This is a genomic window from Gordonia sp. LMA484, from assembly GCF_058129505.1.
Map to the genome: position 1 here is coordinate 1552541 of NZ_CM176700.1, position 115343 is coordinate 1667883.

102 protein-coding genes and 1 tRNA gene (2 of these 103 running past the window's edge) are annotated in these 115343 nt (G+C 67.2%); 68 read left to right on the forward strand and 35 right to left on the reverse strand.

From position 1 onward, the window contains the following. Both AC4AMJ_RS06590 and acnA read right to left on the reverse strand, forming a co-directional pair. Nucleotides 1-21 carry the 5' portion of a TetR/AcrR family transcriptional regulator gene (locus AC4AMJ_RS06590; protein ID WP_489895132.1) on the reverse strand. The gene continues 549 nt to the left of window position 1, outside the view, so the window shows 21 of its 570 coding nt (coding positions 1-21); the start codon lies at nucleotides 19-21; its stop codon lies off the left edge, out of view. A gap of 38 nt (nucleotides 22-59) precedes the next feature. Beyond that, nucleotides 60-2876 (reverse strand): aconitate hydratase AcnA, encoded by a 2817-nt coding sequence (acnA, locus tag AC4AMJ_RS06595; RefSeq protein WP_489917569.1) that lies wholly within the window; start codon nucleotides 2874-2876, stop codon nucleotides 60-62. A gap of 395 nt (nucleotides 2877-3271) precedes the next feature. On the opposite strand from acnA, the gene AC4AMJ_RS06600 reads away from it, so the two are divergent. The 8 genes from AC4AMJ_RS06600 to AC4AMJ_RS06635 all read left to right on the forward strand — a co-directional run bounded on the left by AC4AMJ_RS06600 (nucleotide 3272) and on the right by AC4AMJ_RS06635 (nucleotide 11832). Then, nucleotides 3272-3868: an Rv1476 family membrane protein gene (locus AC4AMJ_RS06600; RefSeq protein WP_489917570.1), complete on the forward strand. Its 597-nt coding sequence runs from the start codon at nucleotides 3272-3274 to the stop codon at nucleotides 3866-3868. A 488-nt stretch (nucleotides 3869-4356) separates the two neighbouring features. After that, the gene (locus AC4AMJ_RS06605; RefSeq protein WP_489918385.1) at nucleotides 4357-5853 is read left to right on the forward strand and encodes an NlpC/P60 family protein; all 1497 of its coding nucleotides are present in this window, start codon (nucleotides 4357-4359) and stop codon (nucleotides 5851-5853) included. Between the two features lie 147 nt (nucleotides 5854-6000). Further along, the gene (locus tag AC4AMJ_RS06610) at nucleotides 6001-7209 is read left to right on the forward strand and encodes an AAA family ATPase (protein WP_489895137.1); all 1209 of its coding nucleotides are present in this window, start codon (nucleotides 6001-6003) and stop codon (nucleotides 7207-7209) included. Further along, nucleotides 7196-8134 (forward strand): DUF58 domain-containing protein, encoded by a 939-nt coding sequence (locus AC4AMJ_RS06615; protein WP_489895139.1) that lies wholly within the window; start codon nucleotides 7196-7198, stop codon nucleotides 8132-8134. The genes AC4AMJ_RS06610 and AC4AMJ_RS06615 overlap by 14 nt, the downstream gene beginning before the upstream one ends. Before the next feature lie 13 nt (nucleotides 8135-8147). Continuing rightward, nucleotides 8148-9116: a VWA domain-containing protein gene (locus tag AC4AMJ_RS06620; RefSeq protein ID WP_489900874.1), complete on the forward strand. Its 969-nt coding sequence runs from the start codon at nucleotides 8148-8150 to the stop codon at nucleotides 9114-9116. A gap of 39 nt (nucleotides 9117-9155) precedes the next feature. After that, on the forward strand, nucleotides 9156-9887 hold the full coding sequence (fabG1, locus tag AC4AMJ_RS06625) for a 3-oxoacyl-ACP reductase FabG1 (RefSeq protein ID WP_489895141.1): 732 nt from the start codon (nucleotides 9156-9158) through the stop codon (nucleotides 9885-9887). 47 nt (nucleotides 9888-9934) lie between these two features. Further along, nucleotides 9935-10768, forward strand: a complete 834-nt coding sequence (gene inhA, locus AC4AMJ_RS06630) for an NADH-dependent enoyl-ACP reductase InhA (RefSeq protein WP_489895143.1) — start codon at nucleotides 9935-9937, stop codon at nucleotides 10766-10768. Beyond that, entirely contained in the window at nucleotides 10768-11832 is a 1065-nt protein-coding gene (locus AC4AMJ_RS06635) for a ferrochelatase (protein WP_489917571.1), read from the forward strand. The genes inhA and AC4AMJ_RS06635 overlap by 1 nt, the downstream gene beginning before the upstream one ends. Before the next feature lie 21 nt (nucleotides 11833-11853). On the opposite strand, the gene AC4AMJ_RS06640 is transcribed toward AC4AMJ_RS06635, so the two are convergent. Continuing rightward, nucleotides 11854-12660, reverse strand: a complete 807-nt coding sequence (locus AC4AMJ_RS06640; protein ID WP_489917572.1) for an Rv1486c family protein — start codon at nucleotides 12658-12660, stop codon at nucleotides 11854-11856. A 90-nt stretch (nucleotides 12661-12750) separates the two neighbouring features. On the opposite strand from AC4AMJ_RS06640, the gene AC4AMJ_RS06645 reads away from it, so the two are divergent. The 3 genes from AC4AMJ_RS06645 to AC4AMJ_RS06655 are packed head-to-tail and all read left to right on the forward strand — an operon-like array spanning nucleotide 12751 to nucleotide 15243. Continuing rightward, on the forward strand, nucleotides 12751-13581 hold the full coding sequence (locus AC4AMJ_RS06645; protein WP_489917573.1) for a DUF3097 domain-containing protein: 831 nt from the start codon (nucleotides 12751-12753) through the stop codon (nucleotides 13579-13581). 48 nt (nucleotides 13582-13629) lie between these two features. Continuing rightward, a complete protein-coding gene (locus tag AC4AMJ_RS06650) occupies nucleotides 13630-14058 on the forward strand; it encodes an NfeD family protein (protein ID WP_489895151.1) in 429 nt (142 codons plus the stop codon). Nucleotides 14059-14067: 9 nt separating this feature from the next. Beyond that, on the forward strand, nucleotides 14068-15243 hold the full coding sequence (locus AC4AMJ_RS06655; protein ID WP_489895153.1) for an SPFH domain-containing protein: 1176 nt from the start codon (nucleotides 14068-14070) through the stop codon (nucleotides 15241-15243). A 75-nt stretch (nucleotides 15244-15318) separates the two neighbouring features. On the opposite strand, the gene AC4AMJ_RS06660 is transcribed toward AC4AMJ_RS06655, so the two are convergent. The 3 genes from AC4AMJ_RS06660 to AC4AMJ_RS06670 all read right to left on the reverse strand — a co-directional run bounded on the left by AC4AMJ_RS06660 (nucleotide 15319) and on the right by AC4AMJ_RS06670 (nucleotide 17339). Next, nucleotides 15319-15867 (reverse strand): hypothetical protein, encoded by a 549-nt coding sequence (locus AC4AMJ_RS06660; protein ID WP_489917574.1) that lies wholly within the window; start codon nucleotides 15865-15867, stop codon nucleotides 15319-15321. Next, nucleotides 15864-16472 carry a hypothetical protein gene (locus AC4AMJ_RS06665; RefSeq protein ID WP_489895157.1) on the reverse strand — a complete coding sequence of 203 codons (609 nt, stop codon included), beginning with the start codon at nucleotides 16470-16472 and terminating at the stop codon, nucleotides 15864-15866. The genes AC4AMJ_RS06660 and AC4AMJ_RS06665 overlap by 4 nt, the downstream gene beginning before the upstream one ends. Before the next feature lie 90 nt (nucleotides 16473-16562). Then, nucleotides 16563-17339 (reverse strand): TVP38/TMEM64 family protein, encoded by a 777-nt coding sequence (locus AC4AMJ_RS06670; protein ID WP_489895159.1) that lies wholly within the window; start codon nucleotides 17337-17339, stop codon nucleotides 16563-16565. A gap of 128 nt (nucleotides 17340-17467) precedes the next feature. On the opposite strand from AC4AMJ_RS06670, the gene AC4AMJ_RS06675 reads away from it, so the two are divergent. From AC4AMJ_RS06675 to meaB, 3 genes are read left to right on the forward strand one after another with little or no spacing between them, the layout of a single operon-like run. Next, nucleotides 17468-19387 carry a methylmalonyl-CoA mutase family protein gene (locus tag AC4AMJ_RS06675; RefSeq protein WP_489917575.1) on the forward strand — a complete coding sequence of 640 codons (1920 nt, stop codon included), beginning with the start codon at nucleotides 17468-17470 and terminating at the stop codon, nucleotides 19385-19387. Continuing rightward, complete coding sequence (scpA, locus tag AC4AMJ_RS06680) at nucleotides 19384-21663, forward strand: methylmalonyl-CoA mutase (protein ID WP_489895162.1); 2280 nt, start codon at nucleotides 19384-19386, stop codon at nucleotides 21661-21663. The genes AC4AMJ_RS06675 and scpA overlap by 4 nt, the downstream gene beginning before the upstream one ends. Continuing rightward, the gene (gene meaB / locus AC4AMJ_RS06685) at nucleotides 21663-22691 is read left to right on the forward strand and encodes a methylmalonyl Co-A mutase-associated GTPase MeaB (protein WP_489895164.1); all 1029 of its coding nucleotides are present in this window, start codon (nucleotides 21663-21665) and stop codon (nucleotides 22689-22691) included. The genes scpA and meaB overlap by 1 nt, the downstream gene beginning before the upstream one ends. Nucleotides 22692-22734: 43 nt before the next feature. On the opposite strand, the gene AC4AMJ_RS06690 is transcribed toward meaB, so the two are convergent. The 5 genes from AC4AMJ_RS06690 to AC4AMJ_RS06710 all read right to left on the reverse strand — a co-directional run bounded on the left by AC4AMJ_RS06690 (nucleotide 22735) and on the right by AC4AMJ_RS06710 (nucleotide 27575). Next, nucleotides 22735-23577, reverse strand: coding sequence for a DUF5995 family protein (locus tag AC4AMJ_RS06690; protein ID WP_489917576.1), 843 nt, complete (start codon nucleotides 23575-23577; stop codon nucleotides 22735-22737). 92 nt (nucleotides 23578-23669) lie between these two features. Then, nucleotides 23670-24620: an LLM class F420-dependent oxidoreductase gene (locus AC4AMJ_RS06695; RefSeq protein ID WP_489917577.1), complete on the reverse strand. Its 951-nt coding sequence runs from the start codon at nucleotides 24618-24620 to the stop codon at nucleotides 23670-23672. Between the two features lie 26 nt (nucleotides 24621-24646). Next, nucleotides 24647-25774 (reverse strand): nucleoside hydrolase, encoded by a 1128-nt coding sequence (locus AC4AMJ_RS06700; RefSeq protein ID WP_489917578.1) that lies wholly within the window; start codon nucleotides 25772-25774, stop codon nucleotides 24647-24649. Between the two features lie 226 nt (nucleotides 25775-26000). Further along, complete coding sequence (locus AC4AMJ_RS06705) at nucleotides 26001-27146, reverse strand: thiolase family protein (RefSeq protein WP_489917579.1); 1146 nt, start codon at nucleotides 27144-27146, stop codon at nucleotides 26001-26003. 15 nt (nucleotides 27147-27161) lie between these two features. Then, entirely contained in the window at nucleotides 27162-27575 is a 414-nt protein-coding gene (locus AC4AMJ_RS06710; protein ID WP_489895174.1) for a Zn-ribbon domain-containing OB-fold protein, read from the reverse strand. A gap of 183 nt (nucleotides 27576-27758) precedes the next feature. Here AC4AMJ_RS06710 and AC4AMJ_RS06715 point away from each other — a divergent pair, with 183 nt between their 5' ends. From AC4AMJ_RS06715 to AC4AMJ_RS06725, 3 genes are all read left to right on the forward strand, one after another. Further along, a complete protein-coding gene (locus AC4AMJ_RS06715; RefSeq protein ID WP_489917580.1) occupies nucleotides 27759-28709 on the forward strand; it encodes a mechanosensitive ion channel family protein in 951 nt (316 codons plus the stop codon). Nucleotides 28710-28795: 86 nt separating this feature from the next. Beyond that, nucleotides 28796-31414, forward strand: coding sequence for a LuxR C-terminal-related transcriptional regulator (locus AC4AMJ_RS06720; RefSeq protein WP_489917581.1), 2619 nt, complete (start codon nucleotides 28796-28798; stop codon nucleotides 31412-31414). 125 nt (nucleotides 31415-31539) lie between these two features. After that, nucleotides 31540-31791 carry a hypothetical protein gene (locus tag AC4AMJ_RS06725; protein WP_489895179.1) on the forward strand — a complete coding sequence of 84 codons (252 nt, stop codon included), beginning with the start codon at nucleotides 31540-31542 and terminating at the stop codon, nucleotides 31789-31791. An 85-nt stretch (nucleotides 31792-31876) separates the two neighbouring features. Here the strand turns inward: AC4AMJ_RS06725 and AC4AMJ_RS06730 are convergent. Next, nucleotides 31877-31965, reverse strand: a tRNA-Leu gene (locus AC4AMJ_RS06730). Nucleotides 31966-32050: 85 nt separating this feature from the next. Between AC4AMJ_RS06730 and AC4AMJ_RS06735 the strand changes: the two genes are divergently transcribed. Both AC4AMJ_RS06735 and AC4AMJ_RS06740 read left to right on the forward strand, forming a co-directional pair. Continuing rightward, complete coding sequence (locus tag AC4AMJ_RS06735) at nucleotides 32051-33397, forward strand: M20/M25/M40 family metallo-hydrolase (protein ID WP_489917582.1); 1347 nt, start codon at nucleotides 32051-32053, stop codon at nucleotides 33395-33397. Nucleotides 33398-33461: 64 nt separating this feature from the next. Further along, the gene (locus AC4AMJ_RS06740) at nucleotides 33462-34010 is read left to right on the forward strand and encodes a YbhB/YbcL family Raf kinase inhibitor-like protein (protein ID WP_489895183.1); all 549 of its coding nucleotides are present in this window, start codon (nucleotides 33462-33464) and stop codon (nucleotides 34008-34010) included. A 45-nt stretch (nucleotides 34011-34055) separates the two neighbouring features. Here AC4AMJ_RS06740 and AC4AMJ_RS06745 read toward each other — a convergent pair whose 3' ends face one another. From AC4AMJ_RS06745 to AC4AMJ_RS06755, 3 genes are read right to left on the reverse strand one after another with little or no spacing between them, the layout of a single operon-like run. Continuing rightward, entirely contained in the window at nucleotides 34056-35162 is a 1107-nt protein-coding gene (locus AC4AMJ_RS06745; protein WP_489917583.1) for a quinone-dependent dihydroorotate dehydrogenase, read from the reverse strand. Next, nucleotides 35156-35479, reverse strand: coding sequence for a DUF5703 family protein (locus AC4AMJ_RS06750; RefSeq protein WP_489895187.1), 324 nt, complete (start codon nucleotides 35477-35479; stop codon nucleotides 35156-35158). Before AC4AMJ_RS06750 ends, AC4AMJ_RS06745 begins: the two co-directional genes overlap by 7 nt. A 2-nt stretch (nucleotides 35480-35481) precedes the next feature. Then, complete coding sequence (locus AC4AMJ_RS06755) at nucleotides 35482-36588, reverse strand: YncE family protein (RefSeq protein ID WP_489917584.1); 1107 nt, start codon at nucleotides 36586-36588, stop codon at nucleotides 35482-35484. A gap of 140 nt (nucleotides 36589-36728) precedes the next feature. On the opposite strand from AC4AMJ_RS06755, the gene AC4AMJ_RS06760 reads away from it, so the two are divergent. The 4 genes from AC4AMJ_RS06760 to AC4AMJ_RS06775 are packed head-to-tail and all read left to right on the forward strand — an operon-like array spanning nucleotide 36729 to nucleotide 39972. Next, entirely contained in the window at nucleotides 36729-37571 is an 843-nt protein-coding gene (locus tag AC4AMJ_RS06760; RefSeq protein WP_489895191.1) for an undecaprenyl-diphosphate phosphatase, read from the forward strand. A gap of 17 nt (nucleotides 37572-37588) precedes the next feature. Further along, nucleotides 37589-38371 carry an MSMEG_4193 family putative phosphomutase gene (locus AC4AMJ_RS06765; RefSeq protein ID WP_489895193.1) on the forward strand — a complete coding sequence of 261 codons (783 nt, stop codon included), beginning with the start codon at nucleotides 37589-37591 and terminating at the stop codon, nucleotides 38369-38371. Between the two features lie 25 nt (nucleotides 38372-38396). Then, nucleotides 38397-39080, forward strand: coding sequence for a DUF3090 domain-containing protein (locus tag AC4AMJ_RS06770; RefSeq protein ID WP_489895195.1), 684 nt, complete (start codon nucleotides 38397-38399; stop codon nucleotides 39078-39080). Between the two features lies 1 nt (nucleotide 39081). After that, the gene (locus tag AC4AMJ_RS06775; protein ID WP_489917585.1) at nucleotides 39082-39972 is read left to right on the forward strand and encodes an SCO1664 family protein; all 891 of its coding nucleotides are present in this window, start codon (nucleotides 39082-39084) and stop codon (nucleotides 39970-39972) included. A 13-nt stretch (nucleotides 39973-39985) separates the two neighbouring features. Here AC4AMJ_RS06775 and AC4AMJ_RS06780 read toward each other — a convergent pair whose 3' ends face one another. Beyond that, nucleotides 39986-40837 carry an SMP-30/gluconolactonase/LRE family protein gene (locus AC4AMJ_RS06780; RefSeq protein WP_489917586.1) on the reverse strand — a complete coding sequence of 284 codons (852 nt, stop codon included), beginning with the start codon at nucleotides 40835-40837 and terminating at the stop codon, nucleotides 39986-39988. A 137-nt stretch (nucleotides 40838-40974) separates the two neighbouring features. Here AC4AMJ_RS06780 and mshC point away from each other — a divergent pair, with 137 nt between their 5' ends. Both mshC and AC4AMJ_RS06790 read left to right on the forward strand, forming a co-directional pair. Further along, on the forward strand, nucleotides 40975-42216 hold the full coding sequence (gene mshC / locus AC4AMJ_RS06785) for a cysteine--1-D-myo-inosityl 2-amino-2-deoxy-alpha-D-glucopyranoside ligase (protein WP_489895199.1): 1242 nt from the start codon (nucleotides 40975-40977) through the stop codon (nucleotides 42214-42216). Between the two features lie 12 nt (nucleotides 42217-42228). Next, nucleotides 42229-42537, forward strand: coding sequence for a hypothetical protein (locus AC4AMJ_RS06790; protein ID WP_489895201.1), 309 nt, complete (start codon nucleotides 42229-42231; stop codon nucleotides 42535-42537). A gap of 603 nt (nucleotides 42538-43140) precedes the next feature. Here AC4AMJ_RS06790 and AC4AMJ_RS06795 read toward each other — a convergent pair. Next, complete coding sequence (locus AC4AMJ_RS06795) at nucleotides 43141-44031, reverse strand: PAC2 family protein (RefSeq protein ID WP_489895203.1); 891 nt, start codon at nucleotides 44029-44031, stop codon at nucleotides 43141-43143. 51 nt (nucleotides 44032-44082) lie between these two features. Between AC4AMJ_RS06795 and metH the strand changes: the two genes are divergently transcribed. The 4 genes from metH (at nucleotide 44083) to AC4AMJ_RS06815 (ending at nucleotide 51479) form a co-directional block, all read left to right on the forward strand. Beyond that, nucleotides 44083-47694: a methionine synthase gene (gene metH, locus AC4AMJ_RS06800; RefSeq protein ID WP_489917587.1), complete on the forward strand. Its 3612-nt coding sequence runs from the start codon at nucleotides 44083-44085 to the stop codon at nucleotides 47692-47694. A 259-nt stretch (nucleotides 47695-47953) separates the two neighbouring features. Beyond that, nucleotides 47954-48415: a MarR family winged helix-turn-helix transcriptional regulator gene (locus tag AC4AMJ_RS06805; protein WP_489917588.1), complete on the forward strand. Its 462-nt coding sequence runs from the start codon at nucleotides 47954-47956 to the stop codon at nucleotides 48413-48415. Then, nucleotides 48412-49872 carry an MFS transporter gene (locus AC4AMJ_RS06810; RefSeq protein ID WP_489895209.1) on the forward strand — a complete coding sequence of 487 codons (1461 nt, stop codon included), beginning with the start codon at nucleotides 48412-48414 and terminating at the stop codon, nucleotides 49870-49872. The genes AC4AMJ_RS06805 and AC4AMJ_RS06810 overlap by 4 nt, the downstream gene beginning before the upstream one ends. 65 nt (nucleotides 49873-49937) lie before the next feature. Continuing rightward, complete coding sequence (locus tag AC4AMJ_RS06815) at nucleotides 49938-51479, forward strand: hypothetical protein (RefSeq protein WP_489917589.1); 1542 nt, start codon at nucleotides 49938-49940, stop codon at nucleotides 51477-51479. Here AC4AMJ_RS06815 and AC4AMJ_RS06820 read toward each other — a convergent pair. After that, nucleotides 51380-52228, reverse strand: a complete 849-nt coding sequence (locus AC4AMJ_RS06820) for a serine aminopeptidase domain-containing protein (RefSeq protein ID WP_489917590.1) — start codon at nucleotides 52226-52228, stop codon at nucleotides 51380-51382. The two genes, AC4AMJ_RS06815 and AC4AMJ_RS06820, sit on opposite strands and share 100 nt — an antisense overlap. 88 nt (nucleotides 52229-52316) lie before the next feature. On the opposite strand from AC4AMJ_RS06820, the gene AC4AMJ_RS06825 reads away from it, so the two are divergent. From AC4AMJ_RS06825 to hisG, 4 genes are all read left to right on the forward strand, one after another. Continuing rightward, nucleotides 52317-53111, forward strand: coding sequence for an MmyB family transcriptional regulator (locus AC4AMJ_RS06825; RefSeq protein WP_489917591.1), 795 nt, complete (start codon nucleotides 52317-52319; stop codon nucleotides 53109-53111). Then, nucleotides 53108-53827, forward strand: a complete 720-nt coding sequence (locus AC4AMJ_RS06830; RefSeq protein ID WP_489917592.1) for an HAD family hydrolase — start codon at nucleotides 53108-53110, stop codon at nucleotides 53825-53827. Before AC4AMJ_RS06825 ends, AC4AMJ_RS06830 begins: the two co-directional genes overlap by 4 nt. A gap of 6 nt (nucleotides 53828-53833) precedes the next feature. Continuing rightward, nucleotides 53834-54097: a phosphoribosyl-ATP diphosphatase gene (locus tag AC4AMJ_RS06835; RefSeq protein WP_489895214.1), complete on the forward strand. Its 264-nt coding sequence runs from the start codon at nucleotides 53834-53836 to the stop codon at nucleotides 54095-54097. Nucleotides 54098-54160: 63 nt separating this feature from the next. Next, entirely contained in the window at nucleotides 54161-55006 is an 846-nt protein-coding gene (hisG, locus tag AC4AMJ_RS06840) for an ATP phosphoribosyltransferase (protein ID WP_489895215.1), read from the forward strand. Nucleotides 55007-55047: 41 nt separating this feature from the next. On the opposite strand, the gene AC4AMJ_RS06845 is transcribed toward hisG, so the two are convergent. Together AC4AMJ_RS06845 and AC4AMJ_RS06850 are read right to left on the reverse strand one after the other, a co-directional pair. Next, nucleotides 55048-55887 carry a thioesterase family protein gene (locus AC4AMJ_RS06845; RefSeq protein ID WP_489895216.1) on the reverse strand — a complete coding sequence of 280 codons (840 nt, stop codon included), beginning with the start codon at nucleotides 55885-55887 and terminating at the stop codon, nucleotides 55048-55050. Between the two features lie 59 nt (nucleotides 55888-55946). Then, entirely contained in the window at nucleotides 55947-56786 is an 840-nt protein-coding gene (locus AC4AMJ_RS06850) for a RecB family exonuclease (protein WP_489918386.1), read from the reverse strand. 127 nt (nucleotides 56787-56913) lie between these two features. On the opposite strand from AC4AMJ_RS06850, the gene AC4AMJ_RS06855 reads away from it, so the two are divergent. After that, nucleotides 56914-57759, forward strand: coding sequence for a tRNA (adenine-N1)-methyltransferase (locus AC4AMJ_RS06855; protein WP_489895219.1), 846 nt, complete (start codon nucleotides 56914-56916; stop codon nucleotides 57757-57759). A 196-nt stretch (nucleotides 57760-57955) separates the two neighbouring features. Then, on the forward strand, nucleotides 57956-59782 hold the full coding sequence (gene arc / locus AC4AMJ_RS06860) for a proteasome ATPase (protein WP_489895221.1): 1827 nt from the start codon (nucleotides 57956-57958) through the stop codon (nucleotides 59780-59782). A 761-nt stretch (nucleotides 59783-60543) separates the two neighbouring features. Here the strand turns inward: arc and glgP are convergent. Further along, nucleotides 60544-63201, reverse strand: coding sequence for an alpha-glucan family phosphorylase (gene glgP / locus AC4AMJ_RS06865; protein WP_489917593.1), 2658 nt, complete (start codon nucleotides 63199-63201; stop codon nucleotides 60544-60546). A 67-nt stretch (nucleotides 63202-63268) separates the two neighbouring features. Between glgP and dop the strand changes: the two genes are divergently transcribed. The 11 genes from dop to AC4AMJ_RS06920 all read left to right on the forward strand — a co-directional run bounded on the left by dop (nucleotide 63269) and on the right by AC4AMJ_RS06920 (nucleotide 75716). Further along, a complete protein-coding gene (gene dop / locus AC4AMJ_RS06870; RefSeq protein ID WP_489895225.1) occupies nucleotides 63269-64771 on the forward strand; it encodes a depupylase/deamidase Dop in 1503 nt (500 codons plus the stop codon). A 172-nt stretch (nucleotides 64772-64943) separates the two neighbouring features. Further along, on the forward strand, nucleotides 64944-65135 hold the full coding sequence (locus AC4AMJ_RS06875) for a ubiquitin-like protein Pup (RefSeq protein WP_124707286.1): 192 nt from the start codon (nucleotides 64944-64946) through the stop codon (nucleotides 65133-65135). Beyond that, nucleotides 65132-66004: a proteasome subunit beta gene (gene prcB, locus AC4AMJ_RS06880; protein WP_489895227.1), complete on the forward strand. Its 873-nt coding sequence runs from the start codon at nucleotides 65132-65134 to the stop codon at nucleotides 66002-66004. The genes AC4AMJ_RS06875 and prcB overlap by 4 nt, the downstream gene beginning before the upstream one ends. Then, nucleotides 66001-66819, forward strand: a complete 819-nt coding sequence (gene prcA, locus AC4AMJ_RS06885; RefSeq protein WP_489917594.1) for a proteasome subunit alpha — start codon at nucleotides 66001-66003, stop codon at nucleotides 66817-66819. Before prcB ends, prcA begins: the two co-directional genes overlap by 4 nt. A gap of 74 nt (nucleotides 66820-66893) precedes the next feature. After that, complete coding sequence (gene pafA, locus AC4AMJ_RS06890) at nucleotides 66894-68252, forward strand: Pup--protein ligase (RefSeq protein ID WP_489895231.1); 1359 nt, start codon at nucleotides 66894-66896, stop codon at nucleotides 68250-68252. A 15-nt stretch (nucleotides 68253-68267) separates the two neighbouring features. After that, complete coding sequence (locus tag AC4AMJ_RS06895) at nucleotides 68268-69260, forward strand: helix-turn-helix transcriptional regulator (protein WP_489917595.1); 993 nt, start codon at nucleotides 68268-68270, stop codon at nucleotides 69258-69260. Continuing rightward, nucleotides 69257-70222 carry a helix-turn-helix transcriptional regulator gene (locus AC4AMJ_RS06900; protein WP_489918387.1) on the forward strand — a complete coding sequence of 322 codons (966 nt, stop codon included), beginning with the start codon at nucleotides 69257-69259 and terminating at the stop codon, nucleotides 70220-70222. The genes AC4AMJ_RS06895 and AC4AMJ_RS06900 overlap by 4 nt, the downstream gene beginning before the upstream one ends. A gap of 78 nt (nucleotides 70223-70300) precedes the next feature. Then, on the forward strand, nucleotides 70301-70564 hold the full coding sequence (gene tatA, locus AC4AMJ_RS06905; RefSeq protein ID WP_489895235.1) for a Sec-independent protein translocase subunit TatA: 264 nt from the start codon (nucleotides 70301-70303) through the stop codon (nucleotides 70562-70564). Between the two features lie 35 nt (nucleotides 70565-70599). Beyond that, nucleotides 70600-71583 (forward strand): twin-arginine translocase subunit TatC, encoded by a 984-nt coding sequence (gene tatC / locus AC4AMJ_RS06910; protein WP_489917596.1) that lies wholly within the window; start codon nucleotides 70600-70602, stop codon nucleotides 71581-71583. After that, on the forward strand, nucleotides 71580-74396 hold the full coding sequence (locus tag AC4AMJ_RS06915; protein WP_489917597.1) for a DEAD/DEAH box helicase: 2817 nt from the start codon (nucleotides 71580-71582) through the stop codon (nucleotides 74394-74396). Before tatC ends, AC4AMJ_RS06915 begins: the two co-directional genes overlap by 4 nt. Before the next feature lie 219 nt (nucleotides 74397-74615). Then, the gene (locus tag AC4AMJ_RS06920) at nucleotides 74616-75716 is read left to right on the forward strand and encodes a DUF4333 domain-containing protein (RefSeq protein ID WP_489917598.1); all 1101 of its coding nucleotides are present in this window, start codon (nucleotides 74616-74618) and stop codon (nucleotides 75714-75716) included. A gap of 74 nt (nucleotides 75717-75790) precedes the next feature. Here AC4AMJ_RS06920 and AC4AMJ_RS06925 read toward each other — a convergent pair whose 3' ends face one another. Further along, nucleotides 75791-76768, reverse strand: a complete 978-nt coding sequence (locus tag AC4AMJ_RS06925; RefSeq protein ID WP_489918388.1) for a 5'-3' exonuclease — start codon at nucleotides 76766-76768, stop codon at nucleotides 75791-75793. 67 nt (nucleotides 76769-76835) lie between these two features. Here AC4AMJ_RS06925 and AC4AMJ_RS06930 point away from each other — a divergent pair, with 67 nt between their 5' ends. Next, nucleotides 76836-77948 carry a M24 family metallopeptidase gene (locus AC4AMJ_RS06930; protein WP_489895243.1) on the forward strand — a complete coding sequence of 371 codons (1113 nt, stop codon included), beginning with the start codon at nucleotides 76836-76838 and terminating at the stop codon, nucleotides 77946-77948. 186 nt (nucleotides 77949-78134) lie between these two features. On the opposite strand, the gene AC4AMJ_RS06935 is transcribed toward AC4AMJ_RS06930, so the two are convergent. Next, nucleotides 78135-78536 (reverse strand): pyridoxamine 5'-phosphate oxidase family protein, encoded by a 402-nt coding sequence (locus AC4AMJ_RS06935; protein WP_489895245.1) that lies wholly within the window; start codon nucleotides 78534-78536, stop codon nucleotides 78135-78137. Between the two features lie 37 nt (nucleotides 78537-78573). Here AC4AMJ_RS06935 and dprE2 point away from each other — a divergent pair, with 37 nt between their 5' ends. The 4 genes from dprE2 to AC4AMJ_RS06955 are packed head-to-tail and all read left to right on the forward strand — an operon-like array spanning nucleotide 78574 to nucleotide 82052. Next, the gene (gene dprE2, locus AC4AMJ_RS06940) at nucleotides 78574-79341 is read left to right on the forward strand and encodes a decaprenylphospho-beta-D-erythro-pentofuranosid-2-ulose 2-reductase (RefSeq protein WP_489917599.1); all 768 of its coding nucleotides are present in this window, start codon (nucleotides 78574-78576) and stop codon (nucleotides 79339-79341) included. After that, nucleotides 79338-80537 carry a precorrin-6y C5,15-methyltransferase (decarboxylating) subunit CbiE gene (gene cbiE / locus AC4AMJ_RS06945; RefSeq protein WP_489917600.1) on the forward strand — a complete coding sequence of 400 codons (1200 nt, stop codon included), beginning with the start codon at nucleotides 79338-79340 and terminating at the stop codon, nucleotides 80535-80537. Before dprE2 ends, cbiE begins: the two co-directional genes overlap by 4 nt. After that, nucleotides 80534-81301 carry a precorrin-4 C(11)-methyltransferase gene (gene cobM, locus AC4AMJ_RS06950; protein WP_489917601.1) on the forward strand — a complete coding sequence of 256 codons (768 nt, stop codon included), beginning with the start codon at nucleotides 80534-80536 and terminating at the stop codon, nucleotides 81299-81301. The genes cbiE and cobM overlap by 4 nt, the downstream gene beginning before the upstream one ends. Continuing rightward, nucleotides 81294-82052 (forward strand): cobalt-precorrin-6A reductase, encoded by a 759-nt coding sequence (locus AC4AMJ_RS06955; RefSeq protein WP_489917602.1) that lies wholly within the window; start codon nucleotides 81294-81296, stop codon nucleotides 82050-82052. Before cobM ends, AC4AMJ_RS06955 begins: the two co-directional genes overlap by 8 nt. 24 nt (nucleotides 82053-82076) lie before the next feature. Here AC4AMJ_RS06955 and AC4AMJ_RS06960 read toward each other — a convergent pair whose 3' ends face one another. From AC4AMJ_RS06960 to AC4AMJ_RS06975, 4 genes are read right to left on the reverse strand one after another with little or no spacing between them, the layout of a single operon-like run. Continuing rightward, entirely contained in the window at nucleotides 82077-83588 is a 1512-nt protein-coding gene (locus AC4AMJ_RS06960) for a precorrin-2 C(20)-methyltransferase (RefSeq protein WP_489917603.1), read from the reverse strand. An 8-nt stretch (nucleotides 83589-83596) separates the two neighbouring features. Beyond that, entirely contained in the window at nucleotides 83597-84220 is a 624-nt protein-coding gene (locus tag AC4AMJ_RS06965) for a precorrin-8X methylmutase (RefSeq protein ID WP_489918389.1), read from the reverse strand. A 13-nt stretch (nucleotides 84221-84233) separates the two neighbouring features. After that, a complete protein-coding gene (locus AC4AMJ_RS06970) occupies nucleotides 84234-85397 on the reverse strand; it encodes a precorrin-3B synthase (protein WP_489917604.1) in 1164 nt (387 codons plus the stop codon). Nucleotides 85398-85454: 57 nt separating this feature from the next. Further along, complete coding sequence (locus AC4AMJ_RS06975) at nucleotides 85455-86255, reverse strand: methyltransferase domain-containing protein (RefSeq protein ID WP_489917605.1); 801 nt, start codon at nucleotides 86253-86255, stop codon at nucleotides 85455-85457. 287 nt (nucleotides 86256-86542) lie between these two features. Between AC4AMJ_RS06975 and cobN the strand changes: the two genes are divergently transcribed. The 5 genes from cobN to AC4AMJ_RS07000 all read left to right on the forward strand — a co-directional run bounded on the left by cobN (nucleotide 86543) and on the right by AC4AMJ_RS07000 (nucleotide 95032). Further along, nucleotides 86543-90184, forward strand: a complete 3642-nt coding sequence (gene cobN, locus AC4AMJ_RS06980; RefSeq protein ID WP_489917606.1) for a cobaltochelatase subunit CobN — start codon at nucleotides 86543-86545, stop codon at nucleotides 90182-90184. 135 nt (nucleotides 90185-90319) lie between these two features. Continuing rightward, on the forward strand, nucleotides 90320-90832 hold the full coding sequence (locus AC4AMJ_RS06985) for an FxsA family protein (RefSeq protein WP_489917607.1): 513 nt from the start codon (nucleotides 90320-90322) through the stop codon (nucleotides 90830-90832). A gap of 36 nt (nucleotides 90833-90868) precedes the next feature. After that, nucleotides 90869-92506, forward strand: a complete 1638-nt coding sequence (locus tag AC4AMJ_RS06990; RefSeq protein WP_489917608.1) for an amidohydrolase — start codon at nucleotides 90869-90871, stop codon at nucleotides 92504-92506. 68 nt (nucleotides 92507-92574) lie between these two features. Next, the gene (gene lnt / locus AC4AMJ_RS06995) at nucleotides 92575-94206 is read left to right on the forward strand and encodes an apolipoprotein N-acyltransferase (protein ID WP_489918390.1); all 1632 of its coding nucleotides are present in this window, start codon (nucleotides 92575-92577) and stop codon (nucleotides 94204-94206) included. Between the two features lie 97 nt (nucleotides 94207-94303). Beyond that, on the forward strand, nucleotides 94304-95032 hold the full coding sequence (locus AC4AMJ_RS07000) for a polyprenol monophosphomannose synthase (RefSeq protein WP_489900881.1): 729 nt from the start codon (nucleotides 94304-94306) through the stop codon (nucleotides 95030-95032). Between the two features lie 438 nt (nucleotides 95033-95470). Here AC4AMJ_RS07000 and AC4AMJ_RS07005 read toward each other — a convergent pair whose 3' ends face one another. Next, the gene (locus AC4AMJ_RS07005) at nucleotides 95471-95815 is read right to left on the reverse strand and encodes an RNA polymerase-binding protein RbpA (protein ID WP_489895267.1); all 345 of its coding nucleotides are present in this window, start codon (nucleotides 95813-95815) and stop codon (nucleotides 95471-95473) included. A 163-nt stretch (nucleotides 95816-95978) separates the two neighbouring features. Between AC4AMJ_RS07005 and AC4AMJ_RS07010 the strand changes: the two genes are divergently transcribed. The 9 genes from AC4AMJ_RS07010 (at nucleotide 95979) to AC4AMJ_RS07050 (ending at nucleotide 103788) form a co-directional block, all read left to right on the forward strand. Then, a complete protein-coding gene (locus AC4AMJ_RS07010) occupies nucleotides 95979-96260 on the forward strand; it encodes a hypothetical protein (RefSeq protein ID WP_489895269.1) in 282 nt (93 codons plus the stop codon). Next, nucleotides 96257-97405 (forward strand): DUF475 domain-containing protein, encoded by a 1149-nt coding sequence (locus AC4AMJ_RS07015; RefSeq protein WP_489917609.1) that lies wholly within the window; start codon nucleotides 96257-96259, stop codon nucleotides 97403-97405. Before AC4AMJ_RS07010 ends, AC4AMJ_RS07015 begins: the two co-directional genes overlap by 4 nt. A gap of 9 nt (nucleotides 97406-97414) precedes the next feature. Beyond that, nucleotides 97415-98257 (forward strand): adenylate/guanylate cyclase domain-containing protein, encoded by an 843-nt coding sequence (locus AC4AMJ_RS07020; protein ID WP_489917610.1) that lies wholly within the window; start codon nucleotides 97415-97417, stop codon nucleotides 98255-98257. 266 nt (nucleotides 98258-98523) lie between these two features. Next, nucleotides 98524-98745, forward strand: a complete 222-nt coding sequence (locus AC4AMJ_RS07025; RefSeq protein WP_489900882.1) for a DUF3263 domain-containing protein — start codon at nucleotides 98524-98526, stop codon at nucleotides 98743-98745. 149 nt (nucleotides 98746-98894) lie between these two features. Next, nucleotides 98895-99872 carry an oxygenase MpaB family protein gene (locus AC4AMJ_RS07030; protein ID WP_489917611.1) on the forward strand — a complete coding sequence of 326 codons (978 nt, stop codon included), beginning with the start codon at nucleotides 98895-98897 and terminating at the stop codon, nucleotides 99870-99872. A 40-nt stretch (nucleotides 99873-99912) separates the two neighbouring features. Next, the gene (locus tag AC4AMJ_RS07035) at nucleotides 99913-100329 is read left to right on the forward strand and encodes a hypothetical protein (protein WP_489917612.1); all 417 of its coding nucleotides are present in this window, start codon (nucleotides 99913-99915) and stop codon (nucleotides 100327-100329) included. Beyond that, nucleotides 100326-101015, forward strand: coding sequence for a VOC family protein (locus AC4AMJ_RS07040; RefSeq protein WP_489917613.1), 690 nt, complete (start codon nucleotides 100326-100328; stop codon nucleotides 101013-101015). Before AC4AMJ_RS07035 ends, AC4AMJ_RS07040 begins: the two co-directional genes overlap by 4 nt. Next, the gene (locus AC4AMJ_RS07045) at nucleotides 101012-102745 is read left to right on the forward strand and encodes an NAD(P)/FAD-dependent oxidoreductase (RefSeq protein WP_489917614.1); all 1734 of its coding nucleotides are present in this window, start codon (nucleotides 101012-101014) and stop codon (nucleotides 102743-102745) included. Before AC4AMJ_RS07040 ends, AC4AMJ_RS07045 begins: the two co-directional genes overlap by 4 nt. An 11-nt stretch (nucleotides 102746-102756) precedes the next feature. Continuing rightward, a complete protein-coding gene (locus tag AC4AMJ_RS07050; RefSeq protein WP_489917615.1) occupies nucleotides 102757-103788 on the forward strand; it encodes a TIGR03617 family F420-dependent LLM class oxidoreductase in 1032 nt (343 codons plus the stop codon). Here the strand turns inward: AC4AMJ_RS07050 and AC4AMJ_RS07055 are convergent. Genes AC4AMJ_RS07055 through AC4AMJ_RS07070 form a run of 4 tightly spaced genes read right to left on the reverse strand, consistent with a single transcriptional unit; the run spans nucleotide 103761 to nucleotide 107989 of the window. Continuing rightward, nucleotides 103761-104888, reverse strand: coding sequence for an NAD(P)/FAD-dependent oxidoreductase (locus AC4AMJ_RS07055; RefSeq protein WP_489917616.1), 1128 nt, complete (start codon nucleotides 104886-104888; stop codon nucleotides 103761-103763). The genes AC4AMJ_RS07050 and AC4AMJ_RS07055 overlap by 28 nt on opposite strands. Beyond that, complete coding sequence (locus tag AC4AMJ_RS07060) at nucleotides 104881-105786, reverse strand: DUF1295 domain-containing protein (RefSeq protein ID WP_489917617.1); 906 nt, start codon at nucleotides 105784-105786, stop codon at nucleotides 104881-104883. Before AC4AMJ_RS07060 ends, AC4AMJ_RS07055 begins: the two co-directional genes overlap by 8 nt. Nucleotides 105787-105793: 7 nt before the next feature. Next, nucleotides 105794-106825 (reverse strand): LLM class F420-dependent oxidoreductase, encoded by a 1032-nt coding sequence (locus AC4AMJ_RS07065; RefSeq protein ID WP_489917618.1) that lies wholly within the window; start codon nucleotides 106823-106825, stop codon nucleotides 105794-105796. Between the two features lie 45 nt (nucleotides 106826-106870). Further along, entirely contained in the window at nucleotides 106871-107989 is a 1119-nt protein-coding gene (locus AC4AMJ_RS07070; protein ID WP_489917619.1) for an NAD(P)/FAD-dependent oxidoreductase, read from the reverse strand. A 92-nt stretch (nucleotides 107990-108081) separates the two neighbouring features. Between AC4AMJ_RS07070 and AC4AMJ_RS07075 the strand changes: the two genes are divergently transcribed. From AC4AMJ_RS07075 to AC4AMJ_RS07085, 3 genes are read left to right on the forward strand one after another with little or no spacing between them, the layout of a single operon-like run. Beyond that, nucleotides 108082-108429, forward strand: coding sequence for a nitroreductase/quinone reductase family protein (locus AC4AMJ_RS07075; protein ID WP_489917620.1), 348 nt, complete (start codon nucleotides 108082-108084; stop codon nucleotides 108427-108429). 43 nt (nucleotides 108430-108472) lie between these two features. Then, entirely contained in the window at nucleotides 108473-109243 is a 771-nt protein-coding gene (locus AC4AMJ_RS07080; RefSeq protein ID WP_489917621.1) for a cyclase family protein, read from the forward strand. A gap of 14 nt (nucleotides 109244-109257) precedes the next feature. Continuing rightward, nucleotides 109258-110889, forward strand: coding sequence for a thiamine pyrophosphate-binding protein (locus tag AC4AMJ_RS07085; protein WP_489917622.1), 1632 nt, complete (start codon nucleotides 109258-109260; stop codon nucleotides 110887-110889). A 19-nt stretch (nucleotides 110890-110908) separates the two neighbouring features. Here the strand turns inward: AC4AMJ_RS07085 and AC4AMJ_RS07090 are convergent, their stop codons facing one another. The 3 genes from AC4AMJ_RS07090 to AC4AMJ_RS07100 form a co-directional block, all read right to left on the reverse strand. Further along, nucleotides 110909-113518 (reverse strand): LuxR C-terminal-related transcriptional regulator, encoded by a 2610-nt coding sequence (locus tag AC4AMJ_RS07090; protein ID WP_489918391.1) that lies wholly within the window; start codon nucleotides 113516-113518, stop codon nucleotides 110909-110911. Nucleotides 113519-113631: 113 nt separating this feature from the next. Beyond that, nucleotides 113632-114771 (reverse strand): catalase family protein, encoded by a 1140-nt coding sequence (locus AC4AMJ_RS07095; protein ID WP_489917623.1) that lies wholly within the window; start codon nucleotides 114769-114771, stop codon nucleotides 113632-113634. After that, nucleotides 114768-115343, reverse strand: the end of a protein-coding gene (locus AC4AMJ_RS07100; RefSeq protein ID WP_489917624.1) for a peroxidase family protein. 1305 nt of this gene lie beyond the right edge of the window; the window shows 576 of its 1881 coding nt (coding positions 1306-1881); the start codon falls outside the window, past its right edge; it ends in the stop codon at nucleotides 114768-114770. The genes AC4AMJ_RS07095 and AC4AMJ_RS07100 overlap by 4 nt, the downstream gene beginning before the upstream one ends.

The window sequence follows — 115343 nt, forward strand, 5'->3', positions numbered from 1 at the left end:
GTCATCACTGACCTTGGGCACTTCTCGTGCTCCCTGTCTTGTTCAAGGACTGACGTTGATCAGCTCTTGATCATGTTGCGCAGCACGAACTGCAGGATTCCTCCATTGCGGTAGTAGTCGGCCTCGCCGGGCGTGTCGATCCGCACCTTGGCGTCGAACTCGATCGTCGAGCCGTCCTCCTTGGTCGCGGTGACGTGCACCGTCTGCGGGGTCGTACCGGCGTTGAGCTCCTCGATGCCGCTGATGTCGTACGTCTCGGTGCCGTCGAGGCCCAGCGACTTGTGCGACTCGCCCTCGGGGAACTGCAGCGGGATGACGCCCATACCGATCAGGTTCGAGCGGTGGATGCGCTCGAAGCTCTCGGTGATGACCGCCTTGACGCCCAGCAGGCTGGTGCCCTTGGCCGCCCAGTCGCGCGAGGACCCGGTGCCGTACTCCTTGCCGCCCAGAACGACCAGCGGGGTGCCCTGCGCCGCGTAGTTCTGCGCCGCGTCGTAGATGAACGACTGCGGGGCGCCGTCCTGGGTGAAGTCCCGGGTGTAGCCGCCGGTCACACCGTCGAGCAGCTGGTTCTGCAGACGGATGTTGCCGAAGGTCGACCGGATCATCACCTCGTGGTTGCCGCGGCGGGCGCCCAGCGAGTTGTAGTCCTTGCGCGCCACCCCATTCGCATCGAGATACTGCGCGGCCGGGGTGCCCGGCTTGATGGTCGAGGCGGGGGAGATGTGGTCGGTGGTGACCGAATCGCCCAGCTTCGCCAGCACGCGTGCGCCCTTGATGTCGGACACCGGGGCCGGGTCCGCCTGCATGCCCTCGAAGTACGGAGGCTTGCGGACATAGGTGGACTCGTCATCCCACTCGAACGTCTTGCCCGAGGGGGTCGGCAGGTTCCGCCAGCGCTCGTCGCCCTTGAACACATCCGCGTAGTCGGACGCATACTGTTCGGCCGAGATCGACTCCGAGATCGTGGTCTGGATCTCCTCGTTGGTCGGCCAGATGTCCTTGAGGAACACATCGTTGCCGTCGGAGTCCTTGCCGAGCGGATCGGATTCGAAGTCGAAGTCCATCGTGCCGGCGAGCGCGTAGGCGATGACCAGCGGCGGCGACGCGAGGTAGTTCATCTTCACGTCGGGGTTGATACGACCCTCGAAGTTACGGTTACCCGAGAGCACCGCGGTGGCGGTCAGATCGTTGTCGTTGATCGCCTTGCTGATCTCCTCGGGCAGCGGGCCCGAGTTGCCGATGCAGGTGGTGCAGCCGTAGCCGACCAGGAAGAACCCGAGCTTCTCCAGATACGGCCAGAGGCCCGCCTTGTCGTAGTAGCCGGTGACGACCTGCGAACCCGGAGCCATCGAGGTCTTGACCCACGGCTTGGCGGTCAGGCCCTTCTCGACGGCCTTCTTGGCGAGTAGGCCGGCGCCGAGCATGACCGACGGGTTTGAGGTGTTGGTGCAGCTGGTGATCGACGCGATGGTGACGATGCCGTGGTCGAGGATCATGTCGCCGCGCTCGGCCGAGGAGACCTTGACCGGCTTGGACGGCCGACCCTCGGCGCCCGAGGCGGCGTTGTGGGCGGGCTCGTCATCGGCGAAGGACAACGTGGCCGCAGTGGCCGAGACCGAGGGCGCGTCGGAGGCCGGGAAGCTCTCCTCGTTCGCCTCGTCGACACCGTTGTGTTCCGGGGTGTTGCCCTCTTCGACGTAGTTGTGGATGTCCTTGCGGAAGGCGTTCTTCGCATCCCAGAGTTCGATGCGGTCCTGCGGCCGCTTCGGTCCGGCGATCGACGGTACGACCGTGGACAGGTCGAGCTCCATGTACTCGGAGTACTTCGCCTCAGTGGCGTCCTTCTCCAGCCACATGCCCTGTTCCTTGGCGTAGGCCTCGACGAGGTCCAGGGTTTCCTGGGAGCGACCGGTCAGCTTCAGGTAATTGACCGTCTCCTCGTCGATGGGGAACATCGCGCAGGTGGAGCCGAACTCGGGACTCATGTTGCCGATGGTGGCGCGGTTGGCGAGCGGGACCTCGGCGACACCGTTGCCGTAGAACTCGACGAACTTGCCGACCACACCGTGCTTGCGCAGCATCTCGGTGATGGTCAGGACCACGTCGGTGGCGGTGACGCCCGGCTTCGTGGCGCCGGTCAGCTTGAAGCCGACTACACGCGGGATGAGCATCGAGACCGGTTGACCCAGCATCGCGGCCTCGGCCTCGATACCGCCGACGCCCCAGCCCAGCACACCCAGGCCGTTCTCCATCGTGGTGTGCGAGTCGGTGCCGATGCAGGTGTCCGGGTAGGCCACACCGTCGCGGACCATGACCGACCGGGCCAGGTGCTCGATGTTGACCTGGTGCACGATGCCGGTGCCCGGCGGGACGACCCGGAAATCGTCGAAGGCGCCCTGGCCCCAGCGGAGGAACTTGTAGCGCTCCTCGTTGCGCTGATACTCGATCTCCACGTTGCGCTCGAAGGCCTGGGCGTTGCCGAAGGCCTCGATGATCACCGAGTGGTCGATGACCATCTCGGCCGGCGCCAGCGGGTTGACTTTGTCGGGATCGCCGCCGAGCTCCTTGACCGCGTCGCGCATGGTGGTGAGGTCCACGATGCAGGGCACGCCGGTGAAGTCCTGCATGATCACACGGGCCGGCGTGAACTGGATCTCGATGCTCGGGTCGGCACTCGGATCCCAGTTGGCGATGGCCTCGATGTGCTCTTTTGTGATGTTCGCGCCGTCTTCGGTGCGGAGCAGGTTCTCGGCCAGAACCTTCAGCGCGTACGGGAGTTTGTCGGTGCCCTCGACGGCGTTCAGGCGATAGATCTCGTACGAGTTGTCGCCCACTTCGAGGCTTCCGCGGGCGCCAAAGGAATCGATACTCACGTCTTGTCCACTCTCCTCAAGTGCCGGCGGGCTGCGCCGGCCTGCTTCTCCGACGGGCTGCGTCGGCTTCGTGCAGCGTGCTCTCGCTGCGGTCATGTCACCGTCCGGGTGTCGATCAGCGCGGGAGCTGTACGCGGACCGGGAACGACACCGGCAATGTTAACAGTACGGCCGTACTGTTAACAAGCGACGCTTACACTCGGCGTGTCGAACTCCGTGCGCCATCCGGACCGGGATTCTCCGGACGTGTCCATTCTGTCGTACGGTGCTGCAGGAGGTTTGGCGAGCCGTTGCCGTCCGTGCGAATTTAATGCTCGCGAAACCTCGCCGGTGACGTCCCGACACGATCGGGTCCCGTACCGGAAGGATATGCGGATGGATGCGAGGATGACCACATGAGTCCCGGTGCGACGCCACAGCAGGTGCTGGCTCTGCCCGCCATGGGGGCGACGGCGCCGTCCGTCATCCCCGCGGACGTGGACATGCCGGCGATCCTGCACGACCTCCAGCAAGATGGCGTGTCGGCGCCGGCCGACCAGGTCGCCGGTCTGCAAGCCGTCGTGGCCGACGCCAAGGCCGACGGCTACGACGTGAGCTTTGTGGTGATGCCACGGGCCCTCAAGTTCGAGTACTACCGCGATATCGCGACCGAACTGCAATCGGATGTAGGCGGCACGGTGATCGTTCTCGGTCCGAACTCGGTGGGTTCCTCGTCGCCGTATTTCAGTCGGGTGCAGCAGGAGGAGGCCACCGACCACCTCACGCTCACGAACCCGCCCCTCGCGGCGCGGCAGATGTGGGACCAGATGAGCGGACCGTCGTTGAACTGGACGGCCATCACTCTGGTCCTCATCGTGGTGGTCGTCGTCGGCGCCGCGATCGCGCGCGTGCGCTCCCGGCGTCGCACGCGCACGGACCTCGCCGAAGGTGGCGGTGACCTGGCAACACCGCACGCCGCCGGGACGACGGACCTCTCCCGCGATCTGCCGTAGTCGGGGCCGTCGCCCCAGGTGCCGCGCGGTCGCCGCGGTAGCCCTCACGCATCCCCGCGCGGTGAATTCTCGCCATTCGCCGATCGTGCGCGATCGGCCTCTCTCAGGGGCCTGACGGGCGCTGATACACCTCGTCGCCGCATGAGCAGCCCGTGCCACGCTCGCCGCCAGCGTTTCGTTGCTAATTCGAGATCTTGGTGGTCGGTGCGACTTTTGGCCAGTTCACAGTGTTTTCCCTGGTAATCACGCCAATGTAATTCGTGACGATTGTTTTCCGATGTGTCCGATGTGACGTACGGTTCTGTTGTCACGTGTGGTGTCCGAGTGATGGTGGGCACCGCATGTGGTGCATGGTGCGTGACACGGAAGGTCGGGATCGGGGCAGGCATCGATGTCGCAGCGATGCGGGTGTGCCGGGGCATACCGCGAACGACAAGGGAGATCTTGTGAACCGAGGTAACGCCGGTGTGGCGGGTGGGGGACCACCGGTGCCCAGCGCGGGACGAAAGTCACCGCTGGTGCGCCTGTGTGTGCTCATCGTCATCGTCCTGCTCGGAGCGATCGGCGCGGGCCAGGCGCAGGCGGCGCCGGGGAGCGGGTCGAAGTCCACGGCCTCCACGTTGATCAACCAGATCGCCAAGGCGAATCAGAATCTCGCTGACCTCGACAACGCTGTCGCGGTGCGGCAGGAGAACGTCAACCGCGCGCTCGTGGACTACCAGAATTCGGTGGCTGCGCAGCAACTGGCCACGGTCGCGGCGACGTCGGCGAAGCGTTCGCTGGCCGACGCCGGCCGCAAGGTGGCCGAGGCGCAGAAATCGTTCGACCGATTCGCGCGCGACGTGTACCGCCAGGGCAGCGCACAAGGGTCGATGTCGGAGTACGTGTCATCGGACAACCCCGGCGCCGTGCTCGACCGGATCACGGTCCTGGACCGGCTCGGCAAGCAGCAGCGCGACACGATCGAGCGTCTGCAGGTGGCGCGCAACCAGCAGGCGAACCGCGTCGCCGCGGTCGAGGCCACTGCCCGTCAGGCGCGGTTCGCGACCCGCAGCGCCGCCACCCGTAAAGACGACGCACTCGCCGCTGTCGCCGCCGCGCGCTCGGCCGCAGCGTCCGAACAGCAGCGTCGCGCCTCGTTGATCAGCAAGAGGGACAAGGTCCAGGCCTCGCTCGACAAGATTCGCGGCGTGGTCCCGAAGCGAGAGGCCGACGGCCCCACGGCCGGCGACCTCCTGCAGAACCTGTTCCCGGACTCTCCCGCCAGCCCGACGCCGCCCGGCGCCCCGGCGACACCGGTGGCCGATGGTGACAACCAGGCGCTGGCCGTTGCCGCCGAGGCCGCGGCCAAGCTCGCCCTCGATGTCGGGCAGAAAGTGCTCGCAGGTCTCGTGGGGCGTCAGCAGGTGCCGCATTCTCAGCTGCTCGACGAACTCGGTGTCGGCGGATCGGACATGACCGGTAGCGGACCGGACTCGTTGAGTTCGACGCTGAGCACCGGCAGCCTCGGCTCCCTGTTCGGCAGTTCGTCCGGAGGTGGCATGGTCCGGCCGGGTCTGCGTGGACCGCAGGCCGTCGAGATCGTGGTGAACCGCGCCCTGTCGCAGCTCAACGTGCCCTACGCGTGGGGTGGTGGTGACGCCAACGGGCCGACCCGCGGAATCCGCGACGGCGGCGTGGCCGACAGCTACGGCGACTACAACAAGATCGGCTTCGACTGCTCCGGGCTGATGATCTATGCCTTCGCCGGGGTCGGCATCGACCTGCCGCACTACACCGGCTATCAGTACACGTCCGGCCCGCAGTATCCGTTGTCGCAGATGAAACGGGGCGACATGATCTTCTTCGGTCCGAACGCCAGCCAGCACGTGGCGCTGTATCTGGGCGACAACAAGATGGTCGAGGCGCCGGAATCGGGCAGCGTCGTCAAGGTGTCGCCCCTGCGAACCGCGGGCGCGATGCCCAACGTGGTGCGCCTGCTCTGAGTCGCCGTCGACCGATCCTGGGTCGACAGGTGCCAGAGCCGCCCACGCGACCCTTCTTGGCCGCTTTTCAGACAACGCGACTACGCTGGCAGCGACAGGCCGCCCCCACAGCGCTGCGCTGCACGTAGGTAGAACAGGAGCAACCGGTTGACCTCTTCGCATCCCCCGGCCGAATCCGCGGGCGGAGCCGGCCCCGACGGAACGGTCGCGTTGTCCGACAGCGACGTCAAGCTGCTCGAGCGGGCGATCTACGAGGTGAAACGGGTCATCGTCGGGCAGGACCAACTCGTCGAGCGCATCCTCGTCGGCTTGCTGGCGCGCGGCCACATCCTCCTCGAAGGCGTGCCGGGCGTCGCCAAGACCCTCGCCGTGGAGACCTTCGCCACTGTCGTCGGCGGATCCTTCTCGCGTGTCCAGTTCACCCCTGACCTGGTCCCGACCGACCTGATCGGTACGCGTATCTATCGGCAGGGCCGGGAGGAGTTCGACACCGAACTCGGTCCGGTGGTGGCCAACTTCCTGCTCGCCGACGAGATCAACCGCGCTCCGGCGAAGGTGCAGTCGGCGCTTCTGGAGGTGATGGCCGAGCGGCACGTGTCGATCGGCGGCACCACCTATCCGATGCCGGATCCGTTCCTGGTCATGGCAACCCAGAACCCGATCGAGAACGAGGGTGTCTACCCGCTGCCGGAGGCCCAGCGCGACCGCTTCCTGTTCAAGGTCCTCGTCGACTACCCGACGGTGGAGGAAGAGCGCGAGATCGTCTATCGCATGGGCAACGTGCCGCCGACGGCCTCGCAGGTCCTCGATCCGGAGACGATGATCCGGCTACAACAGACCGCAGCCAACGTCTTCGTCCACCACGCGCTCGTCGACTACGTCGTCCGCGTCATCAACGCCACCCGTCGGCCCGCCGAACTCGGGTTGACCGACGTCTCCGCGTGGCTGTCCTACGGTGCGTCCCCACGCGCCACCCTCGGCATCGTGGCGGCGGCCCGGGCGTTGGCGCTCGTGCGCGGACGTGACTACGTGGTGCCGCAGGACGTGGTGGAGATCGTGCCCGACGTGCTGCGCCACCGACTGGTGCTCAGCTACGACGCCCTCGCCGACGAGGTCGACGCCGACCAGGTGATCACCCGAGTGCTGCAGACGGTAGGGCTGCCACAGGTCGGTGCGCAGCCGGTGTCGCCCAATGGTTTTCCGGGGACGCCTGGCCAACCCGGCTCGAATCAGCAGGGGCCGCAACAGTATCCGGGCCAGACCAACGGCGCGGGGGTGAACCGGCCTGCGGTGAATCAGTCTGCAGTGAACCAGTCTGGGGCGACCCAGTCGACGCCACGGTATGCCGGCCAATAGCGACCTGCCGTCGCTGGGCGCCGGGCTCCTGTCCGAACCTCAGCTCTCGGCGGCCCTCAAGACTCTGGAACTGACCGTGCGGCGCAAGCTGGACGGCGTGCTGCAGGGCGAGCATCTCGGGCTCATCCCGGGCCCGGGTTCCGAGCCCGGTGAGGCCCGCGCCTACCAGCCCGGCGACGACATCCGGCGGATGGAATGGTCGGTGACCGCGCGGACCACTCAACCGCATGTCCGGCAGATGATCGCCGACCGCGAACTCGAGACCTGGTTGGTCGTCGACGCCTCGGCCAGCCTCGATTTCGGTACGGTGAACTGCACCAAGCGTGAACTGGCAGTCGCCGCCGCCGCTGCCCTGGTGCACCTCACCTCCGGCGGAGGCAACCGGCACGGTGCGATCGTCGTGACCGGTGATCAGTTGGTCCGAATCCCGGCCCGCAGCGGCCGTGCCCATGCCCAGAATCTGCTCAAGGCGATCGCCACCACAACCCGCGCCTCGACCGGGGTGCGCGGGGACCTGCATGCCGGTATCGAGGCGTTGCGCCGACCGCAGCGCCGTCGCGGACTCGCCGTGGTCATCAGCGACTTCCTGGGACCGATCGACTGGGAGCGGTCCCTTCGCGCGATCGGCGCCCACCACGAACTGCTCGCGGTCGAGGTCCTGGACCCGCGCGACCTGGTACTCCCGGACGTCGGCGAGGTCACGCTGGCCGACGCGGAATCCGGCGAGATCCGCGATATCACCATCACTCCGACGATCCGGCGGGACTTCGCGTCCGCTGCGCGTGCGCATCAGCAGAAGGTGCATCGCACCGTCCGCAGTTGTGGGGGACCGGTGCTGAGTCTGTCCACCGACCGCGACTGGATCACCGACACCGTCAAGTTCGTCGCGCAACGTCGACGCGGCCTGGCAGCCGGGGTCGGGTGACGCGCAGGTGTCGATCCTGGCGAGCCCCTGGTGGCTCCTGCTGCTCCTGGTCGTGGCCGGATTGGCGGCCGCGTACATCTACGTGCAACGGTTGCGGCGCAAACGTGCGCTGAGATTCGCCAACCTGGACCTGCTGAACCGTGTGGCGCCGCAGCAACACAACAGATGGCGCCACGTACCCATCGCCCTGCTGCTGGTTGCCCTGACGCTGCTCGTGGTCGCGATGGCCGCGCCGCAGGCGGATCGCCGGGTGCCGCGGAACAAGGCGACCGTGATCCTCGTCATGGACGTGTCGCGGTCCATGAACGCGACCGACGTCTCGCCGTCGCGGATCCGGGCAGCGCAGGACGCCGCCCGGAAGTTCGCCGACGAACTGACCGACGGCATCAACCTGGGGTTGATCTCCTATGCGGGGACCGCGTCGACCCTCGTCTCGCCGACGCCGGACCACAACGCGACCAAGGAAGCGGTCGACAAACTACGGCTCGACGACAAGACCGCGACCGGTGAGGGCATCTTCGCGGCGATTCAGCAGATCAAGACCCTCAACGCGGTCCTCGGGGGAGATGAGGCGGCGCCACCTGCGCGGATCGTGCTGCTGTCCGACGGCAAGGAGACCGTGCCCGACGACCCGGACGATCCACGCGGGGCGTTCACCGCGGCCCGCAAGGCCAAGGAGGAGAAGATCCCGATCTCCACGATCTCCTTCGGGACCATGAACGGCACCGTCGATCTCGAGGGCGATCAGGTCCCCGTACCGGTCGACGACGATTCGCTGCGCAAGATCGCCAATCTCAGTGGTGGACAGTTCTTCACGGCGGCCAGCCTCGACGAGCTCAACAAGGTCTACGAGACGCTGCAACAGCAGATCGGGTACGAAAAACGCCGGGGTGACAATTCCCGCCCATGGCTCATCGCCGGTACCGTGTTAGCGCTGCTCTCGGCATTCGCCGCATTGGCGATCAATCGTCGACTGCCCTGAGCGCAAACACACCGAAACGAACGGATAAGTTTGACCACCATGGCAGACAGCAACGAAGCTCAGCAGGTCTCGCGCTCGGTATTGGTGACCGGCGGCAATCGCGGGATCGGACTCGCGGTCGCCCGCCGCCTGGCATCGGACGGCCACAAGGTCGCGGTCACCCACCGTGGTTCGGGTGCGCCCGACGGCTTGTTCGGTGTGCAGTGCGATGTCACCGACAACGAGTCGGTGGAGAGGGCGTTCGACGAGGTGGCCGAGCACCAGGGCCCCGTCGAGGTGCTCGTCGCCAACGCCGGTATCACCGACAACATGCTGCTGATGCGTCTGTCCGAAGAGTCCTTCGAGAAGGTGATCGACGCGAACCTGACCGGAGCTTTCCGCTGTGCAAAGCGGGCGACCAAGGGCATGCAGCGCGCCAAGTGGGGACGGATGATCTTCCTCGGGTCGGTCGTCGCGATGTCGGGCATTCCGGGACAGGTCAACTACGCGGCGTCCAAGGCCGGTCTGATCGGCATGGCGCGCTCGATCGCCCGCGAGGTCGGATCCCGCAACATCACCGCCAACGTGGTGGCGCCGGGATTCATCGAAACGGACATGACCGCCGCCATGGAGGATCGCTACGTCGACATGGCGAAGCAGGCGATCCCGCTCGGACGGGTCGGGCAACCCGAGGACGTCGCCGCCGCCATCAGCTTCCTCGCCTCTGACCAGGGCAACTACATCACCGGCGCGGTGATCCCCGTCGACGGTGGCATGGGCATGGGCAACTGATCCGCTGATCCGTTCAATCGACGACATCCGAGCTTGAGGAGCTGACCGTGACCGGAATTCTCGACGGCAAGACCATTCTCATCACCGGCATCATCACCGATGCATCCATCGCGTTCCACGCGGCCGCGATGGCACAGCAGCAGGGTGCCAAGGTGATCATCACCGGTATCCCCGAGCGGCTTCGGCTGATCGACCGGATCGCCAAGCGTTTGCCGCAGGAGGTGCCGCCGGCCATCGGCCTCGACATCACCAGCGAGGACGACCTGAACGCGTTGGCCGGCAAGATCAAAGAACTGGCACCCGAGGGTGTGGACGGCGTGATGCACTCGATCGCATTTGCTCCGCGCACCCTGATGGGGCCGGATGCCGTGCCATTCCTGGAAGGGCCGGGTCCCGACGCCGCCAAGGCTTTCGAGATCTCCGCATGGAGTTATGCGTCGCTGGCCCGTGCGGTGCTCCCCGCGATGAACGAGGGGGGCTCGATCGTCGGCATGGACTTCGATCCGCGGACCGCGATGCCGTACTACAACTGGATGGGGGTCGCCAAGGCCGCACTGGAATCGGTCAACCGCTACGTGGCACGCGAGGTCGGCAACGCCAAGAACATCCGATCGAATCTCGTTGCGGCCGGACCGATCAAGACGCTGGCCGCCAAGGCGATCGCCGGCACCGCGACCGACGACGCCAAGCAGCTGAACATGCTCAACGAGTACTGGGACGGTGCCTCGCCGATCGGCTGGGACGTCGACGACCCGACGGTGGTCGCGAAGTCGGTGTGCGCGTTGCTCTCCGACTGGCTGCCCGGCACCACCGGCTCGATCGTCTACGTCGACGGCGGGGCGAGCCACAACACGTGGTTCCCGGAGAACTTCGCCGGGTAGTGGACGCCGTTGCCGAGCGCTTCGACGCCGTACTGTTCCTGAGCTTCGGCGGGCCGGACGGCCCCGACGACGTGATGCCGTTCCTGGAGAACGTCACCCGGGGTCGTGGCGTCCCGCGGGAGCGTCTGGAGGCCGTCGCCGAGCACTATCTGCATTTCGGTGGGGTGTCGCCGATCAATCGGCTCAATCTCGAGATGATCGGCGCCATCCGGTCGGCACTCTCGGCGCGCGGTCAACAGTTGCCGGTCTACTTCGGAAACCGGAACTGGCATCCGATGGTCGAGGACACCGTCGCCGAGATGTTCCGCGACGGGCATCGGCGGGTGTTGGTCTTCCCGACCTCGGCGTGGGGCGGCTATTCCGGATGCCGCCAGTATCACGAGGACATCGCGCGCGCCCTGACCGCACTCGCGCGCACCGAGCCCGACAGCGCGTCGGATCCGATGCTGCTGCGCAAACTTCCGCAGTACTGGGATCACCCGGCGATGGTCGCGGCCGGCGCCGATGCGGTGCGGCGTGCTGTGGCGCAGCTGCCCCCGAACGGCGGTGAGCCACGCCTGGTGTTCACCGCGCACTCGATCCCGACATCGGCAGACCGGGCGTCCGGCCCGGCTGCCGACGGTGGGGGTCTGTACTCACGCCAGGTCGCCGCGGCCTCGGCGGCGGTGGCCGCAGCGGCCGGATTCCGCGACTTCGATCAGGTCTGGCAGTCCCGATCGGGCCCCCCGCAGGTGCCGTGGTTGGAACCAGACATCTGTGATCACCTCGAAACGATTGCTGCCCAAGGTGTTCAGCAGGTCATCGCGTGTCCTGTCGGGTTCGTCTCCGATCACCTCGAAGTGGTCTGGGATCTGGACAACGAGGCGGCAGAGGTCGCCGAGCGGCTCGGTATCGGCTACGTGCGCGCCGCCACCGTCGGCGACGACCCCCGATTCATCGAGATGATCGCGGATCTCGTCGAGGCCTATGTCGACGGCGACGGGAAGACCGCCGCGATGGGGTGCGGGGACAATGGGCGGATCTGCCGCACGGACTGCTGCGTACCCGCCCGACGACCCACCTGATCCGGCGTCTCGGCGGCCCGATCAGCGGTCGACCGGGAGGTACTCGCGGATCACCTGATTGACCGCGGCCGCCCGCGCGCCCCGCGCGAGCGCCGTGAGGCGTCGAAGGCGGGAATCTCCTGTCTCCACGTGGACCGCGGTCACGCCGAATGTGGGGGTCTGTGCGACGGCGAGGTCGACGATCGCCTCGACACGTGCGGCGGAATCGAGCACGCGGGTCGCCCGGTCGTCGTCGTGCGGTGGGAGCGTCACATGGTGTCGAGCGGTCAGGGTGTTCAGTGTGACGCGCAACTCCTTCGGACTGCCGCGTACCGCGCCGCTGCCGAGGCCTCCGATGATATCGGCGGTTTCCCGAACCGCTTCGCGCAGATCGTATTCCACCTGACCAAGTGGTTGCGGGGGTCCGGTTTGGACCGGTTGCCGATAGCGTCGGGCGGTCCACCGGCAGGTCTGGTCGGCGAACTCCGGGATGAGACCGATGGTGGTGTCATCCGATCGATCATGGACCAAGACGATCTCGGCGGCAGCGAGTGCTGCCGTCGTCGCCGGGTCCGGCGGCAGGCCCTGCGGGTCCCCGGGGGTCGGCAGGCGAACCTCGATCCGCCCACCACGACGGAGAAGTGCCAGCAGGGCCAGTCGGGCGTTGTCACCGGAACCGTCGAGCAGGTCGTCGGCGTCGATGACGGTGTGACGGCCGGCGAACTCGTCGAGGGTGTCGGTGACATCGTCCGGCGCGCAGCGTCCGCCGAGCCACGCGGCAGCCCAGGCGCCCAGCGCGCAGCCCGGCCACGCGGGTGGGCCGGAGACGATGTGATCGGTGCTGGTCATAGGTTTTCCACGATAGGCGACCCGGTGGGATCCGGGTAACCCGGCGTGGCTCTGCGCCGTTCGGGCGCCGAGGTCTTACGGTAGGTCTCCGTGAGCGATGACCGTTACGGACGAGACGTGCTGGCCAACCCGCGCCGTGCGAAGCCGAGAGCGCCCGAGGTGGCTGCCGAGCGCGATCTCGTCGTCGAGGACGCCGCCAGCGGATTCTGCGGTGCTGTCGTGGGACTCGAGAAGAGCTATTCGGGTGATCTGGTCCGGCTCGAGGACCGTCGCGGTACGACTCGGGTGTTCTTGATGCATCCGGCCGCCTTCCTGATCGATGGTAGGCCCGTCACCCTGGTGCGACCACGCACCCGCGGTCCTGCGGTGGCCGCGACGACGGCCTCCGGGTCCCGCGTCGCACCGTCCTCACGAGCGCGGACGGCACGGGCCAGTCGGATCTTCGTCGAGGGGGTGCACGACGCGACCTTCCTCGAACGGGTGTGGGGTGCTGACCTGCGGGCCGAGGGTGTTGTGGTGGAGAGTTTGGACGGCCTGGACAATCTCGCCGCGACGCTCGAGGAGTTCGGCCCCGCCGCACATCGGCGCGCCGGAGTGCTGGTCGATCATCTGGTGGCGGGCTCGAAGGAGATGCGGCTGACCGCGGAGGTGGGCGAGCACGTCCTGGTATGCGGCCATCCCTACATCGACGTCTGGGAGGCGGTGAAACCGTCGTCGGTGGGGATCCGGGCCTGGCCGACGATTCCGCGCGGAACCGATTGGAAGACCGGCGTGTGCCGTGAATTGCGTTGGGGGACGCCGCGAGACGGTTGGCGTCGGGTGCTGTCCGGGGTGCGGGACTATCGTGACCTCGAAGTGGATCTGCTGCGGTCGGTGGAGGAACTCATCGACTTCGTGACCGCCGCGGCCGGCGATCGCTGAGAACGTCGGGCCCACGGTCCGATGGGTGATTTCTGGCACACTGGAGTCATGACCGCATTGGTGTGGTTGGTGGCCGCCATTCTGTTGGTGATCGCCGAGATGTTCGTCGGCGATCTGACCCTCCTCATGCTCGGCGGAGGAGCGTTGGCGGCTGCGGGTGTCGACTTCGCGCTGGAACCGCCCCTCTGGGTGGACGCCGTGGTGTTCGCGGTCGTCTCGGTGTTGCTGGTGGGGGTGGTGCGTCCGGTTGCGCGACGGCACATGCTCAATCGACCCACGGTGCTGACCAACACCGAGGCGCTCGAGGGTCGTCATGCCACAGTCACCGAACGTGTCGACGAGCACGACGGACGCGTGAAGATCGGCGGTGACGTGTGGTCGGCCCGCACGCTCAATCCCGGCGAGGTCATCGAACCGGGTATCGAGGTGACCGTGGTGGAGATCGATGGCGCCACCGCGGTCGTATGGAAGGGATGACGCAAGATCATGGAGTACATCGGATTGATCGTGGTGGTCCTGCTCGTCCTGCTCGTGGTGACGGTGCTGGTGAAATCCGTGGCGCTGATCCCGCAGGCCGAGGCAGCTGTCATCGAGAGACTGGGGCGCTACACCCGTACGGTGTCGGGTCAGCTGACACTGCTGCTGCCGTTCATCGACCGGATCCGCGCTCGTGTCGACATCCGTGAACGTGTCGTCTCGTTTCCGCCCCAACCGGTGATCACCAAGGACAACCTGACCCTGTCCATCGACACCGTTGTGTATTTCCAGGTGACCAACCCGCGCTCGGCGGTCTATGAGATCGATGACTACATCACCGGTGTGGAACAGCTCACCATCACCACGTTGCGCAACGTCGTCGGCGGGATGACCCTCGAGGAGACGCTCACCTCCCGCGACTCCATCAACGGGCAGCTGCGTGGTGTCCTCGACGAGGCGACCGGCCGATGGGGACTCCGGGTTGCCCGGGTCGAGCTGAAGAGCATCATGCCGCCACCCTCGATCCAGGAATCGATGGAGAAGCAGATGAAGGCCGACCGCGAGAAGCGGGCGACGATCCTGGCCGCCGAAGGCCAGCGGGAGTCGGCCATCAAGACGGCCGAAGGCAACAAGCAGAGTCAGATCCTGGCGGCCGAGGGCGCCAAGCAGGCAGCGATTCTGGGTGCCGAGGGTGAGCGGCAATCACGCATCATGCGGGCCCAGGGTGATCGGGCCGCGGCGTATCTGAATGCGCAGGGTGAGGCGAAGGCGATCGAGAAGACCTTTGCGGCGATCAAGGCGAGCAAGCCGACACCGGAGGTGCTGGCGTACCAGTATCTGCAGCAACTCCCGGAGATGGCCAAGGGGGCCGGCGACAAGGTCTGGGTGGTGCCATCCGACTTCGGTTCCGCGCTGCAGGGTTTCGCGAAGTCGTTCGGTGTCCAGGGCGACGACGGTGTGTTCCGCTATGAACCGTCGCGCGACGACGAGCCGACCGCGGTCGACGAATCCGATGTGGCGGACTGGTTCTCGCTGGCGTCGGATCCCAAGGTGGCCCAAGCAGTTGCCGAGGCCGAGGCGGTGGCACGCAAGCCGGTGGCACCCGAGGTGACCACGCACGCGGCGCGGGAGTTGGGCTATCAGACCTCCAACGATCTCGCACCGCAGCCTCGGTCATCGGAGTGATGGTGCGTCGTCACGGAGGGCGGCCTTCGTGACGACCTCTCCGTCGGGCTGCGTGGTTGCTGGGACCAGGAGCGGTCAGTGCCCGATGAGGTAGGCGACGCCGGCCATGCCCGCCGCCCACAGTACCGAGGCGAATGTCCCCATGATGAATTGCTCGCTGGCCTGGGGAGCACGGAGCTCGGGATACCGGGCGAAGCTCTTCACCGCGAGGATGACCACCAGACCATCGGGCCAACCGGCGAGGAGAGTCGCGGCCACCGCACCGCGTTCGAGGTAACCGATGACCCGGCCGCCGCGCAGCGGTCCGCGGTCGGGGCCGTCGTCGTGCGGATTGACCCCTCCGGCTCGTAGCACGAGGCGGACCACGAACCCGCCGCCGGCCGTCGCCGCGATCATCGACGCGCACACGGTCACTACCTCTCCGACATCGCGGGCCGGACCGGCGGATGCGGCGATCACGGCGGCTGCGGCCGCCAGGACGATCATCGTGGCGGCGGTCGTCCCGTCGAGCGCGGTGGCAGCACGGGGATGTCGAGCGTCGTCGAGCAGTCGGAGTCGCACGATGGCGGGGATCACCGCTACCACAACCGTCGCGACGAGCAGGATGATCGCCGTTGCCGTCATCGCTTCTCCCCGTTCGGTGCGTTCCCGGTGTCGGCCCGTTCGAGGAGTTCGGTCACGAGTGCCAGCGCATCGCGCTCAATGTCCCATCGGGCACTCTGCAGCCGTTGCGACATCGCCTGTGGAGTGATCCCCAGGACGTCCGCGCCTTCGGCCTGGGTCACGCCGGTCCGCATCACCCTGACCGCTTCGTCGCCGTGGTCGCTGCGGCCGGCGATCACATCGGCCAACAGTCGTGCGGCGGTCTCGGCATGATGCGACCACAACGTGTCCACACCGCGGATCGCCAGCGGGATGCGATGCTTCTTCGCCGCCTCGACGGCGTCACGGGCGTATTCGAATGCGGGGCCGCGGCCGGACCGCGTCGAGGCAGGCAGGGGGAGGGCGACCGGGCCGATGCCCACGCCGACGCTCCAGTGACCGTCGGCGGCCAGGGCGACCGCGAGACGCGCGACCACGTCCGGTGCGTCAGCGGTCGCCTGCACCTCATCGCCCGCGGTTCGTTCGAATCGGCGCAGGAGCGCCACCTCGGCCATGTCCTCGAGGAGGCCATCGACGCGATCGACATCACCACGGCTGCCGCGTTGGTCCACGGTCAGGACGTACACACGCCACCACCTCCGACACTCAAGGTTAGAGACTTGATATGCAGATATCAAGTCTCAGTGCTTGATTGGACGAACCTTGATCGCGGGATATCAAGGGATGCAGCTTGATTCCTCTGGGGATTGGTCCGACCGTCGATTGGCCGGATCGGTGACGGGGAGTCTGGCGTCCAGGATCAGGCCGATGATGCCGACGGCGAAGAAACAGGCACTGAGCAGCAGCAGGAGTGGATTGCGCTGACCTGCCAGAGTGTCGCCGAGGAAGACGACAGCCGCCGTTCCCGGAGCCATGCCCAGGACCGTCGCGACGAAATAGGGGAGGGCGCGCACCGACGACAGTGCCGAGCAATAGTTCGCCACGGAGAACGGGCACGCGGCGATGAGGCGGAGTGAGCCGACGGCGAGCCAGCCTCGTCTGCTCAGACGATATTCGACCGAGCGGACCACGGGTTTCGTCAGATAGGGGCGGATCCGTTCCCGGCCGAGCATCCGAACCAGCCAGAACGAGACCATCGCGGCCACGGTCGAGGCGATCATCGCACCGGTGAACCCGACGATCGGACCGAAGAAGATGCCGGACATCACGGTGAACGGAGACCGGGGGACCGGCGCCAGCGTGACCACCGCATAGATGACGAAGAACGCCCAGACGAACGCGGGTCCCAGCCCTTCGCCCCAGGTACGCACACTCGCCACCGTCGGTAGCGGGATCAGGTAGGAGCCGATGAGAACCACGGCGACCATCGCGGTCAGCGTCAGTGCCGGGCGGAGTACGCGACGATCGATCCGGGCCCGCGGACGACCGGTACCGTCTGCCGTGCCGTCGGCTGTCGACGAATCGTCGACAGTGGCGGCGGGCTCGGTTTGCACCGGCCCACTGTACCCGCGCGATCGACGTGTGATGGATCACGCAGCGACCTGGACTGTGGGCCGAGCGAGCGTTCGGCTAAAGTCGGTTACGCGCTCGAACCGGGAGCATCACGGAGGTGTCACGCCCCATGTCGCAGACCACTGCGTCGCAATCAGATCGGCCCGACAGGCCGCTCGACGAGGCCTATAACGCCTGGTCGCAAGCCGCTGCCGCGGTGGTGGCCAAGTCCCGCAGGACCACCGTCGACGAGCTGGGTGCTTCAGCCGAGGAGTTGCTGTCGACCAACACATTCGACGGTCTGTCCATCCGACCGCTGTACACGCGAAAGGACGAAACCGCTGAATCCGGCGTGCCCGGCAGCTTTCCGTTCGTCCGCGGCGCCGACCCGGACCGCGACGTCACCGCCGGATGGCGCGTGACCGAACGCTTTGGCGACGACGCCACCCCGGTGGCCGATGTGAACCGGGCAGTCCTGGACGCGCTGTCCGGCGGGGCGAGCGGGCTCTGGTTGTCGATCGGCAACACGATCACACCGGACGACATCGCCGCCGTTCTCGAGGGCGTTTACGTCGACCTCATCCCGATCACCCTCGACGCAGGGGCGGCCGGAATCTCCGCCGCGCGCGCGTTGCTGGCTGCCCGGGAGAGTGCGGTCGCCGCGCCCGAGGCCGCCGCACCGACCGCCGCGACCGTGACGTCACTGGGTCTCTCCCCGCTGACCGCGGCGTTCTCGGGTCGGCCGACCGTGCAGGCCGCCGAGGCGACCGCCCTGGCAACCGAGGCCCCGACCGGCGTCCGGACCTTTCGGGTGGACGGCACCGACTTCGCCACTGCTGGAGCCGACAACGGACTCGAACTCGCTCTGCTCGTGGCCGCAGGTGTCACACACCTGCGCGACCTGACCGCCGCAGGCCTGTCCGCGGCGGACGCTCTGGGCCAGATCACCTTCGCCGTCTCCGCCGGAGACGATCAGTTCGCGACCATCGCCAAGTTCCGGGCATTGCGCAAGCTCTGGGCCCGGGTCGCCGAGGTGGTCGGGGCCCCCGAGGCGGGTGCTGCGCTCACTCACGGCGTCACCGACCTGTCGATGCAGACCCAGCGCGATCCCTGGGTGAACATGCTCCGGACCACGATCGCCGCATTCGGTGCGGGAGTCGGCGGGGCGGATCAGGTGACGGCCCTCGGATTCGATGCCGCCATACCGTCGCAACGCCGGACCAGCAGTCCCGCATTCTCTCGGCGCATCGCACGCAACACCCAGTTGCTGCTGCTCGAGGAGTCGAACATCGGCCGCGTGCTCGATCCGGCCGGCGGTTCATGGTTCGTCGAATCGCTCACCGACGAGCTCGCCGCCAACGCCTGGACGGTCTTCGGCGAGATCGAGACCGCCGGCGGCTATCGCGCAGCACTCGGGTCGGGATGGATCGCCGACGAAGTGGCGGCCTCCCTGGGCCGCCGTGACGACGCGGTGGCACATCGCCGCGCCGCGGTGACCGGCGTCAACGAGTTCCCCAATCTCGACGAGAAGCCGTTCGCGTCCGCGATCGCGGACGCCGTGGACGTGCCGTTGGGCTCCCCGCGTCTCGCTCGCGTGGGCCGTGCCTTCGAGGAACTGCGCGATGCCGCGGATGCCGTGCTGGCCGAGGCGGGCCGTCGACCGACGGTGCTGCTGCTGCCTCTCGGTACCGTCGCCGAACACAACGCCCGAACGACGTTCATCGCCAACCTGCTCGCCGCAGGTGGTATCTCGACGATCAACCCCGGGCCGCTCGCTGTCGACGGCATCGCGGCGGCAGTCGCCGAGGCAGGCACGCCGATCGCGGTGATCTGTGCGAACAAGCAGCGGTACACCGACGACGGTGCTGCGGCGCTGGCGGCCGCTCGCGCCACCGACCTGAGCGCCGTGTTGATGGCCGGACCGGACAAGGAGTGGCCTGACGGCGGCGACCGCCCCGACGGGTCGTTGCGGATCGGCATCGACGCGGTCGCGACCCTGCGGGGACTTCTCGACCAGCTGACCCACGAATCGGCGGGAGCGACATCATGACCCAGACGGAACCGACCCGTGCCACCGAGGATTTCGGCGCGATCCCCAGCTTCGCCGGGGTGGACCTGGCGTCCGCCGCGGCCCCGGGTGCCGCCGACGCCGATGCGGCGATCCAGCGGATGGCCCGGGACCAGGGGCGCACCACCGACGAGATCACTTGGACCACACCGGAACAGATCGATGTCCGCCCGATCTACAGCCGAGCGGACCGCGACGCGGTGACCACGCTCGAGGAACACCCCTACCCGCTGGACTCGATTCCGGGCGAGGCCCCGTTCATCCGCGGCCCGTACCCGACGATGTATGTCAACCAGCCGTGGACGATCCGGCAGTACGCCGGATTCTCCACCGCCGCAGAGTCCAACGCCTTTTATCGCCGCAATCTCGCGGCCGGCCAGAAGGGCCTGTCGGTCGCCTTCGACCTCGCCACCCACCGTGGCTACGACTCGGACCATCCGCGCGTCGCCGGAGACGTCGGCATGGCCGGGGTCGCGATCGACTCGATCCTCGACATGCGGCAGCTGTTCGACGGGATCGACCTCGGCTCGGTGTCGGTGTCGATGACCATGAACGGCGCCGTGCTGCCGATCCTGGCGCTCTATGTGGTGGCCGCCGAGGAACAGGGAGTGCCGCCGGAGAAGCTGGCGGGGACCATCCAGAACGACATCCTCAAAGAGTTCATGGTCCGCAACACCTACATCTATCCGCCGAAACCGTCGATGCGGATCATCTCCAACATCTTCGAGTACACCAGCCAGAAGATGCCCAAGTTCAACTCGATCTCGATCTCCGGCTACCACATCCAGGAGGCCGGGGCGACTGCGGATCTGGAGCTCGCCTACACGTTGGCCGACGGGGTCGAGTACATCCGCGCCGGTCTCGAGGCGGGCCTCGACATCGACAAGTTCGCGCCGCGGCTCTCGTTCTTCTGGGGCATCGGGATGAACTTCTTCATGGAGGTCGCCAAGCTCCGCGCGGCTCGCCTCCTGTGGAGCGAACTGGTCGCCCAGTTCGAACCCGCCAATGCGAAATCGCTGTCTCTGCGCACTCATTCGCAGACCTCCGGGTGGTCGCTGACCGCGCAGGACGTGTTCAACAACGTTGCCCGCACCTGCGTGGAGGCGATGGCGGCGACCCAGGGTCACACGCAGTCGCTGCACACCAACGCCCTCGACGAGGCGATCGCGCTGCCGACGGACTTCTCCGCCCGCATCGCGCGTAACACCCAGTTGCTGCTGCAGCAGGAGTCGGGAACCACGCGCTCGATCGACCCGTGGGCGGGTTCGAACTACGTCGAGTGGCTGACCCACCAGCTCGCGCAGAAGGCGCGCGCACACATCGCCGAGGTCGAAGAGGCCGGCGGCATGACGCAGGCGATCAACGAGGGCCTTCCGAAACTACGCATCGAAGAGGCCGCCGCCCGTACCCAGGCACGCATCGACTCGGGTCAGCAGCCCCTGGTCGGGGTCAACAAGTACCTGGTCGACGAGGACGAGGAGATCGAGGTCCTCAAGGTCGAGAACTCGAAGGTCCGCGCCGAGCAACTGGAGAAACTCGCCCGGCTGCGCGCCGACCGCGACGAGGCGGCGGTCCAGGCGGCCCTGGAAGATCTCACGCGGGCCGCGGCATCCGACGAGGGTGGACTGGAGAACAACCTGATGGCGCTGGCGATCGAGGCGGCCCGCCACCAGGCGACCGTCGGTGAGATCTCCGACGCGATGGAAAAGGTCTATGGTCGCCATCAGGCGGAGATCAAGACCATCAGCGGGGTGTATCGACATGAGGCCGGACAGGTGAGCAACGTCGACGCGGCGACCGAGATCGTCCGGCAATTCGGTGAGGCCGAAGGCCGTCGGCCGCGTGTGCTGGTCGCGAAGATGGGCCAGGACGGTCACGATCGCGGCCAGAAGGTGATCGCGACCGCGTTTGCCGACCTCGGCTTCGACGTGGATGTGGGCCCGCTGTTCGCCACGCCCGAGGAGGTCGCCGCGCAGGCTGCGGACAACGACGTCCATGTCGTCGGCGTCTCCTCCCTCGCCGCCGGTCACCTGACGCTGGTGCCGGCACTGCGTCAGGCCCTCGCCGACGTCGGGCGTCCCGACATCATGATCGTGGTGGGCGGTGTCATCCCGCCGGGCGATTTCGACGAACTCTACGAGGCGGGTGCGGCGGCGATCTTCCCGCCGGGCACGGTGATCGCCGACTCCGCGGTCGAACTCGTCACCAAGCTCGCGACCAACCTGGGACACGAGCTGGCGGGCGTCGCCGGCGAGTGATGGCGGAGCAGAACGCCCCAGCTGCGGTGGCCGCGTCCCGGCGACAGATCGACATCGATGCCCTCGAGCAGTCGGTGCTGGCCGATCGCCGCGCCGACCTGGCGCGTGCGATCACTCTCGTCGAATCGACGCGACCCGACCACCGGGCGGCGGCGCAGGAACTGCTGTTGCGGCTGACACCGCACTCGGGCAAGTCGTTTCGGGTCGGTATCACCGGTGTGCCGGGTGTGGGGAAGTCGACCACCATCGAGGCGCTCGGAACCTATCTCATCGAGCAGGGGCACAAGGTCGCGGTCTTGGCCGTCGACCCGTCGTCGACACGTACGGGCGGATCGATCCTGGGCGACAAGACCCGCATGGGTCGGCTGTCGATGTCGAAGGACGCCTACATCCGACCGTCACCGACCTCCGGCACGCTCGGTGGTGTCGCGCGAGCGACCCGCGAGACCATCGTGCTCGTGGAGGCGGCCGGCTTCGACGTGGTCCTGGTGGAGACGGTCGGGGTGGGTCAGTCGGAGGTGACCGTGGCCAACATGGTCGACACCTTCACCTTCCTCACCCTGGCCCGCACCGGGGACTCGTTGCAGGGCATCAAAAAAGGGGTCCTCGAGCTCGCCGACGTCGTCGTGGTGAACAAGGCCGACGGCAAGCACCTCAACGAGGCCAAGGGGGCGGCACGCGAGCTGAAGAACGCCCTGCGACTGATCTATCCGCATGACACCCTGTGGGTGCCGCCGGTGCTGACGATGAGCGCGATCGAGAACACCGGCGTCGCCGAGTACTGGGACGCGGTGCTGCGGCACAAGAAAACCCTCTCCGACGCCGGGCAGTTCGAGGCGCGGCGCAACCAGCAGCAGATCGACTGGACCTGGGCGATGGTCGACGACATCGTACTGTCCCGTCTCGCGAACAGCGGACCGGTCAAACAGATCCGCAAGGACGTCGAGCAACAGGTACGGGCCGGAGACCTGACCCCTGCTCTGGCGGCCCAGCAGATCGTCGACGCATTCGACACCCGACCCGACTAGGGCGTGTCTCCCTGGCTGAACCGGCGCCGCGAACGGCTGCGGGCTAGCCCAGGTGCGTGGTGATCGGCGCGGGGGTGGATGCCACGTCGGCGAGCACCCAAATGTTGTGGGCGACATCGCGGCTCTCGCGTTTGGCCACCGCGGCGATCGCGAGGTCGAGAACGCCGGCCACACCTGGCGGGTCGAAGATCAGCGTGGATCGGTGGGCGACCTGGATGTCGCGTGCGCGGATCGTCGCTCGTCGGAGGAGGTCGGGCTCGAGCGCCAACACGGTGGCGAATTGCCAAGCGCCGTCACGGAACACCTTGATCGCCTCGTTCAGCAGGAAAATCTGGTTGTCGCGGAGAACGGCGTAGATGTCGGCCAGTGCAGGGGAGAGTTCGTTCAAGTCCTCGACCACCCCGTTGACCTGGCTGGCCAGCACCGCGTTGATGGTGTCGAAATCCTTGTGCAGAGAGCTCAGCTTCGTGCGCCCCGTGAACTGGACCGCGGCGATGCCGAGGTCCAGGGAGATATGGCTGTTCACGCCTGACAGCATGTGCTGCAACAGGATCGGTTCGGGCAGTTGTGCGCGATCGAAGGTGACACGCCACGAGCGGGTCGGTCTGCCGAACTGGTCCGGGTGAAAATAGCGGTTCAGGGCGTCGAAGTAGCGGGAGGCGAACGCGGCGTCGAACGCCTTCATCCGCGGGCCGTCCTCGAACAGACCATCATCGATCGCGACACCCACCGCGAGCGTGATCCGCTTGTACAGCGCGGCGAAATACCCCAGTCGACTCGACTCCCGAACCGCCCAGGCGATGATGGCGTCGATCGCGGCCACCACCTCGTCGATGGTGGCGACCGGACCGATCGGTGCCGGGGGCGGCGGGTGGGGCGGCGGCATGAGACGATTCTGGTCCCCGGCCCGCCGGGTCAGGTGCCGGAGCCGGGAATTCATCTCTATGGATGACGCACCGACCCCGACGACGCGAGCGGTCAGCCGATGAGCGGGGCCAACGTCTGTCCCAGCAGCGAAACACGGCCCGGCACATGACCGTTTGCGGGTGCATTGACGGTGACACCGTCCACGCCGGTGGCCAGCAACTTGCTGTAGCGTGCCGCAACCTCGTCGGGGTCACCGACGATGGTGGAGGCGCGACGCACCTCGGCGGCCGGATTCCGCTGCAGATATCCCTCGAACTCGGCGACGGCCTCGTCGTGGGTGGGCGCGATGCAGGCCGACGTCTGCAGCGTCACGGTGATGTCGGCGCGGTTGCGGCCCAGCCGGTCACAATGGCCTGCGAGTGCATCGAGCTTGCGGCCGATGTCCTCGACGGCACAGATGAGATTCGATTCATCGGCGTACTGTGCGACCATCCGCAGGGTCTTGCGTTCGCCGGCGCCGCCGATCATCACCGGGATCTTCGACAGCGGCGCAGGCACATTCATCGCCTCACTCACCTGATACCACTTGCCGTCGAGCGACGGCTTCTTGCCTTCGAGCATGCCGAGGATGATCTGCATCGACTCCTCGAGCTTCTCGAAACGGTCGGTGAAGGTGCCGAACTCGTAGCCGAGTGAATCGTGTTCGAGCTCGAACCAGCCTGCGCCTATCCCGAGTTGTCCGCGACCGCCGGAGACGATGTCGAGGGCTGTGACCGTCTTCGCGAGCAGGGTCGGGTTGCGATAGGAGTTGCCCGTCACCAGTGACGACAACCGGACCTTCGATGTGTGCTGCGCCAGCGCCGACAACAGGGTGTAGCACTCGAACATGGGATCGTCGGGGGCGCCGAGGATCGGAAGCTGATAGAAGTGATCCATCACCAGGACGGTGTCGAAACCGGAGTTCTCGGCTTCAACGGCTTGGGCGACAACTGTCGGGAACAGCTGGTCGGAGGGGACGTCGGGGTAGGTGAAGTTGGGAATCTGGTAGCCGAGTCTGGTCACTCCTCGACGCTACGCCCGCGCCGGCCTCAATGCAGCCAGTCGTCCGCCGCGCCTGTCGTTATGACCGAATTGTCCGAAGGTGCAAACGATCTGGCGAATCTGCCGAGCGTCTCGATGAGTTCGTCGAACACCGCTTCGACATCGGTGGAAGCCGCGATTCGGGCATTCGGTTCACCGGTCATCGACCGCTCGTCGGCGACGGTCATCCCCCGGGTGAGCCGTCCGGTCAGTTCGATGTCCACGCGCGCAGGAACCGTGGTCACGATGTCCGGGGTGAGTGCCACCATGGCCGCAAACGGATCGTGCAGGTGCGCGATGTAGCCCTCATCGTGCGCCTGGTGGAACTCGAAGTAGAAACGCAGTGCGTCGGCGAGGTGACGGATGACCGGGTTGTCGGCAACCGACCGCACGCCGATCTCGTCGGCTGGATCCGGGCACTCGACGGGGGTGCTGCCGGCCGCGGCGGCCAGACGGACGAGATGGTCGGGTGTCATCGCCACGGACTCGGTCAGATCGAGGGGGCAGACGATCGGCGGTCCGATGCCCTCGGTCCCGAACGCCGCGAAGACCTCGGCCGCTGCCTCCGGGTCGACGGCGATGTTCCACTCCGAGGTCGGGGTGGTGTTGCCGTGAACGTGAAACGCGCCGCCCATGATGACCAGCCGCGCCAGCCGGGTCGGCAGCGCAGGGTCGCGTCGCACCGCCGTGGCCAGCGACGTCAGCGGTCCCGTGACCAGTCCGATCAGCTCGCCGGGATATGCGTTTGCGGCCTCGATCCAGGCATCCGCGGAGTCGGTCGAACTCGCCGTGATGGTGGCCGACGGAAGTTCGGCATAGCCCACACCCAGTGGTCCGTGGGTGTCCTCGGTGGTCATCAGCTCCGCGACGAGCGGGCTGTCGGCGCCCGCGTGCACCGGGATGTCGGCACGTCCGCACAGCTCGAGCCATGCCAGGTTGTTGGCGGTCACGACATCGACGGGCACGTTACCGGCGGTGGAGGCGATCCCGACGATGTCGACGTCGGGCCGACCGAGCAGATACAGCAGTGCCAGAGAGTCGTCGATGCCGGTGTCGCAGTCGAGGAAGAGGCGGGTCACGAGTCCATTGTCGCCTGTCCGCAGCCGACGAGTCGGCGACGGGGTACGACGCGCCATCCGATCAACCCGACGAAGCCTCCGAACGTCACTCCCCGGTCACTGGGGAGCCTCCGAACGCCACCACCCGGTCCCTGAGGAGCCTCCGAGCTTGCGAGGATGCGTCACGAAGGGCCCTTCGTGACGCTCGCAGGCTCGCTCCTCAGGGCGGCGCCTCAGGGCGGCGCCTCAGGGACCGGATGGTGGCACACGCTCGCTCCCTTCGTGACGTGCGCATGATCGCTCCTCAGAGCGAGAAGATCGTCGCCGAGGCCGTACCCGGTGCGCCGTAGACCTGGGCGAGGCCGACCCGGGGGTTGCCCGGCACCTGCCGCGCGCCGGCTAGACCCCGGAGTTGGCGCACCAGTTCGTGCATCTGACGCAATCCCGAGGCGCCGATCGGTTCGCCGTTGGCGATGAGTCCGCCGTCGGTGTTCACCGGAATGGACCCGGTGATCTCGGTTGCGCCCTCGGCGAGTAACTGCTCCTGCTCGCCGTCCTTGCACAGTCCGGTCTCGGCCATGTGGATCACCTCGGCACCGGCATCGGTGTCCTGGAGCTGCGCGATGTCGACATCCTCTGGTCCGATGCCGGCCCGTTCATACGCCGCCCGGGACGCGTAGACGGTGGGTGACATGTCCTCCTCGATCGGCGCCGACGTCGCATGAACCTCGTATGCACCGGCTCGGCGGGTACGGATCTCGCTGGCGCGTAGGAACACCGGCTTGTCGGTGAACTTGTGGGCGATGTCGGCTCGGCACATGATCACCGCGGCCGCGCCCTCGTCCGGCGAGCAGAACATGTACTGCGTCAGCGGGTAGTTCACCATCTGCGAGTTCAGGATCTGGTCCTCGGAGATCGGCGTGCGCCGGAACGCATTCGGATTCCGCTCCCCGTTGCGGAAGTTCTTTGCCGCGACCTTTGCGAGGGTGGCCTGCGAGATGTTGTGATCATGGATGTAGCGATTCGCCTTGATCCCGAAGAACTTCGTGGTCAGGAACTGGCCGTTCTGCGCGTACCACTGTGGCAGCGCGAGTTTCGCGGGATTGTCGGTGAAGGCTCCCCGGGGATGCTTGTCCATACCGACGGCGATACCGATGTCGTAGGTCCCGAGGCGGATGGTGTCGGCCGTCTGCTGGATGGCACTGGCCGACGTCGCGCACGCGTTGAACACGTTGGTGAAGGTGATGCCTGTCAGCCCGACGAGACGGGTGACCGCATCCGGGTTCGAGATCTCATAGCTGCCGCCGAACCCGAATTGGATGTCCTTCCACTCCACCCCGGCGTCGGTCAACGCCAGTTGGATCGCCTCGGCGCCCATCTGCATCGCAGTCTTGTCGAAGCGCCCGAAGGGATGGAGTCCGACACCGATGATTGCTACGTCGTTGGTCATGGAATTCCTCTCGGATCAGGCCGGCGCGAAGGCGAAGGTGTAGATGTCGTCGCCATCGGCATCGGTGGCGAACGGGATCATGGTCAGCTCGACGTCCTGACCGAAGCGCAACTTGGCCGGATCGTTTTCGGTGAGACGACCCTCGACGCGGACCACGTCGCCGAGTTCCACCAACCCCACACCGAAAGGGACGAAGTCCTTGCCGGTCGGTCCGATGTATGGGTCGCCGGGCGGGAAACCTTGGACCGTCCAGGCGATGAGCTTGCCGTTGCGGGGGAGTAGTACCTCGGCCGTGGCGCCGGAACTGCACTTGGGGCAGCGGTCCTGGACCGGGAACGTCGTGAACTCGCAGTCCGAACACCGGGTTCCGATGAGCTGCGTGTTCTCGTCCGGCCATGTGGAGATCTCGGGCGCGAGCGCCTTTGGCATGTCGTTTCCTCGCCTCGCTAGACAATCGATTCTGCATCAGCATAATCCAGGTTTCCGAAAATGGAAATGGCATTCTCGTACCCTCTCGGAGGCGACGATCGGCGAGTGAGGGCGATCCGAGGCTCGTCGAGGAGCGTCGGACATCACGTTTACATCGTGTGCCGAGCACGTACGGTCGGGGACATGGGGACCAATCTGATGGCATTCGAGTGGACGGACACGAATCGTGAATGGCTGATCGAGAACCCGATCCGGATCGTCGTCTATCTGGTGGTGGCGTTGATCGTGCGGTACGTACTGCACCGGATCATCGACCGGGCGACACGTCGGCCTCCGGCGCCAGAACCGGGATCTGTGGAGACCAAGAAGCCCGCGTTGGTACGACACCTCCGTGAGCGCACCCCGAAGGCACTGCGGGATCCGGACATGGCCGAACGGCGGGCGCAGCGCGCACAGACCATCGGTTCGGTACTGAAGTCGACAGTGTCGATCATCCTGCTGGTGTGGGTGGTGTTGTCGGTGCTGAGCGTCCTCGGTGTCAACATCGCCCCGTTCGTCGCATCGGCGGGAGTGGTCGGCCTGGCCATCGGATTCGGTGCGCAGAACCTTGTGCGAGACTTCGTGTCGGGCGTGTTCATGCTGCTCGAGGACCAGTACGGGGTCGGCGACATCGTCGACCTCGGCGAGGCCATCGGCGAGGTCGAGACGGTCGGGCTACGGATCACGACACTGCGCGACATCGATGGAACGCTCTGGTACGTCCGCAACGGTGAGATCGTCCGGGTCGGCAACATGAGCCAGGAATATGCCGTTGCGCGTGTCGAGGTGCCGGTCGCTCTCAGTGCCGACATCGACCGCGCGCAAGAGGTCGCACTCGAGGCGGCCCGTGCGGCAGTCGAGGACGAGAGCATCCGCGCCGACGTGCTCGGGCCGCCCGAGATGCTGGGCGTCCAAGAGGTCGCGCCCGACATGATCACCCTGCGCATGACGCTGAAGACCAAGGCAAACCGTCAATGGGCGCTGTCCCGGCGGATTCGTCGCGACATCTTGCGCGCTTATGAGGAGCACGGCATCGACCTCCCCTACCCCAAGGGTCGGATGGCCGGGCTGCTGGGGACCAACGGGAACTCATGACCCTGTCGGTCGGGATGGCGTTCGACCGGTCGCGTCGCCGACGCGGAAACAGCCTTCGCAAGCGTGATCGCACGTAGGCTTTGACGATGAGCCTGTCGTGGCCGCTCATCGGTCGGCAGGCCGAGATGAGCGCCATCGATACCGCCATCTCGGCCCGCGATACCTCTGGGATCGTCGTGTACGGCGCCGCAGGTGTGGGGAAGAGTCGGATCGTCCGTGAGGCGTTGTCGGCCGCGGAAATGCGTGGATCCAACTGCAGTTCGGTGGTCGGCACCTCCTCGGCACGGGCGATTCCGCTCGGCGCTTTCGCCGCCTGGGCGCCGGCAGATGTCACCAGTACCGTCCAATTGTTGCGGGACGTGATCGAGTCGCTCACCTCGTCGGCCTCGGATGCTCCCGTCGTCGCGATCGATGACGTGCACCTGCTCGACGACTTGTCGATATTCGTTGTGCACCAGATCGTCCTGCGCCGCGCCGCGAAGGTGATTCTCACCATTCGTGAGGGTGATCCGATTCCCGACGGAGTGCACGAGATAGCGAAGGTCGGCCGGTTCGACCGGGTCGATCTGCGCCCGCTGAGCCTCCAGGAAACCGCGACGTTGCTGACGGCGGTGCTGGGCGGACCGACCGAGCCGGGCGCGGCTCGTCGGCTGTGGCAGTTGACAGAGGGCAATCCCCTGTACCTCCGCACGATCGTCGAGCGGGAGGTGGCGGTCGGGCGACTGAGACGGGAACGTACATCGTGGCGATGGGCCGGTGATCCGACGATGCCGCCGGGTCTGACCGAGCTGATCGAAACTCGTATCCTGGCGGCCCCGGAGTCGGTTGTCGATGTGGTCGACACCCTCGCGGTCGGCGAGCCGATCAGTCTGGAGACCTTGTCGCGCATCGTCGGCCCGTCGGCGGTCGAGGAGGCCGAGAACTGCGGTCTGATCGCACTCGAATCCGCGGCGGGTCGGGTAGAAGTACGAGTGATCCATCCGCTGTATGGCGAAGTGCGACGCATGTGTGCACCCACCACCAAGTTGCGGAGACTACGTGGAAGGGTCGCACTCGAACTCGCCGCGTCCGGTGACCGCAACGACATCCCGGTGCTCGTGCGTCGGGCCGCGTTGAGTCTGGACTCCGACCTGACGCCAGACGCGGATCTGCTCGTCAGGGCAGCCCATGGTGCGGTCTGGCTCGCCGATCTGACTCTCGCCGAACGCATCGCTGGTGCCGCGATCCGTTCGGGTGCCGGTGTGGAGGCGAGTTTCATTCGCGCACATGCCCTTTCATGGCTGGGGCGAGGTCGCGAGGCGGAAGAGGTGTTCGCGCGGGTACCGCCCGGGCCGCTGACGGATGGCGAGCGCGGGCGATTTTCGTTCTTACGTGCGAGCAACCTGCTCTGGGCGCTCGGTGATCCCGTGCACGCCCAGGAGGTCATCGATGAGGCGTCGTGCGGGGTCGGCGAACACGGTGGCAGCTTCGTCGACGCCTTCCGGACCGTGTACGAGTTCGCGCTCGACCGACCCGAAGAAGCGATGCGGACCGCTGCGGATCTCGCATTGAGCGATCTGCCGGCTGTCGTCGGAGCCGAGACCTGCTGGGCGTTGACCACCATCGCAGCTGATGCCGGGCGCGTGGACGAAGCCGAGGCCGTTGCCGACGCGGGATACGCCGCGGTGGCACGGTCCTTCGACGCTCCGCAGATGCGGTTCAACATCGCTGATTCGCACGTGGGTGCGCTGCTCCTGGCCGGCAGGGTCGGTGACGCCCGTGAGATGGCCGAGCGAGTGCGCTCGCAGGGCGCCGATCTCCCGGGGGCGGCTCAGCTGCTGGGGCTTGCCGTGGCCGGTCGTGCCGCGCTCTGGGCAGGGGATCTCGCCACCGCATGGTCGTTTCTCGAGCAGGCGGTCGAAGGCTTGTCCGTCTCCTTCGCGATGGGGTGGGGGTACCGATACCGTGTTCCGCGCACGATCGTGCTCGCGATGCGAGGCTCAACCGATGAGGCAGTCGCCGAGCTCTCCGTCCTGAACGAGACCCGACGCCCTTTTCGGTCGTTGGACTACGAACTGAGTCTGGCCCGGGCCTGGGTGTCCGCGGGGCAGGGCGCGGTGAGCGAGGCGATCGCGGTGGTGTCGGCGGCGGCTGACCGAGCGCATGAGAAGGGCCACTTCGCAGCCGAGGTCCTCTGCGTTCAGACCGCCGTTCAGTTCGGCTGTCGAAGCAGCGGACCGAGGCTGCGCGGGCTCGTAAAGGTCGTCGAGGGTCCTCGCGTGGGCATGGCCGCTCGTTTCGCCGAGGCACTACGGAACGGAGACCCCAGGGAATTGTCCCTGGTGTCAGAGCACTTCGAGCAGATGGGTGACCGCGTGGCCGCCGCCGACGCGGCTGCCCACGCCGCACTGGCAAATCGCCGACTCGAACTGCGGGGATCGGCGTTGGGATGTGCAGCTCGCGCCGCCGATCTGGCTGAACAATGCGGAGGCGTATGCACACCCGTCCTGCGCCGGGTCGATGATCCGTTGCCGCTGACCGACCGCGAACGTGAGATCGTCACGCTGGTCGGCAACGGGCTGTCCAGTCGCGAGGTCGCCGAGCGGCTGTGCCTCTCGGTACGCACCGTCGAAAGCCACGTCTACCGGGCCATGGCCAAGACCGGAACGCGCACCCGAGACGAACTCGCCTCGCTGCTTGTCCGCGGCCGCAGGACAGCGAAATAGGCGGGCCGTCGAACACCAGCGCGGCAGCGTCCGGCGCCGCCGGCCTCAAGGCGATCATCACCGCACTGCGGAGCTGGTCTAGCGACTTCTCGATCGGGATCGAAGACGTCGTCGCGCACTGGGGTGTGCCGGACGAACAGGCGGCGATGGCGCGCTCGGTGACGTCGCTGGCCGCGCCCTCCGCAACCCTGATCATGCTTGCTTTCGGCAAGCCGCTCGGGCCGCTGTTCATGCCGCAGGGCGCCACGGTGGAGAGCATCGAGGCCGCCTACCGGGAGTGGGTGGTGGTCGATGTGATGCAGGCCGGCGAGGAGGCCGAGTTGCCGCGGATCGCGCGGAAGTCGCAGCCGAGATTCTTCCGATTGGAGCGACGCTGAACCCGACTGAGACGACAGTGCCCCGGCGGACCGCCGGGGCACTGTCGTGGTGGATCTCGCAGCCATGTTCCAGGCCTGATCACTCTGGTGTCCGAGGGGGGACTTGAACCCCCACGCCCGTTAATAGGGCACTAGCACCTCAAGCTAGCGCGTCTGCCATTCCGCCACTCGGACTCAGTTGTCGGCGCGTTTGTCGCGCACCGGCCGGACTACCCTAACCGAGGTTGCCGCTGTATCCCAAATCCCGTAGGAGTGAGGTGTGACTTCCCAGCGCGCGGCCGTTCGTGCAGTCGATGAAGTGGTCGACATCGTCAGCAGTTTGATCCGTTTCGACACCTCCAACACCGGGGAACCCGACACCACCAAGGGCGAGGAGGAGTGCGCCAAGTGGGTCGCACAACTCCTCGAGGAGGTCGGCTACACCACCCAGTACGTGGAGTCCGGCAGACCGGGGCGCGGGAATGTGTTCGCGCGGCTGGCCGGACCCCCTGATTCGGACCGGGGTGCTCTGCTGGTGCACGGCCACCTCGACGTCGTGCCTGCCAAACCCGAGGACTGGAGTGTCCATCCGTTCTCCGGTTCCGTCTCCGATGGCTACATCTGGGGGCGCGGTGCCGTCGACATGAAGGACATGGTCGGGATGGCGCTCGCGCTGGCGCGGCAGTTCAAGCGCCAGGGCACGGTGCCGCCGCGCGAACTCGTCTTCTTGTTCACCGCGGACGAGGAGGCCGGCGGAACCTGGGGTGCGCACTGGCTGGTCGAGAACCGCCCCGACCTCTTCGACGGGATCACCGAGGCCGTCGGCGAGGTGGGGGGTTTCTCGCTGACCGTCGATCGGCCCGATGGTGAGCAACGTCGTCTCTACCTCGTGGAGACCGCGGAGAAGGGGCTGTCGTGGATGCGCCTGACCGCCGAGGCGAAGGCGGGTCACGGTTCCTTCCTGCACGACGACAACGCGGTGACCGAGGTCGCCGAGGCCGTGGCGCGCATCGGCCGTCACACCTTCCCGATGGTGATGACCGAGTCGGTCAGCGAGTTCCTCGCCGCGGTGACCGACGAGACCGGGCTGGACTTGCGGCCCGACGCACCCGAACTCGACACCACTCTCTTCAAGTTGGGCAATCTCGCCCGGATCATCGGTGCCACCTTGCGCGACACCGCGAACCCGACGATGCTCAAGGCCGGCTACAAGGCGAACGTGATCCCGCAGAAGGCCGAGGCGGTCGTCGACTGCCGGGTCCTGCCGGGTCGGCAAGCAGCCTTCGAAAAAGAGATCGACGAACTGATCGGCCCGAACGTGACCCGCGAATGGATCACTCACCTGGACTCGTACGAGACGGAATTCTCGGGTCACCTGGTCGATGCCATGAATGATGCGATCCTGGCTCACGACCCACTGGGCAAGACGGTGCCCTACATGCTGTCGGGTGGTACCGACGCAAAGGCGTTTGCCAAACTGGGTATCCGGTGCTTCGGTTTCGCGCCACTGCAATTGCCGCCGGAACTTGATTTCGCCGCCCTGTTCCACGGTGTCGACGAACGGGTCCCGGTGGACGCGGTCTTGTTCGGAACCAACGTGTTCGAGCACTTTCTGTTGCACAGTTGAGGTGCGCAGCCCACGATCGTCGACCGATCGTGGGCGCCTGCGCACAAACGAGAAAGGTGATCTGATGTCGTCGTCGTTCAACCCGTACGATCCGCTGCCGAACCTGCCCGGCTTCACCCTGACCTCGGAGAGCGTGACCGACGGTCAATCGCTGCGCAACGAGCAGGTGAGCGGACTGATGGGGGCAGGGGGCGACGACCTGTCGCCGCAGCTGAGCTGGTCCGGGTTTCCTTCTGGCACCAAGAGTTTCGCCGTGACCGTCTATGACCCCGACGCTCCGACGGCCTCGGGATTCTGGCACTGGGCGGTCGCCGACATCCCGGCCTCGGTGACGTCGCTGCCCGAGGGGGCGGGGGACGAGACCGGTGGTGGATTGCCGGCAGAGGCGGTCACTCTCGGCAACGATGCGGGCATGAAACGGTTCGTGGGTGCTGCACCGCCGCCGGGGCACGGCCCGCACCGCTATTACGTCGTGGTGCACGCCGTCGACGTCGAATCGCTCGGATTGCCCGACGGCGCCACCCCGGCGTATCTCGGGTTCAACCTGTTCTCCCACGCGATCGCCCGTGCGACCATCGTCGGCACCTACGAGCAGGCGTCCGAGAACGTCTGACCAGGACCGGATTCGTGGCACCAGCCGGCTCCCGGTGACTTGCTGCTACGAACTCTTGGCGTCGCTGCCGACGGCGTCGGCCAGGCTCGCGAAGCCGGCCGCGCGCACGTGGGCGGCGACGCCATCGTGGATCTCCTTGGCCCACAGCGGTCCGCCGTAGATGAACCCGGTGTAGCCCTGCAGCAGGTTTGCACCCGCACAGATGCGTTCCCAGGCCTGATCCGCGGTCTCGATACCGCCCGCGCTCACCAGCGCCAGTCGGCCGCCGACGCGCGCATACAGGCGACGCAGCACCTCCAGCGATCGGTCGGCGAGTGGTGCTCCCGACAGGCCACCTGCCCCCATCGCCGTGACCTCGGCCGGCGGCGTGCGCAGGCCGGAGCGTTCGATGGTGGTGTTGGTCGCGACGATGCCGGCCAGGCCGAGCTCGACCGCGAGGTCGGCAACAGCGTCGATGTCCGCGTCGGCCAGATCGGGTGCGATCTTGACCAGCACCGGCACCGTGACCTCGTCGAGCACAGCGGCGAGGATCGGACGCAACGAGTCGACGGCTTGCAGGTCACGCAGGCCCGGCGTGTTCGGGGAGCTGACGTTGACCACGACGAAGTCGGCGAGCGGCCCCAGCATCCGGGCACTGAACCGGTAGTCGGCGTCGGCGTCGGCGACGGGAACCACCTTGGTCTTGCCGATGTTCGCCGCGATCGGCACGCTGACCGGCCCCGGTCGTAGCGCGGCGAGGTGCTCGGCGGCGACCGTCGCGCCGGGGTTGTTGAAACCCATCCGGTTGATCAGCGCGCGGTCGGCGGGCAGGCGGAACAGTCGGGGCGCGGGGTTGCCGGGCTGCGGCTGCCCGGTGATGGTGCCGATCTCGGCGTAGCCGAAACCCAATTGACCCCAGGCATTGACCGCCGACGCGGTCTTGTCGAAGCCGGCCGCGAGGCCGAGTGGGGCCGGGAAGTCCAGGCCGAAGACCCGCTGCCGCAGCACCGGATCATGGCTCGCGAACACCTTGGCCGCGAGGTAGCGCAGGAGCGGATTGCGCCCGGTGAAGCCGATGGCGCCCGCGGCGAGGCCGTGGATGCGTTCCGGCGAGAGCAGGAACATCACGCGCAACAGGAGCGGGTAGAGCGCGTGGTTGATGCGGCTCAGCATGCCGCGGCGTCCGAGTCGGGGTAGTCGGGCTCATCGAAGCCGGCATCGAGTCCGACGCCGTCGGGCACCCGCGACGGGACGGTACCGCGGCCCCGTGGTGGCTTCTTCCGCCGCAACAGCACCTTTCGGGTGCCGTCCGAGTACAGGCGGACGCGCCGCAGTTCCCACCCACCGAACTCCGCCTCGATCGACAGTCGCATCGATGCGGTGACCCGGGTGACGTCGGGCGGCAGGGTGAGCAGCACGCACTCGTGGTCGTCGGTGCTCACCTCCCAGCCACGCGGATGGCGTGCGGCGATCCGTGCACTAGGCGACATGGTCACCCCGCCGGAGTGACGGCAACGACACCGCGCAGTGTGTAGTCGGGCGCGGCGACCTGCAGGCCACCTCGCGCCGAGAGCACGTAGACCGTGCCGGACGAGTCGTCGACGGCGATGTTGTCCGGTTGCGCGACCGCCGGGAACCGATGCTTCTCCACGGGTTCGCCCCCGGACAGGTCATAGGCCACCACCTCGTTGTTCGCGGTTGTCGACACCCAGATCAGGTTGTGGGTGTCGTCGTAGTCTACGGCGTACGGGCCGCCGGACACCGGATAGCGGAACCGCATCACCTGAGGTGACCCGAAGAATCCGAGCAACTCGTCATCGCGGGTGTCGGCGACCAGGACACGTCCATACCGATCGACCGTCGAATTGGTTGCTCCGTTGCCGGCCCGCAGGGCGGGCCCGAGTTTCCCGTCGGACAGATCGACCGGGGTGACCGAGGACTGTGCACGGTCGAGCACCACGACCTGTTCGTCGGCCAGATCGGCTCCCGGCGGCGACACGGTGATGTCGTCGACCCGGACGAAACCGTCGATCACCCGTCCCGGGTGGAGGTCGCGATCGAAGGCGAGGACCCGACCATCGCCGGTACCGATGAGCACCTGCCCGGACGCGGTGCGCGCCAGCGCGGTCGGATCGTCGACCGAGACGGCGGTGGTCGTCACCGCACCGTCGGGTGCGATCCGCGCGACCACGTCGGGTCCGACGCCGAGGAACGCGCCGTCGCCGCTGCCGATGATGCGGGTGAGCGGTGGGGTGGTCGACTGCTGCGCGGCAGTGCCCGGCGCGCTCTGCGGATATCGGAGGACCGTGGTGCCCCCGGGACCGAGAACTGCCACGACGCCGTCGTCGATGGCGAGGTCACGGCTGTTCGCCGGTGCCGGTAGCACCGTGCCGACGGGACGTGCCGCGGGCCCGGCGGGCGCCGGCGCGGCGGTGGCCGGTGTGACGGTGGGCACATCAGGCTGCGACGACGTGTCCGACGATCCGCAGCCGGCGATCAGTACCCCCGCGACCAGCACACCGACGCCCGCCGCCACTGCTCGAGGCCTGGCCACCGCAGGGAACGGACCTCTCGAACGCTTCGATCTCGGCACGTGCATGTGACCATCTTGCGTCACGACGCGCGGTGCGCATGAGCGGGGTCGGCCGCGCGTGAACGCCGGATCTGTCCAGGTTGTCGGGAAATGCCGGGGCAACCGGATGCGGTGCGACCCACGGAATCCACGTAGCATCTGCGGCCGTGACCGACACCATGACGTGGGCTCAGGCCATCGTGCTCGGCGCCCTTCAGGGCGTGACCGAATTCCTCCCGATATCGTCCTCCGGGCATCTGCGTATCGCGTCGGAGATCATGTTCGGCGACGACGCCGGGGCCTCGTTCACCGCGGTCACCCAACTCGGAACCGAAGCGGCCGTCCTCGTCTACTTCGCCCGCGACATCGTGCGCATCGTCGCGGCCTGGTTCCGCGGCCTGTTCGACCGGGAGGACCGCGGGCTGGACTACCGGATCGGTTGGTACGTGATCTTCGCCACCATCCCGATCGGTGTGCTCGGATTCCTGTTCAAGGATCAGATCCGCACCGGGGGCCGAAACCTCTGGCTGGTCGCGAGCGTGCTGATCCTGTTCGCCGGTGTGATCTGGCTGGCCGAACGGTACGGACGCAAGGAGCGGTCGATGGAGCAGCTCACGCTGCGGGACGGGCTGGTGATGGGGCTGGCCCAATGCCTCGCGCTGGTGCCGGGCGTGTCGCGCTCGGGTGCCACCGCCAGCGCCGGTCTGTTTCTCGGCCTCGAGCGCGAAGCGGCATTCCGCTTCTCGTTCCTGCTCGCCATCCCGGCCGTGACCGCGTCCGGTCTGTTCAGCCTGCCCGACGCCTTCAACCCCAGCGGAGAGGGGATGGAGGCCACCGGGCCGCAACTGCTGGTCGCCACCCTGATCGCCTTCGTCATCGGGTTCGCCTCGATCGCTTGGCTGCTGCGCTTCGTGAGCGCTCACTCGATGAACTGGTTCGGGGCCTACCGCGTGATCCTCGGCCTGACCGTCATGGGTCTGCTGTCCGCAGGCGTGATCAGCGCGACCTGAGCCGTAAGGTTGAGGCCATGACCGTGATACTGGTGCGCCACGGACGTTCCACGGCCAACACCTCGGGGGTCCTCGCGGGACGGACGCCGGGCGTCTCCCTCGACGACAAGGGGCGCGAGCAGGCCACGGCGCTCATCGACCGGCTGGGCGTCTGCGTCGGCGAGATCAGCGCAGTGGCCCGCTCGCCGCTGGAGCGTTGCGCACAGACCGTGGCGCCACTGATGGCCCGATTCGTCGCCGAACCGGGCCGTGATGTCCCCGAGATCGTCGTCGACGCACTGGCCGAGGTCGACTACGGCGCATGGACCAACCGGCCGCTCAAAGACCTCGTGTCCGAGCCGCTGTGGAAGACGGTGCAGCACCAACCCTCGGCGGCGGTGTTCCCGGAGGGCGAGGGCCTGGCGAATGTGCAGGCTCGGGCCGTTGCCGCGGTTCGCGAACTCGACCGGACATACGGCGGCGAGGACGGCAGTGGTGTGTGGGTCGCGTGTTCGCATGGGGATGTGATCAAGTCGATCATCGCCGATGCGATGGGTATGCATCTCGATTCGTTCCAGCGCATCGTCGTCGAACCCGCATCGATCAGCGTGATCCGGTACGGTCCGACCCGCCCGTATGTGCTCACCGTCAACAACACGGCGGTGTTGCCGGTACCGCCTCCGCATCGCGAGAAGCCCGCGAAGGACGGCGAGGACGGAGGCGACGATCCGGGCGAGGACGCCGTCGTGGGCGGCGCCACGGGCGTCGACGGCCACGATCGGGGCGTGAAGGCTGCGGCCGGCCCGCTGGCACGCGGATAATGGACGACACAGTCAAGGAGGTGTGATGTCTCGCGCGATACACGTGTTCCGGACCCCGGATCGGTTCGTCGCCGGCACGGTCGGTCAGCCGGGGGACCGTACGTTCTACCTCCAGGCCGTGCACGAGGCCCGGATCGTGAGTGTTCTGCTGGAGAAGCAGCAGGTCGCGATCCTGGCCGATCGGATCGGGGCCCTGCTCGAGGAGATTCATCGCCGATTCGGAACCGCCATCCCTCCCGAGCGCGATCAGGTCGGAGACCTGAGTCCGCTGGTGATGCCGGTGGACGCCGAGTTCCGGGTCGGCACCATGGGCCTGGGCTGGGATGCCGAGTCCGAGGCCGTCGTGGTGGAACTGCTCGCGATCACCGAGGGGGAGTTCGACGAGAGCGTCGTTCTCGACGACACCGACGAGGGCCCTGATGCGGTGCGGGTCTTCCTCACCACCGAGGCGGCTCGCGAGTTCGCGGCGCGCTCGTCACGGGTGATCTCGGCCGGGCGACCCCCGTGCCCGCTGTGCCACGAGCCGCTCGACCCGGACGGCCACCTGTGCGTGCGGACCAACGGGTACAAGCGCGGCGCGGAGCTCAGCAAATCCCTCGACTTCGTCGATCCAGAGGTCTTCCGCAACCTGACGATGCAGGATGAGACCGACTATCTGGACCCCGATCCCGACGACGACACCGACCCCGGTTCGTCTGGCCAGGACTGATGTGACCGTCGGCGAACCCAACGAACCTCCGGTTCCCGAGCACGAGCCCGACGATTCTGCGGGCCCCGATCCGCTGCGGGATGGCGAGTTGGTCATCGTCGGGCGGATCCCCACCGCCAGCAACGCCACCCTGGTGTGTGACGCCGTCCTCGGCGAACGCGAGGTCAGGTGCGTGTACAAGCCGGTCCGCGGCGAGGTCCCGCTGTGGGATTTCCCTGACGGCACGCTCGCCGGACGAGAGGTCGCCTCCTATCTCGTGTCCGAGGCGCTGGGGTGGTCGGTGATACCCACCACGATCCATCGTGACGGGCCGCTGGGGCCGGGCATGGTGCAACGCTGGGTCGTGACGGTCGACAACGACGACCCGTCGGCGCGGCACGGCGCCCCGACAGAACTGCCGACGCCCGCCATCGATCTGGTGGACCTGTGTCCGCCCGACACCGTCCCGGTCGGCTACCGCGCGATCCTGCGCGCCATCGACCCGTACGGCGAGCCAGTGGTCCTGGTTCACGCCGACGACCCGCGGCTGCAGCGGATGGCCGTGCTCGACATCGTGTTGAACAACGCCGATCGCAAGGGCGGTCACGTCCTGGAGGCACTCGACGGTGGCGTCTACGGTGTCGATCACGGGATCTGTCTACACACCGACGACAAACTGCGAACCGTGCTCTGGGGCTGGGCAGGCGAACAGATCCCGGGCCATCTCGTGGCTGACCTCGCCGACCTCGCCGATCACCTCGCGTCCGCGGGGCACCCGCTGACCACCGAACTGGCCGCACACATCACCGAGCGCGAGATCATCGCCCTGGCCGAGCGAGCTGCCGACCTCGTCACGAGTGAGACGATGCCGCATCCGCCGGGCCACCGTCCGATCCCGTGGCCGCCTTTCTGAGCGCGCCACCGGATCATCCACCCGGCCATCCCGCTCGCGGATGATCCACGTGCGTCGACCACACGGTTCCGGCCCAGTCGGTGTCGCCTGCCGGTAGGCCGTTTTCCGGCCATCGCGCACCCACCACGAACAGGGTGCGCCCGTCGGCACCTCCCAACATGCAGGCGAACGCGCCACGATCGAGGTCGATCCTTTCGAGGATCGAGCCACCCCGTGCCACCCGGACGCACCTGCCGTGCGGCACGTCGGCGTACCAGACGGCGCCGGTGTCGTCGATCGTGATGCCGTCCGGCGGATCCTGCCCGAGGTCGGCAAAGAGGGTCCGATGCGCGAGCGACCCGTCGTCGAGGATGTCGAATGCGGTCAGCCGGCAGCGGTAGGACTCGGCGACGACGAGGGTGCGGTTGTCCGGGGTGATCGCCATCCCGTTGGGAAAATCGAGATCATCCGCGACGACCCGGGTCGTGCCGTCCGGTGTCACCAGCGCGATGCGGCCGGGCGCCCGCTCGCCGGGCGGCGTGGTGGTGCCGAACGGCGCATTCGGGCTGTTCACGTACGCGTTTGCCCGTCCGTCGACGACGATGTCGTTGGCCCCGACCTCCGAGAGCGGGGTGAGATCAGCGTGTCGGACCAGGCCACCGTCCTCGAGTCGAAGCAACGACCGTGTCTCCGACGACACCACGAGCAGCCTGCCGTCGGGCGTGAAATCGAAGCACAACGGGAACGAGCGGTGTGCGATCTGCACCTCGGAACCGCTGTCGGTCAGGGCGCGGATCTCGCCGGCCGCCCAGTCGGCGAACCACAACCGTTCGGCATGCCATCGGGGCGATTCGACCAGCCCGAACCCTTCCGCGAGCGTCTGCATGGAGGACTCCCTTCCGCGACGGACCGCCGGCTCGACAGTCGCACGTGTTCAGACCGATGCCACGCCAGGAAATCATCGTGCGCCGTCGTGGGGCGGGCTGTCGACGACGCGATATCGGCGGCCCATACAGTGGATGCATGCAGTCTTGGCCTGATCCCGCCCTCCCGGCCGTTCCGGGTACCGGGCCCGCCCTTCGTCTCCACGACACCTCCGACGCCCAGGTCCGGCCGGTCAGCCCGGGCCCGACGGCGACGATGTACGTGTGCGGTATCACCCCGTACGACGCAACCCATCTGGGGCACGCCGCGACCTACGTGACCTTCGATCTCGTGAACCGCGTGCTCCGTGATCTGGGCCATGACGTGCATTACGTCCAGAACGTCACCGATGTCGACGACCCGCTGTTCGAGCGCGCCGAGCGCGACGGGGTCGATTGGCGCGACCTCGGGGCGCGGGAGACCCAGCTGTTCCGGGACGACATGACCGCGCTGCGGGTGCTGCCACCGCGGGACTACATCGGTGCGATCGAATCCGTCGGCGAGGTCATCGAGGTGGTCGGGAAGCTGCTCGCATCCGGAGCGGCCTATGTCGTCGACGACGCCGAGTTCCCCGACATCTACTACCGGATCGATGCCACCGAGCAGTTCGGTTACGAGTCCGGGTATGACCGCGCGACGATGGATCGGTTCTTCGCCGAGCGCGGTGGTGATCCCGATCGTGCAGGCAAACGCGATCCGCTCGACGCCCTGCTCTGGCGGGCCGCTCGCCCGGGCGAGCCCTCGTGGGAGTCGCCGCACGGCCCGGGCCGCCCGGGGTGGCACATCGAGTGCTCGGCCATCGCCCTCAACCGTCTGGGTATCGAGTTCGACATCCAGGGCGGAGGCAATGACCTGATCTTCCCGCATCACGAGTTCTCCGCCGCCCACGGCGAAGCACTGACCGGTTCTCGCCGGTTCGCACGCCACTACGTCCACACCGGCATGGTGGGACTCGACGGCGAGAAGATGTCGAAGAGCCGGGGCAATCTCGTGTTCGTCTCGCATCTTCGGCGCGACGGCGTGGATCCGGCGGCGGTCCGGCTCGCGTTGTTGTCGGCGCACTACCGGGCGGACCGGATGTGGACCGATGCCGTGCTCGACGAGGCGCGTGAACGCCTGTCACGGTGGCGCACCGCCACCGCGGCAGCGGCCGGTCCGGATGCGGCCGCCACTGTCGATCGCCTTCGCCAGCACCTCGCAGACGACCTCGACACACCCAAAGCACTTGCCGCAGTCGATGCTTGGTGTCGCGACGTCGAGTTGGGGATCGGCCACTCGAGTGCCGCACCCGGTGAGATCGCGCGCGCCGTCGACGCCCTGCTCGGCGTCGCGCTCACCTAGTAAGGTTCTCCCGTGGCACGCACGCAGGAGATCGCACCCGAGACGACCGGCGGGGTATGGACGGTGGTGACCCGCACCTCGACCTATCTGCTCGATTTCGACGAGATGACCTTGCTCCGCGCACCCGGGGTCGGAGGAACCGACAACGAGGACTGGGCGGTCAGCCGATTGCGGCGGGATTCCGAGGACATCCCGCTGCTGGGTGTGAAGTCATGCCGCGTGGGCGAGTCAGCACAATTCTGGGTGCGCGCCGCCGACGACCCCGACGTCCGCACATGGCGGATCACCACGCCGGTCGTGTCGATCGAACGGATCGGCTGAGCGGGCTCCTGGGCTGACCGCGCGCACTCGAATGGTTGGTGATGGCCGGTCGGCATCACCTCACCCTTCGGTCCCTGAGGTGAGGAGCCAGGAACGCGCGATGCGTCGCCTCACCCGTCGGTCCCTGAGGAGCCTCGCGAGGACCGAGCGATGCCTCGCCTCGCCCTCCGGTCCCTGAGGAGCCTCGCGAGGAACGAGCGATGCCTCACGAAGGGCGGCCCTTCGTGACGCATCCTCGCAGGCTCGGAGGCTCCTCAGGGAGCGGTGGGTGCGTCGTATCTCGCTGGCTGGGAGGCTCCTCAGGGAGCGGTGGGTGCGTCGTATCTCGCTGGCTCGGAGGCTCCTCAGGGAGCGGTGGTGGCGTCGTATCTCGCTGGCTGGGAGGCTCCTCGGGGAGCGGTGGTGGCGTCGTATCTCGCTGGCTGGGAGGCTCCTCAGGGAGCGGTGGGTGCGTCGTATCTCGCTGGCTGGGAGGCTCCTCAGGGAGCGGTGGGTGCGTCGTATCTCGCTGGCTCGGAGGCTCCTCAAGGACCGGTGGGCGTCCGGGACCGGCGGGTGCGTCGCAGGGGCGTCAGGGGCGGTGGTGCGTTGCATCCTCGCAGTTCATCCTCCGAATGACCCCGGCCCCGCGCCCGGCCCGCGGCGCTTCAGATAACGCTCGAACTCGGCGGCCAACGCATCGCCGTCGATCTTGGCCATCACTTCGTCGGGGTCGACCTCGGCGTCACCGCGTTCCTCGAGGCCGCGGACGTAGTCGGCGATCTCCTCGTCGTCCTCGGTCATCTCGGTGACCGCGCGCTCCCATTCCTCAGCCTGTTCGGGGAGGGTGCCCAGCGGCACCTCGATGTCGAGCACCTCCTCGACGCGGTTGAGCAAGGCGACCGTCGCCTTCGGGTTCGGGGGCGTCGAAACGTAGTGGGGAACGGCCGCCCAGAACGACACCGCGGGCAGGCCGGCCTGTACGAACAGGTCCTGCAACACCCCGGTGATGCCGGTAGGGCCTTCGTAGCGGCTCTCCGCGAGGTTGTACCGGGAGGCGGACTCGCTGCTGTACGCGGCACCTGTCACCGGGACCGGACGTGTGTGTGGCGTGTCGGCGAGCAATGCCCCCAACATCACCGTCGTCTCGACCCCGAGCTCTTTGGCCAGGTCGACGATCTCCTTGCAGAACCCCCGCCAGCGCATGTTCGGTTCGATCCCGCGAACGAGTACGATGTCACGGTCCGCACCGTGGGGGGTGCAGTACGAGATGGACGTGGTGGGCCAGTCGATTCGTCGGGTGACCCCGTCGACCTGCTTCACGATGGGCCGATTCACCTGGAAGTCGTAGTAGTCGTCGGAATCGATGTCGGCGAGGGCAACGGCATCCCAGTTCAGTGCCAGATGCTCGACGGCGCTGCTGGCCGCGTCCCCTGCGTCGTTCCACCCCTCGAAAGCGGCCAAGAGAATGGGCCTGCGCAGCTGGGGAAGGTTCGACCTCTGCTCAGCGTTCACTGAACCAGCCTACGACCGAACCCCGAGAGAGAGCGAACTACGCTGTCAACCATGTCGACCCCTACCACCGACCCGGACAACTGGGCCCGCACGCGGCGCCCGGCCGACTACGACACGACATTCCTGACCGCGATGTCGCGTCGTGTCCTCATCGGCGATGGGGCGATGGGCACCATGTTGCAGGCTGCCGACCTGACGCTCGACGACTTCGCCGGACTCGAGGGCTGTAACGAGATCCTGAACGACACACGTCCGGATGTCCTGGCCGACATCCATCGCGCCTACTTCGAGGCCGGCGCCGACGCGGTCGAGACCAACACCTTCGGTTGCAACCTCTCCAACCTCGGGGACTACGACATCGCCGACCGCATCCGCGAGCTGGCGTACAAGGGCACCGGCATCGCGCGCGGCGTGGCCGACGAGATGGGCCCGAGCGCCGACGGGACGGCGCGGTTCGTCCTGGGTTCGATCGGACCGGGTACCAAATTGCCCAGCCTCGGACACACCACGTTCGCGGTCATCCGGGATGCCTACTTCGACTGCGTCGCCGGCATGCTCGAAGGCGGCGCGGACGCCATTCTGGTCGAGACATCGCAGGATCTGTTGCAGGTGAAGGCCGCGGTGCTCGCGGCGCGTCGGGCGATGAGCCACGTCGGTCGGCACATCCCGATCATCAGCCACGTCACCGTGGAGACAACCGGCACCATGCTGCTCGGTTCCGAGATCGGAGCGGCACTGGCCGCGGTCGAGCCGCTCGGTGTCGACATGATCGGCCTGAACTGTGCAACCGGCCCCGCCGAGATGAGCGAACACCTGCGCTACCTGTCCCGGCACGCCCGCATTCCAGTGTCGGTGATGCCGAACGCCGGACTGCCGGTCCTGGGTGCCAACGGAGCCGAGTATCCATTGCAGCCGGACGAATTGGCAACGGCGCTCGATGATTTCGTCACCGATTTCGGACTGGCGTTCGTCGGAGGATGCTGCGGCACCACGCCCGAGCACATCCGGCAGGTCGCCGAGCGTGTCGGTGAAACCGCCCCCAGGCCGCGGCAGCCCGAACACGTGGCCGAAACGTCGTCGCTCTACTCGGCGGTGCCGTTCGACCAGGACTCCAGCTTCCTCGTCATCGGTGAGCGCACCAACACCAACGGTTCGAAGGCATTCCGCGAGGCGATGATCGCCGAGGATTACCAGAAATGCCTGGATACCGCGAAGGACCAGACCCGCGACGGTGCGCACATGCTCGACCTCAACGTCGACTACGTGGGCCGCGACGGCGCCGCCGACATGACCGCGTTGGCGAGTCGGTTCGCGACCTCGTCGACACTGCCGATCATGCTCGACTCGACCGAGCCCGCGGTCATCCAGGCCGGTCTGGAGGCCCTCGGCGGTCGTTGCGCGGTCAACTCGGTGAATTACGAGGACGGCGACGGGCCGGAGTCGCGTTTCACCAAGATCATGGAACTCGTGGTCGAGCACGGTGCGGCCGTGGTGGCGCTGACCATCGACGAAGAAGGGCAGGCACGCACCGCCGACTGGAAGGTCAGGGTTGCCGAACGACTGATCGATGACATCACCGGGAACTGGGGTCTGGCCGAGGAAGACATCATCATCGATGCGCTCACCTTCCCGATCTCGACCGGCCAGGAAGAGGTGCGCCGCGACGGCATCGAGACGATCGAGGCGATCCGCCGACTGCACGAGTCCCACCCGGACGTGCACTTCACACTCGGTATCTCCAACATCTCCTTCGGCCTCAACCCGGCCGCACGTCAGGTCCTGAATTCGGTTTTCCTCCACGAATGTGTGCAGGCCGGTCTGGACACGGCGATCGTGCACGCATCGAAGATCCTGCCGATGGCGCGCATCCCCGAGGAGCATCGGGAGGTGGCCCTGGACCTGGTCTACGACCGTCGGCGCGAGGGCTACGACCCGCTGCAGAAGCTGATGCAGCTGTTCGAAGGGGTGTCGGCGGCGTCGGCGCGGGAGTCGCGGGCGGCAGAGCTGAACAAACTGCCGTTGTTCGAGCGTCTCGAGCGACGCATCGTCGACGGCGAGCGCAACGGTCTCGAGGCCGACCTTGACGAGGCGATGACCACAACGCCGCCGCTGACGATCATCAACGAGACCCTGTTGTCCGGGATGAAGACCGTCGGGGAGCTGTTCGGTTCCGGGCAGATGCAGTTGCCGTTCGTGCTGCAGTCTGCCGAGGTGATGAAAACCGCTGTGGCCCATCTCGAACCGCACATGGAGTCGACAGGGGAGGACGGCAAGGGCCGGATCGTGCTCGCCACGGTCAAGGGTGACGTTCACGACATCGGCAAGAACCTCGTCGACATCATTCTGTCCAACAACGGGTACGAGGTGGTCAACCTCGGCATCAAGCAGCCGATCAACACCATCCTGGAGGCGGCCGCGGACAAGCGGGCCGATGTGATCGGCATGTCCGGACTGCTGGTGAAGTCGACCGTGGTGATGAAGGAGAACCTGCAGGAGATCAACGGGCGCGGGGTGGCCGACAGCTACCCGGTCCTTCTCGGCGGCGCTGCGCTGACCCGCACGTACGTTGAGAACGATCTCGCCGAGATCTATGAGGGTGACGTCCACTACGCGCGGGACGCGTTCGAGGGTCTGCGGTTGATGGACGAGATCATGGCCACCAAGCGCGGTGAAGGTCCCGATCCAGACAGCCCGGAAGCGTTGGCCGCCAAGGAGAAGGCCGCCGAACGCAAGGCTCGGCACGAGCGCTCCAAGAGGATCGCGGAGAAGCGGAAGGCCGAGGCGACCCCGGTTGACGTGCCGGCACGCTCGGATGTGGCCGCCGACAACGAGATTCCGTCACCGCCGTTCTGGGGCACCCGCATCGTGAAGGGTGTGCCGATCGCCGACTACCTGCAACTACTCGACGAGCGCGCACTGTTTCTCGGACAGTGGGGACTGCGCGGTGCGCGTGGGGGAGAGGGTCCGAGCTACGAGGAACTCGTCGAGACCGACGGCCGGCCACGGTTGCGGTACTGGATCGATCGCTTGTCCACCGAGAACATCCTGCAGCACGCGGCCGTCGTGTACGGCTACTTCCCGGCGGTCAGTGTCGGCGACGAGGTGCACGTCCTCGCCGAGCCTCGACCGGATGCGCAAGTGCGCCACCGCTTCGCATTCCCGCGACAGCAACGTCCACGCTTCCTGTGTGTCGCCGACTTCATCCGGTCACGCGAGGATTGTGAACGGACCGGTCAGATCGATGTGCTGCCTTTCCAGTTGGTCACGATGGGCCAGCCTATCGCCGACTTCGCGAACAAACTATTCGCCGAGGATGCATACCGGGACTATCTCGAGGTGCACGGCATCGGAGTTCAGCTGACCGAGGCGCTCGCCGAGTATTGGCATCAACGTGTCCGCAGCGAATTGACCGTTGCCGGTCGATCTTTCGCCGGCGACGATCCGAAGGATGCCCAGGGATTCTTCGACCTCGAGTACCGTGGCGCCCGCTTCTCGTTCGGTTACGGTGCGTGTCCGGACCTTGATGATCGGGCCAAGATGATCGATCTACTCGAACCCGAGCGGATCGGCGTCGTGCTGTCGGAAGAACTGCAGCTACATCCGGAACAGTCCACAGACGCGTTCGTGCTGCACCACCCGGAGGCCAAGTACTTCAACACCTGACGGATTGCCGCACGCCTCTCTGCTGCTCGGGGAGTAGGCGCGATGCGGTGGTCGGGCCGTCCGTCCGCTGGTCGGGTAGTAGGCGTGTCCGTTGGTCGGGTCGTCTGTCCGTTGGTCGAGTCTGTGTATCGAGACCCCCCATGCACCACGACATGAACGCCGACCGCACCATCGCCGGGCGAACGCGATGACCGTACAGGCCATGTCACCCGCCCTGACGCCGCTTGTCACGGGATAGTTGTGAGAATACAATCGTTGTATGCCTACAACTGACTCGCCACGTCGGGCAGTCACGTCGACGACGCCGACCGCGACGGAGCTGTGGTTCGCGATGAACAGCCTGGTTCGTGACCACGCCGCCGAGCCCCGCGCCCGTATCGACGCGAGGGTCGACATGCCGTTCAGTCGCTTCCGAGCGCTGCGTCGCATCGCTGTGCGCGACATGACGCAAACCGATCTGGCCAAGCGGCTGGGTATCGACGCACCTGCGGCCAGCGTCATCGTGAACGACCTGGTGGATCGGGGACTGGTCACCCAGGAGCCTCACCCCACTGATCGGCGATTCAAGGTGGTCACTGCCACCGAAGAGGGTCGCCGGATCGTCGACTCGGTGGTCGCCGACCCCGCTATCGCGCCGGACATGTTCACCGCGCTCGATGATGACCAGCGGCAGCAACTCGGCCGACTGCTCGACCTGCTCCGGGAGGCCGCCGACTCATGAACACTTCTGTTGCGACCGCGTCGATGTCGGAGGCATCGAGCCTGAGTCCACGGCGTCGCATGGTGATCCTGACCACCTGCTGCCTCAGCCTGTTCATCGTCGGGATCGATGTGTCGGGCGTGAATGTCGCACTGCCGTCCATCAGTTCGGACCTCGGTGCGTCTGCCTCACAGCTGCAGTGGGTGATCGACGCGTACACACTGGTCATCGCCAGCCTGTTGATGCTCGGGGGTTCTCTCGGAGATCGCTTCGGTCGCCGACGTGTCTTCCAGACCGGACTGGTCGTCTTCGGCCTGGGCTCGATTCTGTGTTCGCTCGCGGTGTCACCCGAGATGCTCATCGGGGCGCGGATGCTCCAGGCCATCGGTGGGGCGATGTTGAATCCCGTGGCCATGTCGATCATCACCAACACCTTCACCGAGCCGAAGGAGCGTGCACGGGCGATCGGAATGTGGGGCGCCGCGATCGGTGTCAGCATGGCCCTCGGACCGCTGGTGGGTGGGGCCCTGGTTGACGGAATCGGCTGGCAGGCGATCTTCTGGCTCAATGTGCCGGTGTGTATCGCGGCTTTCGTCCTGACCGCGATCTTCGTGCCCGAATCGAAGGCCGAGCACGCGCGGCGACCGGATCCGGCCGGACAACTGCTGATCCTGGCGTTTCTCGCCACAGTCACCTACGCGATCATCGAGGGCCGCACCCGCGGCTGGGAATCGGGTGTGGTGATCGGCTGCTTCGCCATCGCCGCATTCGCCTTCGTGGGCCTGCTGGTGGTCGAATCCCGGCGGCGCGAACCACTTCTGGACCTGCGGTTCTTCCGCAGTATCCCGTTCAGCAGTTCGGTGATCAGCGCGATGCTCGCGTTCAGCGCCATGGGCGGCTTCCTCTTCCTGAACACCCTCTATCTGCAGCAGGTCCGCGGGCTGACGCCGTTCGAAGCCGGTCTGATGACGTTGCCGATGGCTGCGGCGAACGCGGTCCTGTCGCCGGTCTCAGGCAGGCTTGTCGGCAGTCGGGGAGCCCGGACGCCGATGGTCATCGCGGGCATTGCGGTGGCGATCAGCGGGTTGATGCTCACACAGGCGGGCAACGACACCAGCATGTGGTACCTGGGCGTTGCCTATCTGGTGCTCGGCACGGGTATGGGCCTGGTCAATGCGCCGATCACCAACGCCGCGGTGTCCGGGATGCCGAGATCCCAGGCAGGCGTCGCGTCGGCAATCGCATCGACGAGCCGCCAGGTCGGCACATCCCTCGGGGTGGCGGTGTTCGGAACGCTCGCGTTCGCCGACACAACCGCCGGGACGGGCCGGCTCGCCGGTGCTGCCGGCCCCGTCTGGTTCATCATGGCGTTGTGTGGCGTCGGCATCTTCGTCGTCGGGATCGTGTCCACGAGTCGATGGGCAAAGGCAACAGCTGAGCGCACCCGAGAGCGGATCCTGGCCTCCACGACCGCTTGAGCAGCGCTGTGAACCTCCCAGCGCTCTGACACCGCGCCCACAGCTTCGACTCGCACAGTGGGTGCATGACCGTGGCCGATCCTGTCCAGACCCGTACTCGTCCCGCTCCAAACCCCGGTCCCGTCACAACGACGGGCCCGGCGGCGTCATCCCCGCCCCGATGGCTGCGATGGCTCGTTCTCGCAGCGATCATCGCTGTCGCCATCGGAATCCGCTGTTGCTTCCTAGACATCGAGACCCTCGACTACCGCGCCTTCCTCAGCCGCTGGTACGACACCCTCGACAGCCAGGGCTTCGGTGCGTTCCGGGAGAAGTTCGCGGACTACAACTACCCGTATCTGTACCTGATCTGGCTGCTCACCGTGCTCAACGTCCCGGCACTCGTGGGCATCAAGGCGATCTCGATCATCTTCGACTTCGTCCTCGGATTCTTCGCCTACCGCATCGTCGGGCTGCGTACCGACCGGTTCTGGTTGCGTGCACTGGCCTTCACGGTGATGGTTCTTCTCCCGTCGGTCATCGCGAACAGCTCTTATTGGGGCCAGGCCGACGCGATCTACTCGGCCTGTGCGCTCGGCGGTGTCTACTTCCTGATGCGCGCGCAACGCGACTCGGTGCGCCCGAACTCGGTGCGCCCGAACTCGGTGCGCCCGAACTCGGCGCGCTGGAGCTCCTTGTGGGCGTGCGTCCTGTTCGGGCTCGCCCTCTCCTTCAAGCTCCAGGCGATCTTCGTGCTGCCGGTCCTGGCATGGCTGCTGATCCGTCGTCGCCTGCCCTGGTACACAGTGCTCGCGATCCCGGCCGTCTACCTGCTGCTGGATGTACCGGCGATCATCGCGGGTGCGCCGTGGCAGACGGCGTTGTCGGTCTATCTCGACCAGACCGACAGCTACAAGCAGCTGACACTCGGCGCGGCCAACCTCTACCAACTCATCCCGATCGCCGGTGACGCCACCTGGCTCGCCCATCTCGGGATCGCCGCAGCGGCAGCGGTGATCGTGGGCTTTCTCGCCTGGTCGATCTGGAAGAAGCCGGTGGTGACCCCGACCTCGATATTGGTGGTCGCCACCGCGTCGGCGGTCATCGTGCCGTTCCTCCTACCGGCGATGCATGACCGCTACTTCTTCACCGCCGAGGTACTGAGTGTGGTGATGGCGTTCTACCTCCCGCTGCGCTTCGTCCTGATCCCCGTCCTCATCCAGGCGGCGGCGATCGGTGTCTACCACTCGTCACTGACCGGCGACCAGGGGCAGATGATGGGCGGTGGTGCCCACGGCGGTGCCATGGGCAGCGGTGGTCACGGCGGCCCACCGGGCGCAGGCGCTACCGGTCGGAGCGCTCCGGCCGGCCCAGGCTCGGGCGGCCCGGTGACAGGTGACGCGGGCGGCCCAGCGCACGGTCGCGCAGCCGGCGGCCCGGTCGCCGGCGGTGGATCGAGCGCCGGCGGTGGATCGAGCGCCGGCGGAGACGGGTACAGCTCTGGCCGCGGCGACACCGCCTTGTCGATCTACGCCTCGATGATGGGGCTCGCCGTACTCGGCGTCGGATACGCCGTCGTCGACACGCTGCGTCGTTCGCGGAAGCTCGCACTGCGCGCGCGGCCCTGATCCGACCACCACCTGATGGTCCGGTCGACGATCGGTCCCGGCGTCCGTACCCACTGCACGTGTCCGACCGACCCGCCGGGAGGACAATCATCGGCGGTGTAGGTCCAGGTGGTGCGGACCTCGGGATCGAATCGGCGCTCGAACAACTCGGCCGCGGGCGAGGTCACCAGCCGGTCCTCCGCGAGCCGCACGGCGAGGATCGGGATACCGATGAGGTCATCGCCGTCGAACGGCGCCCGCCCGGTGCGGACCATGCGCGCCCATTCACGCATCAAGGTCCGCGGTGCGGGGGCGCCGAAACCCGGGGTCGGCCAATGACCGATAGCCGCGGTGACGATCGGGACGGCGGTCGCGGTGCCGAACTCGACGATCCCGCCGCGCGGATAGTGGCGGAACCACGGCACCGACGCCGCGACCGTGACCACAGCGTCCGGGCACATGTCGTCGCCACGGGTGCCGAGCACCGCACACAACTGAGCCCCCAGACTGTGGCCGAGAACGAGAACAGGACGTGACGGATCATCGGCACGCGCCCGCGCGACGGCCGCGCCGAGGTCGTCGGCCTCGTCGGCGTATGACCAGTCGTTCGCACGCGAAGGACTCTTCGCGTGGTCGCCGATGCCGCGCCGGTCGACCGTGGTGGCCGCCCAACCTTCGTGGGCGAATGCCTCGACGAGCGGGCGGTAGTAGCGTCCCGGTACCGCCATCGCCGGAGAGATGAGCACGAGGGGCACATCGTTAGGATTCATGGACACCAGAGTCACGCTGATCGGGAGGCGGATCCACTACCTGACAGGTAATCGAATCAGGGCGGCCCGCTGCCATACGATGACCGACATGGCGGTCGGAGTGGGCACGATGTTGCGGCAGTGGCGGTCGCATCGGTCGATCAGCCAACTCGACCTCGCCTACGACGTGGGAGTCTCGCCACGGCATCTGAGTTTCGTCGAGACGGGCAAATCGACACCGAGCCCGGCACTCCTCGAGGCACTCTCCACCCGCCTCGACATCCCGCTGCGCGAACGAAATGCGCTGCTGCTCGCCGCCGGCCACGCGCCCCGCTACACCGAGCAGTCGCTCGACGCGGCCGCGATGAGCCGTATCCGCGGGTCAGTTCAGCGAATCCTGGACGCGCACAATCCATATCCCGGTCTGGCGCTGGACCGAAGCTGGAATGTCGTGTTGGCCAACGACTCCGCAGCCCAGCTCGCCGGGCTCCTGCCCGACCACCTGCAGGGCCCACCGTTCAATCTGTTCCGCGCGTCGTTGCATCCCGAGGGATTCGCTCGTGTGACGGTCAATCTCGATGCGTGGGCGGGGTATCTCGTCGACACACTGCGGCGTCTCGTCCGGTTGACCGGAGATCCACGACTGACCGCGCTGGAACGTGAGGTGCGCGACTATGACACGGTGGCCGATCTCGACCGGCGCACGACGTCGGCCAACCATCCGGCTGAACCGACCCTGCTCGTTCCGTTCGAGTTGCGGTTCGGTGATCAGGTGCTGTCATTCTTCACCACGCTGACGACCTTCGGCACCCCGCGCGACATCACCCTCGAAGAGATGACAATCGAACTGTTCTACCCGGCGGATGAGACCACCGAACGCGCGGTTGCGATGATGCAGGGGTGAGTAGACCCGCACCGCAGGCCCCGGCCGCAGTCCTCTGGGATATGGACGGCACGCTGCTCGACTCCGAACCCCTGTGGGACATCGCGATGGTCGACCTCGCCGTGCGCCACGGCATCGTGATGTCGCCACGCCTACGTGAGTCCACCCTCGGCAACTCGCTGCCGGACGCGATCGCGAAGGTTCATGACGCCGCACAACTCACCCCTGCCGAGCGCGATCCCGACGGCGACGCCCGGTGGATGCTCGATCACGTGGCGGTGCTGTTCTCGAAGGGCCTGCCATGGCGCCCCGGGGCGCTCGCGGCGCTCGAGCTGGTCGCCGACGCGGAACTGCCCATGGTGCTGGTCACGAACACGGTGCGTGAGCTCACCGAGGTCGCGCTCGACACGTTGGGCCGAAGCCGGTTCACCGCGACGGTCTGTGGCGACGAGGTGCCCACGGGAAAGCCGGCGCCCGATCTCTACCTGCGTGCTGCCGCACTGCTGGGCCGCGCGCCGTCGGAGTGTCTCGCCGTGGAGGACTCACCGACCGGCACCGTCGCCGCCACCGCGGCGGGATGTCCGACGCTGGTCGTGCCGTCGGCCGCCGTCGTACCGCCGGGTGCGCTGCGCAGCTTCCGGAAATCGTTGGTCGACCTCACCGTCGACGATCTGGTCGATGCCTGGACCGGCCAGCACCCCGGCCACCGTTCCGACGATCGTGACGTGCCAAGATAGGGGATCGTGAAGACATTCGAGGATCTGTTCGCCGAACTGAGCGAGAAGGCACAGAGCCGTCCCGCCGGGAGTGGCACGGTCGCCGCCCTCGACTCCGGGGTTCACACCCTCGGCAAGAAGGTCATCGAGGAGGCGGGCGAGGTCTGGCTCGCGGCCGAACACGAGTCGGACGAATCCCTCGGTGAGGAGATCTCGCAGCTGCTCTACTGGGTCCAGGTGATGATGATCAAACGTGGTCTCTCCCTCGAGGACGTCTACCGACATCTGTGACCGGCCGGCCCGGACATCTGTACTTCTCATCCAGACTCACCACGTACTCCCGAAGGAACAGCCATGCTGCGAGTTGCCGTGCCCAACAAGGGTGCGCTCTCCGAGTCCGCGGCCACCATTCTCGCCGAGGCGGGCTATCGGAAACGATCGGACTCCAAAGACCTCACCGTGCTCGACAACGCCAACGACGTCGAGTTCTTCTTTCTCCGGCCCAAGGACATCGCCATCTATGTCGGCGCCGGAACCCTGGACCTCGGTATCACCGGCCGGGACCTCGCACGGGACTCGGGCGCCTCTGTCGACGAGCAGCTCTCGATGGGCTTCGGATCGTCGACGTTCCGCTACGCGGCGCCCTCGGACAGCACCTGGACGGTCGACGACCTCGCCGGCAAGCGGATCGCCACGTCGTATCCCAACCTCGTACGCGCCGATCTCGGCCGCCGGGGACTCGAGGCCGAGATCATCCGTCTCGACGGCGCCGTCGAGATCTCCATCCAGCTCGGCGTCGCCGACGCAATTGCCGACGTCGTGGGCTCCGGTCGCACGCTGCGTCAACACGGACTCGCCGCGTTCGGTGAGTCGCTGTGTGACTCCGAGGGCGTGCTGATCTCCCAGGCCGGAGTGGACCAGGGCAAGGCGGCGCGACAGTTCGTCGCGCGCGTGCAGGGCGTCGTGTTCGGCCAGCAGTACGTGATGATCGACTACGACTGCCCGCTGACGCTGCTCGAGGAGGCGTCCAAACTGACGCCGGGCCTGGAGTCGCCGACGGTGGCGCCGATGGCGGACCCCAACTGGGTCGCCGTGCGTGCGATGGTTCCGCGCAAGGTGCACCAGAGCCTCATGGACGAGCTGTCCGAACTGGGTGCAAAGGCCATCCTGGCCACCGACATCCGCTCCTGTCGGTTCTGAAGCCGATTCGCTGGAGGAGAGGGCGGTACCTGCGGGTGTCGCTACGGAGTCGGGTTCAGCAGCACCGTCTGGGCGGATCGGCCGATGAAGCCGTCGGCGTCGTAGAGGTCGGCGAACGTCGCACCGAAGCCGTGGGGCCCTTGCACCATGTCGGCGTCGATACCCACCCACGGTCCGCTCGGCACCCGGGTCAGATGCACGGTGGTGTCGGTGTTCATCCAGGTCCACTCGTCGACCCGTAAGCGTGTGCCGACTCCGTTCGCGATGTCGATGACGGTGAAGATCGACTCCAGATCGGAGATCTCTTCACCGCCGACCAGCGGGATCGCGGGACGAATCCAGATGGCGGGAGTATCGCCGGTACGACCGTCGATCGTGGCCGACTCGACAGAGCCGATGAACCCGACCGTGCCCCAGTCGACACCGAGGTCGGCACTCTCGGTGACCCCCCGCACGGGGGTGAGGTCGGCGGGCACGGGGGACAACGGTGCCGGGGTCTCGACGATCGCCGCCGTGTCGGCGGTGCGCAACCGCCAGCCGACCGAGCGGGCGGCCAGTCGGAACGAACCGTCGGGTTGCTGGACCTCCAGGTCGGTCCCGACCAGACTGATCTGCCGGCCCGGCCTGATGACCTCGGCCCGGATACGGTTCACACCCAACCCGATCGGTCCGAGGATCTCGGTCGTCACCCGGGTGAACCGTTGGTCGGGGTTCGGGTCGCACCGCAGCAACGATCGCATCATCAGTCCGGACGGTGGCCCACCGTGCTGCATGGTCGACGCCCACACGCTCTGCGTCGCGTCGCTGGGCTGAAAGTACTCGTAACCCGCATCGGGCTCCGATCGCGGCCCGTCGATCGGAACGTAGTAGCAGCTCTCCACGGGAGCCACCGTATGCCCATCGTCATAGTCGGCCGGAGCAGGGGGCCCGAACGGTGGGTTCAGGCGACAAACCCTGGCGGCGGGCCCGGATACGGCGGGATCTCGCCACCGAACTCCGGGCACCGCGCCTGGTGCTCGCACATACCGCACAGCCGTGATCGGCGGGGGCGGAAATCGCCGGATGCCACTGCCGAGCGGATCGCCGCCCAGATCGCCTTGAGGGTCCGGGCGAAGCGCTCGAGCTCCTCGCGGTCCGGGGTGTAGGTCAGTTGCTGGCCGTCAGATAGGTACATCAACTGCAGGCGTGCCGGCACCACGCCGCGGATGCGGAGGATCGCGAGGGCATAGAACTTCATCTGGAACAGGGCCTTTGCCTCGTAGGCCTCGCCGGGGGAGCGGCCGGTCTTGTAGTCGACGACCCGGATCTCACCGGTCGGCGCGACGTCGATGCGATCGATGAACCCGCGCATCAGGACGTCGTCCACATCGATCTCGACGTGCTCCTCGCACGCGTCGGCCTCGAACGCGGTCGGGTTCTCCATCGTGTAGTAGGTCGCGATGAGTTTCTGGGCCTCGGCGAGGAACCGCTCGGTCTGTCCTTCCCCGACGACGTCGGCGAGCTGCGGATCTCCCTCACACATCGCCGCCCAGGCGCCCTCGACGAGAAGGTCTGCACTTTCCTGTGTCCGAAGCTCGGCCGGCATATCGAAGAGATTCTCGAGGGCCGCGTGCACCACGGTTCCCCGCGTCTGCGCCTGCGTCGGAGTCTCCGGGAACCGGTCGATGGCGCGGTACCGGTAGAGCAGTGGACACTGTTTGAAATCGGCGGCCCGAGACGGTGACAGCGCCAGCGGCCGCCCGACCAGACCGCGGGCCGGGGGCTCGACATCGGCCGGCACGCCGGACCCGACATTCTCGGGGACAGCCCCAGCGTCAATCGTGGTAGTCACATTTGGCAGGGTAGGTCGCGACACTGACAGGTTCGGGGATGACACCCTGAACGGCCGGAAGGATCTCCAGAGACCGATGCCCACCACCGGCCCATTCGACGTGGGTGACCGCGTACAACTGACCGACGCCAAGGGACGGAAGTTCACTGTCCATCTCGAGGCGGGCAAGCAGTTCCACACCCATCGCGGCGCGATCGAACACGACGACCTCATCGGTGCTCCCGAGGGCAGCATCGTCGCCGCGACGAGCGGCACGCAGTACCTCGCCCTTCGTCCGTTGCTCGTCGACTATGTGCTGTCGATGCCGCGCGGCGCCCAAGTCATCTATCCGAAGGACGCAGCGCAGATCGTCACCGAGGGGGACATCTTCCCGGGTGCGCGTGTGCTCGAGGCGGGAGCCGGGTCCGGGGCATTGACCTGTTCGCTGTTGCGTGCCGTCGGTACCGAGGGCAGCGTCACGTCCTACGAGGTGCGCGACGACCATGCCGAGCACGCGGTCCGCAACGTCGAGACGTTCTTCGGCGGCCGGCCGCACAACTGGGAGCTGGTGGTCGATGATCTCGCCCACCTGGACGTTGCCGGACTGGCCACCGAGACCCTCTTCGATCGCGTCATCCTGGACATGCTCGCGCCCTGGGAGCCACTCGATGTGGTCCGAGGTGCGATAAAACCGGGCGGAGTCCTGATCATTTATGTGGCAACGGTCACGCAATTGTCGCGGATCATGGAAGCACTTCGTGACCAGGAATGCTGGACCGAACCCCGTGCGTGGGAATCGCTGGTACGGGAATGGAGCGCGGTCGGCCTGGCGGTGCGTCCGGAACACAAGATGCAGGGTCATACTGCCTTTTTGATCACGACACGCCGTCTGGCAGACGGCGTCGCGACCCTCCGTCCGCAACGTCGACCGACCCGGGGATGACGACGATCGGGTCTGCTCGGCACTAATTCCCTTTACCGAATGAAACGTCGCGAATACGTTGCGAAGACATAGATTTAACAAGTCGTCAACACCCATTGCTGCGCGGTACAGGGCGATTTCCCGTCCGCACCGGTAGCGTGGGGTTACGGCGCAAACACTCCACGTGAGCAGTGTTTGCCGGGGAGAGGAGTCAGCAATGACCGAATCTGACCGCCAAGGTGCCAGCGGCGCCGACCGCCTCGGGTCCTCGGGTGTGCCCGAGCCCGACGACACCGGCCAGATGCCCGAAGAGAGCTTCGTCCCGGCCTACGCGTCCCCCCTCGCTCGGCCCGAGTCATCTCGCGGCGACACGTTGCGCGGAAACTTCGCGCGGCCCGGCGATGCCACTGAGCTCCAGGAGCGGGTCGACAATCTGACCGCGCGGAACGCAAAGCTGCTCGATACCCTCAAGGAGGCCCGGCAGCAACTGGTCGCCCTGCGTGAGGAGGTCGACCGGCTCGGGCAGCCACCCAGCGGATACGGCGTGCTCCTCGACATCCACCCGGACACCACAGTGGATGTGTTCACGTCCGGGCGCAAGATGCGGCTGACCTGCTCGCCGAACATCGACATCGATGCGCTCCGCCGGGGCCAGACGCTGCGCCTCAACGAGGCGCTCACGATCGTCGAGGCCTGCGAGTACGACGCCGTCGGGGAGATCAGCACGCTGCGCGAGATCCTCGGCGACGGCCGTCGGGCCCTCGTCGTCGGTCACGCCGACGAAGAGCGTGTCGTCTGGCTGGCCGAGCCCCTGATGGGGGAGATCGACAGCGACGACGGCAAACGGCGCAAGCTACGTCCCGGCGACTCACTGCTCATCGACACCAAGGCCGGCTTCGCGTTCGAGCGCGTGCCGAAGGCCGAGGTCGAGGACCTGGTCCTGGAAGAGGTGCCCGACGTCGGGTACGAGGACATCGGTGGCCTGGGCCGTCAGATCGAGCAGATCCGCGACGCCGTCGAGTTGCCGTTCCTGCACAAGGACCTGTTCCGTGACTACGCGCTGCGCCCACCCAAGGGTGTGCTGCTCTACGGTCCTCCCGGCTGCGGCAAGACGCTGATCGCCAAGGCGGTGGCGAACTCGCTCGCGAAGAAGATCGCTCAGGTGCGTGGCGACGATGCCAAGGAAGCGAAGTCGTACTTCCTGAACATCAAGGGTCCCGAGCTGCTCAACAAGTTCGTGGGTGAGACCGAGCGCCACATCCGCCTGATCTTCCAGCGTGCGAGGGAGAAGGCCTCCGAGGGCACACCGGTGATCGTGTTCTTCGACGAGATGGACTCGATCTTCCGTACCCGTGGATCGGGTGTGTCGTCGGACGTCGAGACCACCGTCGTGCCGCAGCTGCTCAGCGAGATCGACGGTGTCGAGGGCCTGGAGAACGTGATCGTCATCGGTGCCTCCAACCGCGAGGACATGATCGATCCGGCGATCCTGCGCCCGGGCCGTCTGGACGTGAAGATCAAGATCGAACGCCCGGACGCCGAATCGGCCATGGACATCTTCTCCAAGTACCTGGTGGAGGGCCTGCCGGTGCACGCCGACGATCTCAACGAGTTCGGCGGCGACCGCACGGCGTGCGTGAACGCGATGATCGAGCGGGTCGTGGAGCGGATGTACGCCGAAAGCGACGACAACCGGTTCTTGGAGGTCACCTACGCCAACGGCGACAAGGAGATCATGTACTTCAAGGACTTCAATTCGGGCGCGATGATCCAGAATGTCGTCGACCGCTCGAAGAAGTACGCGATCAAGTCGCAACTCGAGACGGGGCAGCCGGGGCTGCGGGTGCAGCACCTGTTCGACTCCATCCTCGACGAGTTCGCCGAGAACGAGGACCTGCCGAACACCACCAACCCCGACGACTGGGCGCGGATCTCCGGCAAGAAGGGCGAGCGGATCGTCTACATCCGGACGTTGGTCACCGGCAAGAGCGCAGGTGCGAGCCGCGCGATCGACACCGAGACGAACACCGGTCAGTACCTGTAGCGCAGTCTCAATCCCTCACGTCTGCACCCCCGGTCCCGATAGAGGGTCCGGGGGTGCAGACGTTGATCCCGAGGCCTGGACGTGATCACGGCGGGGGTGTGGAGGTGACCCCGGTTTGTGCAGAAGGGCTGGGGGCTGGTGTGGAGGTGACCCCGGTTTGTGCAGAAGGTCTGGGGGCTGGTGTGGAGGTGACCTCCGGTTTGTGCAGAAGGGCTGGGGGCTGGTGTGGAGGTGACCTCCGGTTTGTGCAGAAGGGCTGGGGGCTGGTGTGGAGGTGACCCCGGGTTTGTGCAGAAGGGCTGGGGGCTGGTGTGGAGGTGACCCCGGGTTTGTGCAGAAGGGCTGGGGGCTGGTGTGGAGGTGACCCCGGGTTTGTGCAGAAGGGCTGGGGGCTGGTGTGGAGGTGACCCCGGGTTTGTGCAGAAGGGCTGGGGGCTGGTGTGGACGTGACCCCGGGTTTGTGGAGAAGGTCTGGAGCGCTGGTGTGGACGTGACCCCCGGTCCCTGAGGAGGTCCGGAGCGCTAGCGGAGGACCGTCACGAAGGGCGGCCCTTCGTGACGCATCCTCACAGGCTCGGAGGCTCCTCAGGGATCGGGTGGTGGCGCTCGCAGGCTCGGAGGCTCCTCAGGGACCGGGTTGGTGTTCGGAGCACGGAGAGCTATTGCCCGCGGTTCGTGAAGAAGGTCTTGCCGCGTGGGTGAGTTGTGACCCCGGGTCGTGGTGTTCGTCGGCTCCGGAAAGGCTCGGGGCGAGCCTCGTCTCAGATGCCTCCACCGGCGACGAGTTCGACCCGACTCGGGCCGGCGTCTTCTGCCGTGCCGACCGGATAGCGGACCAACCCGAGTTCGGCGTCGTCGGACAACTGTGCGTGGCGAGGGAGTACTCGCGCCGTGTAGCCGTGGCGTCCGGACCGTGCCGGCACTACGGTCGCGACGAAAAGGGTGCGGCCCGACGGATCGGCGTTGCCGGTCGGGGTCATCTGGGCGACAACCGGATCGACGATCTCACCATCGTCGGTGACCCGCCCCACCAGCGCCTGCACACACACCTGATCCGGCCCGAGTTCGCCGAGCGCGACGTGCGCGGTCAGTGTGAGGCTCACCCGTTGCGGGCTGTCGGCCTCCAGGGTGTCGCCCGAACCCGCCTCATCGATCCCGGCGATCTGCACCGCGGGCCAGGTCTGCTCGAGCACCCGCCGGTACTGCGCGAGATCGCGCGCAGGCGCGCATCCGTCGGCGCAGATCGACGCGAACTGGTCTGCGGCCGGACCGTAGAGGGCGATGGTGTAGTCGCGCACCATTCGCGTCGCCTGTACGCGCGGCCCGAGTTCGCTCACGGTGTGGCGCACCATCTCCACCCAGCGTTCCGGCACCCCCTCGGGCGATCGGTTGTAGAACAACGGGATCACCGTTTCCTCGAGCAACACATATAGGGCTTCGGCCTCCAGATCGTCGCGGCGATGCTCGTCGGTGACACCCTCGGCCGACGGGATGGCCCAACCGTTCTCACCGTCGGCCATCTCATCCCACCACCCGTCCAGGATCGACAGATTCAGGCCGCCGTTGAGTGCGGACTTCATGCCGGAGGTGCCACATGCCTCCATCGGGCGCACCGGATTGTTCAGCCAGACATCGCAGCCCGCGTAGATGTCGCGGGCCATGGAGATGTCGTAGTCGGGCAGGAACACGATCCGGTCGCGCAACTCGGGATCCTCGGTGAACCGCACCACCTGCTGGATCAACGACTTGCCGCCGTCGTCCGCGGGATGCGCCTTACCGGCGATCACCAACTGCACGGGCCGATCCGGGTCGGTGAGAATGCGGCGCATCCGATCGGGGTCGCGCAGCATCAGTGTCAGTCGCTTGTAGGTCGCGGCACGGCGTGCGAAACCGATCGTGAGCGCTGCCGGGTCGAAGATGTCAGTGGTCCATCCCAGTTCGGCGTCGGTGAATCCGCGGTCACGTGCGCTGTCGAAGGCGCGCCGACGGACCTCGTCGACGAGCCCGGCGCGCAGTTCGGACCGGATCTGCCAGATCTCATCGGACGGCATCCCCGACACGACGCGCGCTTCGGCTTCCTCGTCCCCGGCAGCGAGATCCAACCATCGACGCGCGGTCCACGTTGGCCCGTGCACGCCGTTGGTGACCGCGCCGATCGGCACCTCGTCGGCGTCGAATCCCGGCCACAGGTCGGCGAACATCTCCCGACTGACCGCGCCATGCAGCTGGGACACCCCGTTGCTGCGCTGCCCAAGCCGAAAACCCATGTGTGCCATGTTGAACACGCCGGGATCCGCCTCGTCGCCGAGGTCGAGAACGGTGTCCACCGGAAGCCCGGGGAGGAGCCGGGAGATCCCGTCGTCGTCGGCATCGAGGTAGTACCGCACCATGTCACGCGGGAACCGGTCGATGCCGGCGGGAACCGGGGTGTGGGTGGTGAAGATGTTCGACGCCCGCACCACCGCCTCGGCTGTGTCGAAGTCGAGAACGGGGGGCGGCTCGTCGCCGGCGAGCCGTGTCGGGTTGGTGAGCTCGCGGACACGCTCGACGCCGAGGAACCCGGCATGTCCCTCATTCATGTGGAACACGGTCGGTTCCGGCCGCCCGCTGAGCCCGATGTAGGCGCGGACCGCGCGTACCCCGCCGACCCCGAGGAGGATCTCCTGCTTGATCCGATGGTCTTGGTCGCCGCCGTAGAGGCGGTCGGTGACGCTACGCAGCTCCTCGTCGTTCATCGGGACGTCCGAGTCGAGGAGCAGCAGCGGAATCCGCCCGACCATGGCGATCCACACCTGGGCGTCGAGCGTGCGGCCCCCGGGCATCGAGACGGTGATGATCACCGGCTCGTCGCCATCGGTGAGCGGGACAAGCGGTGACGACGTCGGATCATTGACCGGGTAGCGCTCGACCTGCCATCCGTCGTGCGACAGGCTCTGGTGGAAATAACCGGACCGATAGAACAGTCCCACCCCGATCAGCGGCAGACCCAGGTCCGACGCCGCCTTGAGGTGGTCGCCTGCCAGGATGCCGAGTCCGCCCGAGTAGATGGGCAGGACCTCGGAGATGCCGAACTCCATCGAGAAGTACGCGATCCCTTGCGCCGCGAGGTTTTCCGAGCCGGTCGAACTCTCCCCGAACCAGCGGGGCCCGCACAGGTAATCGTCGAGGTCGGCCGCGGTCGATGCCAGACGCGCGAGGAAATCGGGGTCGGCGGCGAGATCGGTGAAGCGCTGCGGCTCGACCTCGGCCAGCAGTCGCAGCGGATCGCCCGTGTCGTGCCACAGGTCGGGGTCGATGGTGGCGAACAGATCCTGGGTGGGGGCGTGCCACACCCAACGAAGGTTGTGGGCGAGGCGGGACAGGTCGGCGAGCTCGACGGGCAGCGGCACCCGAACCGTGAACCGGCGGAAGGCTTTCACCGAGTAGACGCTACCCAGCCGGGACCGAGGGTGCGACCGCTACCGGATGAACATCTAGGCTCGTACCATGCAGCGAATCATCGGTACCGAGGTCGAGTACGGGATCTCCGCGCCCGGCGACCCGACCGCGAACCCGATCATGACCTCCACGCAGGCAGTTCTCGCGTACGCCGCGGCCGCCGGGGTGCCCCGTGCCAAGCGGACACGGTGGGACTACGAGGTGGAATCACCACTCCGCGACGCCCGCGGATTCGATCTCGGCCGGGGTTCGGGTCCCGCCCCGATCATCGATGCCGACGAGATCGGCGCCGCGAACATGATCCTGACCAACGGCGCCCGGCTCTACGTCGACCATGCGCATCCGGAGTACTCGGCACCCGAGGTCACCGACCCGATGGACGCGGTCATCTGGGACAAGGCCGGGGAGCGGGTCATGGAGGCAGCCGCCCGGCACGTCGCGAGCGTGCCCGGAGCCCCGCGTCTGCAGCTCTACAAGAACAACATCGACGGCAAGGGCGCCTCCTACGGCACCCACGAGAACTACCTGATGAATCGTGAGACCCCGTTCACCGCGGTGATCGCAGGTCTCACCACGTTCTTCGCGTCGCGGCAGATCTTCACCGGTGCGGGCCGGGTCGGCATCGGTCAGTCCGGCGACGAGGCCGGCTACCAGTTGTCGCAGCGATCGGACTACATCGAGGTCGAGGTGGGACTGGAGACCACCCTCAAACGCGGCATCATCAACACCCGCGACGAGCCGCACGCCGACCCCGAGCGCTATCGGCGCCTGCACGTCATCATCGGCGACGCGAATCTCGCCGAGACCGCCACGTACCTGAAGGTGGGCACCACCGCGCTGGTCCTCGACCTGATCGAGGCCGGCGTCGACTTCTCCGACATCGAGCTGGCCCGTCCGGTACAGGCCGTGCACACCATCAGCCACGATCCCGGCCTGACGACGACCGTCGCGCTCACCGACGGCCGCGAACTGACCGCACTGGCCCTGCAGCGTGAGTACCTCGAACGGTGCATGAAGTTCCACGACGCCGAGCACAGCGACGACACCCGGGCCGCCCACGTGTTGGAGACCTGGGCCGACGTGCTGGACCGACTCGAGCGCGACCCGATGGAGTGCGCCGACATCCTGGACTGGCCGGCAAAACTGCGCATCCTCGAGGGTTTCCGACAGCGCGAGGGGTTGGGGTGGTCGGCACCGCGGCTGCAGCTGATCGATCTGCAGTACTCCGACGTCCGCCTCGACAAGGGTCTGTACAACCGGCTCGTCGCCCGCGGTTCGATGAAGCGACTCGTCGACGAGAACGACGTGATGCGGGCGATCAGTGAGCCCCCGCAGAACACCCGGGCGTACTTCCGTGGGGAATGCCTGCGGCGGTTCGGCGCCGATGTCGCGGCCGCGAGCTGGGACTCGGTCATCTTCGATCTGGGCGGCGATTCCCTGGTGCGCATCCCCACCCTGGAACCGTTGCGCGGCAGCCGGGCCCATGTCGGCAAGCTGTTGGACTCGGTGCACTCCGCCGCCGAACTCGTCGATCAGCTCACGACCACCTGACGCGCCGCGGCCACATGCGTGTTCGCTTCCGCCCGCGGCGCGGCGCGCACCGGTAGGGTGTGGAATACGCGGTTTTTCAGATGCGACCGTGTCGGCGTCGCGTCGACGCCCGACAGGGCGGATCGGGCCGGGCACGCAGCGAGCGGGTTCGGTGAGTCGAAGGAGGCAGCAGATGGCGCAGGAACAGACCAAGCGCGGTGGTGGCGACGACGATGGTGACATCGGCTCGGACGGCAGTGCCGGTCAGGAACGCCGCGAGAAGCTGGCCGAGGACACCGACGACCTGCTCGACGAGATCGACGACGTGCTCGAGGAGAACGCTGAGGACTTCGTGCGCGCGTACGTGCAGAAAGGCGGCCAGTGAGCGACCGGTTCTCCTCACCAGGTTCCTCAAACACGTTCCACTCCACGCACCCGCTGCGCGCGGACATCTCGTCGTTCACCGAGTACCTGCGGGAGCATGCGCCTGAACAGCTTCCGCACAATCGCGTCGATCCGATGAGCATCCGCACGGACGTGGCGGCCGAGATCCCGCACGGAACGACGATCGTGGCGGTGTCGTATCCGGGTGGGGTCGTGCTGGCAGGTGACCGGCGGGCCACGATGGGCAACCTCATCGCGACGCGTGATGTGCAGAAGGTGTTCGTCACGGACGAGTATTCGGCTGCCGGCATCGCCGGAACAGCGGGTATCGCGATCGAGATGGTCCGGCTGTTCGCGGTGGAGCTCGAACACTACGAGAAGATCGAAGGGGTCCCGCTGACCCTCGACGGCAAGGTGAGTCGACTTGCATCGATGGTGCGCGGCAACCTCGGCGCGGCAATGCAGGGGCTGGCGGCGGTTCCGTTGCTGGTCGGGTTCGACATCGATCATGACGACCCCAACGAGCGTGGTCGCATCTTCTCGTTCGACATCGCCGGCGACCGGCACGAGGATTTCGGCGGCTATCAGGCGATCGGATCCGGTTCGGTATTCGCGAAATCATCGTTGAAGAAGCTGTTCAGATATGACCTCGATGCCGATTCCGCGCTGGCGGTGGCCATCGAGGCGCTCTATGACGCCGCCGACGACGACTCCGCGACCGGCGGACCCGACATCGTGCGCAAGATCTTCCCGACCGCGGTGACCGTGGGGGCGCAGGGCGCGACCGAGGTGGCACCCGAAGCGATCGAGGCCGCGGCCCGGGCAGTGGTCGAACGACGCGCCGCCGAGCATGAGGGGGAGGCGCGATGACATTCCCGTATTACGCCAGTGCCGAGCAGATCATGCGCGATCGCTCGGAGCTGGCGCGCAAGGGCATCGCCCGCGGCCGCAGCGTGATCGCGCTGACCTACGCCGACGGCGTGCTGTTCGTGGCGGAGAATCCGTCGAACACCTTGCGCAAGACGAGTGAGATCTACGACCGGATCGGTTTCGCCGCGGTCGGCAAGTACAACGAGTTCGAGAGTCTGCGCAAGGCCGGCATCCAGCTGGCCGACATGCGTGGTTACAGCTATGACCGCGCGGATGTGACCGCGTTGTCGCTGGCGAACACATATGCGAACGCGCTCGGTTCGGTATTCACCGAACAGGCCAAACCGTATGAGGTCGAACTCTGCGTCGCCGAGGTCGCCAAGTACGGGAAGCCACGGCCCTCGCAGCTGTACCGCATCTCCTACGACGGGTCGATCGCCGATGAGACGCGGTTTCTGGTGATGGGCGGCGCCAACGAGGCCATCACCACTGCGTTGCGGGAAAGCTACGAACCCGATCTCGACCTGTCCGCCGCAATCGCCGTCGCGGTGGCCGCGCTGGCCACGCCCGTCGACACCGGCAGCAGTTCGTCGGGCAGCTCGTCTCAGTCCTCGACCGAACCGCGCAAACTCGCCGCCTCCGACCTCGAGGTGGCGATCCTGGATCGCAATCGTCCGCGGCGCGCCTATCGACGGATCAACAATTCGGCCCTGGCAGATCTGATGCCGCCCGATGGCGAATCCGCCACGCCGGACGAGATCGCGAACGGTGGATCGGCGGACGCCGAAACCCCTCCGAGTGACCCGGAATCCTGACGTCGCGGACCGGCGACGCGACCACCCGTCGCGTCGCCCGGTCTGCGGGGTTGTCCGCGGGTAGTGTTGATCATGTGCAGCGTCGAATCATGGGTATCGAGACCGAATTCGGTGTCACATGTACCTTCCACGGTCATCGCAGACTGAGCCCCGACGAGGTCGCTCGGTACCTGTTCCGCCGAGTCGTGTCCTGGGGGCGTTCGTCCAACGTCTTCCTGCAGAACGGCGCGCGGCTCTATCTCGACGTCGGCTCCCACCCGGAGTACGCGACCGCCGAGTGCGACAGCCTCATTCAGCTGATCAACCATGATCGTGCAGGCGAGTTGGTGCTCGAGGACCTGCTCGTCGACGCCGAACAGCGGCTCGCCGACGAGGGGATCGGCGGCGACATCTACCTGTTCAAGAACAACACCGACTCGGCAGGCAACTCGTACGGCTGCCACGAGAACTACCTGGTGGTGCGGGCCGGCGAGTTCTCCCGCATCTCCGACGTCCTGCTGCCGTTCCTGGTCACGCGCCAGCTGATCTGCGGCGCCGGCAAGGTCCTGCAGACCCCGAAGGCGGCGACCTTCTGCTTGTCCCAGCGTGCCGAGCACATCTGGGAAGGCGTGTCGTCGGCGACGACCCGGTCCCGGCCCATCATCAACACCCGCGACGAACCGCACGCCGATGCCGAGAAATACCGCCGACTGCACGTGATCGTCGGGGACTCCAACATGGCCGAGATGACGACATTGCTCAAGGTCGGCTCGGCAGCACTGGTCCTGGAGATGATCGAGGCCGGCGTGGTGTTCCGCGACTTCGCTCTCGACAATCCGATCCGAGCGATCCGCGAGGTGAGCCACGACCCCACCGGACGGCGTCCCGTACGCCTCGCCGGGGGGCGGCAGGCGACCGCGCTCGACATCCAGCGCGAATACCATGCCCGCGCCGTCGAGCACATGACGAACCGTCGCCCCGACCCGGAGATGGACATGGTCGTCGATCTGTGGGGCCGGATGCTCGACGCGGTCGAGAGCGGTGACTTCTCGACGGTCGACACCGAGGTCGACTGGGTGATCAAACGCAAGTTGTTCCAGCGTTATCAGGACCGCTACTCGATGGAGCTGTCGGACCCGAAGATCGCACAGCTCGACCTCGCCTTCCACGACATCAAACGCGGCCGCGGCGTTTTCGACGTCATGTTGCGCAAGGGGCTGGTCGCCCGGGCGACCACCGACGAGGCGATCGCGACCGCGGTCAACGAGCCTCCACAGACGACGCGGGCGAAGCTGCGTGGCGACTTCATCTCGGCTGCGCAGAAGGCCGGCCGTGACTTCACCGTCGACTGGGTTCACCTCAAGTTGAACGACCAGGCCCAGCGGACCGTGTTGTGCAAGGATCCGTTCCGCAGCGTCGATGAGCGAGTCGATCGACTGATCGCATCGATGTGATCGTAAGCTGGCCCAGTGGCCACGCAGAAAGTTGAGCGCCTTCTCAATCTCGTGATCTGTCTGTTGTCGACCCGTCAGTTCGTGACCGCGGAGTACATCCGCCGCAACGTCGCCGGCTACAACGACGAGGGGCAGTCGGACGAGGCATTCAACCGGATGTTCGAGCGAGACAAGAACGAACTTCGTGACCTCGGTATCCCGCTGATCACCGGTCGAGATCGGATGTCGGGCAGCGCGGAGGGTTATCGGATCAACCGGGACAGCTACGAGCTGCCCGAGATCGAGCTCGACCGATCCGAGGCCGCGGTGATCGCGATGGCAGCGGCGCTGTGGGATACCCCCGAGATCTCCGCGATCTCGCAGAATGCCGTCCTCAAACTGCAGGCCGCAGGTATCGATGTCCGGGCCGACGACGAGCTGGTGGTGCCGGCCGCGTTGTCGGCGCGGTCGGTGGGTTCCGAACCCGCCCTGGCGGCGCTGGTCTCGGCGACGGGGTCGGCGCGGGCCGTCACCTTCACCTATCGGCCGGGTGCGGCGTCGTCGGCGTTGACCCGCACCCTCGAACCGTGGGGCATCGTCACCTATCGCGGTCGGTGGTACGTCGTGGGGCACGACCGCGACCGCTCGGCCACCCGCACCTTCCGGCTGTCGCGGATCTCCGACGTCACCGTGATCGGCGCCCCGGGCGATGTCGTGGTTCCCGAAGGCACCGACGTTCAGCAGATCGTGTCGGCGGCCGTCGAGTCCGCGACCGGCACCGACGGCCGCACCGCACGCATCTGGTTGGCGCGCGATCGGGCGGCCGGGCTGCGTCGACTCTCCAGGACGGTCATCCCCTCCGATCTCGACGGCGAGCCCGGCGACGTGGCCGAGATCGAGATCCGCTCGTTGTCCACCCTCGCCCGTATGGTGCTCGGGGCCGGCCGTGACGCCGTGGTGCTCGCGCCACCGGAGCTACGCGAGGCCGTCATCGCCTCGCTCGACAGACTGGCCGGGGTGTCCGCCTGATGTCCGCGCGTCCAGATCGGTTGAGCAGGTTGCTGGCGCTCGTGCCCTACCTCGACCGGCGTGACGGCATCGCGATCGACGAGGCGGCCCGCGACCTCGGCATCACGCCCAGGCAACTCACCAAGGATCTCGAGCTGCTCTTCGTCTGCGGGCTCCCCGGATACTTTCCGGACGATCTGATCGACCTGCAGTTCGAGCAGGGCCGGGTCAAGGTCGGGTTCACCGCGGGGATGGACCGTCCGCTGCGCCTGACCACGACGGAGGCGAGCACCCTGCTCGTCGCGTTGCGTGCGCTGCTCGACATGCCCGGCGCCGTCGACCGGGTCAGTACACGACGCGCCATCGCCAAGATCGAACAGGCCGTCGGATCGTCGGCGGCCCGGGTGCCCACCGGCGTCGAGCGCGACGTCGAGGTCGAGAACCCCACCCACGCGACCATCCGCGACGCGTTGCGTCTGCGGCGCGCCCTCGACATCCGCTACTACTCGGCGACACGGGACAGCTTCACCGAGCGCACTGTCGACCCGATCCGGCTGCAGTCGATGGACAACAACACCTACCTCGAGGCGTGGTGCCGCAAGAGCGACGGTGTGCGGCTGTTCCGGTTCGACCGGGTGGAGACGGCGACGCTGCTCGACGAACCGTCGACCCCGCCGGCTGAGGCGGTGGCGCGACCCCAATCGGCGATCCTGTCCGACAATCCGGACCTGCCGTTCGCCGAGATCGAGATCGATCCGGAGGAGCTCTGGGTACTCGACTACTACCTGATCGAAGCGATGGAATCGCTTGATGGCCGCAACGATCCGACGTCGCCGGTCCGTGCGCGCCTCGTGTACGGCTCACCGGAGTGGCTGACCCGCTTCCTGCTGGGGTTCGGTGGCCGCGTGCGGGTGGTGTCCGATCCGGCCATCGCAGGGAGCGTCGCGTCGACGGCGGCGGCGGCCCGGGCACGCTATGCGTGAGGCCGTGGCCGCCTGCGCCCGCGGTCGCCGGGCCGCACTCGGGTAGCATTGGCGACGTCGCGATTCGGAGGTGGAAAAATGGGCGCTTTGTCCTGGTGGCACTGGGTGATCGTCTTGCTCGTCCTGGTGATCCTGTTCGGCTCCAAGAAGCTCCCCGATGCCGCTCGGGGGCTGGGTCAGTCGTTGCGGATCTTCAAGAGCGAGGTCAAGGAGATGCAGAACGACGGCAAGGAGACCGGCGGCACCCCGCCGGCCGAGCCGGTCAAACGTGAACTGCCGCCGGGGGATGTGCCGCCGACCTCGACACATACCTCGACTGACGACACGAAGAAGTCCGCCTAGGCGCTTCTCGCCAGACCGGAGGCCAGGGCACCCGCGTGCGCATTTCTCTCGATCCGAGACGCCGTAAACGCAAACTCAATCCCGACGGCACCATGTCGTTGGTCGAACATCTCTACGAGTTGCGGACGCGCGTCGTCATCTCGATGATCGCGATCGTTCTGACGACCATCATCGGGTTCGTCTGGTATTCGCACGGATTCCTCGGCATCCCGTCGCTGGGTGATCTGCTGCGCGGACCCTACTGCGATCTGCCACCGTCATCGCGCGCGCAGCTGACCGCGGACGACTCCTGCCGCCTGCTCGCCACCGGCCCGTTCGACCAGTTCATGTTGCGGCTCAAGGTCGCGCTCACCGCCGGGGTGGTGTTGGCGTGCCCGATCTGGCTGTACCAGCTCTGGCAATTCATCACTCCCGGCCTGCACACCAACGAGCGGCGCTATGCGATCGGATTCGTCTCGTCGGCCGCCGTACTCTTCGTCGCGGGCGCCGTGCTCGCGTACCTCGTGGTGGCCAAGGCCTTCCACTTCCTGCTGACCGTCGGCAACGATGTCCAGGTGACCGCACTGGCCGGCGACCAGTATTTCGGGTTCATGCTGCACCTGCTGATCATCTTCGGTGTCAGCTTCGAGTTGCCGTTGCTGATCATCGCCTTGAACGTCATCGGGATCCTGACCTATGCGCGGCTGAAGAGCTGGCGTCGGGGGCTGGTGTTCGCGCTGTTCGTGTTCGCTGCGATAGCGACCCCCGGACAGGATCCGTTCACCATGCTGGCGTTGTCGCTGGCGCTGACCGTGTTGCTCGAGATCGCGATCCAGTTCGCCCGGATCAACGACAAACGACGCAAGCGGGACACCACCGATTGGTCGGACATTCCAGACGATCAGGCCAGCCCGCTGCCGAGCACCGGCCCGGCACCCAGCGCGACGCGGCTCGCGCAGCCGTCGGCGACCTCATCCGGCACGTCGGCGGCCACCCGCACCTCAGTCCGTGACCGAGACACTTTCGACGACATCCTGTGAGTCGGCTCGAGGAATTCACCGATCGGCTGTCCTTCGGCCTCGACGACTTCCAGCGGCGTGCCTGTGTTGCTCTCGAGGCGGGACATGGCGTTCTGGTCTGCGCACCGACCGGCGCAGGGAAGACCATCGTCGGTGAGTTCGCCGTGCATCTCGCACTGGCGTCGGGCACGAAATGTTTCTACACCACACCCATCAAGGCACTCAGCAACCAGAAGTACGCCGACCTCGCCGCCATCCACGGCGCGGAATCGGTTGGCCTGCTCACCGGGGACAACTCGATCAACCCGGATGCGCCGATCGTCGTGATGACCACCGAGGTCGTCCGCAACATGATCTATGCGAACTCGCGTGCGCTCACCGGGCTGTCGCATGTGGTGATGGACGAGGTGCACTTCCTCGCCGACCGGTTCCGCGGCGCGGTGTGGGAAGAGGTCATCCTGCACCTCGAGCCGTCGGTGCGGGTGGTGAGCCTGTCCGCGACGGTGAGCAACGCCGAGGAGTTCGGCGACTGGATCAAGACTGTCCGCGGTGACACCACCGTCATCGTCGACGAGCACCGACCGGTGCCCTTGTCTCAGCACATGCTCGTCGGAACCCGCATGTTCGACCTCTTCGACCCGGCCAGGCCACCCGGCGCAGCGGCGACACGGGAACGCCCACAGGTCAATCCGGAGCTCAAACGGTACATCCGCCACCGGATCCTGTTGGCCGACGATCGTGGTGGGGACCGGTCCTATGGCCGTGGTCGGCGGAGCGGCGGCCCCCGTGGTGGCAGACGCGGGGGAGCGCGCCCACCGTCGCGCCCCGAGCTCGTCGCACGCCTGGACCGCGAGGGTTTGTTACCCGCGATCGGGTTCATCTTCTCCCGCGCCGGCTGCGACGGGGCCCTCGCACAGTGTCTTCGGTCAGGTCTGAACCTGCTGACACCTGAGGAGGCGATGTCGGTTGACGAGGTGGTCGACCGACATCTCGAGGAGATGTCTCCCGCGGACGAGGAGATCCTCGGCGTCGCCGAATGGCGGGCGGGTCTGCGCCGCGGCTTCGCCGCTCACCATGCAGGTCTGCTGCCGACTTTCCGCCATGCCGTCGAGGAACTGTTCACCCGCGGTTTGGTGAAGATGGTGTTCGCCACCGAGACACTGGCACTGGGTATCAACATGCCGGCCCGGACCGTGGTGCTCGAACGGCTCGTCAAGTTCAACGGTGAAGCCCACGTCGACCTCACGCCCGGCGAATTCACCCAGCTGACCGGACGGGCGGGACGTCGCGGCATCGACGTCGAGGGCCACGCCGTCGTCGTGTGGACGGCGGAGACGGTTCCCGAGCAGGTCGCCGGCCTCGCCGGTGCACGCACGTTTCCGCTGCGCAGTTCGTTCCAGCCGGAATACAACATGGCGGTCAACCTCATCGGCCGACTCGGCCTCGCGGGCTCGCGCGAACTGCTGAACCGGTCGTTCGCGCAGTTCCAAGCGGATCGATCGGTCGTCGGACAGGCGCGCAAGGTCGATGATGCACGTCGACAGCTCCGCAAACTCGACATCGAGTTGACCGGTGCCGCCGAGAACCGAGGACTCGAGCCGGGCGGATCGATCGACTACGGCAACGAACCCGGAGACGACCCGCATGCCGGGTTCCTCGGTTACGTGCAACTGCGGGAGGACATCCGGCGACGGGAGCGTGAGCTCAAGTTCGAGCGGCGCACGGAACACACACGGTCGACGGTCGCGGACCTGGCCGCCCTCAAGCGGGGGCACGTGATCGGGCTGCACGGTGGTCGGCACCGCGGGCTCGCGGTGATCCTCGAACCGGCCGCACAGTCGGTGGACCCCAAACCGCTTGTGCTCACCGAGGACGCCTGGTGCGGACGGGTGGGAACCCGTGACTTCGTGAACCCACCCCAGGTGCTGGGCAACATGCGCCTGCCGAAGCATGTGGATCGCCGGACCGGACGGGGTCGTCGGGACCTGGCGTCCGCGCTCCGGTCCACCGGCATCGAGATGCCGCGCGGTCGTTCCAAGAAGCGCGCCGCCGCCGCCGATGATCGGGAACTGGCCCGACTACGGTCGGCGCTGCGGGCTCATCCGGCACACCGGCTCGATGGTGGCGATGAACTCTTCCGCCTTGCAGAGCGCCGCAATCGGGTGGTCCGCGAGATCGTGTCGGCCGAACGGGTGATCGCCGACCGTACGTCGACGCTCGGAGTCCAGTTCGACCGGATCGTGGCCGTCCTGGCAGAGTTGGGATACCTCGACGCCTCCGTCGGTCGGTCCGGGGCCCAACGGGTGTCGGTCACCGCGGCGGGTGAGCTGCTCAGCCGGATATACAGCGAGAGCGATCTGCTCGTCACCGAGTGCATCCGGGCCGGGGTCTGGGATGCGCTGGCACCACATGAACTTGCCGCGGTGGTGGCCGCAATGGTGTTCGAGGCGAGACGCGAGAGCTACTCCGGAACCGACGCGATGCCCGGGAATGCCGCACTGCGGCAGGCCGTGGCCCGAACCGTGGAGATCTGGCGGCAGGTGACCGCCGTCGAGGCTCGTCATCGCGTCGACTCCACCCGCGAGCCCGACACGGGATTCTCGGTTGCGGTGTCGCTGTGGGCATCCGGACGTTCGTTGACGGAATCCCTCGCGGCTGCCGGTGAACGCGGGCAATTGCTGTCACCGGGTGACTTCGTTCGCTGGAACCGTCAGGTGGTCGATCTGCTCGAGCAGATCAGACTAGGTGTCGGGGCCGATACCCGTCTGGCCGGATCGGCGCGCGCCGCGGTGTCGGGCATCCGTCGAGGCGTGGTCGCCGCAGAACTGGGCTGAGCGCTCATACCGTCGGTTCGTGCCCGGTTTTCCCGGTGACGTCGGCGTCGTCGGTTCGGTGATTGTGGTGGGGCCGTGAGGTAACGTTCTCCACGCGGTCGGGAGAACGGACGGGCGGGCTCGATGCGTCCTTCCCGACGACACGAGGGGATTCCGCGCTCGCCGACCGTGACGTCCAGGCGTGTCGGTGCCCTGTCACGGGGCAGAGCGGGAGACCCCATGAGCGAGCCGAACGATCAGAATCCTCCGAGCGGGTCATCACCGCACCCTGGTGGGAGTGATCCCGCACAGCCCGACTCCAACCGGGCCGAAGACACCACGGCCCCGTCCGGTCCTGCAGGCGAAACGCAGTCTCCGCAGCACTCGGATCCGGCGTCGGCGCCCCAGTCACCGCCCGGCCACTCGCAGGACCACGGTCAGCCGACGACGCCCTACGGCAATCCCTCGACAGCGCCCTATACGCAGGCGCATCCGCAGCAAGGTCATGGGCAAGCGCAGTACGGGCAGCCAGACTACGGACAACAACAGTACGGACAACCGCAGTACGGACAACCGCAGTACGGACAGCCACAGTACGGACAGCAACAGTACGGGCAGCAACAGTACGGGCAGCCACCCTACGGGCAACCGGGTCAGGGAGAACCGAACCAGGCCCAGCAGGCGTACGGCCAGCAACCCTACGGGCAGCAGGGCTATGCGCAGCAGGGCTATGGGCAGCAACCCTACGGCCAGCCGGGTTACGGTCAGCCCGACCACGGACAGACCGTCCCGGGTCAGCCGATGGGTGGCTATGGTGCCCCGGCCGGCTATGGAACCGCTGGTGAGCAGGCCTCAACCGCACCGTACGGCGCTTCTTCGCAGCAGCCTCCCGGCGCCTACTATTCCGCCCCGGGCACCTATCAACCGACCGGCGAGCATCAGCAGTTCGCCGGTCAGACCGCAGGCCACAGCCACTACGGCGGCGATCAGTTCTCGTCGATGGCGACCTCGCCCAAGAAGAGTCGGATGCGTACCTTCTTGTTCGTCGGCGGCGGTGCCGCGGTGGTCATCGCCGCGATCTTGCTGTTCACCGCGTTCGTCGCCCCCGGGTGGGCACCGAAAACGATCTCGCAGAACGCAGTCCAGGACGGCGTCAAGAAGATCTTGACCGAGGACTACCAGGCGACCGATGTGAGCAACGTCCAGTGCCCCTCAGGAGAGCGGGTCGAGAAGGGACAATCGTTCACCTGCACCGCCACCGTGAGTGGTCAGCAGCAGAAGGTCACCGTGACCTTCCTCGACGACGACGGCACGTACGAGGTCTCCCGTCCGACGAGCTGAGCGGTCGTCATCGCGCCGCACGCGTTCCGCCCACGGTCTGCTTCGGAAGCCGGAGCCTCCCGAACAGGAATCGGTTACCGGTTCTCGGCGGTCGACCATCCCAGCGCCTTGGCCAAACGTGTCACCGACGCGCCGATACCCAGTTCCTCGACCAGGTCGGCGAGACCTCCCGGGTCCGCCGGGGACTGCGGTAACCGGTCGTCGTCGGTGCTGTCGATGGTCTGCGCGTCGGTCTTGACCAATACGACGGTGCGGGCCGCACTCAGGTAGTCGGCCGACGCCAGCAGCGCTTTGCGGCTGCGGGTCGCCAACGACGAGCCGCTGTCGGCGGCCGCGGCCTCGAGGGCGTCCAGGCTTCCGTACTCGGTGATGAGTTTGCCTGCGGTCTTCTCCCCGATCCCGGGGACGCCGGGCAGACCGTCGGACGGATCGCCACGAAGCATCGCCATCTCCGCGTAGGCCATGCCGGCCCGATCGACCGGGACCGCATATTTCTCGGCGAGCTCAGCCGGGCCCATCATCTCGGCTTTCGCCAGTCCGCGGCCCACATAGAGGACCCGCACCGCCACCGGATCGTCGGCGACCACCTGCAACAGGTCGCGGTCCCCGCTCACCACCACCACCGGATCGGTCGACTCGTCGTAGGCCAGCGTGCCGATCACATCGTCGGCCTCACAGCCGATGGCCCCCGACGTCGCGATCCCTGCGCAACGCAGCACGTCGAGGATCATGTCGACTTGCGGTGTCAGCGTGTCGGGTACCTCTTCGATGTCGGTGACGACGTCGTCAGCACCGGCTGCACCGACGGTATGGGGTGCCTCCTCGGCCACACGATGCGCCTTGTACGACGGGATCAGCTCGGTCCGGAAGGCCGGACGCCAATCCAGGTCGAGACAGACCACGAGACGCGTGGGTTGCTCCCGGGTCACCAGCGACGCGATCGTGTCGAGGAATCCGCGGACGGCGTTCACAGGCCGCCCGTCCGGAGCTGTCATCTTCTCGGGCAGCGCGTAGAACGATCGGAACCACAGACTCGCTCCGTCGAGGAGCATCAGCGAACCAGCCATGACCCAACTCTGTCATGCCCGGCCATGTCTGTACGGGCGGTAGGCTGCGCTCATGACCTACCGGTTCTCCTCGGACGTATATCGCCATCGCCTCGACCGTGCCCGGAAGCTCACCGCCGAAGCAGGTCTCGACGCACTGATGGTGTCCACCGGCCCGGATCTGCGTTATCTCACCGGGTCTCGGGCGGACACCTTCGAGCGACTCACCGCCCTCGTGGTGCCCGCGGACGGTGCGCCGCGGCTCGTCGTTGCGCGGCTGGAACTCGCCTCCGTACGCGATTCGGCGGTCGCCGATCTCGGCATCGATGTGGCCGACTGGGTCGACGGGGAGAATCCGTACGCGCTCGCCCTGGCCGGGCTGCCGGACTCCGCGGCGCTGGCCGTTTGCGACACCATGCCTGCGCTGCACGTGGTGCCGATCGCGCGACAAACAGGCGCGACTCCCGCCCTCGCCACCGACGTGCTGCGAGAGTTGCGGATGATCAAGGACGACAGCGAGATCGAGTCGCTTCGCCGCGCCGGGGCGGCGATCGACCGCGTCCACGCCCGAATGGGGGAATGGTTACGACCCGGTCGGACCGAACGCGAAGTCGCCGACGACATCCGGGCGGCCATCCTGGCCGAGGGCCACACCGAGGCCGCGTTCATCATCGTCGGTTCGGGCCCGCATGGTGCCGATCCGCACCATGAGTTCTCCGATCGTGTGATCGAGTCCGACGACATCGTGGTGATCGACATCGGTGGTCCCGTCGACCCCGGCTACAACTCGGACTCCACCCGCACATACTGCTTCACCGAGCCTCCGGTCGAGATCGCCGACGCCTACCGAGTCCTGCACGACGCGCAGCGCGCCGCCGTCGACGCGGTTCGACCCGGGATCACGGCGCAGGAGATCGATGCGGTGGCACGCGATCTCCTGGGCGAGCAGGGCCTCGCGGACAACTTCATTCATCGCACCGGGCATGGCATCGGGTTGTCGGTGCACGAGGAGCCCTACATCGTCAGCGGCAACGACATCGCATTGCGCCCTGGAATGGCATTCAGCATCGAACCCGGCGTGTACTTCGACGGGCATTGGGGCGCCCGGATCGAGGACATCGTCGTCGTCACCGACGACGGGTGCGAACCGATGAACACCCGCCCCCACGAGCTGCTGGTGCTGTGATCGTCTCCGAAAACCACCCACCAGCGTTGCCGGTGCTGTGACCGGCTCCGAAAACCACCCATCAGCGCCTTGATGGCGGCGATTCGCCGAGCTCGCCCCGCCTGGGGGTGGTTTTGAGGCCGGCCGGGGGCGGCGGGAGGCGGCGAGGGGACCGGCGGCAAGGGGCCCGGCGGCCGACAAGTCGTCTCAACCCAACAGCGTCGCCGAGCCCATCACACGGGACACCTCGATCTCGATGACCACACGCCGCGGATTCGGCTTGGGCTGTCGATAGCGCGCGGCGTAGCGTTCCTCCGCCTCGCGGACACGTTCCGGCTCGCGGCGCACCGAGGCCGGGCCTTCGAGCGTGAGCCATCGCGGTCCGTCGACATTCGTCACCGAGGCGTATCCACCTCGCTCGGTATTCCGGACCTTCTGGCTGCCCTCGAACGTGATCACCCGGGCCAACCGGTTCTCCTTGTCCCAGGTGAATCCGACCGCGACGGCATGCGGCGTGCCATCGGCGCGCAGGGTCGTGAGGGTGGCCAGGTGCCGCTCGGCCAGGTACTCCTCGGCCGCAGCACCGAGGTCGTCAGGGGTACGGGTCATGGCATCACGCTAACCGGCCGATGAGATACTGGCTGCCATGGCCCAGCGACCGAGCACCGGAACCATCGTGGTCTTCGGCGGTCGCAGCGAGATCGGCGTAGCCCTGGCCCGACGGCTTGCCTCCGGCCGGACGGTGGTGCTCGCTGCGCGCCGGCCCGACGACCTCGTCGACGAGTCCGCGCAGCTACGGGCGGCCGGCGCGACGGATGTGCACACCGTCGAATTCGACGCCGACGACACCGATACCCACACCGCGCTCGTCGACACGATCATCGGGCAGTACGGGCCGATCGAGGCCGTCATCATCGCGTTCGGCATCCTGGGCGACCAGACACGCGCCGAGTCCGACGTTGCGCACGCCCTGCAGATCGCGCACACCGACTATCTCGCCCAGATCAGCGTGTTGACCCCGCTCGCCAGGGGTTTGCGCGCCCAGGGTTCCGGCACGATCATCGTGTTCTCCTCGGTCGCCGGCATCCGCGTGCGCCGGGCCAACTACGTGTACGGCTCCACCAAGGCGGGACTGGACGGATTCGCCAGCGGCCTGTCGGACGCACTGCACGGCAGTGGGGTTCGGCTCCTGTTGGCTCGTCCCGGATTCGTCATCGGCGCGATGACGCGCGACCTCATGGCCTCCGGCGTGAAACCAGCACCGTTCTCGGTCGACGCCGGGCAAGTCGCCGACGCGGTGGCCGACGCCTACCACCGGGGCCGCGGAGAAGTCTGGATTCCCTGGGTCCTGCGGCCGATGTTCGTCGGCATGCGGATGGTGCCACGCGCCATCTGGCGGCGGTTGTCCCGATGATCGGACACGTCGTCGTGATCGGCATCGGTGCCGACGGCTGGGACGGGCTCGGCAAATCGGCCCGTGATCAGCTCGCCTCGGCCAGGGTCATCTACGGGTCGGCCCGCCAACTCGAGTTGCTGCCGGATCTGCCCGCGCGACAACGCCGATGGAACTCGCCCATGAGCGAACACCTGCACACCGTGCTCCACGCCGACGGTACGGACGACGGGGTCACCCACATCCTTGCCAGCGGAGACCCGATGTTCCACGGCGTCGGCACCACCATCGTGCGGGCGATCGGCGCCGAACGTGTCACCGTCATCCCGACCGTGTCGAGTGCCGCCCTCGCGTGCGCGCGGCTCGGATGGGACCTCACCGACGTCGGGATCGTCAGCACGGTGACCGCCGATCCCGAGTCGTTGCTGGATCGGGTCACGGACGGCCGTGACCTGCTGGTGCTCAGCCGCGACGACACCACTCCGGCAACCATCGCACGCGTGCTGACGGACAACGGTTTCGGCTGGTCGTCGGTCACCGTCCTCGAGCAGCTCGGCGGAGACCGTGAACGCATCGTCCGGGGGGTGGCCCGGACGTGGCACGAACCGGCAGGGGACCGTCTGAACATCGTGGCGATCAGCTGTGTGGGGCCGCGACGCAGCCGCACCCCCGGTCGGCCCGACGACGAGTACGACCACGACGGGCAGATCACCAAGCAGCCGATCCGGGCGCTCACCGTTGCCGCCCTCACGCCGTCGTACCGACAGCTGTTGTGGGACATAGGTTCCGGGTCCGGCAGTGTCGCCATCGAGTGGTTGCGTGCCGACCGCAGCGCCCGCGCGATCGCCTTCGAGCAGGACGAACTCCGGGCTGCGCGGCTCCGCGACAACGCCGTCCGCCACGGAGTCGGGGAACGCATCACCGTACTCGGAGCGGCGCCAGACGCCTTGGCGGCGGCGCCGGAGCCGGACAGCATATTCATCGGCGGCGGACTCGACCAGGCGTTGCTCGAGGCAATCTGGTGCGCCCTCTCGCCGGGCGGCCGTGTCGTGGCGAACGCGGTGACCGTCGAGAATCAGGCGCTGCTCACCGAATGGTATGGGCGCCATGGCGGTTCGCTGCGCAGACATGTGGTCGAGACCGCGGGTCCGCTCGGCACCATGACAACCTGGCGGCCATCGCTGCCGATCGTGCAATGGGTGGTGGACAAGCCATGACCGTCTTCGTCATCGGCGCAGGACCGGGCGCGCCGGATCTCATCACACTGCGCGGTGCGGCGATCCTCGGCCGATGCCAGACCTGCTTGTATGCGGGCTCGCTCGTGCCGGCCGAACTGCTCGATCGCTGCCCGCCGGACGCCGTGCTCGTCGACACCGCACGAATGCCGCTGGACGACATCGTCGACCACATCATCGCGGCAGACGCGGCCGGACACGACGTCGCGCGTCTGCATTCCGGCGATCCCTCCCTGTACTCGGCGATGGCCGAACAACGACGCGAACTCACTTCGCGCGGGATCGCGGTCGAGGTGGTGCCCGGGGTGCCCGCCTTCGCCGCGGCGGCCGCAGCACTCGACCGGGAACTCACGGTTCCCGGAGTCGGCCAGAGCCTGCTGATCACGCGGGTGTCGACATTGTCCACGGACATGCCGCCGGGGGAGGAGCTCGAGCGGCTCGCGGCCACGGGTGTCACCCTTGCGCTGCATCTGGCGGCACATCGCGCCGACCAGATCGTCGCGGCGCTGACACCGCATTACGGAGCGGAATGTCCCACGGCGACGGTGGCTTTCGCCAGCCGACACAATGAGCAGATCGTACGATGCCGCCTCGCCGACCTGGCATCCGCGTTGGCCGATGCGGGGATTCGGCGGACCGCGGTGATCTTCGTGGGCCGTGTGCTCGATCCGACCGAGCATCCCGCGGTCACCGACAGCTACCTCTACTCCGAGGCCCGGATGACCAAGCTGCGCACCGATGGGTGAACGGCCGGTCCTGCTGCTCGGCGGCACCGGCGAGGCGCGAGCACTCGCCGCCGAGCTCCACGAGGCGTCGATCCCCGTGATCAGCTCGCTGGCCGGTCGGGTGCGCGACCCGCGCCTGCCGGTCGGGGATGTGCGCATCGGTGGATTCGGCGGGGTTGACGGGCTCGCCGAGTGGATCCGCACCCACGACATCGCAGTGGTCGTGGATGCGACGCATCCGTTCGCCACCGCGATGACCGAACATGCTGCTGCCGTCGCCGAAACCGTCGGGACCCCGCTCCTGCGGTTGCGGAGACCCCAGTGGCACCCGGGTCCGGCCGACCACTGGGAATCCGTGCCGGACATGGTCGCCGCCGCAACAGCTGTCGCCGCGCGGGCATCCACGCACGACGATCTGCGCGTCTTCCTCACCACCGGTCGCCAGGACGTCGGGGTGTTCGCCGACATCGACGACGCCTGGTTTCTCATCCGCGTCGTGGATCCGCCGACGTCCGCGCTGCCCGCCCGACATCGGGTTCTGTCCTCACGTGGTCCCTACGACCTGGACAACGAGCGGCACCTGCTCCGCGAGAACGGCATCGACCTACTGGTGACGAAGAACAGCGGCGGAGCCCTCACCGAGGCGAAGCTCTCCGCGGCCGCCGAACTCGGAATCGACGTGGTGATGGTCCAACGACCGGCAGAACCCGCCACCGGCGACTCGGTCGCGACAGTGCCCGCGGCTCTGGATTGGGTCCGCGGTCACCTCTAGTGGTGTGTCTCGGAAACAGGTGGGTCAGTCGCCGTGGTGGCGCGGCGTGTACACGAGATCGCCGCCCGATCGCGACACCGCCGTGGTCGTCGACGATCCCACGATCAGCAGGGTGCGCATGTCCACGGATGCCGGGTCGAGGTCACCGACAGTCGTCGTGAGCAGGCGCTCCTGCGGTCCGCCGACATCCCGTCCGACGACGACCACCCGATCGGGCGACACGGTCTCCAGCAGAATCTCTTTGAGCTGACCCACCTGCCAGGTCCGGCTGGCCGATCCCGGGTTGTAAATCGCGACGACGAGATCGGCTGCGACGGCATGTCGCACGCGTTCGGCGATCACCTCCCACGGCTTGAGCCGATCCGACAACGAGATCACCGCGAAGTCGTGCCCGAGCGGTGCGCCGACGGCCGCGGCAACCGCGCTGGCCGCCGTGACGCCGGGGGACACCCGTACTGCGACATCGCGCCAGCGTGGCTCGGCAGCGACCTCGGCCACCGCCGACGCCATCGCGAACACCCCGGGATCACCCGAGGACACGACCGCGACCCGGGCACCTCGGGCGGCCAGGTCGAGCGCGAACTCCGCCCGCTCGGACTCCACCCGATTGTCGCTGGCGTGCACGCGTTGACCGGGGCGTGGGGTCACGCGCGCCAGATAGGTTTTGTACCCGACGAGATCGGTGGCGCGGGCGAGTTCGGCCTGCACCGCCGGGGTCGTGAGATCGTCGGCGCCCGGGCCCAACCCGATCACCACCACCTCACCCGCGACCGGTGTGGACGCGCGGTGCGGGTTGTTCCTCGGGCCGGGCACCACGACCATCGCGAAATAGGGCACCTGGGCGGGATCGACGTCGGCGACGGGAAGAACGCGCTGAACCGAGGTCGACGCACGTTCGACATACCACGCCTCGTCGACGCGGCCGGCGGCGACGAGAGCATCGCGAACGCGCGTGAACGTCCGCCCGAGTTTGAGAACCGCGATCGCATCGGCGGCCCGGAATCGGGCGACGAGTTCGACCGCCGGCAAGGTGCCCGGCACCACGGTCAACGTCTCGTCGCCCTCGACCAGCGGAATTCCGGTTGCGGCCGACGACGCGCTCACCGACGTCACGCCGGGAATGATCTCGGCGTCGAACTCGTCGACGAGCCGTTTGTGCATGTGCATGTACGAGCTGAAGAACAGTGGATCGCCCTCGGCCAACAGTGCGACCGCCCGCCCGGCACGCAGGTGTTCGGCCAGACGTGCAGCGCTCTCGGCGTAGAAGTCCTGCAGGGCGCCGGAGTAGCCACCCGGATGGTCGGTCGTCTCGGTGGTCACGGGATACATCAGCCGCTCTTCTATCTGACCATCACGAAGATACGGCGCAGCGACCGAGCGGGCGATGCTGTTGCCATGGCGTGCACAGTGATACGCCACGACGTCGGCGGACCCGATCACTCGTGCGGCCTTCACGGTGACCAGTTCGGGGTCACCGGGGCCGAGGCCCACACCCCAGAGTTTGCCTGCCGTTGCTGATGCCGGTTCTGACGTCACTGTCGTCGTCACTCCTCAGGACTCGCGAGCGCATTGATGGCCGCCGCGGTGATCGCGGATCCGCCGCGCCGGCCGGTGACCGTGATGAATTCGAGGTCGTCGCGGGCCGCGAGTGCAGCGCACGACTCGGCCGCGCCGACGAAGCCGACCGGTGCGCCGACGATCGCCGCCGGGCGCGGTGCTCCGTCGTCGATCATGTCCAGCAATGCGAACAGAGCCGTGGGGGCGTTACCGATCGCGACCACGGACCCGGCCAGCCGCGGCCGCCAGAATTCCAGCGCGGCAGCCGTTCTGGTGGTTCCCAGTCGTTCGGCGAGGGCCGGCAACGACGGTTCGGACAGATAGCAGCGCACCTCGTTGTCGGCGGGCAGGCGTTTGCGGGTGACGCCCGAGGCCACCATCGACGCGTCGCACAGGATCGGTGCGCCGCTCTGCAGCGCGGTCCGCGCGGCGCGCACGACCCCGTGGGTGGCAACCACATCGTCGGTGAGATCGGTCTGCCCGCACGCGTGGATCATCCGGACGACGACTCCGGCCACATCGGCCGCGAACGCGCTCAGATCGGATTCGGCGCGGATGGTGGCAAAGGACTGGCGATAGATCGCAGCGCCGTCACGCAGGTAGTCGGTCATGGTGCTCATGACCTTATCGACGCTGCGTGCGGTACCCGTCGTCGGGCGTCGCCTCGACGAGGAGGTGCCCCTCGGCGGGCGAGCCGCAGTGACGACCGCATCCCACCCAGTGCTGGCGTTCCTCGATCGGCCCACCGTCGCGGACCCGTGTCAGGAGGTCGGCACGCACCGGCGCGAGCGACTTCGCGCACCCTGGGGCGCCGACGCAACAACTCGCCAGCACCCACGGTGAGTTGGCATCGAAGATCAGCCCCATCGGGGCCAGGACCCGGACCACCGTCTCGGCCACTCCTTCACCGAGGTCGCAGAGCAGGATCTCGCGGTCGGGCGTGATGACGATCGGCGCCTCGACGGCGGCGAGGAACTCCGCGAGTCGCGCGGGAACCCGGGCCAGCTCCACCACGGCACCGAGCAGGATTGAGCCGTCGTCCTGTTCGAACCAGCCGACGGTCGGGCCGCCGTCGGCTGGTTGAGGGCCGCCGACGGCCGGCGCCAACCGTGTCCGGACCCGCGCGGTCAGAGCGGCCCGATCCTCGACCGTGAGGTCGGCGATCCGCCAGGTACCCGGTGCGATGTCGATCAGATCGTGCGCGACACCGAGGAGTGCATCGGCGACGGCATCCACACCGTTCGCCGATCCGACCGGTTCGTCGTCGACAAGGATGTCGTAGACAACGAGGGCGCCGGCGTCGTCGGTGCGCCGCGCGATCGCACCGACGTCGGGCCTGCGACGACGGATGTCGCCGCGGCCGTCGTCGATACCGAACAGGAACCGTCCGGACAGCGCCGACGATTCGTCGTCCGCGCGGAGGCGTTGATCGAGTGCATCAGCGAGCGCACGGACGTCGGCCACCCCGCCGATGCGTCCGGTCAAGGGGCTGACCTCGATGTTGCGTACCTTGTCATGCGTCGAGCTGGGCGCGAGTCCGGCCGCGACGACCGCATCGGCCACCGCGTCGACGTCGCGGATGCCGCGGAGCTGGATGTTCGCTCTCGCCGTGAGCTCGAGATGGCCGTCGCCGTGATCGGCTGCTGCCTGTGCGAGCACCTGCAACTGCTCGGGCCGGATCCGGCCGCCGGGCAGCCGGACCCGCGCGACCGCGCCGTCAGCCGCATCATGCGTGCTGAACACCCCGGGGCAGCGGTCGGCGACGTCGCGTCGGAAGGGCCGTGTCATCGTTCCAGCCTAGTGAGGCATGGCACCAGGCATCGCCGGTGTCCGTCCGCGGATCGATCAGGCGCGGGCGATGACCTCGCCATGCGGGATCAGGATCCATCCGTCGGGGTGCGCGGCCCAGTCGCGCCAGGCCTGCGAGATCGCCGCAAGGTCGGCCTCGGTGGCCAGTCCGCGTTCGAGCGCCATCTGACCGACCGACGAGTGAATCCGCTCGGCCCACATGCCACCCCACGTCGCCCGGTCGTCGGGCGTGGCGTAACACCACACCGACGCCGACGGGGTCACCTCGGTGAACCCGGCCTCGTGTGCCCACGCCAACAGTCGGCGTCCGGCGTCCGGTTCGGCGTCGTTGCCGCGGGCGACCTCTCGATAGATCGACAACCACGCGTCCAGGCGCTCGTCGACGGGCCACCAGTTGATGGCTGCGTAGTCCGCGTCGCGGACCGCCACCAGCCCACCCGGCCGTGTCACCCGCCGCATCTCCCGCAGTGCGGCCACCGGATCGGACAGATGCTGCAGGACCTGATGGGCATGAGTGATGTCGTAGCTGTCGTCGGGATCGGACAGTCGATAGGCGTCGTCGACGGCGAAATCGATGGTCAGCCCGCGTGCGGCCGCGGTCGTCCGTGCTTGTGGGAGCGGCGCCTCGGTGATCTCGACGCCGCGTACCCGCCCCGGTGCCACCGCTGCGGCGAGATCGGCCGTGATGCTGCCCGGACCGCATCCCACGTCCAGCAGATCGAGTCCCGGCCGCAGGTGGGGCAGGAGGTAGGCGGCGGAGTTCGCGACGGTGCGGGCCGCATGACTGTTGACCACCACCGCAGGATGACCGTGGGTGTAGGTGTCCTGATCGGGCATTGCCGCCTCCAAATCAAAATCTCATATAGTGAGATATATCGTCCGTATAGTGAAATGATAGCCGTGGACGGGGAGTCGGGCAACGCCGGGTGAAACGGTAGGCCGCCCTCGGCTAGGCTGAAGCGAACCCAGAGCGGCAGAAGCCGGTGCAAGGCCGGCGCGGTCGCGCCACTGTGACGGAGGCCGGGTCGGCGACGATCGGTCTTTCGGAGTCAGACCTGCGCCTCGGGGTCCGCACCATTCAGTACGACGACGCACCCGGGCGCGCCTCCCGGCGAGGAGATCTCATGATCCTGCTGCTCTCGACCTCCGACACCGACCTGATCACCGCGGCCGCCTGCGCCGCGGACTTCACCGGAGCCAACCCGTCGCGGATCCTCGTCGACGACATCCCGACGCTCGCGGCCGACGCCGACCTGATCGTCGTACGCATCCTGGGCGGCACCCGCGCCTGGGAGGAGGGGCTCGCCGCCGTGGCTGCCACCGGGAAACCGCTGGTGGTCTGCTCCGGTGAACAGCAGCCCGACCCCGACCTCATGGCGCACTCCACCGTTCCCGCCGGTGTGGTCGCCGATGCGCACAACTACCTGGCGGCCGGTGGTGTCGACAACCTGGTCAATCTGCACAACTTCCTGTCCGACACCGTTCTGCTCACCGGTCTCGGATTCGAACCACCGCACGAGACGCCGGCGTGGGGCGTGCTCGAACGAACGGCATCGGTCGAGGACGAGACGGGTACCGACGCGCCGCGGCCCACCATCGCGATCCTCTACTACCGAGCCCAGCATCTGGCGGGGAACACCCGCTACATCGAGGCACTGTGCGCCGCGGTCGAGCAACGAGGTGGCCGTGCCCTGCCGGTGTTCTGCGCGTCGTTGCGCACCGCTCCCGACGACCTGATCGACCTCCTCGGCACCGCCGACGCGCTCGTCGTCACCGTCCTCGCCGCGGGCGGCGCCACTCCCGCGACAGCATCGGCCGGTGGGGACGACGACGCCTGGAACATCGCACGACTCGCGGCCCTCGACGTCCCGATCCTGCAGGGGCTGTGCCTGACCGGGTCCCGCGCCGACTGGGCCGCCACCGACGACGGCCTGTCGCCGCTGGATGTGGCGACCCAGGTCGCGGTGCCGGAGTTCGACGGCCGCATCATCACCGTCCCGTTCTCCTTCAAGGAGTTCGACGACAACGGCCTGCCCTGGTACCAACCGGACCCCGAGCGGTGTGATCGGGTCGCCGGGATCGCGGTCGCCCACGCCCGGCTGCGCACCATCGCGCCGGCGGATCGGCGGGTCGCGCTCATGCTCTCCGCGTACCCGACCAAACACGCGCGCATCGGCAACGCCGTCGGACTCGACACCCCCCGAAGCCTGCTGCACCTGCTGCACGCCCTCGCGGCGGCCGGATACGACATCGGTCCGACCGACGGGCCCGACGCCATCCCCGGCTTTGCCGAAGCGGACTCGGACGCCCTCATCCACGCAATCGTCGAGACCGGTGGTCAAGACTCCGATTGGCTCACCGAGGAGACTCTCGCCGCCAACCCGATCCGGGTGTCGGCCGACGACTACCGCCGCTGGTTCGCCGGACTCGACGAACAGTTGCGCTCGGCGGTCGAGCAGCACTGGGGGCCGGCACCCGGCGAGCTCTTCGTCGACCGCTCCGCCAACCCCGACGGTGACATCGTGGTCGCCGCGATGCGGTTCGGGAACATCGTGCTGATGGTGCAGCCGCCCCGCGGGTTCGGCGAGAATCCGGTCGCGATCTACCACGACCCCGACCTCCCGCCGTCGCACCACTATCTGGCGTCCTACCGCTGGCTCACCGGACGGGGCGAAACCGAGACGGACATAGCGGGTTTCGGCGCCGACGCGATCGTGCACGTCGGCAAGCACGGCAACCTCGAATGGTTGCCGGGCAAGACCCTCGGCATGTCCGCCTCCTGTGGAACCGACGCCGCGCTCGGCGACGTGCCGCTGATCTATCCCTTCCTCGTCAACGATCCGGGCGAGGGCACCCAGGCCAAGCGCCGAGCGCACGCGGTGCTCGTCGACCACCTCATCCCTCCGATGGCCCGCGCCGAGTCCTACGGCGACATCGCCCGGCTCGAGCAACTCCTCGACGAACACGCGAACATCTCCGCCCTGGATCCCGCGAAACTCCCCGCGATCCGTCAGCAGATCTGGACGTTGCTGACCGCGGCCAAGATGGACCAGGACCTCGGGCTCGCCGAACGTCCCGACGAGGAGGTCTTCGACGACATGCTGCTGCACGTCGACGGCTGGCTCTGTGAGATCAAGGACGTCCAGATCCGCGACGGACTGCACGTCCTGGGTCAGGCGCCGGCCGACGACAGCGAGGTCGACCTCGTCCTCGCGATGGTGCGGGCGCGCCAGTTGTGGGGTGGCAACCAAGCACTTCCCGGTCTGCGCGAAGCACTGGGCCTGCACGAGGACGGCTCCGCCGCCCGAGGCGACATCGACGACATCGAGGCGACCGCCCGCGGCCTCATCGCGAGCTGCGCGAAAGGGGAGTGGACTGCGGAGGCCATCACCGAGGCTGCGGCGGGCCACCCTGGCGCCGTCGCCGACGTCCTGGACTTCGCCGCGACCGAGGTCGTCCCGCGGCTCCGGCAGACAGATCGCGAGATCGATCAGATCCTGCGAGCCCTCGACGGACGTTTCATCGAGGCCGGACCCAGCGGTTCACCCTTGCGCGGCCTGATCAACGTCCTGCCGACCGGGCGTAACTTCTACTCGGTCGACCCCAAGGCGGTTCCGTCCCGACTCGCGTGGGAAACCGGACGAGCGCTTGCCGATTCACTGCTCGAGCGGTATGTCTCCGAGCACGGGACATATCCGGCATCTGTGGGACTGTCGGTCTGGGGAACCAGCGCGATGCGCACCTCCGGCGACGACATCGCCGAGGTCCTGGCGCTGCTCGGAGTGATGCCGGTTTGGGACGAGGCGTCGCGGCGGGTCCGCGACCTCGAGCTGATCGGTCTCGAGGAGCTCGGCCGTCCCCGCATCGACGTCACCGTTCGCATCTCCGGGTTCTTCCGGGACGCGTTCCCGCACGTCGTCACGATGCTCGATGACGCCGTCGCGCTCGCCGCGACCGCTGACGAGCGCGACGACGAGAACTTCGTCGCCGCTCATTACCGCGCATCGATGGCCGACCACGGCGACCCGCGACGGGCCGCAACCCGCATCTTCGGTTCCAAGCCGGGCACCTACGGTGCCGGCCTGCTGCAACTGATCGACTCGCGCGAATGGCGTAGCGACGCCGACCTGGCGCAGGTCTACACCGAATGGGGTGGCTACGCATACGGGCGCGACCTGGCAGGTGTCCCCGCCGTCGACGACATGCGCGCGGCCTACCGACGCATCGCGGTCGCCGCGAAGAACACCGACACCCGCGAGCACGACATCGCCGACTCCGACGACTACTTCCAGTACCACGGCGGCATGGTCGCGACCGTGCGTGCGCTCACCGGTACATCGCCCGACGCCTACATCGGCGACAGCACCCGCCCGGACTCCGTCCGCACCCGCACACTGTCCGAGGAGACGAGTCGGGTCTTCCGCGCCCGGGTGGTCAATCCTCGATGGATCTCGGCGATGCAGCGCCACGGTTACAAGGGCGCCTTCGAGATGGCCGCGACCGTCGACTATCTGTTCGGCTACGACGCGACGACGAACGTGGTCGCCGACTGGATGTACGAGAAGCTCACCGAGTCCTACGTCCTCAACGAGGACAATCAGCGGTTCATGCAGCAGTCCAACCCGTGGGCGCTGCACGGGATCGCCGAACGCCTGCTCGAGGCCGTCGAGCGCGACATGTGGACCGAGCCCCCCACGGAGATGCTCGACGCGCTCCGGGCTGTCTATCTGCAGGCCGAAGGCGACATCGAGGGCCGCAACGACTGATCGCTCATCGATCCGGGTGAGAAACCTGCCGGATTCGGGAGAAAACCGCCACTCTCGCTCGTTGCACCGAGTAGAGGCCCGCGACCGGCAACGGGACGTCGGCGCCACTTCATTCTCGGAAAGGCAGAGGGTCCGATGCGGATGCTGTACGTGATCGCCTACGTGGCGATCGAGATCGGTGCGTTTGTGGCCATGGCGCACTTCCTCGGCTTCGGCTGGGCGGTGTTGATCACGCTGGCCGCGGTCGTCGCCGGCTTCGCGCTGCTCCAGCAGCAGGGTCGGAAGGTCTTCGCAGAGCTGCGCCGTGCCTCGCGGAACGAGGTCGACCCACGCGGCCCGCTCAGCGACACCGCGCTCCTGGCCGCGGCCAGTCTGCTCATGGTCATGCCGGGAGTCGTGTCGACGGTCGTCGGTCTGGTGCTGCTGGCCCCGCCGGTCCGCAAGGTTATGCGCCCGGTGGTCGCGACCGTCGGTGCACGTCGATTCGCGGCGACCATGGATCGCGCGGGCATCTACGCGAGCGGCATGTACGTCGGTCGCGGCACCGTCATCGACGGCACGGTGGTCGATGACGGTGGCACGGTCGGCAGGCAGTCGACCCCGCCCGCGGCCGATCCCGGTGATCGAGGCCTGCCTCGGGGCCACTGACGGCCCGCCCCCGCCCTCAGGGCACACTTGAGCACCGTGACAACAGAACTGCTTCTGGGCGGATTCGTCTATTCCCCGGCCGCGCCCGACGCCACCGCGATGGCTGTCACCGACGGCGTCGTCGTGTGGGTGGGCAGCGACGATGTCGGCCGTGCACTCCATCCCGATGCGCAGGTCACCGATCTGCAGGGCCGATTTGTGGCACCCGGTTTCGTCGATTCGCACGTTCACCTGACCTCTACCGGCCTGGCGCTGGCCGGACTCACCCTGAACGACGCCACCGACCGGTCCGACTGCCTGCGTCGTGTCGCGCATTACGCCGCGCACACGGATGACGGCGAGCTGATCTGGGGACTCGGCTGGGACGACTCGCGCTGGTCAGGCGTCGATCCGGACGACCGACGGTTCCCGACGACCATCGAGATCGACGCGGTGGTCGGCAATCTGCCCGCCTATCTGGCCCGGATCGACGAACATTCCGCGGTGGCGTCCTCGGCGTTGCGACGGCTGGTGCCCGACCTGGCCGATGCCGTCGGATACCACCCCGAGGAACCTTTGGTCGCCGAGGCGCATCACCTCGTGCGCGGCGCAGCCCGACAACTCGTCACCTCGGGACAGCGCACCCGGGCGCAACGACGAGCGCTGGACCACGCCGCCGCCCACGGGGTGGTCTCGGTTCACGAGAACGGTGGGCCCGACATCAGCGGGCTCGAGGACTTTCTCTCGCTGGCCGTTCTCGATCACCCCGTCGAGGTCCGCCGCTACTGGGGACAGGCCGTCCAGAGTGCCGATCACGCGCGAGAACTGTTGGCCATCAGCCATGCGGACGCGCTCGCGGGCGACCTGTTCATCGACGGTGCCATCGGATCGCACACGGCGTGGCTGACCGAGCCCTACTCCGACGATCCCCATCACAGTGGCATCACCTACCTCGACTACGAGACGATTCGCGATCACATCCGGTCCTGTACGGAGATCGGCGTCCAGGCAGGTTTCCATGTCATCGGGGATGCCGCCACCGCCACGGTGGTCGCCGCCTTCGACGAACTCGCCGCCGACCTGGGCACACCGGCTCTGGCCCGCTGCGCCCACCGTCTCGAGCACGCCGAGATGGTGTCCGCCGAGCAGGCCGCACTCCTGGCGCGGTGCGGTGTGGTGGCGAGCATGCAGCCACTCTTCGACGCCGAATGGGGCGGAAGCGGGGATCTCTACGAGCAGCGCCTCGGCGTGTCGCGGACCGCCGGCCTGAACAACTTCGCCGGCCACGCCCGCGCAGGGTTGATCCTGGCGTTCTCCTCTGATGCTCCCGTCACCCCGATCGACCCCTGGTCGTCGATCCGGGCGGCCGTCCACCACAACCAGCCGCGCAACGCGATCTCGGCCCGGGGTGCCTTCGCCGCCGCCACACGAGGCGGCTGGCGCGCGGCCGGCATCAACGACGGACTGACCGGCACCCTCGTGCCCGGCGCCCCCGCGAGCTACGCGGTCTGGGAGATCGACGACCTCGTCGTCGCCGGGTCTCACGAGAGTGTGCAACGCTGGTCGACCGACCCCCGTTCGCGGGTCCCTGCGCTGCCGGACATCGCGCCCGGCGCGCGTCTGCCGCGGTGTGTGCGGACCGTGCACAACGAGACCGTCCTGTTCGACGCGACGGTCAGCGGCGGGTCCGCGTGACCTGGACGTCGAACGGTCGGATCGTGTGGTCGATCCGAACCGTGATCGCCGCCCTCTCCGGTCTTGCGATGTGGGCCGCCTTCCCGCCGCGCAACCTCTGGTTCCTGGCGGTGGTCGGCCTCGGTCTGCTGGCCGCCGTACTCGGTGCCGGCAGACCCCGGGCGCGCACCGGCGCGTGGCTCGGATTCGTGTTCGGCCTCGCATTCTTCGTGCCGCTGCTGCCATGGATCGGGGTGTATGTCGGGCCGTTGCCGTGGCTCGCGCTCGCGGCCGTGTTGGCCCTCTACCTGGCGTTGTTCGGGCTGGTCGCCACCGTGTCGATGCGCCTGCCGGTCCCGCCGATCTGGTTCACGGTGTCGTGGGTGGCCGTCGAGGGTCTTCGTTCGGCGTTCCCGTTCGGCGGATTTCCGTGGGGCAGGGCCGCCTTCAGCCAGGTCGACGGTCCGCTGCTGCCGTTGGCGTCTGCGCTGGGGGCGCCGGGACTGTCCGCGGCGGTGGCGCTGCTCGGTGCGTCGATCGCCTGGTTGTGCCTGGTCTCCATCCGCGCGTTGCGTGACGGCGAGTATCACGGCCGTGCGGTGGTGCGCACCGCGGCCCTGGCCGTCGTGCTGGCCCTGGTCGGTCCTGTCGCCGCCATCGCGCTGACCCCGGCCACGGTCGATCGGAATGTCGCCTCCGAGTCGGCGCACGTCGCGGCCGTGCAGGGCAACGTTCCGCGCCTGGGACTGGAGTTCAACGCCCAGCGCAGGGCGGTGCTCGACAACCACGTCCGCGAGACCGATGCGCTCGCAGATGCCGTCCGAATCGGTACGGCCGATCAGCCCGACTTCGTGGCGTGGCCGGAGAACGCTTCGGACATCTCTCCACTGACCAACCCGGACGCCGCACAGGAGATAACCGCGGCGTCGGTCTCGGTCGGCGCACCGATCCTGGTGGGCACGCTGGTGATGAACCCCGACGGCCGCCCCACCAACACAGTGCTGGTGTGGGATCAGGAGCGTGGGCCGGTCGACCGCTACGACAAGCACATCGTGCAGCCGTTCGGCGAATACCTGCCCTGGCGGAGTTTCTTCTCGATGTTCTCCTCGTACGCCGACATGGCCGGCAATTTCCGGCCCGGCACCGGGTCATCTGTGCTGGACGTCCCGGGCCGCTCGGGTCCGGTGCAGGTGGGCGTGTCCACGTGCTGGGAGGTCGCGTTCGATCATTCGGCCCGCAAGGCCGTCGACGACGGGGCCCAGATCTTGTACGTGCCGACCAACAACGCCACATTCGGCCGCACGGAGATGACCTATCAGCAGCTCGCGATGTCGCAGGTGCGAGCGGTCGAACACGGACGGGCGGTTGTGGTGGCCGCCACCAGTGGGGTCAGCGCGATCATCGATCCCGACGGGATGATCGTCGCCCAGACCGGCATCTTCACCTCGGATGTCCTGTCGAGTCGACTACCCCTGCACACCGACCGCACACTGGCGACCCGCCTCGGCGACTGGCCGAAGTGGATAGCGACGGTGGTGGCGGTGCTGGGTTTTTTGTTCGCGCTGACGCGGCATACTAGGTTCTCTCTGAGGTCACGCGCCACGCGTAGCCGCGACACCGACGATGCTGACGCCGATACGGCCCAGCCGAGCGGCACGGCCGAGACGGTGGAATCGGCGGGGCCGAAGGATGAGACAAAGGAGTTCGGTGGCATTGGATAGTCCGACAGCGGGTAGTCCATCGGCCGAACACGGGCCGGAGAGCACTGGGCCCGCCGACGACGCGCAAGCGGTCGTCGGCGACCGGGGCGAGCGGGCACTGGTCGTCATCCCGACGTTCAACGAGCGGGAGAATCTGCCGACGATCATCTCGCGGCTGCAGACGAATCTCGCCGGGATCCACGTCCTGGTGGTCGACGATTCCAGCCCGGACGGAACCGGTGACGTGGCCGATCAGATCGCCGCCGACGACGCGGCGGGTCGCGTTCACGTCATGCACCGCACCGACAAGGACGGGCTGGGTAAGGCGTATCTGGCCGGGTTCGCCTGGGGACTCGAACGCGAGTACACGACGATCATCGAGATGGATGCCGACGGCAGCCATGCTCCCGAACAGCTCCACCGCCTGCTGGACGCGATCAACGCGGGAGCGGACCTGGTGATCGGCTCGCGCTACGTCTCCGGGGGTCGGCTCGTCAACTGGCCCAAACACCGTGAGATCCTGTCGCGCGGGGCCAACACGTACGCGCGCATCGCCCTGGGTGCCAAGGTCAACGACATCACAGCCGGTTTCCGCGCCTATCGTCGGCAGGTGCTGGAGAAGATCGAACTCGACTCCGTCGAATCGGCCGGATACTGCTTCCAGATCGACCTGGCCTGGCGTGCCGTGCGCGCCGGTTTCGACGTCCGCGAGGTGCCGATCACGTTCACCGAACGCGAGATCGGGGAATCCAAGATGAGCGGTGGCGTGATGACCGAGGCGTTCTTCATGGTCGCGCGATGGGGAATCGAGAGCCGTCTGGACCGGTTCGGGCGCAAGCGCCGCTGAGGCGGGTGCACGCATCCAGGTACCGCCCATCACCATCGGTTCCCTGAGGAACGAGCGATGCGTCACCACCCGGTCCCTGAGGAGCCCGCGAACGAAGTGAGCGTGCGTCACCACCCGGTCCCTGAGGAGCCCGCGAACGAAGTGAGCGTGCGTCACCACCCGGTCCCTGAGGAGTCCGCGAACGAAGTGAGCGTGCGTCACGAAGGGCCCTTCGTGAAGCTCGCTCCTCAGGGAGCGGTGTGCTCCGCGCGCTCCTGAGGGAGCGGTGTGCTCCGCTGGCTCCTGAGGGAGCGGGTGCACTGCTCGCCTCGGGGAGCAGGGTGATCCGCTGGCTCCCGAGCGGAAGTGGTCGCTCTCCGCAGGGCTCGAGCGTCGGCCGCAACAAACACAGCGGCCGAGCGAGTCGATGGACTCACCCGGCCGCTGTGGATACTGCGATCAGTTCGTGACGCCCTTACGGCGCTGCTTGAGCAGTTCGAGCCGCTCATTGAGCAGCACCTCGAGCTCCTCCTCGGAACGACGTTCGAGCAGCATGTCCCAGTGCGTACGCGGCGGCTTGGCCTTCTTCTCCTCAGGCGCTGCACCCTCGAGCAGGGTGCCCTCCATACCGTTCTTGCAGGGCCACTTCGACGGCACCTCAGCATCGTCGGCGAAGGGAACGTCGAAGATCTCTCCGTTGTCGGTGCGGTACTGGACGATACGTCGTGGCGCGAGGTCGTGATCGCGATCGGTTTCGTAGCTCACCGCACCGAGGCGGCTACCCCGAAGTACTCGATCTGCCATTGACATTCCTCTCAACATTTCGTCGGGCTTTGTTCATTCTACGCGCTCATCGGGACGCCCCGGTCACGCCACGTCCGGCGCCACCCACCGGCGCGCGGGTACGGTCGTAGCCGTGGACGACCCCCGCCGACGGCCGTATTCCTGCGCGTGGTGCGGCCGGAGCATGATCGACTCGGATCTCGGTCGGCGCCGCAAGTACTGCAAGCAGTCATGTCGACAGCGCGCCTACGAACAAAGAGCGCTCACGCAGGGCACATCTATTCCCGACGACGCGGTGATCTTGACAGCCGCCGAAGCCGACGCCTTCGGAGACCGGCTCTTCGCCCTTCGGTGTGCCGCGGAGGACCTCGTGACCGCGGTCGCCGAAGCGGCGGACACCGACACCCTGCACGCGCTCGGCGATGACCTGCTGAGCCTCGCGCGGGAAGCGGAGCGACTGCGATGATGGTCCGGATCTTCGGACTGTCTGTCGTCGTCACGATCGCCGCCCTGCTCACGGCCTTCTTCTATGCCGGATGGACCGGCCTCGCCCTGTGCGCGATCCTCGGCATCCTGGAAGTGTCCCTGTCCTTTGACAACGCGGTGATCAACGCGACCGTCCTGGAACGGATGAGCCGCTTCTGGCAGCGGATGTTCCTCACCGTCGGGGTGATCATCGCCGTGTTCGGCATGCGTCTGTTGTTCCCGCTTGCCATCGTCTGGATCACCGGCGGGCTCGACCCGGTGGAGGCATTCCGCCTCGCCGTGAATCCGCCGGCCGACGGCGCGGCGTACTTCCCGGACGGAAGCCCCAGTTACGAGACCATCCTGGGGGAGGCGCACGGCCAGATCGCCGCCTTCGGCGGCATGTTCCTGCTGCTGCTCTTCCTGAACTTCGTCCTCACCGACCGCGACCTCACCTGGCTGTCCTGGATCGAGCGGCCGCTCGGCCGGCTGGGCCGCCTCGATCAGTTGTCGGTGGTCATCGCCGCGGTCCTCCTCCTTCTTGTCGCGGGGTACCTCGCTGACGACGACACCCGCGCAACCGTTCTGACGGCCGGGCTGATGGGCATGGTCACCTATCTGGTGGTCGACGGCCTCTCCTCGCTGTTCCAGCGGGGGCAGCCCGGTGCCGAATCCCCGACGAGCCGGTATACACAGGGGAGGCCTGCACCCGCCACGGTGGCGGTGGGCAAGGCCGGCTTCTTCCTCTTCTTGTACCTCGAGGTCCTCGACGCATCGTTCTCGTTCGACGGCGTGATCGGTGCCTTCGCGATCACACCGGACCCCATCCTCATCGCGCTCGGTCTGGGTTTCATCGGCGCGATGTTCGTCCGGTCCATCACCATCTACCTGGTGCGGCAGGGAACGCTCGGCGAGTACCGCTACCTCGAGCACGGTGCACACTGGGCGATCGGGGCGCTGGCCGTGATCCTCCTGGTCAGTGTCAGCATCCACGTCAACGAGCTGATCACCGGGTTGGTCGGCGTGGCCTTCATCGGTGCCGCGATGGTGAGCAGCGTCCGTGCCAATCGCCGGGAGCGGCGGAGTGCGGAGACCCACGGCGACGCGGGCGCGGTGACGAATCCGTGCGGGCCCGCCCCCCGATAGACTTGCTCCGTGACCGGCACCGACGACACGAACCGCGAGCCGACCACCGCATCCGAATCGCCCGCTGACGCAGGCACGACCCGCGCGCAGCGGGGCCCGGCCCGTCGGGCGGCCGACGCCCTGGCCCGTTCCGATGCCAGTGCAGGCGCCGTGAAGGCGGCCCGCGCGGCACGCGATCTCATCCCCAACACCCCGTCTCCCGTCACCGGACGTCGCACCTCGGACCGCGTCGCGCGGCTCATCAGCGAATCCCGCCCGGACCAACCGAGCGTGATACGCGAGTTGGGATTGGGTGCGGTCCAGGTCTGGCAGTCCCTGGTCGCCCGTCGGATCGGCCGTTCCCAGACCCCGGTAGACGCGACCATCCTGTTCACCGACCTCGTCGGATTCTCCACCTGGGCGCTCGACGTCGGTGACGATCAGGTGCTGCGGCTACTCGCCGAGGTGAATTCGGTGACCGAGTCCGTCGTCTCGGCGCGTGGCGGCAGCGTCGTCAAACATCTCGGCGATGGCGCGATGGCGGTCTTTCTGGACGGAACAGAGGCCATCGAAGCTGCCTACGAGGCGATCTGCGGGGTCAGCGCGCTCACCTTCGACGGGTATCGGCCTCAGCTACGGGCGGGACTGCACACCGGTGCGCCGCGTGCCGTCGGCGACGATTTCATCGGTGTCGACGTCAATATCGCCGCGCGTGTGGCCGCGGCGGCAGGTCCGGGCGAACTACTGGTGAGTGACGCGACATTGGCGAGCGCCGATCCCGCGCGGTACCACCGCCGGCGGCGTCGATTCAAGGCCAAGGGCGTGCCACGCGAATTGACGGTGTACGCGGTCGTCCCTCGTTACGAAAACTAACGACTTCCGCGAATCAGACAGTGTGCGTGCATTGTTGGGCCCTATGCCCGTTCTGTCGGGTGGTGGGGACCGGCACCGTCCACGGAAATCGGCGCCGTCACCGGACATTCACATCCGGTTGATTCTGGACAGTGACACTCGACACCATCCCGAGGCACAATGGCGTCGAAGATGGTCGACCGACAGGTTGAGACGCGCAACCGGATCGGTCGTCACATCAATGCCGGAGAACGACTCACAGGGGCAGGGTGGCAGTGGAGCACAAGCTGGACAACAGGCAGCGCCAGATGCTTGATTTCGAGACGAGTTGGTACCCACTCGGCGGTGGTTCCTCGCATGCCATCGCCGAGCGATTCGGCCTGTCCGACCGTGACTTCTTCCGTGAGGTGGACCGGATCATCGAAACAGATCCGCCTTCGTCGATGAGACCCGACGAGATCAGGCACATGCGCGGGGTGATCCGGCGACGGATCTGGATGGCTCGCTGACCGGGGACGACCCGAAGAAATCAGTCAAATCCTCGACCGCACGGACCTGGCGCGCTAATCTGACTACAGCAGTCCTCAGAATGGGTCACCCAATCGGGTCCCAGAATTGCGTACGCACCTGCGTACGCATGATGCGCGGAGGTTCGAAGATGACAGTCACCCAACAGGCAGAGATCGTCACCGACGAGGCCGTGATCTCTCATCCGGACGACGAGATCGAACTCATCTCGCCGGATTCGATGACGGCCGAACTCGTCGGCCGGTACACGTTCCTGCCGGTCAACGGGGCAGCGTTCGTCATGCAGGTGATGCATCCGGTGATCGGGGACATCGTGGGCGAGTACTCGGTGTTCCGCACCGATCCGATGGGACGGGCCGTGCGGTCGGTCGACTCGGTGATGCGGTGGGTCTACGGCGGTCAGGAGGCCATCGAGGAGGGCAAGCGTCTGCGGCGTATGCATCAGCCGCTCCAGATGCGCAACGCCGAGGGCCGCCACATCAGTGCACTCAACCCCGAGGCATATCAGTGGGTCATCGCCACCGCGATCCCCACTTCCTGCGCCGCCGCGCCACTGGTCATCGGGCGCGAGTTCACTCCGGACGAGACCGAAGAGATGTTCCGCGACAATCGCCGAATCGCCAAGATCGTCCAGGTGCCGATGAACGGCTACCCGGAGTCGCTCGAGGAGTTCGATCGGTACTTCGACGACATGGTGGAGAACAGGCTGGTCGCCCATCCGACGGCGCTGGAGCTGGTGGCGCAGATGAAATCGGCTCCGCGACTGGACAAATCGGTACCGCCGGCGTTCGTCCGACTCGCCAACTCGGTCGCCCGCATCGCCTCTGTCCCGGTTCAGAAACTCAACTATCTGACCACTGTCGGCGTGATGGATCCCCGTATCCGCGAGATCCTCGGCATCACCTGGACGGACGGCGAACAACGCGAGCTGGAACGGATGCACGCCGCCATCCGGGTCGCGTATCGGGTACTGCCCGAACGCCTGACCTACTTCCCGCTGGCATACCACGCCCGGCGTCATCACGATGCGATCACCGCGATGAAGAAACGTGAGGGCGCCGGCGCCGCATACTCGGTCGCACGGCGCAGCAGCGGCGCCGCGGACTGAGCGGACGGAGCCGGCCGCGGACACCTCTAGACTGGGGTTCGTGCCGTTCTCCGACGACGACCTCGAAGCGTTCTATCGGGACATCGAGTCACGCACCGCCGCCGATTCGGTGAGTCGGCGACCTCCGAAGCAACGCGCAGTCCCGGTCCGACCACCCGATCGGCCGGCGGGAGAGACTCGGTCCGACGACAGATCGTTCACCGACGATGATCTCGAGGCGTTCTATCGGGATGTCGAGTCGCGGACCGCGGCCCGGCGGCCATCTCGACGGAGGCGTCGAGGCGTGCGCTCTGCCACGCCCTCGTGCCCGACCCCGCAGAAGGTCGCGTTCGCGGCCGAAAACCTGGCTCGCGATGGCATCGCCGACGTCCGCCGGCACACCGGACCCGACGTCACGCTTCGCTGTTACCAATGCGTCTGCGGCGCATGGCATATCACGAGCAAGCCGGCGATATGACCGGACTCGAACTGCGCGGGGTGGTCGTCGAGCTGGAATCCGCGGACCCCATCGCGGCGCGCCGTGCCTACGCGCGGCTGATGGACCAACCCGTCAGCGGGGAGTCCTCGACCGACTATGTCGCGTTCGACAACGGGTCGATTCGCTGGCATCTCGGGACCGATTCGGGTCACCACGTGGCCTTCGGGGTCGACGATCTCACCGGGGCCGAGCGCCTGCTGGGCCGGCGCGGTCTCTCCGACGAGGAACAGGTGGGCGTCACCGGCTACATAGCAGCGCGCCCCGCGAGTCACGCCGACATCACCGGCATCGACCACCTGGTGTTCACGGCGCCCACCCGGGATCGAGCGCTCGCGCTGTTCGGCGCCACCCTCGGCCTGGATTTCCGGCTTGATCGCGACCTCGGCAACGGTGTCCGACAACTGTTCTTCCGCGCGGCCGATCTGGTCGTCGAGGTCGTGACCGGCGCGGACACCGAATCCGACGGGCACCGGAGCTGCACCCTGTGGGGCATCGCCTGGCGCACACCTGACGTCGACGAAGCACACCGCCGACTCACCGAGCGGGGGATGCCGACCAGCGGGGTCCGGATCGGGAAGAAACCCGGCACGAGGCTCTTCACCATCCGCGATCGGGACCTCGCCACCCGAACAGTTGTCATCGGGCCTGAGAGACTGGACGCATGACAACACCGTCCGCGGACAACGGTCGCAGGCCAGCGATCGTTCTGGTGTCCGCCGAGCACGCCGAGACCCTGATGGCGCAGTTCGAGCGCTACCGAGGCGACTACGACGTCACGTGTGCGGGCTCGGCGATCGAGGGGATCACCCTGCTGAGTCGTCTGCGTAGCGACGGACGACCGATCGCCATGATCCTCACCGAATCCGAGTTGCCCGACATGAACCTGCTGGAGGCATTGAGCGCCTTCCGCAGCATCATCCCGACGGCGCGGCGCATCGTAGGAATCCATTGGAGTAGGTTCACCGACCACAGTGAAACCCTGCGACCGGCGCTGCAGAAGGGGAAGTTCGACACCTTCCTGTTGATTCCGCGCGGTCCCCGCGACGAGGAATTCCACTACGCCGTCACCGAACTCCTGTCCGACTGGGGTGCCACGGTCGCGGCACCCGAGGTCGAGGTGCTTCGGATCATCAGCACCGAGTTGACCCCGCTCACGATGGCGATCCGGGACTTCCTGGATCGGATGGGGATGCCGTACCGCACCTTCGCACCCGACAGCCCCGAGGGCCGCGCAGCCGCCGAACAGTACGCCGCCGACGGCAACGGCAATCCCGCCGACAGCACCCCGAACCATCCTCTCGTCCAGTCCCTCCGCGGTCCGGGCACGCAGGTGATCGCACCCGAATCGGTGCGCGACGTCGCGGTCATGATCTACGGCCGCCCATCAGACGTCGAGGTGGAAACGGTCGTCGACCTCGCCGTGGTCGGTGCCGGACCCGCCGGACTCGCCGCCGCCGTGTACGCCGCATCCGAGGGTCTCAGCACCGTGGTCATCGAGTCCGAGGCGATCGGCGGACAGGCCGGCACCAGCTCGATGATCCGCAACTATCTGGGTTTCCCGCGCGGCATCTCCGGGATGCGCCTGGCCCAGCGGGCACGCACCCAGGCGATACGGTTCGGGGCGCGGATCTTCACCGGCTGGCCGGTCGAACGTCTGCTCATCGAGGATTCGCTGGCACCCTATCGGCTGGTGACCGCCGGCGGCGAGGTCTGTTCCCGCTCGGTGTTGATCAGCACCGGCGTCGCCTACCGCCGTCTCGGGGTCGCCGCCCTCGAGGAACTCGTCGGCGTCGGAGTCCACTACGGCGCCGCGATGAGCGCCGCCCGCGAGATGGACAGTCAGGATGTGTTCGTGGTGGGCGGCGGCAACTCGGCCGGCCAGGCAGCCATCCACCTGGCCCGCTATGCGCGCTCGGTGACCATCGTCATCCGGCGTGCCGACCTCTCGGCGACCATGTCGCAGTACCTGATCGGTGAGATCTCGTTCAATCCACGGATCACCGTGCGCGGATCGTCGGAGGTCGTCGATGGTGGCGGCAATGGCCGTCTCGAATGGATCACGTTGCGCGACAGGACTACCGGACGCGATGAGCGATGCTCGGCAGGCGGTCTGTTCCTGCTCCTCGGCGCATCACCGCACTGTGACTGGTTGCCCGACGGGGTCGAACTCGACAGCGATGGCTTCGTGCTCACCGGCCGCGATGTGCCCAAGCACCGCTGGCCCGGCGACGTCCCGCCCGCCAATCTCGCGACCAGTGAACCCGGCCTGTTCGCGGCCGGCGACATCCGGGCCGGGTCGATGAAGCGTGTCGCCTCCGCGAGCGGGGAAGGGGCCAGTGTGGTGCCGCTCGTGCATTCCTGGCTGGAATCGTTGCGTGAGGCCAGTACCTCGTGACAGTAGGCCGGATGCGCGTGCACCTGCAGTTGGCCGAGCGTCCCGATCAAGCGGGGGTAGCGGCGCGCGATGCGGCGGCACTCGGTGCCGACGGTGTGTTCACCTTCGAGGGTCGCCACGACGTGTTCTTCCCATTGCTGATCGCCGCAGCGCAGACCGATCTGGATCTGATGACGAACGTCGCCATCGCCGGTCCGCGTAGCCCGATGCACCTGGCTCATTCGGCCTACGACCTCCAGGCCTATAGCGGCGGCCGATTCCGCTTGGGGCTGGGTTCGCAGATCCGGCCGCACATCGAGAAACGCTACGGTTCGACCTGGGGTCGTCCGGCCGCGCGCATGGCCGAGACGGTGTTGGCTGTCGCAGCGATCTTTGATGCCTGGGAAGGCAAGTCGCCGTTGAACTTTCGAGGAGAATTCACCACGCACACATTGATGACACCGAACTTCGACCCGGGTCCCAATCCATACGGGCCGCCGCCGGTGTTCCTCGGAGCCCTGGGACCCGTCATGAGCCGGACGGCGGCGCAGGTCGCCGACGGTCTGCTCGTGATGCCCTTCAACAGTTCGCGCCACCTGGCCGATCGCACCCTCCCGGCTGTCGAGGAGGGGCTGCGCCGCAGCGGCCGGACGCCCGAAGATTTCTCGGTCGTCGCGCAGGCCATGGTCGCCATGGGTCGCGACGAGCAGCAGATACGCGCTGCGATCGACGGGGTCGCGATGCTGATCGCGTTCTACGGTTCGACGCCGGCCTATCGGCCGGTCCTCGATGTCGAGGGATGGGGCGACCTCCAGCCACGACTGAACAGCCTGTCGAAAGTCGGCGCCTTCGCTGAGATGCGACGACTGATCACCGACGAGATGGTCGCCACCATCGGCGTCGTCGGGACACCCGAGGAATGTGCCGAACAGCTTCGTCTGCGATTCGGCGCGATGTCGTCGGAGGTGTGTTGCTACTTCCCGCATTACGGGCCGGACCGCGATGACATCGCCGACCTCGTCGCGACGCTGCACGCTCACGATTCGTCCCGTACACCCCGGTAGATGCCGCGACGCACGATCCACGGCTGCAGTACCGATTCGATCGACCACGCCGGGAACCGGAGCGGTCGGCCGTTGGGCGCGAAGACCTCCAATCCGTCGCGCTGGACGCCCAGCACCGAACCCCACCTGCGATGTCGCGGACGGTAGCTGCGCAATCTGCGCCCGGCCAGAGATGCCACGACGTTGTGTGCGACGAGACGGTCGGCGCGATTGCGAGCCGAGTTCCGGAGCGGATCCGTGGCGGCCACGTCGCCGACGGCGAAGATGTCGTCGTGCCCGACCACGTGCAGTTCGGGTGTCACACGAACGAAACCCCGATCGTCGAGGATGTCGCGGGGTAGCCACTCGGTGTTGGGTCGCACCGCTCCGATCGCCCACAGGACGGCGTCGGCGCGGACCGGCGCCTGGCCGGTGGACCAGGTGACGGGGTCGTCGGTGATCTGATCGATGCCTTGGTCGGCGGGTAGCTCGGCACGATGTCCGGGGTGCAGGCGGACTCCGAGCCGTTCGAGTCGTGCGCGAACATGCCGCCAGACCCGCGGATGATGGTGGGGGAGAGCCCGATCACCCGGGTAGTACAGGTCCACCTCCTTGGACGGCCACACCGCTGCGATGTTGCCTGCACTGCTCACCGCTGCCGCGCCGCCGCCGATCACCGCGACGGTGCTGACCCCGGCGAGCCGGGCATGAGTCGCCGCGAGGTCCGCGTCGATCTGTGCCGCCGACTGGAAGGTGGGCTGCCGCCAGAACCCGTTCCGGACTCCGGTCGAGATCACCAGCACGTCGTAGGCTTCCGACGCCACCGCACCGTCACCGAGTCGTACGTGAACCTGGCGCGACGCAGGGTCGAGTCCGACGAGGGTCCCGTGGACGGTACGTACCCGGTCGAGCCCGCGGAACCTGCCGAAGGTACGCCAGTAGTCCCGTCGCCACATGTCGGGTCGGGTGATCCGATTGCCGACTTCCTGGCCGCTCACCAGGCCCGGTTTGACCGAGACGCCGACCACATCGACCTTTCCGGCCAGATGGATCGCGGTGAGGACCCCGGTGTCACCGAGCCCGGCGATGACGATGCGTGGCCGGGCGGCACGATCAGTCACGGGCAGCGACCTTTCGCGGTGGCCGCGGCACGAATCGCGGTACGCGGTCGATGACATCCTGATAGCCGGGACGGCGCGCGAGGCTGCGTTTCTCCATCATCGGGATGCTGGCGCCCTCGAACAGCGCCAGCATCACCGCGGCGCCGGCGAACAGCCACCACGCGTCCGACGGCGCAGTGGCCACCCCGAAGAGTGCAAGGGCGAACCAGAACGAGAACTCGCCGAAGTAGTTGGGGTGCCGAGACCAGCCCCACACGCCCCGGTCCATCACGTCGCCCGGGCGGCGCCGATGCGCGAACCGTCGCAGTTGCGCATCGGCGACGGTCTCCAGTGCGACGGCGCCGAGTCCGATGACGAACGCCAGTACGACGAGCCATGCGGGTCCCTCGGCGGGTCGGGTGACCGTGATGTACACGGGCAGCATTCCGACGAACACCTGCAGCGTCGGGATGACGTGGATGGCGAAGAGATCCACCGGCACCGCCCACCGCCCGGCGTCCTCGCGCAGCTGTCCGTAGCGCCAGTCCTCATGGTGGAGACCGGGGAATGTCATGACCCAGTTGGTGGTCAGTCGGATGGCCCACACCAGCACCACGACGGCGAGCAGCCAGCACCGGACGTCGTCGATGCCGAGATCACCGCGCCACCACCAATAGCCCAGCAGCAGTGGCGGTATGACGCTCCAATAGGCGTCGTAGAAACTGGAATTGTGGTAGCCGCGACTGAACGCGAAAATCACCAGTGTCGCGAGCAGGTCGGCGATCAACGTGTCCAGCCACAGCGTGTCGGTCGACGGCCCCCAGGCCAGCCAGACCGCGGCGACCGCGATCGCCGCAACGTAGGCGATGGCGATACGTGTCAGCCCGGCGGCCCGACCATCGGTGGCGTGTTCGTCCATTCGCCGGTCAGATCAGGGTGGCGAGCTGGTCGATTTCGGCGACGCTGCCGGGGGACACCAGCATCGTGGTCACGCCGGCCGCCTCCCACCGCTTCACCTCCGCGGACACATGGTCGATGTCGCCCACGATCGCCGAATCCTCGACGACATCGTCGGGGATGATGCGGGCCGCTTCGTCCTTCCGGCCGCTGCGGAACAGTTCGGTGACCTCGTCGACGACCTCGGTGTAGCCCATACGGCGGTAGACCTCGGCGTGGAAGTTCGTGTCCTCGCTGCCCATTCCACCCATGTACAGCGCCAGGAACGGTTTGATCGCCTCGTAGGTGCCGACGCGGTCGTCGGTGATGACGATCTGGGCGGTGGCACAGATCTCGAAATCGTCGCGGCTGCGCCGGGCACCATGTCGGGCGAATCCCTCGTCGAGCCATTCGTTGTAGGTGTCGGCCAGACGCGGGGTGTAGAACAGCGGCAACCAGCCGTCGGCGATCTCCGCGGCCAATGCGATGTTCTTGGGCCCTTCGGCGCCGAGCATGACCGGGATGTCAGAGCGCAGGGGGTGGGTGATCGGCTTGAGTGGCTTGCCGAGACCAGTGGTGTCCGGCCCGGTCAGCGGCAGCGGATAGTGCGGACCTGCACTGGTCACCGGTGCCTGACGCGCCCAGACCTGACGCATGATGTCGATGTACTCGCGGGTCCGGCCCAGTGGCTTGGCGAATCGCTGTCCGTACCATCCTTCGACGACCTGGGGCCCGGACACGCCCAGGCCGACGATGTGGCGTCCGCCCGAGAGATGATCGAGGGTCAGGGCGGCCATCGCGCAGGCCGTCGGTGTGCGGGCCGAGAGCTGGAGCACGGAAGTACCGAGACGTACGCGTTCGGTCGACGAACCCCACCAGGCGAGAGGCGTGTAGGCGTCCGAGCCCCACGCCTCGGCGGTGAAGATGCTGTCGAAGCCCGCCGCTTCGGCCGCGGCCACCAACTCGGCGTGATTCGTCGCCGGCTGCGCTCCCCAATATCCCAGTTGTAGACCGAGTTTCATCTCACTCCTGTGTCGTTCCACCGCCGGCACTCCGACGGGGTTTCCTCACCGTAACGGGTCGCCCCCGAGCGTCGCGGCGACATCGTCGGCCAGGGCCAGGCACGAGGTCAGCCCGGGTGACTCGATGCCGAACAGATTGACCAGACCTTCGATCCCGTGGACCGACCGGTCCTGCAGCAGGAAGTCGGCCGCGGGTTCGCCCGGCCCGCTGAGTTTGGGCCGGATCCCCGCGAAGTCCGGCTGCAGCGCGTCGTCGGGGAGTCCGGGCCAATAACGCCGAATCTCCGTGCTGAACCGATCGGCGTGGTCGGGGTCGACGTCGTAGTCGACGGCATCGGTCCACTCGACGTCCGGTCCGAATCGCGCGCCACCGCCGAGGTCGAGGGTCAGATGCACACCGAGTCCGCCGTCGACCGGAACCGGATAGATCAGATGCCGAAACGGGGCCCTTCCGGATCGCAATGTGAAATAGCTGCCTTTCGCGAGGCGACGGGGCGGTATCCGGTCGACCGGGAACCCGTCCAGCAGGCGCACCAGATCCCACGCGCCGAGCCCGGCACAGTTGACGAGGGCGCGGCACCCGAGCCTCCCGGCCCCCGCCACCTCGAGCACCGTCACCTGACCGGGCCGGACACAGCCTGCGATCACCTCGTTGCGGAGAGCGATGATCGCGCCGGCGTCCTCGGCGTCGTGTCGCAGCGCACGCATGAGTGCATGACTGTCGACGATGCCGGTCGACGGCGAGAAGAGCGCACCCACACCGGCGACCTCGGGCTCCAGCTCACCGAGCTCGACGTCGTCCACACGGCGCAGATCGTGGACACCGTTGAGTTCAGCTCGGCGCGCGATCGCATCGAGCTCGGCGAGCTGCTGCGCCGTGGTCGCCACGATCAGCTTGCCGGTCCGCCGGTGGGGGATGCCCCGGTCGGCGCAGTAGCGGTAGAGCAGTTCACGTCCCGCGACACAGGCGGAGGCCTTGCGGCTTCCGTGCGCATAGTAGATGCCGGCGTGGATCACCTCGGAGTTGCGTGAACTCGTCTGTGTACCAACCGCATCTTCGCGTTCGAGAACCACCACCGACCGCCCGTCGAGCGCGAGATGACGTGCGACGGCGACGCCGATCACCCCCGCGCCGACGACCACCACGTCAACGGTCTCCACCACGGGATCGAGCCTAGCCGCAGCCGACCTCCCAGCGGCGTCGGCGCCGGATTCTCGGGTAGGGTCGGAACCTGCCGGACGAGAGGACTGCGACAGTGAATCGGTTCCAGCAGATGGCCGCCACGGTCAACAAGGTTGTGGCGCCCGCCCTGCGACTGCCCGGAGTGCGCACGATTGCGGGCCGTTCGCTCACTGTGTTGACGTACACCGGACGCAAGTCCGGCAAGCAGTTCGAGTTGGCGGTCGGCTACCGCCGCGACGGCGACACCGTCACCGTCGGTGTCGCGATGCCGGACAAGAAGGGGTGGTGGCGTAACTTCACCGGTGCAGGGGCCTCCATCTCGTTGACCTTGGACGGTGGAATCCGGACCGGTCATGCGGTGAGCACTCGCGGCCCGGAGGGCGCTGTGAGCGTACGGATCGCTCTGGATCCAGTGGCATGAAGGCCGCACTCGCGACCCGTGATCTCCCAGAAAGGTGACCTCGATGTCCGCCATCTCCGACCTCCTGTCCGCGCTCGGGAGTGGAGCAGTCGAGGTCGTCGACCTCACCGCACCGCTGAGTCCACAGACGCCGGTGCTCCAGCTACCACCGCCATTCGCGAACACGATCCCGCTGTCGATGGAGAAGGTCAGCGACTTCGATGACGACGGTCCCTTCTGGGGCTGGAACAACCTGCACACCGGTGAACACACCGGCACCCACCTCGACGCCCCGACGCACTGGGCCACCGGGCGGGACGGGCTCTCCGTGGATCGGATTCCGCCGTCGCGGCTGATCGGGCCGGCGGTGGTGCTCGACTTCACCGCCGAGGTCGCCGCCGACGCCGACTTCCTGCTCAGACCCGACCACTTCGAGGCACACATCGCCGAGCACGGGCCGCTACCGGAAGGTGCCTGGTTGCTCTTCAAGACGGGATGGAGCCGTTTCAACACCGACCCCGCGGCATTCCTCAATGCCGACGATGACGGTCCGCACAGCCCCGGCGTCTCGGTGGCCGGCGCCGAGTGGCTGGCCTCCTCACCGATCTCCGGATTCGGCGTGGAGACGGTGGGCATCGACGCCGGTCAGGCAGGCGGCATGGATCCGCTGTTCCCCGTCCACCACCATCTGCTCGGTGCGGACAAATACGGGTTGACGCAGCTGCAGAATCTCCAATCGTTGCCGGCCGAGGGCGCGATGCTGGTGGTCTCGCCGCTGCCGATCGTCGGCGGAACCGGCTCTCCGGCACGAGTTCTCGCCTTCGTCCCGGCCTGACCCGGAGTGTTGTGATGCCATCGGTGTCCGAGGTCGTGGGGGCAACCCTGGCTGAACTGGGCGTGGGTGCCGCGTTCGGTGTCGTCGGCAGCGGGAACTTCGTCGTGACGAACGCACTGCGGGCAGCCGGCGTGCCGTTCGTCGCGACTCGTCATGAGGGCGGTGCCGCGACCATGGCCGACGCCTACGGGCGGCTCGCGGATCGTCCGGCGGTCGTGTCGGTGCATCAGGGGTGTGGGCTCACCAATGCCGTCACCGGGATCGGCGAGGCCGCGAAGAGCCGGACTCCGATGATCGTCCTGGCCGCCGACACCGCAGGATCGGCGGTCCTGTCGAACTTCCGCATCGACCAAGATGATCTGGTGCGGAGTGTGGGCGCGATCCCCGAACGTGTGCACAGCCCCGCATCCGTGGTTGCGGATGTGGTGCGTGCCTACCGCACCGCCGTGCACGGCCGGCGGACGGTGGTGCTGAACCTGCCCCTCGACGTCCAGGCCGCCACCGTCGAGCAGGTGAGTGCGATCGCGGCCCCTGACGCGCCCGATCCCATCCGGGCATCCGCGAGATCCGTTGCCGCCCTGCACGAGATGATCATGGCGGCCGAGCGCCCGGTTTTCGTTGCGGGTCGCGGTGCGCGGGACGCGGGACCTCTGCTCGCCGATCTGGCCGATCGGGTTGGCGCGCTCGTGGCGACATCGGCCGTCGCCAACGGCTTGTTCGTCGGTGACGTGTACGACCTCGGGATCTCGGGCGGGTTCTCCAGTCCGTCGACCGCGGAGCTGATCGCCGACGCCGACCTCATCATCGGCTGGGGCTGCGCGCTCAACATGTGGACGATGCGCCAAGGGTCGCTGATCGGCCCGGACACGCGGGTCGTGCAGGTCGACGACGAACTGTCGGCGCTGGGCACCCACCGGCCGATCTCGCTGGGCGTTCATGGTGACTGCGCAGCGACGGCTCAGGATCTACTGGAGCTTTGCGGTCCCCGACGTGTCGGCTACCGCACCGACGCGGTGGCAGGTCGCCTTGCCTCCGGGCGGTGGTGGAACGATGTGCCGACATCGGATCTGTCCACGGCCGAACACATCGACCCGCGGGTTTTCAGCACCCTCCTCGACGAGATCCTGCCGGCCGAACGGATCGTCGCCGTCGATTCCGGAAACTTCATGGGCTACCCGAGCGCGTACCTGCGCGTGCCCGACCAGCACGGCTTCATGTTCACGCAGGCGTTCCAGTCGATCGGTCTCGGCCTGGCCAGCGGTATCGGAGCCATGCTCACCCAACCGCATCGGCTGGCCGTGGTGGCCGCGGGCGACGGCGGGTTCCTGATGAGCGTCGCCGAACTCGAGACAGCCGTCCGCCTGGGACGTCCCATGATGGTCGCGGTCTACGACGATGCCGCCTACGGCGCCGAGGTCCACCATTTCGGCAGGGACGCCGATCTCGGCGCGGTGACGTTTCCGGACACCGACATCGCCGCACTGGCCCGCGGGTTCGGCGCCTACGCGGTGACCGTCCGCAACCGCGACGACATGAAAGCGGTTGCGGCCTGGGTGGACTCGCCGGACGGGGTCATGGTCGTCGACGCGAAGATCGCCTCCGACGGGGGTTCCTGGTGGCTGGCCGAGGCCTTCCGGGGGCACTGATCCCGGTGGTGCCGGTGGGTCACGCCTGGTCCCCGTCGTTCTCCCAGACGATGCGTGCGAGTGCGTCGCGGTCGGCCACGTCCAATTTGATGCATGCGCGATAGATGTGGCCCTCGACGGTGCGAATCGACACGGTCAGCTTGTCGGCGATCTCCCGGTTGCTCAGTCCCTGCGCGACGAGCGCGGTGATCTCGCGTTCGCGCGCGGTCACCGGCAACGGCCGCGCCGCGGCGCGGATCGCGGGGGTGGTCGCGCCGTCGCATCGGTTGGACAACCGCGCGGCGCGTGCCCCGGACTCCGCGCTCTCGCGCCGACGACCGGCCCGGTCGTACAGCGGAACGGCATGGGCTGCCGCGTCCGCCGCCGACAACATGAGACCCACCTCTTCGAACTGCGCACTGACATCGTGCAGGGCCGCCGGATCAGCGTCCGCAACCGCCTCGGCATGGCGTGCGTACAGACCGGCGATCGGTCCCTGGACCAAGGGACGGACTGCGGCGAGTCGTTCGGCGACCCCCCGATCGCCGAAGCGTGCGGCGTGGTGCAATGCTTCGGCCTCGAGGGCGAATTGCCCGGATTCATGAGCGATGTCGGCTGCCCGGTGAGCCAGTTCGATGGCCGAACGCGTGCTCCCGGAGGCCGCAGCGATCCACGCACGGGCGATCACTCGTTGGGGCTCGTGCAGCGCCATGTACTGCCCGGAGTGTTCCTCGGCGTCGTCGATCACACACTGCGCCTTGGCCACGTCATCGAGTGCGGCGTAAGCCCGGACGAGGATGAGTCGAGCAGGCAATCGCCAGGGAAGCGATGAGTCGGCGTTCAACGCCGCCAATGCCTGCTCGATGTCGGTGACCGCGGCGCGGAACGCGCCGCGGTAGACGGCGACCAGCCCCGCCATGATCTTGGCGATGGCCCAGCCGACGAACTGACCCGACGAGGAGAACTCCGCGTACTCGGCAGCCCGCCGCTCCGCTTGGTCGAGGTCGCCGACCATGGTCAGCGCCAGGACATCGCCGTAACGGACCATGACCTTTATCTGGCCATCGGTCGGCTTGTGTTCAGGCCGGCATCGCGCGGCGATGGGTTCGAAATCGTACCCACGGCCGGCGACCGGCATCGCGAGTCCGGTGGTGAAGGCGGCGAACTCGATCGCCTGCCGGGGCGACTCCGGATTGGCGAGTACGTATTCGGCCAGTTCGATGCCTTCTTCGATCCGGTTTTCGTGGACGGCCATCGCCGCACCCACCGCGTCCACGGCGAGCCGTAGCGCCGGGTGCTCGACGCGATCCCGCAGCAGCTGCAGGATCTGATCGCTGCGATCCACATCGCGGGACGACCAGAACAACTGACTCATCCGGGCGATGCCCCACTGCACGAGCTCGAGCTCGCCGAGCTCATCGGGGTCGTAGTGGGCCAGCACCTCGTCGGACTCAGCCAGACGGCCCTGCCAGAGCAGTGCCCGCGACAGGAGTTCGGCGGCCGCGAGGCCCGCGCCCCGGTCGCGGGCCGCGCGCGCGAGTCGTTCGCCGAGTGGAAGATTCGTCAGAGCAACGGCATCTTTGGCTGCCGAGATCAACAGCTTGAGGTCGATCTCCTGGTCTCCGTCCACGCACAGCCGCGCGATCCGGATACGGTCGGCCGCCGAGTTGATCGGATGATCACGCAGGATCGCGACGATCCGCGCGCGCAGCGTCCGACCGGCGACCGTGCCGATCCGGCGACGGATGACGTCGCCGTACACGGGATGATTGAAACGCGCATTGACCACCGCACCGTCCCGAGTGATGCGGATCAGACCCTGGACCTCCGCAGCGTCGACGGCTTTCTCGCCGGACAACTCGACGAGGGAGTCGAGGTCGAGCGGCTCGTAGAGCGCCAGCAGTTTCAAGGCGTCGACCACCTCTTGCCCGGCGCGGTCGAGCCGGGCATCGATGAGGGCCACCAACCCGGACGGGACCGCAGTGGGCCCGCGGAGCTGCCAGACCCCGTTCACCTCCGACAGGGTCCCGGCTTCGACGGCTCCTTCGACCATGTTGCGCAGGAACAGGGGGTTGCCCCCGGATGATTCCCAGATCACGTCGGCGGACAGGCCCTCCAACGTACCGCCGAGCACCATCTCGACGAGGTTCGTGCACTGTTCCTTGCTGAACGGCTCCAACTCGATTCGCGTCAGATAGCCGTCCTTCCACAATGTGGTCACCGCATCCGGGACCGGCTCACCGCTGCGGGCCGTCGCCACGATCCGTGCCGACCGTTCGATGGCGATCTGGTGGAGCAGAGTTGCCGACAGCTGATCGAGGAGATGCGCATCATCGACACCGATGACGGTGTCGTGCTCGGCCACCAGGGCTTCGCGGGCCGAGACGAGCGCGCCGATCGGGTCACGCGAGGAGCTGGGGGACAGCTGAACCCAGGGAGCGAAGGCGCCGAGCGGGATTGCCCGCGACGACTCGGTGCACGCGGCCCAGTGGACGGCGGCGTCGAGGGATGCGGTGACCGTACGCGCCAAGGTTGTCTTGCCGACGCCGGCGGAACCGACGAGCACGACACCGCAGGCCTCGCTCGTCAGTGCCGAACGAATCGCGTCATGCTCGGTCGGCCGGCCGAGCAATTGCCAACGGCCATCCATACGTCCCGAGTATAGAGCCGGGCGCAGTCGCGGGCTGCGGGAACGCGGCGTGGCGGGATGGGCATCGACGGTGCCGGGCGTCGTGCCGCGCAGTCGTAACGGTCGTGTCGTGGTCATGGCGGCAGCTGCGACGAATCCGACGGCTCCAGGACGGGTGCATTGTTCACCTGGTGACGGTACTGACTCGACGCCTCATACACTTTCTTCTTGAGGCGGTTGATGGACCCGAGCGGGCGATGGAGGTCGAGGCCCCGCCAGGAGTTGAAGGACAGGACGTCGTCGCCGAAGGCGCGTCGTTCCGGTGTGTACGGATCCTGCTTCGGGTACCGGATGGTCGCGACGGTTCGGTACGGGGACACCGTGTCGTCCCATCGCTTGGTCGCGTCCTCGATCGGCATAGCCACCCGGTCAGTACACAGCTGGACCTGCAATGCGTATTCCGCACTGTGACAAGCGAAGAAGTCGATCACCATATCCTGGAACGCGTTGATGCCGGTGCTGTCGGGGACTCGGAGCCCGGCAAGGGCACGCACCTCGGGTGAGGCGGGTACCAGGCGCATCTTGACGATGTATTTGCCGTACCGCAAAGGCGCCGAGGTGTGAAAGGTGTCGCCGAGGATGTGGGTGTTGGGGCTGATGAACACCCTGAGGCTCTCCGGTAGCCCTTTGCCGACCGGCTTGAGGACGCGCGTGTCCAGGGAACCGAGCAACTCGCTGCCCACCTTGATTGCGGGGTCGGACAGGCGTGCGAGCGCCTTGGCGAACAACATCCCTCGTCCGCTGTAGGCGTGCGCGTCGGCGAACAGGAACTCGCGGTGGGTCACCATGATGAAGTCCTGGGTGTTCGCGGTGTCGTCCGTCAGCGCCCGCGTGCCGTCGACCCCGATGGCCTTGGCATCGACCCCGATGACTTTGATACCCAGTCCGCGGACACCGCGTAACTGATCGCTGCGGATCGCACCGGAGGTGCTCGACAACCGGGCGATGACCGGGTACGTGCGAGGTGCGGCGAACAACCCCTGTGCCAGTTCTGGTGCCAATCCGGCGTGGACCTCGAGTTCGCCCCGCAGGATGCCGTGACTCTTGGCGTGGGCATCACGAATGCCACGCTTGAGTTTGCGATAGGCGCGTTCGTTGTTGCCGCGCAGGGCGCTGACGATCTTGTCGATGTCGGCTGCTTCGTCGGCGCGAGGCTCTTCGATGTCCTCGCCGAATTCGAGGTAGGTGAGGGACGGTGTCGCGACGTCGGTCATCGTGATGAGTCCTTCTCGGGTCGTGTCGGAATGTTCCAGGGCGCAAACGGATTGCTGACGCCGGCCAATGCCGGCGCCAGCGTTGGGTGATGACGCAGCAGGACCGACCTCATCGAGTTGTCCCGCACCCACGCCATCCCCATTTCGGTGTAGACCTCCGGGCGGAAATCGGTGGTGAAGAAGCGGTCGCAGGACAGCCTGCGCGAGGCCATCAGCACGAAGATCCGGAATGCGGTGTCGCTGAAGCCGAACCCGGGTGGCTTCGGTTCGGCGAGTAGGCCGATCATGAGGTCCACCTTGTCGACGTCGCGATAAACCTGCTCGAGTTCGCAGGCCCATCCCGGGTTGTCGGTCATCTCATCGAACGTCTTGACCCGCGGCAAACGCAGCAAATTGCGGAACTCGTTGTACCGAGGGACACCCCGCTCACGGATACGCATGATGTCGACGGTGCCGAGGTCGAGCGTCCGGCCGTCGGGACGCGGCAGGTTCTGCATCGAGAGCGGAAAGTTGTGCAGCGTCAACTCACCCGGATTGGCACGCCCGAACGAATACAGCAGGTCCGGCCGTGA

Excerpts from the sequence above, each read along its gene's own strand:
- AC4AMJ_RS06600 (WP_489917570.1), top strand. The coding sequence starts at position 3,272 with ATGAGTCCCGGTGCGACGCCACAGCAGGTGCTGGCTCTGCCCGCCATG.
- AC4AMJ_RS06615 (WP_489895139.1), top strand. The coding sequence starts at position 7,196 with ATGCCGGCCAATAGCGACCTGCCGTCGCTGGGCGCCGGGCTCCTGTCC.
- fabG1 (WP_489895141.1), top strand. The coding sequence starts at position 9,156 with ATGGCAGACAGCAACGAAGCTCAGCAGGTCTCGCGCTCGGTATTGGTG.
- AC4AMJ_RS06640 (WP_489917572.1), bottom strand. The coding sequence starts at position 12,660 with ATGACCAGCACCGATCACATCGTCTCCGGCCCACCCGCGTGGCCGGGC.
- AC4AMJ_RS06650 (WP_489895151.1), top strand. The coding sequence starts at position 13,630 with ATGACCGCATTGGTGTGGTTGGTGGCCGCCATTCTGTTGGTGATCGCC.
- AC4AMJ_RS06655 (WP_489895153.1), top strand. The coding sequence starts at position 14,068 with ATGGAGTACATCGGATTGATCGTGGTGGTCCTGCTCGTCCTGCTCGTG.
- AC4AMJ_RS06660 (WP_489917574.1), bottom strand. The coding sequence starts at position 15,867 with ATGACGGCAACGGCGATCATCCTGCTCGTCGCGACGGTTGTGGTAGCG.
- AC4AMJ_RS06675 (WP_489917575.1), top strand. The coding sequence starts at position 17,468 with ATGTCGCAGACCACTGCGTCGCAATCAGATCGGCCCGACAGGCCGCTC.
- scpA (WP_489895162.1), top strand. The coding sequence starts at position 19,384 with ATGACCCAGACGGAACCGACCCGTGCCACCGAGGATTTCGGCGCGATC.
- meaB (WP_489895164.1), top strand. The coding sequence starts at position 21,663 with ATGGCGGAGCAGAACGCCCCAGCTGCGGTGGCCGCGTCCCGGCGACAG.
- AC4AMJ_RS06690 (WP_489917576.1), bottom strand. The coding sequence starts at position 23,577 with ATGCCGCCGCCCCACCCGCCGCCCCCGGCACCGATCGGTCCGGTCGCC.
- AC4AMJ_RS06700 (WP_489917578.1), bottom strand. The coding sequence starts at position 25,774 with ATGGCGCGTCGTACCCCGTCGCCGACTCGTCGGCTGCGGACAGGCGAC.
- AC4AMJ_RS06705 (WP_489917579.1), bottom strand. The coding sequence starts at position 27,146 with ATGACCAACGACGTAGCAATCATCGGTGTCGGACTCCATCCCTTCGGG.
- AC4AMJ_RS06710 (WP_489895174.1), bottom strand. The coding sequence starts at position 27,575 with ATGCCAAAGGCGCTCGCGCCCGAGATCTCCACATGGCCGGACGAGAAC.
- AC4AMJ_RS06715 (WP_489917580.1), top strand. The coding sequence starts at position 27,759 with ATGGGGACCAATCTGATGGCATTCGAGTGGACGGACACGAATCGTGAA.
- AC4AMJ_RS06720 (WP_489917581.1), top strand. The coding sequence starts at position 28,796 with ATGAGCCTGTCGTGGCCGCTCATCGGTCGGCAGGCCGAGATGAGCGCC.
- AC4AMJ_RS06740 (WP_489895183.1), top strand. The coding sequence starts at position 33,462 with ATGTCGTCGTCGTTCAACCCGTACGATCCGCTGCCGAACCTGCCCGGC.
- AC4AMJ_RS06745 (WP_489917583.1), bottom strand. The coding sequence starts at position 35,162 with ATGCTGAGCCGCATCAACCACGCGCTCTACCCGCTCCTGTTGCGCGTG.
- AC4AMJ_RS06750 (WP_489895187.1), bottom strand. The coding sequence starts at position 35,479 with ATGTCGCCTAGTGCACGGATCGCCGCACGCCATCCGCGTGGCTGGGAG.
- AC4AMJ_RS06755 (WP_489917584.1), bottom strand. The coding sequence starts at position 36,588 with ATGCACGTGCCGAGATCGAAGCGTTCGAGAGGTCCGTTCCCTGCGGTG.
- AC4AMJ_RS06765 (WP_489895193.1), top strand. The coding sequence starts at position 37,589 with ATGACCGTGATACTGGTGCGCCACGGACGTTCCACGGCCAACACCTCG.
- AC4AMJ_RS06770 (WP_489895195.1), top strand. The coding sequence starts at position 38,397 with ATGTCTCGCGCGATACACGTGTTCCGGACCCCGGATCGGTTCGTCGCC.
- AC4AMJ_RS06780 (WP_489917586.1), bottom strand. The coding sequence starts at position 40,837 with ATGCAGACGCTCGCGGAAGGGTTCGGGCTGGTCGAATCGCCCCGATGG.
- mshC (WP_489895199.1), top strand. The coding sequence starts at position 40,975 with ATGCAGTCTTGGCCTGATCCCGCCCTCCCGGCCGTTCCGGGTACCGGG.
- metH (WP_489917587.1), top strand. The coding sequence starts at position 44,083 with ATGTCGACCCCTACCACCGACCCGGACAACTGGGCCCGCACGCGGCGC.
- AC4AMJ_RS06805 (WP_489917588.1), top strand. The coding sequence starts at position 47,954 with ATGCCTACAACTGACTCGCCACGTCGGGCAGTCACGTCGACGACGCCG.
- AC4AMJ_RS06810 (WP_489895209.1), top strand. The coding sequence starts at position 48,412 with ATGAACACTTCTGTTGCGACCGCGTCGATGTCGGAGGCATCGAGCCTG.
- AC4AMJ_RS06815 (WP_489917589.1), top strand. The coding sequence starts at position 49,938 with ATGACCGTGGCCGATCCTGTCCAGACCCGTACTCGTCCCGCTCCAAAC.
- AC4AMJ_RS06820 (WP_489917590.1), bottom strand. The coding sequence starts at position 52,228 with ATGAATCCTAACGATGTGCCCCTCGTGCTCATCTCTCCGGCGATGGCG.
- AC4AMJ_RS06825 (WP_489917591.1), top strand. The coding sequence starts at position 52,317 with ATGGCGGTCGGAGTGGGCACGATGTTGCGGCAGTGGCGGTCGCATCGG.
- hisG (WP_489895215.1), top strand. The coding sequence starts at position 54,161 with ATGCTGCGAGTTGCCGTGCCCAACAAGGGTGCGCTCTCCGAGTCCGCG.
- AC4AMJ_RS06855 (WP_489895219.1), top strand. The coding sequence starts at position 56,914 with ATGCCCACCACCGGCCCATTCGACGTGGGTGACCGCGTACAACTGACC.
- arc (WP_489895221.1), top strand. The coding sequence starts at position 57,956 with ATGACCGAATCTGACCGCCAAGGTGCCAGCGGCGCCGACCGCCTCGGG.
- dop (WP_489895225.1), top strand. The coding sequence starts at position 63,269 with ATGCAGCGAATCATCGGTACCGAGGTCGAGTACGGGATCTCCGCGCCC.
- AC4AMJ_RS06875 (WP_124707286.1), top strand. The coding sequence starts at position 64,944 with ATGGCGCAGGAACAGACCAAGCGCGGTGGTGGCGACGACGATGGTGAC.
- prcA (WP_489917594.1), top strand. The coding sequence starts at position 66,001 with ATGACATTCCCGTATTACGCCAGTGCCGAGCAGATCATGCGCGATCGC.
- tatA (WP_489895235.1), top strand. The coding sequence starts at position 70,301 with ATGGGCGCTTTGTCCTGGTGGCACTGGGTGATCGTCTTGCTCGTCCTG.
- AC4AMJ_RS06920 (WP_489917598.1), top strand. The coding sequence starts at position 74,616 with ATGAGCGAGCCGAACGATCAGAATCCTCCGAGCGGGTCATCACCGCAC.
- AC4AMJ_RS06925 (WP_489918388.1), bottom strand. The coding sequence starts at position 76,768 with ATGCTCCTCGACGGAGCGAGTCTGTGGTTCCGATCGTTCTACGCGCTG.
- AC4AMJ_RS06930 (WP_489895243.1), top strand. The coding sequence starts at position 76,836 with ATGACCTACCGGTTCTCCTCGGACGTATATCGCCATCGCCTCGACCGT.
- AC4AMJ_RS06935 (WP_489895245.1), bottom strand. The coding sequence starts at position 78,536 with ATGACCCGTACCCCTGACGACCTCGGTGCTGCGGCCGAGGAGTACCTG.
- dprE2 (WP_489917599.1), top strand. The coding sequence starts at position 78,574 with ATGGCCCAGCGACCGAGCACCGGAACCATCGTGGTCTTCGGCGGTCGC.
- cbiE (WP_489917600.1), top strand. The coding sequence starts at position 79,338 with ATGATCGGACACGTCGTCGTGATCGGCATCGGTGCCGACGGCTGGGAC.
- cobM (WP_489917601.1), top strand. The coding sequence starts at position 80,534 with ATGACCGTCTTCGTCATCGGCGCAGGACCGGGCGCGCCGGATCTCATC.
- AC4AMJ_RS06955 (WP_489917602.1), top strand. The coding sequence starts at position 81,294 with ATGGGTGAACGGCCGGTCCTGCTGCTCGGCGGCACCGGCGAGGCGCGA.
- AC4AMJ_RS06965 (WP_489918389.1), bottom strand. The coding sequence starts at position 84,220 with ATGACCGACTACCTGCGTGACGGCGCTGCGATCTATCGCCAGTCCTTT.
- AC4AMJ_RS06970 (WP_489917604.1), bottom strand. The coding sequence starts at position 85,397 with ATGACACGGCCCTTCCGACGCGACGTCGCCGACCGCTGCCCCGGGGTG.
- AC4AMJ_RS06975 (WP_489917605.1), bottom strand. The coding sequence starts at position 86,255 with ATGCCCGATCAGGACACCTACACCCACGGTCATCCTGCGGTGGTGGTC.
- cobN (WP_489917606.1), top strand. The coding sequence starts at position 86,543 with ATGATCCTGCTGCTCTCGACCTCCGACACCGACCTGATCACCGCGGCC.
- AC4AMJ_RS06985 (WP_489917607.1), top strand. The coding sequence starts at position 90,320 with ATGCGGATGCTGTACGTGATCGCCTACGTGGCGATCGAGATCGGTGCG.
- lnt (WP_489918390.1), top strand. The coding sequence starts at position 92,575 with ATGTGGGCCGCCTTCCCGCCGCGCAACCTCTGGTTCCTGGCGGTGGTC.
- AC4AMJ_RS07005 (WP_489895267.1), bottom strand. The coding sequence starts at position 95,815 with ATGGCAGATCGAGTACTTCGGGGTAGCCGCCTCGGTGCGGTGAGCTAC.
- AC4AMJ_RS07010 (WP_489895269.1), top strand. The coding sequence starts at position 95,979 with ATGATCGACTCGGATCTCGGTCGGCGCCGCAAGTACTGCAAGCAGTCA.
- AC4AMJ_RS07015 (WP_489917609.1), top strand. The coding sequence starts at position 96,257 with ATGATGGTCCGGATCTTCGGACTGTCTGTCGTCGTCACGATCGCCGCC.
- AC4AMJ_RS07030 (WP_489917611.1), top strand. The coding sequence starts at position 98,895 with ATGACAGTCACCCAACAGGCAGAGATCGTCACCGACGAGGCCGTGATC.
- AC4AMJ_RS07040 (WP_489917613.1), top strand. The coding sequence starts at position 100,326 with ATGACCGGACTCGAACTGCGCGGGGTGGTCGTCGAGCTGGAATCCGCG.
- AC4AMJ_RS07045 (WP_489917614.1), top strand. The coding sequence starts at position 101,012 with ATGACAACACCGTCCGCGGACAACGGTCGCAGGCCAGCGATCGTTCTG.
- AC4AMJ_RS07050 (WP_489917615.1), top strand. The coding sequence starts at position 102,757 with ATGCGCGTGCACCTGCAGTTGGCCGAGCGTCCCGATCAAGCGGGGGTA.
- AC4AMJ_RS07060 (WP_489917617.1), bottom strand. The coding sequence starts at position 105,786 with ATGGACGAACACGCCACCGATGGTCGGGCCGCCGGGCTGACACGTATC.
- AC4AMJ_RS07065 (WP_489917618.1), bottom strand. The coding sequence starts at position 106,825 with ATGAAACTCGGTCTACAACTGGGATATTGGGGAGCGCAGCCGGCGACG.
- AC4AMJ_RS07080 (WP_489917621.1), top strand. The coding sequence starts at position 108,473 with ATGTCCGCCATCTCCGACCTCCTGTCCGCGCTCGGGAGTGGAGCAGTC.
- AC4AMJ_RS07085 (WP_489917622.1), top strand. The coding sequence starts at position 109,258 with ATGCCATCGGTGTCCGAGGTCGTGGGGGCAACCCTGGCTGAACTGGGC.
- AC4AMJ_RS07090 (WP_489918391.1), bottom strand. The coding sequence starts at position 113,518 with ATGGATGGCCGTTGGCAATTGCTCGGCCGGCCGACCGAGCATGACGCG.
- AC4AMJ_RS07095 (WP_489917623.1), bottom strand. The coding sequence starts at position 114,771 with ATGACCGACGTCGCGACACCGTCCCTCACCTACCTCGAATTCGGCGAG.